Source organism: Barnesiella sp. An55 (assembly GCF_002161555.1).
GTDB lineage: Bacteria > Bacteroidota > Bacteroidia > Bacteroidales > Barnesiellaceae > Barnesiella > Barnesiella merdipullorum.
This window is the reverse complement of the sequence record NZ_NFHZ01000002.1, coordinates 57,381-172,723: the sequence shown is the minus strand read 5'-3', so window position 1 is coordinate 172,723 and position 115,343 is coordinate 57,381. Positions and strand designations below refer to the sequence as shown.

At 52.6% G+C, this 115,343-nt stretch carries 99 protein-coding genes, 5 tRNA genes and 1 pseudogene (2 of these 105 cut by a window edge); 56 read left to right on the top strand and 49 right to left on the bottom strand.

Annotation, left to right across the window (positions count from 1 at the left end):
* The 8 genes from B5G10_RS02000 to B5G10_RS01965 form a co-directional block, all read left to right on the top strand.
* Positions 1-634 carry the 3' portion of a TolC family protein gene (locus tag B5G10_RS02000; RefSeq protein WP_087423095.1) on the top strand. 548 nt of this gene lie to the left of the window's left edge, so only the last 634 of its 1,182 coding nucleotides appear in the window; its start codon lies off the left edge, out of view; it ends in the stop codon at positions 632-634.
* Between the two features lie 224 nt (positions 635-858).
* Positions 859-1,101 carry a DUF6132 family protein gene (locus B5G10_RS01995; protein WP_087423094.1) on the top strand — a complete coding sequence of 81 codons (243 nt, stop codon included), beginning with the start codon at positions 859-861 and terminating at the stop codon, positions 1,099-1,101.
* Positions 1,094-1,555, top strand: coding sequence for a thioredoxin (gene trxA / locus B5G10_RS01990; protein WP_087423093.1), 462 nt, complete (start codon positions 1,094-1,096; stop codon positions 1,553-1,555). The genes B5G10_RS01995 and trxA overlap by 8 nt, the downstream gene beginning before the upstream one ends.
* A 285-nt stretch (positions 1,556-1,840) precedes the next feature.
* A complete protein-coding gene (locus B5G10_RS01985; RefSeq protein ID WP_087423092.1) occupies positions 1,841-4,252 on the top strand; it encodes a choice-of-anchor J domain-containing protein in 2,412 nt (803 codons plus the stop codon).
* Positions 4,253-4,460: 208 nt separating this feature from the next.
* Positions 4,461-4,646 (top strand): 4Fe-4S binding protein, encoded by a 186-nt coding sequence (locus tag B5G10_RS01980; RefSeq protein ID WP_087423091.1) that lies wholly within the window; start codon positions 4,461-4,463, stop codon positions 4,644-4,646.
* 4 nt (positions 4,647-4,650) lie between these two features.
* Positions 4,651-4,998: a winged helix DNA-binding protein gene (locus B5G10_RS01975; protein WP_087423090.1), complete on the top strand. Its 348-nt coding sequence runs from the start codon at positions 4,651-4,653 to the stop codon at positions 4,996-4,998.
* A 254-nt stretch (positions 4,999-5,252) separates the two neighbouring features.
* Entirely contained in the window at positions 5,253-8,066 is a 2,814-nt protein-coding gene (locus B5G10_RS01970; protein WP_087423089.1) for a TonB-dependent receptor, read from the top strand.
* 32 nt (positions 8,067-8,098) lie between these two features.
* Complete coding sequence (locus tag B5G10_RS01965; RefSeq protein ID WP_087423088.1) at positions 8,099-9,061, top strand: metallophosphoesterase; 963 nt, start codon at positions 8,099-8,101, stop codon at positions 9,059-9,061.
* 107 nt (positions 9,062-9,168) lie between these two features.
* On the opposite strand, the gene B5G10_RS01960 is transcribed toward B5G10_RS01965, so the two are convergent.
* A complete protein-coding gene (locus tag B5G10_RS01960; protein ID WP_087423087.1) occupies positions 9,169-9,738 on the bottom strand; it encodes an RsmD family RNA methyltransferase in 570 nt (189 codons plus the stop codon).
* Between the two features lie 331 nt (positions 9,739-10,069).
* On the opposite strand from B5G10_RS01960, the gene B5G10_RS01955 reads away from it, so the two are divergent.
* Positions 10,070-11,152 carry a helix-turn-helix transcriptional regulator gene (locus B5G10_RS01955; RefSeq protein ID WP_087423086.1) on the top strand — a complete coding sequence of 361 codons (1,083 nt, stop codon included), beginning with the start codon at positions 10,070-10,072 and terminating at the stop codon, positions 11,150-11,152.
* Positions 11,153-11,170: 18 nt separating this feature from the next.
* On the opposite strand, the gene B5G10_RS01950 is transcribed toward B5G10_RS01955, so the two are convergent.
* Positions 11,171-11,986, bottom strand: coding sequence for a DUF3822 family protein (locus B5G10_RS01950; protein ID WP_087423085.1), 816 nt, complete (start codon positions 11,984-11,986; stop codon positions 11,171-11,173).
* 127 nt (positions 11,987-12,113) lie between these two features.
* On the opposite strand from B5G10_RS01950, the gene B5G10_RS01945 reads away from it, so the two are divergent.
* Positions 12,114-13,538: an AAA family ATPase gene (locus B5G10_RS01945; RefSeq protein ID WP_087423084.1), complete on the top strand. Its 1,425-nt coding sequence runs from the start codon at positions 12,114-12,116 to the stop codon at positions 13,536-13,538.
* Here the strand turns inward: B5G10_RS01945 and cls are convergent.
* Complete coding sequence (cls, locus tag B5G10_RS01940) at positions 13,533-14,975, bottom strand: cardiolipin synthase (RefSeq protein ID WP_087423083.1); 1,443 nt, start codon at positions 14,973-14,975, stop codon at positions 13,533-13,535. The two genes, B5G10_RS01945 and cls, sit on opposite strands and share 6 nt — an antisense overlap.
* Positions 14,976-15,435: 460 nt before the next feature.
* Here cls and B5G10_RS01935 point away from each other — a divergent pair, with 460 nt between their 5' ends.
* The 8 genes from B5G10_RS01935 to B5G10_RS12525 all read left to right on the top strand — a co-directional run bounded on the left by B5G10_RS01935 (position 15,436) and on the right by B5G10_RS12525 (position 25,147).
* Positions 15,436-16,920 (top strand): hypothetical protein, encoded by a 1,485-nt coding sequence (locus tag B5G10_RS01935; protein ID WP_143241029.1) that lies wholly within the window; start codon positions 15,436-15,438, stop codon positions 16,918-16,920.
* Entirely contained in the window at positions 16,917-18,185 is a 1,269-nt protein-coding gene (locus B5G10_RS01930) for a GDSL-type esterase/lipase family protein (protein ID WP_087423081.1), read from the top strand. The genes B5G10_RS01935 and B5G10_RS01930 overlap by 4 nt, the downstream gene beginning before the upstream one ends.
* Positions 18,160-19,692, top strand: coding sequence for an MBOAT family protein (locus B5G10_RS01925; RefSeq protein ID WP_087423080.1), 1,533 nt, complete (start codon positions 18,160-18,162; stop codon positions 19,690-19,692). The genes B5G10_RS01930 and B5G10_RS01925 overlap by 26 nt, the downstream gene beginning before the upstream one ends.
* A 157-nt stretch (positions 19,693-19,849) precedes the next feature.
* Complete coding sequence (locus B5G10_RS01920; protein ID WP_143241028.1) at positions 19,850-20,659, top strand: hypothetical protein; 810 nt, start codon at positions 19,850-19,852, stop codon at positions 20,657-20,659.
* Positions 20,660-20,859: 200 nt separating this feature from the next.
* The gene (locus B5G10_RS01915; RefSeq protein WP_087423078.1) at positions 20,860-22,680 is read left to right on the top strand and encodes a hypothetical protein; all 1,821 of its coding nucleotides are present in this window, start codon (positions 20,860-20,862) and stop codon (positions 22,678-22,680) included.
* 53 nt (positions 22,681-22,733) lie between these two features.
* A complete protein-coding gene (locus B5G10_RS01910) occupies positions 22,734-23,831 on the top strand; it encodes a hypothetical protein (protein ID WP_087423077.1) in 1,098 nt (365 codons plus the stop codon).
* 57 nt (positions 23,832-23,888) lie between these two features.
* Positions 23,889-24,188: a hypothetical protein gene (locus B5G10_RS01905; protein WP_087423076.1), complete on the top strand. Its 300-nt coding sequence runs from the start codon at positions 23,889-23,891 to the stop codon at positions 24,186-24,188.
* A 701-nt stretch (positions 24,189-24,889) separates the two neighbouring features.
* Positions 24,890-25,147 carry a T9SS type A sorting domain-containing protein gene (locus B5G10_RS12525; protein WP_143241027.1) on the top strand — a complete coding sequence of 86 codons (258 nt, stop codon included), beginning with the start codon at positions 24,890-24,892 and terminating at the stop codon, positions 25,145-25,147.
* Positions 25,148-25,164: 17 nt separating this feature from the next.
* On the opposite strand, the gene dinB is transcribed toward B5G10_RS12525, so the two are convergent.
* Positions 25,165-26,232 (bottom strand): DNA polymerase IV, encoded by a 1,068-nt coding sequence (dinB, locus tag B5G10_RS01895; RefSeq protein WP_087423074.1) that lies wholly within the window; start codon positions 26,230-26,232, stop codon positions 25,165-25,167.
* A 489-nt stretch (positions 26,233-26,721) separates the two neighbouring features.
* On the opposite strand from dinB, the gene B5G10_RS01885 reads away from it, so the two are divergent.
* The 4 genes from B5G10_RS01885 to B5G10_RS01870 all read left to right on the top strand — a co-directional run bounded on the left by B5G10_RS01885 (position 26,722) and on the right by B5G10_RS01870 (position 30,677).
* Complete coding sequence (locus B5G10_RS01885) at positions 26,722-27,036, top strand: cell division protein ZapA (RefSeq protein ID WP_087423072.1); 315 nt, start codon at positions 26,722-26,724, stop codon at positions 27,034-27,036.
* 97 nt (positions 27,037-27,133) lie between these two features.
* Positions 27,134-28,675 carry a ribonuclease Y gene (gene rny / locus B5G10_RS01880; RefSeq protein ID WP_087423071.1) on the top strand — a complete coding sequence of 514 codons (1,542 nt, stop codon included), beginning with the start codon at positions 27,134-27,136 and terminating at the stop codon, positions 28,673-28,675.
* Between the two features lie 118 nt (positions 28,676-28,793).
* Positions 28,794-30,188: a regulatory iron-sulfur-containing complex subunit RicT gene (gene ricT, locus B5G10_RS01875; protein ID WP_241147700.1), complete on the top strand. Its 1,395-nt coding sequence runs from the start codon at positions 28,794-28,796 to the stop codon at positions 30,186-30,188.
* Between the two features lie 12 nt (positions 30,189-30,200).
* On the top strand, positions 30,201-30,677 hold the full coding sequence (locus B5G10_RS01870) for a gliding motility lipoprotein GldH (protein WP_087423162.1): 477 nt from the start codon (positions 30,201-30,203) through the stop codon (positions 30,675-30,677).
* A gap of 207 nt (positions 30,678-30,884) precedes the next feature.
* Here B5G10_RS01870 and B5G10_RS01865 read toward each other — a convergent pair whose 3' ends face one another.
* Both B5G10_RS01865 and B5G10_RS01860 read right to left on the bottom strand, forming a co-directional pair.
* Entirely contained in the window at positions 30,885-33,134 is a 2,250-nt protein-coding gene (locus B5G10_RS01865; RefSeq protein ID WP_087423070.1) for an inorganic phosphate transporter, read from the bottom strand.
* Positions 33,135-33,404: 270 nt separating this feature from the next.
* Entirely contained in the window at positions 33,405-35,534 is a 2,130-nt protein-coding gene (locus B5G10_RS01860) for an alpha amylase C-terminal domain-containing protein (RefSeq protein ID WP_087423069.1), read from the bottom strand.
* A 377-nt stretch (positions 35,535-35,911) separates the two neighbouring features.
* Between B5G10_RS01860 and B5G10_RS01855 the strand changes: the two genes are divergently transcribed.
* Positions 35,912-38,443: a thiol protease/hemagglutinin PrtT gene (locus tag B5G10_RS01855; protein ID WP_087423068.1), complete on the top strand. Its 2,532-nt coding sequence runs from the start codon at positions 35,912-35,914 to the stop codon at positions 38,441-38,443.
* An 8-nt stretch (positions 38,444-38,451) separates the two neighbouring features.
* Entirely contained in the window at positions 38,452-39,018 is a 567-nt protein-coding gene (locus tag B5G10_RS01850) for a hypothetical protein (protein WP_087423067.1), read from the top strand.
* 113 nt (positions 39,019-39,131) lie between these two features.
* Here the strand turns inward: B5G10_RS01850 and B5G10_RS01845 are convergent, their stop codons facing one another.
* A complete protein-coding gene (locus B5G10_RS01845; protein ID WP_343285879.1) occupies positions 39,132-40,556 on the bottom strand; it encodes an rRNA cytosine-C5-methyltransferase in 1,425 nt (474 codons plus the stop codon).
* 146 nt (positions 40,557-40,702) lie between these two features.
* Between B5G10_RS01845 and B5G10_RS01840 the strand changes: the two genes are divergently transcribed.
* The 4 genes from B5G10_RS01840 (at position 40,703) to B5G10_RS01825 (ending at position 43,590) form a co-directional block, all read left to right on the top strand.
* Positions 40,703-41,410 (top strand): SAM-dependent methyltransferase, encoded by a 708-nt coding sequence (locus tag B5G10_RS01840; RefSeq protein ID WP_087423065.1) that lies wholly within the window; start codon positions 40,703-40,705, stop codon positions 41,408-41,410.
* Between the two features lie 137 nt (positions 41,411-41,547).
* Complete coding sequence (locus B5G10_RS01835; protein WP_087423064.1) at positions 41,548-42,363, top strand: MBL fold metallo-hydrolase; 816 nt, start codon at positions 41,548-41,550, stop codon at positions 42,361-42,363.
* Between the two features lie 136 nt (positions 42,364-42,499).
* Positions 42,500-42,572: transfer RNA gene (locus tag B5G10_RS01830), tRNA-Lys, on the top strand.
* 421 nt (positions 42,573-42,993) lie between these two features.
* Positions 42,994-43,590, top strand: coding sequence for a hypothetical protein (locus B5G10_RS01825; RefSeq protein ID WP_143241025.1), 597 nt, complete (start codon positions 42,994-42,996; stop codon positions 43,588-43,590).
* A gap of 368 nt (positions 43,591-43,958) precedes the next feature.
* Here B5G10_RS01825 and B5G10_RS01820 read toward each other — a convergent pair whose 3' ends face one another.
* Positions 43,959-44,375: a hypothetical protein gene (locus B5G10_RS01820; protein WP_087423062.1), complete on the bottom strand. Its 417-nt coding sequence runs from the start codon at positions 44,373-44,375 to the stop codon at positions 43,959-43,961.
* Between the two features lie 32 nt (positions 44,376-44,407).
* On the opposite strand from B5G10_RS01820, the pseudogene B5G10_RS01815 reads away from it, so the two are divergent.
* The 4 genes and pseudogenes from B5G10_RS01815 to B5G10_RS01800 all read left to right on the top strand — a co-directional run.
* Positions 44,408-44,653, top strand: a pseudogene (locus B5G10_RS01815) (IS982 family transposase); the annotation flags it as partial.
* Positions 44,654-44,880: 227 nt separating this feature from the next.
* Positions 44,881-45,726 carry a leucine-rich repeat domain-containing protein gene (locus tag B5G10_RS01810; RefSeq protein ID WP_143241024.1) on the top strand — a complete coding sequence of 282 codons (846 nt, stop codon included), beginning with the start codon at positions 44,881-44,883 and terminating at the stop codon, positions 45,724-45,726.
* A gap of 209 nt (positions 45,727-45,935) precedes the next feature.
* A tRNA-Lys gene (locus B5G10_RS01805) sits at positions 45,936-46,020 on the top strand.
* Positions 46,021-46,315: 295 nt separating this feature from the next.
* Positions 46,316-47,842 (top strand): hypothetical protein, encoded by a 1,527-nt coding sequence (locus tag B5G10_RS01800; protein ID WP_087423060.1) that lies wholly within the window; start codon positions 46,316-46,318, stop codon positions 47,840-47,842.
* A gap of 67 nt (positions 47,843-47,909) precedes the next feature.
* Here the strand turns inward: B5G10_RS01800 and B5G10_RS01795 are convergent.
* The 3 genes from B5G10_RS01795 to B5G10_RS01785 form a co-directional block, all read right to left on the bottom strand.
* Positions 47,910-47,987 (bottom strand) — tRNA-Val (locus tag B5G10_RS01795).
* Between the two features lie 80 nt (positions 47,988-48,067).
* Positions 48,068-48,145: transfer RNA gene (locus B5G10_RS01790), tRNA-Val, on the bottom strand.
* A gap of 81 nt (positions 48,146-48,226) precedes the next feature.
* Positions 48,227-48,304: transfer RNA gene (locus B5G10_RS01785), tRNA-Val, on the bottom strand.
* Between the two features lie 129 nt (positions 48,305-48,433).
* On the opposite strand from B5G10_RS01785, the gene purB reads away from it, so the two are divergent.
* The 3 genes from purB to asnS all read left to right on the top strand — a co-directional run bounded on the left by purB (position 48,434) and on the right by asnS (position 52,840).
* Positions 48,434-49,777, top strand: a complete 1,344-nt coding sequence (gene purB / locus B5G10_RS01780) for an adenylosuccinate lyase (RefSeq protein WP_087423059.1) — start codon at positions 48,434-48,436, stop codon at positions 49,775-49,777.
* 323 nt (positions 49,778-50,100) lie between these two features.
* Entirely contained in the window at positions 50,101-51,360 is a 1,260-nt protein-coding gene (locus B5G10_RS01770; protein ID WP_087423057.1) for a pseudouridine synthase, read from the top strand.
* Between the two features lie 82 nt (positions 51,361-51,442).
* Positions 51,443-52,840, top strand: coding sequence for an asparagine--tRNA ligase (gene asnS / locus B5G10_RS01765; protein WP_087423056.1), 1,398 nt, complete (start codon positions 51,443-51,445; stop codon positions 52,838-52,840).
* 99 nt (positions 52,841-52,939) lie between these two features.
* Here the strand turns inward: asnS and B5G10_RS01760 are convergent, their stop codons facing one another.
* From B5G10_RS01760 to B5G10_RS01715, 10 genes are all read right to left on the bottom strand, one after another.
* Positions 52,940-54,853, bottom strand: coding sequence for a BACON domain-containing protein (locus B5G10_RS01760; RefSeq protein ID WP_087423055.1), 1,914 nt, complete (start codon positions 54,851-54,853; stop codon positions 52,940-52,942).
* Positions 54,854-54,943: 90 nt separating this feature from the next.
* Positions 54,944-55,840 carry a hypothetical protein gene (locus B5G10_RS01755; protein WP_087423054.1) on the bottom strand — a complete coding sequence of 299 codons (897 nt, stop codon included), beginning with the start codon at positions 55,838-55,840 and terminating at the stop codon, positions 54,944-54,946.
* A 15-nt stretch (positions 55,841-55,855) separates the two neighbouring features.
* Positions 55,856-56,887 carry a hypothetical protein gene (locus tag B5G10_RS01750; RefSeq protein WP_087423053.1) on the bottom strand — a complete coding sequence of 344 codons (1,032 nt, stop codon included), beginning with the start codon at positions 56,885-56,887 and terminating at the stop codon, positions 55,856-55,858.
* 183 nt (positions 56,888-57,070) lie between these two features.
* Positions 57,071-57,790: an outer membrane beta-barrel protein gene (locus tag B5G10_RS01745; protein WP_087423052.1), complete on the bottom strand. Its 720-nt coding sequence runs from the start codon at positions 57,788-57,790 to the stop codon at positions 57,071-57,073.
* A gap of 157 nt (positions 57,791-57,947) precedes the next feature.
* Positions 57,948-58,667: a hypothetical protein gene (locus B5G10_RS01740; protein WP_087423051.1), complete on the bottom strand. Its 720-nt coding sequence runs from the start codon at positions 58,665-58,667 to the stop codon at positions 57,948-57,950.
* Positions 58,668-58,682: 15 nt separating this feature from the next.
* Positions 58,683-59,684, bottom strand: coding sequence for a PD40 domain-containing protein (locus tag B5G10_RS01735; protein WP_158098757.1), 1,002 nt, complete (start codon positions 59,682-59,684; stop codon positions 58,683-58,685).
* A 114-nt stretch (positions 59,685-59,798) separates the two neighbouring features.
* Entirely contained in the window at positions 59,799-60,113 is a 315-nt protein-coding gene (locus B5G10_RS12770; protein WP_206396541.1) for a helix-turn-helix transcriptional regulator, read from the bottom strand.
* Positions 60,114-60,449: 336 nt separating this feature from the next.
* Positions 60,450-60,761, bottom strand: coding sequence for a helix-turn-helix transcriptional regulator (locus B5G10_RS12765; protein WP_206396540.1), 312 nt, complete (start codon positions 60,759-60,761; stop codon positions 60,450-60,452).
* A 317-nt stretch (positions 60,762-61,078) separates the two neighbouring features.
* A complete protein-coding gene (locus B5G10_RS01720; protein WP_087423049.1) occupies positions 61,079-61,714 on the bottom strand; it encodes a DUF3256 family protein in 636 nt (211 codons plus the stop codon).
* A 57-nt stretch (positions 61,715-61,771) separates the two neighbouring features.
* On the bottom strand, positions 61,772-62,674 hold the full coding sequence (locus tag B5G10_RS01715; protein WP_087423048.1) for a DMT family transporter: 903 nt from the start codon (positions 62,672-62,674) through the stop codon (positions 61,772-61,774).
* A gap of 124 nt (positions 62,675-62,798) precedes the next feature.
* Here B5G10_RS01715 and lgt point away from each other — a divergent pair, with 124 nt between their 5' ends.
* The gene (lgt, locus tag B5G10_RS01710) at positions 62,799-63,641 is read left to right on the top strand and encodes a prolipoprotein diacylglyceryl transferase (protein WP_087423047.1); all 843 of its coding nucleotides are present in this window, start codon (positions 62,799-62,801) and stop codon (positions 63,639-63,641) included.
* A gap of 111 nt (positions 63,642-63,752) precedes the next feature.
* Here lgt and truA read toward each other — a convergent pair whose 3' ends face one another.
* Together truA and speA are read right to left on the bottom strand one after the other, a co-directional pair.
* Positions 63,753-64,508: a tRNA pseudouridine(38-40) synthase TruA gene (gene truA / locus B5G10_RS01705; RefSeq protein ID WP_087423046.1), complete on the bottom strand. Its 756-nt coding sequence runs from the start codon at positions 64,506-64,508 to the stop codon at positions 63,753-63,755.
* Positions 64,509-64,621: 113 nt separating this feature from the next.
* Complete coding sequence (speA, locus tag B5G10_RS01700) at positions 64,622-66,520, bottom strand: biosynthetic arginine decarboxylase (RefSeq protein WP_087423045.1); 1,899 nt, start codon at positions 66,518-66,520, stop codon at positions 64,622-64,624.
* 315 nt (positions 66,521-66,835) lie between these two features.
* On the opposite strand from speA, the gene B5G10_RS01695 reads away from it, so the two are divergent.
* The gene (locus B5G10_RS01695; RefSeq protein ID WP_087423044.1) at positions 66,836-67,834 is read left to right on the top strand and encodes a class II fructose-bisphosphate aldolase; all 999 of its coding nucleotides are present in this window, start codon (positions 66,836-66,838) and stop codon (positions 67,832-67,834) included.
* Between the two features lie 86 nt (positions 67,835-67,920).
* Here the strand turns inward: B5G10_RS01695 and B5G10_RS01690 are convergent, their stop codons facing one another.
* From B5G10_RS01690 to B5G10_RS01660, 6 genes are all read right to left on the bottom strand, one after another.
* Positions 67,921-68,571 (bottom strand): cation diffusion facilitator family transporter, encoded by a 651-nt coding sequence (locus B5G10_RS01690; RefSeq protein WP_087423043.1) that lies wholly within the window; start codon positions 68,569-68,571, stop codon positions 67,921-67,923.
* A gap of 63 nt (positions 68,572-68,634) precedes the next feature.
* Positions 68,635-69,486: a helix-turn-helix domain-containing protein gene (locus B5G10_RS01685; protein WP_087423042.1), complete on the bottom strand. Its 852-nt coding sequence runs from the start codon at positions 69,484-69,486 to the stop codon at positions 68,635-68,637.
* 548 nt (positions 69,487-70,034) lie between these two features.
* Positions 70,035-70,904 (bottom strand): SDR family NAD(P)-dependent oxidoreductase, encoded by an 870-nt coding sequence (locus tag B5G10_RS01675; protein ID WP_087423040.1) that lies wholly within the window; start codon positions 70,902-70,904, stop codon positions 70,035-70,037.
* A complete protein-coding gene (locus B5G10_RS01670) occupies positions 70,897-71,697 on the bottom strand; it encodes an SDR family NAD(P)-dependent oxidoreductase (protein WP_087423039.1) in 801 nt (266 codons plus the stop codon). The genes B5G10_RS01675 and B5G10_RS01670 overlap by 8 nt, the downstream gene beginning before the upstream one ends.
* A complete protein-coding gene (locus B5G10_RS01665) occupies positions 71,684-72,934 on the bottom strand; it encodes an NADH:flavin oxidoreductase (RefSeq protein WP_087423038.1) in 1,251 nt (416 codons plus the stop codon). The genes B5G10_RS01670 and B5G10_RS01665 overlap by 14 nt, the downstream gene beginning before the upstream one ends.
* 4 nt (positions 72,935-72,938) lie before the next feature.
* Entirely contained in the window at positions 72,939-73,712 is a 774-nt protein-coding gene (locus B5G10_RS01660) for a DUF1295 domain-containing protein (protein WP_087423037.1), read from the bottom strand.
* A gap of 260 nt (positions 73,713-73,972) precedes the next feature.
* Between B5G10_RS01660 and B5G10_RS01655 the strand changes: the two genes are divergently transcribed.
* Positions 73,973-74,944 (top strand): PCMD domain-containing protein, encoded by a 972-nt coding sequence (locus tag B5G10_RS01655; protein WP_241147699.1) that lies wholly within the window; start codon positions 73,973-73,975, stop codon positions 74,942-74,944.
* A gap of 69 nt (positions 74,945-75,013) precedes the next feature.
* On the opposite strand, the gene B5G10_RS01650 is transcribed toward B5G10_RS01655, so the two are convergent.
* Genes B5G10_RS01650 through B5G10_RS01635 form a run of 4 tightly spaced genes read right to left on the bottom strand, consistent with a single transcriptional unit; the run spans position 75,014 to position 77,678 of the window.
* Positions 75,014-75,763 (bottom strand): hypothetical protein, encoded by a 750-nt coding sequence (locus B5G10_RS01650; RefSeq protein WP_087423035.1) that lies wholly within the window; start codon positions 75,761-75,763, stop codon positions 75,014-75,016.
* A gap of 40 nt (positions 75,764-75,803) precedes the next feature.
* A complete protein-coding gene (locus B5G10_RS01645; RefSeq protein ID WP_087423034.1) occupies positions 75,804-76,220 on the bottom strand; it encodes a biopolymer transporter ExbD in 417 nt (138 codons plus the stop codon).
* 19 nt (positions 76,221-76,239) lie between these two features.
* Positions 76,240-76,941 carry a MotA/TolQ/ExbB proton channel family protein gene (locus B5G10_RS01640; RefSeq protein WP_087423033.1) on the bottom strand — a complete coding sequence of 234 codons (702 nt, stop codon included), beginning with the start codon at positions 76,939-76,941 and terminating at the stop codon, positions 76,240-76,242.
* A 23-nt stretch (positions 76,942-76,964) separates the two neighbouring features.
* Positions 76,965-77,678 carry a pyridoxine 5'-phosphate synthase gene (locus B5G10_RS01635; protein ID WP_087423032.1) on the bottom strand — a complete coding sequence of 238 codons (714 nt, stop codon included), beginning with the start codon at positions 77,676-77,678 and terminating at the stop codon, positions 76,965-76,967.
* A 164-nt stretch (positions 77,679-77,842) separates the two neighbouring features.
* Between B5G10_RS01635 and B5G10_RS01630 the strand changes: the two genes are divergently transcribed.
* Positions 77,843-78,499, top strand: coding sequence for a CBS domain-containing protein (locus tag B5G10_RS01630; protein WP_087423031.1), 657 nt, complete (start codon positions 77,843-77,845; stop codon positions 78,497-78,499).
* 14 nt (positions 78,500-78,513) lie between these two features.
* Positions 78,514-79,389: an NAD kinase gene (locus tag B5G10_RS01625; protein ID WP_087423030.1), complete on the top strand. Its 876-nt coding sequence runs from the start codon at positions 78,514-78,516 to the stop codon at positions 79,387-79,389.
* A 97-nt stretch (positions 79,390-79,486) separates the two neighbouring features.
* Here the strand turns inward: B5G10_RS01625 and B5G10_RS01620 are convergent, their stop codons facing one another.
* Together B5G10_RS01620 and B5G10_RS01615 are read right to left on the bottom strand one after the other, a co-directional pair.
* The gene (locus tag B5G10_RS01620; protein WP_087423029.1) at positions 79,487-80,587 is read right to left on the bottom strand and encodes a PspC domain-containing protein; all 1,101 of its coding nucleotides are present in this window, start codon (positions 80,585-80,587) and stop codon (positions 79,487-79,489) included.
* A gap of 21 nt (positions 80,588-80,608) precedes the next feature.
* The gene (locus B5G10_RS01615; RefSeq protein WP_087423028.1) at positions 80,609-80,935 is read right to left on the bottom strand and encodes a PadR family transcriptional regulator; all 327 of its coding nucleotides are present in this window, start codon (positions 80,933-80,935) and stop codon (positions 80,609-80,611) included.
* Between the two features lie 180 nt (positions 80,936-81,115).
* Here B5G10_RS01615 and B5G10_RS01610 point away from each other — a divergent pair, with 180 nt between their 5' ends.
* From B5G10_RS01610 to B5G10_RS01570, 9 genes are all read left to right on the top strand, one after another.
* Positions 81,116-81,832, top strand: a complete 717-nt coding sequence (locus tag B5G10_RS01610) for a M48 family metallopeptidase (protein WP_087423027.1) — start codon at positions 81,116-81,118, stop codon at positions 81,830-81,832.
* A gap of 175 nt (positions 81,833-82,007) precedes the next feature.
* A complete protein-coding gene (gene rimP, locus B5G10_RS01605; RefSeq protein ID WP_087423026.1) occupies positions 82,008-82,475 on the top strand; it encodes a ribosome assembly cofactor RimP in 468 nt (155 codons plus the stop codon).
* A 1-nt stretch (position 82,476) separates the two neighbouring features.
* Positions 82,477-83,730, top strand: coding sequence for a transcription termination factor NusA (nusA, locus tag B5G10_RS01600; protein ID WP_087423025.1), 1,254 nt, complete (start codon positions 82,477-82,479; stop codon positions 83,728-83,730).
* An 89-nt stretch (positions 83,731-83,819) separates the two neighbouring features.
* Positions 83,820-86,732 (top strand): translation initiation factor IF-2, encoded by a 2,913-nt coding sequence (infB, locus tag B5G10_RS01595; protein ID WP_087423024.1) that lies wholly within the window; start codon positions 83,820-83,822, stop codon positions 86,730-86,732.
* Between the two features lie 153 nt (positions 86,733-86,885).
* Entirely contained in the window at positions 86,886-87,458 is a 573-nt protein-coding gene (locus B5G10_RS01590) for a CvpA family protein (protein WP_087423023.1), read from the top strand.
* Between the two features lie 2 nt (positions 87,459-87,460).
* Positions 87,461-88,912 carry a Fe-S cluster assembly protein SufB gene (sufB, locus tag B5G10_RS01585; protein ID WP_087423022.1) on the top strand — a complete coding sequence of 484 codons (1,452 nt, stop codon included), beginning with the start codon at positions 87,461-87,463 and terminating at the stop codon, positions 88,910-88,912.
* A 71-nt stretch (positions 88,913-88,983) separates the two neighbouring features.
* A complete protein-coding gene (gene sufC, locus B5G10_RS01580) occupies positions 88,984-89,739 on the top strand; it encodes a Fe-S cluster assembly ATPase SufC (protein ID WP_087423021.1) in 756 nt (251 codons plus the stop codon).
* Positions 89,740-89,748: 9 nt separating this feature from the next.
* Complete coding sequence (gene sufD / locus B5G10_RS01575; protein ID WP_087423020.1) at positions 89,749-91,098, top strand: Fe-S cluster assembly protein SufD; 1,350 nt, start codon at positions 89,749-89,751, stop codon at positions 91,096-91,098.
* Positions 91,099-91,131: 33 nt separating this feature from the next.
* Positions 91,132-92,346, top strand: a complete 1,215-nt coding sequence (locus B5G10_RS01570; RefSeq protein WP_162612473.1) for a cysteine desulfurase — start codon at positions 91,132-91,134, stop codon at positions 92,344-92,346.
* A gap of 59 nt (positions 92,347-92,405) precedes the next feature.
* Here the strand turns inward: B5G10_RS01570 and B5G10_RS01565 are convergent, their stop codons facing one another.
* The 3 genes from B5G10_RS01565 to mtaB are packed head-to-tail and all read right to left on the bottom strand — an operon-like array spanning position 92,406 to position 95,645.
* Positions 92,406-93,401: a glycosyltransferase family 2 protein gene (locus B5G10_RS01565; RefSeq protein ID WP_087423018.1), complete on the bottom strand. Its 996-nt coding sequence runs from the start codon at positions 93,399-93,401 to the stop codon at positions 92,406-92,408.
* A 1-nt stretch (position 93,402) separates the two neighbouring features.
* Positions 93,403-94,314 carry a lysophospholipid acyltransferase family protein gene (locus B5G10_RS01560; protein WP_087423017.1) on the bottom strand — a complete coding sequence of 304 codons (912 nt, stop codon included), beginning with the start codon at positions 94,312-94,314 and terminating at the stop codon, positions 93,403-93,405.
* Between the two features lie 14 nt (positions 94,315-94,328).
* Positions 94,329-95,645 carry a tRNA (N(6)-L-threonylcarbamoyladenosine(37)-C(2))-methylthiotransferase MtaB gene (gene mtaB, locus B5G10_RS01555; RefSeq protein WP_087423161.1) on the bottom strand — a complete coding sequence of 439 codons (1,317 nt, stop codon included), beginning with the start codon at positions 95,643-95,645 and terminating at the stop codon, positions 94,329-94,331.
* Between the two features lie 149 nt (positions 95,646-95,794).
* Between mtaB and B5G10_RS01550 the strand changes: the two genes are divergently transcribed.
* Entirely contained in the window at positions 95,795-97,456 is a 1,662-nt protein-coding gene (locus B5G10_RS01550; protein WP_087423016.1) for an AMP-binding protein, read from the top strand.
* Positions 97,457-97,515: 59 nt separating this feature from the next.
* Entirely contained in the window at positions 97,516-97,818 is a 303-nt protein-coding gene (locus tag B5G10_RS01545; protein ID WP_241147698.1) for a hypothetical protein, read from the top strand.
* 95 nt (positions 97,819-97,913) lie between these two features.
* Here B5G10_RS01545 and B5G10_RS01540 read toward each other — a convergent pair whose 3' ends face one another.
* The 5 genes from B5G10_RS01540 to B5G10_RS01520 all read right to left on the bottom strand — a co-directional run bounded on the left by B5G10_RS01540 (position 97,914) and on the right by B5G10_RS01520 (position 104,441).
* Positions 97,914-99,059: a glycerate kinase gene (locus tag B5G10_RS01540; RefSeq protein WP_087423015.1), complete on the bottom strand. Its 1,146-nt coding sequence runs from the start codon at positions 99,057-99,059 to the stop codon at positions 97,914-97,916.
* A gap of 93 nt (positions 99,060-99,152) precedes the next feature.
* On the bottom strand, positions 99,153-100,526 hold the full coding sequence (locus tag B5G10_RS01535) for a dihydroorotase (RefSeq protein ID WP_087423159.1): 1,374 nt from the start codon (positions 100,524-100,526) through the stop codon (positions 99,153-99,155).
* Between the two features lie 39 nt (positions 100,527-100,565).
* The gene (locus B5G10_RS01530; protein ID WP_087423014.1) at positions 100,566-101,321 is read right to left on the bottom strand and encodes a polyprenol monophosphomannose synthase; all 756 of its coding nucleotides are present in this window, start codon (positions 101,319-101,321) and stop codon (positions 100,566-100,568) included.
* Between the two features lie 245 nt (positions 101,322-101,566).
* Positions 101,567-103,252 carry a phosphoethanolamine transferase gene (locus B5G10_RS01525; protein WP_158098756.1) on the bottom strand — a complete coding sequence of 562 codons (1,686 nt, stop codon included), beginning with the start codon at positions 103,250-103,252 and terminating at the stop codon, positions 101,567-101,569.
* On the bottom strand, positions 103,239-104,441 hold the full coding sequence (locus tag B5G10_RS01520) for a BamA/TamA family outer membrane protein (RefSeq protein ID WP_087423012.1): 1,203 nt from the start codon (positions 104,439-104,441) through the stop codon (positions 103,239-103,241). The genes B5G10_RS01525 and B5G10_RS01520 overlap by 14 nt, the downstream gene beginning before the upstream one ends.
* 381 nt (positions 104,442-104,822) lie before the next feature.
* Here B5G10_RS01520 and rpiB point away from each other — a divergent pair, with 381 nt between their 5' ends.
* On the top strand, positions 104,823-105,278 hold the full coding sequence (rpiB, locus tag B5G10_RS01515) for a ribose 5-phosphate isomerase B (RefSeq protein ID WP_087423011.1): 456 nt from the start codon (positions 104,823-104,825) through the stop codon (positions 105,276-105,278).
* Between the two features lie 16 nt (positions 105,279-105,294).
* On the opposite strand, the gene folB is transcribed toward rpiB, so the two are convergent.
* Both folB and B5G10_RS01505 read right to left on the bottom strand, forming a co-directional pair.
* A complete protein-coding gene (gene folB / locus B5G10_RS01510; protein ID WP_087423010.1) occupies positions 105,295-105,648 on the bottom strand; it encodes a dihydroneopterin aldolase in 354 nt (117 codons plus the stop codon).
* Between the two features lie 76 nt (positions 105,649-105,724).
* On the bottom strand, positions 105,725-107,095 hold the full coding sequence (locus tag B5G10_RS01505; RefSeq protein WP_087423009.1) for an MATE family efflux transporter: 1,371 nt from the start codon (positions 107,093-107,095) through the stop codon (positions 105,725-105,727).
* Between the two features lie 273 nt (positions 107,096-107,368).
* On the opposite strand from B5G10_RS01505, the gene B5G10_RS01500 reads away from it, so the two are divergent.
* The 3 genes from B5G10_RS01500 to B5G10_RS01490 all read left to right on the top strand — a co-directional run bounded on the left by B5G10_RS01500 (position 107,369) and on the right by B5G10_RS01490 (position 110,200).
* A complete protein-coding gene (locus B5G10_RS01500) occupies positions 107,369-107,734 on the top strand; it encodes a polymer-forming cytoskeletal protein (RefSeq protein ID WP_087423008.1) in 366 nt (121 codons plus the stop codon).
* 76 nt (positions 107,735-107,810) lie between these two features.
* Positions 107,811-109,967 carry a heavy metal translocating P-type ATPase gene (locus B5G10_RS01495; protein WP_087423007.1) on the top strand — a complete coding sequence of 719 codons (2,157 nt, stop codon included), beginning with the start codon at positions 107,811-107,813 and terminating at the stop codon, positions 109,965-109,967.
* A 32-nt stretch (positions 109,968-109,999) separates the two neighbouring features.
* Positions 110,000-110,200, top strand: coding sequence for a heavy metal-associated domain-containing protein (locus tag B5G10_RS01490; protein ID WP_206396539.1), 201 nt, complete (start codon positions 110,000-110,002; stop codon positions 110,198-110,200).
* On the opposite strand, the gene B5G10_RS01485 is transcribed toward B5G10_RS01490, so the two are convergent.
* The 4 genes from B5G10_RS01485 to B5G10_RS01470 all read right to left on the bottom strand — a co-directional run bounded on the left by B5G10_RS01485 (position 110,192) and on the right by B5G10_RS01470 (position 113,376).
* Positions 110,192-110,839, bottom strand: a complete 648-nt coding sequence (locus B5G10_RS01485) for a 4'-phosphopantetheinyl transferase superfamily protein (RefSeq protein WP_087423005.1) — start codon at positions 110,837-110,839, stop codon at positions 110,192-110,194. The two genes, B5G10_RS01490 and B5G10_RS01485, sit on opposite strands and share 9 nt — an antisense overlap.
* 2 nt (positions 110,840-110,841) lie before the next feature.
* The gene (locus B5G10_RS01480) at positions 110,842-111,465 is read right to left on the bottom strand and encodes a hypothetical protein (protein ID WP_087423004.1); all 624 of its coding nucleotides are present in this window, start codon (positions 111,463-111,465) and stop codon (positions 110,842-110,844) included.
* Between the two features lie 12 nt (positions 111,466-111,477).
* Positions 111,478-112,797, bottom strand: a complete 1,320-nt coding sequence (gldE, locus tag B5G10_RS01475; protein ID WP_087423003.1) for a gliding motility-associated protein GldE — start codon at positions 112,795-112,797, stop codon at positions 111,478-111,480.
* A 126-nt stretch (positions 112,798-112,923) separates the two neighbouring features.
* Positions 112,924-113,376 (bottom strand): single-stranded DNA-binding protein, encoded by a 453-nt coding sequence (locus tag B5G10_RS01470; protein WP_087423002.1) that lies wholly within the window; start codon positions 113,374-113,376, stop codon positions 112,924-112,926.
* A 750-nt stretch (positions 113,377-114,126) separates the two neighbouring features.
* On the opposite strand from B5G10_RS01470, the gene B5G10_RS01465 reads away from it, so the two are divergent.
* Positions 114,127-115,343 carry the 5' portion of a histidine kinase gene (locus B5G10_RS01465; protein WP_087423001.1) on the top strand. The gene runs 802 nt beyond the window's last position, so 1,217 of the gene's 2,019 nt are visible here — the first part of the coding sequence; the start codon lies at positions 114,127-114,129; the stop codon falls past the right edge of the window.

Here is a 115,343-nt window from a genome sequence, read left to right as displayed (position 1 = left end):
CAACGAGCGGTCGGCCTGTCTGACCCAGTTGCGTGCGCTGAACGGTGGCGAAGCCTTCGGGGTAGAGCCCTCGGCACTGGCCGATTATCCCGAGGCCGTGTTGCCTGCCTCGTTCGACGACCTGAAGTCGCAGGCCCTGCAGGCCGATCCCGAACTCCAGATGCTGCGTCAGGAGAATCTCATTGCCAACCAGTCGGTCGCCCTCAACCGGGCCGGGTGGTTGCCCAAGTTCGAGTTGGGTTATCGCCATGCCTATGAGTTGGGCGAGCGTTTTAACGGCCTTTCGGTGGGAGTCTCCATCCCGCTGTTTGCCAACCGCAAGAAGGTGAAGATGGCCAAGGCACAGGCCTTGGCAGGCAGTTTTGCCGTGAACAACCGCGAGCAGCAGGCCTTGGCCGAGTTGCAGACCGCCTACGACGAGGCGGTGACCTTGCAGAAAGATCATGCCCGCTACGACCTCCTCGCCCGGCAAAACAACCTCGAACTGTTGCAGAAGGCCCTGTCGGCCGGGCAGATATCGATGGTCGAATATCTCGTGGATGCCACGCAACTCTACGAGGCTTTTGACAATCGACTCTCGCTCGAGTATGAATATCAGGTGCGGCTGGCCCGGATGTATAAATTTGAGTTGTAGCAGCTCAACCTTTTCTTATAGAATATACCCCCGTTTCAAGTCTGGAGCGGGGGTATATTTCTTTTTTATCTGATTATTAGTGCAATAGCATTTTCTTGAGAGAATTGTGTGAGGGGTAGGTTGTTAAAAGAAGTTATATGTAGAAATATTTTCCACTGGAATATTGTTTTATTGAAAATAAACCTACATCTTTGCAATGTAATTTCTAATGGAAAATATTTCTAATGAAAACAAATAACAAAAATAAGCGAGAGACAACCCCTGTAAAGCGGGTATTGAAACGATATGGATTGCTATCGTTGGGCCTCGTGCTGGGCGCCGTGGGTGGATATCTCTATTGGCGCTATGTGGGTTGCGAAAGCGGGACCTGCCCCATTACCGCATCGCCCTGGACCAGCATGATATGGGGTGCCGCTATGGGCGGTCTGTTGACAAGTTCATTCAAAAAAGAAAATAGCTATGAATAACCGATTGATGATTTTGGCCGTAAGTCTGGTTGTGCTCCTGCTTACAGCCTGTGAAACCAAAGCAGTAAATAACGATAAAAAAGAGAATAAGATGAAAACGATTGAATTGACCAAAGCCGATTTTTTGACCAAAGTAATGGACTATGAAAATAATCCCAAGGAGTGGAAATACCTGGGCGACAAACCCGCCATCATCGACTTCTATGCCTCGTGGTGCGGTCCCTGCAAAATGGTGGCTCCTATCCTTGAGGAGTTGGCCGAAGAGTATGACGGACAGATTTACATCTACAAGGTAAACACCGAGGAAGAACAGGAACTGGCCGCCATGTTTGGGATACGCAGCATACCCTCGATACTTTTTATCCCGATGGAGGGACAGCCCCAGATGGCGATGGGTGCCATGCCCAAGAGCTCGTTCAAAGAGGCTATCGACAGTGTATTGCTGAAAAAGTAAATTGTAGTTTTAGCCACGTTCCCTCGAGCGGGGACTGCGAGAGAGGTGACGCCTGTTCATCTCCACGGCGACAAGAGGAAGCCGTGGAGATGAAATCCTTTTGGGCACCTCAATCGTAGAGAATAAAAAAGTCGTTGTCTTGCGGGTGCCTGAATTTACCATATGATAATTAATTGCGGTATTTGCTTGCCAAAAGGTAATAATATGCCAAAATCTGAATGCCGACTATTGGAATTTAATCTTTTTTTAATCACATTTGTAATGTCTTAAAAAAATAAAGTGGTTATGAGAAAACTGTTTACTTATGTGATTTTTGTGTGCGGTGCTTTAAGCTCGTATGCGGGCGATGTGGTCTATGAGGCCTCATTAAGCACCGAAGAAGAGTTTGGCCAATGGTTGGTGGTCGATGCCAACGAGGATGCGACAACGTGGGGATTCGATTCCTACAACGAGGCCGCCAAGTATGGATACAACATGGAACTGGCAGCCGACGACTGGCTCATCTCGCCGGCCATAGAACTGGAGGCTGGTAGTTACATCCTCTCATTCGAATATCAAGGTAGTACCTACGGCGAGAAGATGGATGTCTTTTTCGGCACTTCGCGCGATGCCGCTTCGATGACCCAACCCGTTATCGATCTGGGCGACATCTATATCGACGGCAGTTTTGCCCCGGCTTCCGGCCTGATTAACGTAACGGCCTCCGGCAACATCTACCTGGGCTTCCATGCCAAGAGCGATGCCAACAAGTACAAGCTGTTTGTACGCAACGTGAAGCTGGAGACGGCCCAGGGCTATGATATCTGTGTCGATTCGGTACGCACAACCCCCTCGGGCGAGAATCTGGGACAGGAACCCGTGAACCTCTATTTGAGAAACACCGGTTTCCATCCGGTTTCCAATCTGCAGGTTTCGTATCAGATCGACCAGCAACCGGCCGTAACCGAGACCATTGCCGGGACCATCGGTGCAGGTGAGTCATATCTCTATACCTTCGAGGCCAAGGCCGACCTTTCGGAATCGGGTTCATACACCATCAAGGCCTGGAGCAACCTGGAGAACGATGACATTGCCGGCAACGATACCAGCACGGTGAGCGTGCGCCACTTCGGTCCGGCCAAAGTACCCTACTTCAACGGTTTTGAAGATGAGTATAGCCGTGAATCCATTAAATACTTCGACCTGAACTTCGACGAAGCCGACGGGGGTAACGGCTGCTGGGCTATCAACGTCAACTCGTGGTTCTCTTCGTTCTCTCGTACCGGCGACTACTCCATGGTATATTGGTACAGCAGTAACAACGTGGGCGACGACTGGTTTATCCTGGAGCCTATCCAGCTGAAGGCCGGCTATTACAGCTTCAAGTTCTGGTACTCATCATTCTCTTACGACGAGAAATTTGCCGTGTACTATGGAACCGAGGCTACGCCCGAGGCCATGACGACAAAGGTCGTAGAGTATGCCCCCTTCAATACCAACGAATATATGGAGTCGGCCAATGTGATCCACATCGAGACAGATGGTATCTACTACTTCGGCTTCCACGCCTTCAGTGATGCCAACAAGAATGTGATTTGTATCGACGATATTTCGCTCGAGGAGATCGATATGGCCGGAAACGACTTGGCGATTAAGGAACTCACTTCGCCGGTAAATGAGTATGTGACTCCGCAACAGTCGCAAGATATCTCCTTCTCGGTAATCAACAATTCGGTCAATGAGATCTCGGGCGCTTCGGTCGAGGTTGCCATTGACGGAGCGGTGGTCGAGACCTTCAACATCGAGACTTTCGGAGCTCAAGAGACCAAGAGCTATGTATGCGAGCAGGCTTTGGCCAATCTCGAGGTGGGTAAGCACAGTCTGAAGATTACCATCGTGAACGAGGGTGACGAGTCTCCCGAGAACAATATCCTTGAGTCCGACTTCAAGGTGGTGAAGAATCCCGTCATGTACTACGACTTCGAAACGGGAACCATCCCCGAAGAGCTTATCTTAAGAGCCGAAGATGGTGCCACGGTCAATTCGTCGTTGAACGACATATTCCCCAACAACGAAGCTTGGAATCTGTCTGAAATCAACGAGCACCCTGTCTTCGGGTCATGGATGCTTACCGCCGCTTCGTGGTTCACTACGGTGACTCCGGCCGATCGCTGGTGTATCTTCCCCCAAATCGGTGTAACCTCCGACAATGCCGATATGGTATGGTCGGCCATGTCGGGCGATGCCGGTGAAGAGTATGCCGAAGATTATGAGATTATGGTCTCGACAACCGATGCCGAGCCCGAGAGCTTTACCTCGGTCAAGACCATTACCGATGAGAACTTTGCCACCAACCCCAGTACTCGTGGTATCGACTTGGGCGCCTACAAGGGCCAGAATATCTATGTGGCCATTCGCCTGACGACGACCGACGGCTATATGCTCTCGATCGACAACATCGGTTTCTATGGCGATTTGGTTAAAGGTGGCTCGGGCGTAGAGTCGGCCGTTGCCGATGGTCGCTTGTGGATGAGCGAAGGTCGGGTAGTATGCTCGGCCGAGCAGGTAGATCGCATCGTAGTCTTCGATGCCAGCGGGCGTCAGGTAGCCGCTTGTGAAAATCAATCGACACTCGATGTCAACGACTTGTCGAGCGGCGTTTATCTGGTTCGTGCCTTGGCCGACGGACAAGTGCTGCAAACCAAGTTTGTCAAGTGACGCAGAATTTTTCCGAGAGGGGGAGTCTCCCGCACGGGGAGATTCCCCCTTCGCTTTGCCGTCCTGCAAATGCGGAGCCCGGTCTTGTTCTGCTTTTGAAGAAGAAAATGTAACTTTGTAAAACCATATCAAGTACCTTCCACTTGGGCCGGGATATCCGGTACAGGATTGTGAGGTCCTTGAATAAAGAAAGGAGGAGAAAAAGAGTATGCCTTTAGTAGTAGATAAAGACCGTTGTCCGCAGAATCACCGCTGTCCGCTCATTGCCCTTTGCCCCCGGCAGGCAATCAGTCAGGTAGGATTCGGGTTGCCTCAAATCGATGCCGACAAGTGTATAGGTTGCGGCAAGTGTGTGCGTTCGTGTTTCAAACAAGCGGTATATGAAGCAGAGTAGGAGTATGGAATCGTTTTGTAGAATACGTGATGTGTATCGGGCCATCACCGAGTTTGAAGCCCGGTTTGAAAAACGTTACGGCTTGGGACTCAACGAGGGCTCTTTGTTGTGCGCCTTGCGCGAGACGGAGCGCCTCTCGTCGGGCGATATAGCCAAGCAGCTGAACCTCACCCAGTCCAATGCCTCGAAGGTGATTCGGGCTGCCGAGAAGAAGGGGCTCATTCAGCGCACGTTGGGCGACGACGACAAGCGGCAGATGTATTTTTCGCTTTCGCCCGAGGGCATGCGTTGTCTCGAGCAGTTGCGCTGTTGCGATATCCAGGTACCCGAGCTCCTGCAAAAACTGTTGTAGCCGATATGCGGGTGGGCAGAAGAGTTTGCCCACTTGAGAAATAGCTGAATCCCCCGCATCGAGCAAGAAAACTCGATGCGGGGGATTTTGTTTTCCAGCTCACAGGAGATGTGTGGGTAGAGTTATAAGATTGATAATAAGTGAATTCGGCCTGTAATTTCTAAAGAATGTTGCTCAGGTTTAAAATGGTTGTAACACAAATGTTGCATGACTCCGATAATTTTGACACAGCATTTAATAAATGAAAAAACAGTATGAAAAGGACATTCACATTGATTTTTATTCTCGTGCAGATTACTGTTGCTCAGGCGGCTGGACTTATTTCGGGGACAGTAAAAGAGGGGACTGAACATCGCACGTTGCCGGGTGCCGTATTGCGACTGGACAAGTTTAACCGTTATACGGTTTCAGACAAGAATGGATATTTTGAGTTTCTGAATGTGCCCGATGGCGATTATCGGGTAGAGGTTACCTATTTGGGATATGTGACGGCCTATCAAGATGTGACGGTCAAAGAGGGGGCCAACTCGGTAATCGACTTCCTGTTGCTGGAAGACTCGCAGGTATTGAACGAAGTGGTGGTCATGGGCGATCAGGCTCGCGGACAGGCCAAAGCCTTCAACCAGCAGAAGACCAACCGTAATGTGACCAACGTGATTTCGGCAGACCAGGTGGGGCGTTTCCCCGACTCGAACATCGGCGACGCCCTCAAACGGGTGCCGGGTATCACCATGCAGAACGACCAGGGCGAGGCTCGCAACATCATCGTGCGGGGTTTGGCCTCTGAGTTGAACTCGGTGACTCTTAACGGCAACCGCATCCCTTCGGCCGAGGGCGACAACCGCAAGGTACAGATGGACCTGATACCCTCGGATATGGTGCAGACCATTCGGGTCAATAAAACACTTACCCCCGATATGGATGGCGACGCCATAGGCGGTTCGGTCGATTTGGTGACGCGTGCCGCTTCGGGGCGGCAACGTATTTCGCTCACGGCTTTGGGAGGGTTCAACCCCATCCGCAATGGAGCCACCGGTTCGGGTTCGTTTGTTTACTCCAACCGCTTTGCCGGCGACCGCGTAGGCGTTGTGCTCAGTGCCTCGTATATGAACAAGACCTACGGATCGGACAATATCGAGGGGGTGTGGGGCAAAGACGATGCCCATAATGTTTTCCTCGAAGAGATGGATATACGTAAATACGACGTGCAGCGCATACGCCGCAGCATATCGCTCAACACCGACTGGAAAATCGATGCCAACAACACCTTGGCTGCCGACCTCATGTACAACTGGCGCGACGACCGGGAGAACCGCTTCCGCACCCAGTTCAAGGATGTAGAGCCCGTATATGATGAGGCCACACAGGCAATTACCGGTTACACGGGTTCGATCTCGCGTGAGACCAAAGGCGGTATCGACAACTGTCGTAACAAGAACGCCCGCCTGGAAGACCAGCGGGTACAGTCTTATTCGCTCACGGGTACTCACCTGCTCTCGCCCCGGTTCGACCTCGACTGGAACCTCAGTTATGCCAAGGCGCAGGAAGATCGTCCGCACGAGCGCTACATCGAATATGCCCAGGAGGGGGTATCGCTCACCCAAGATCTGGCCAACCCGCGCCTGCCCTTTATCTCGGCTCCCGGGCAAGACTTGAGTCTCTTTGCCTTTGACAAACTCACCGAACAGCACGACTATACCGACGAGGATGAATATTCGGCCAAGGTCAATGCCCGTGTACCTCTCTCGGTCATCCCTTCGCAAAAGGGGCGTCTTCACTTCGGGTTGAAGGCCCGCATCAAAAGCAAGGAGCGCGACAACGAGTTTTTTGAATATACTCCCATCGACGGACTTCCTTCGCTGCTCGATATGGACAAGGCCACCTTCAACACGCAGTTGACTCAGGGCGACCGCTATATACCGGGCTCTTTTGTCTCCAAAACCTGGTTGGGTAACGTCGATCTCAACAACGCCTCACTCTTTGAGAAAGAGGCCGATCCCTCGGAGTATCTGGTCAACAACTACAAGGCCAAGGAGCAGATTTATGCCGGTTATCTGCGTTGGGACCAGGACATCACCCCCGATCTCACCTTTATCGTGGGAGCACGTGTCGAGCATACCCGGGTCGATTACGAGGGCAACTATGTGCTCGACGAAGATTATGCCAATGCCGATTTGCGCGAGGTGACAAACAGCTATACCAATGTATTGCCCAATGTGACAATCTGTTATACTCCACTTAAAAACTTAGTGCTCAGAGGGGTTTTCTCGACGGCTTTGGCCCGTCCCAACTACTACGCGTTGATTCCTTTTGCCGATGTGAAATCGGAGGATCGCGAAATCTCGGCCGGTAATTCCGATTTGAAGGCGACCTACTCCTACAACGCCGACCTCATTGGTGAGTATTACTTCCAGTCGGTAGGTATCGTCTCGGCCGGGCTTTTCTACAAGAATCTCGACAACTTTATCTATAATTACCTCGATGCCAATTATACGACCGACAAGTTTGCCGCCGATTTCCCCGGCCTGCCCAATCCCATACCGGCCGGTGAGCAATGGCAGTTCCTGCGTCCCTTGAACGGCGACGAGGTGCATCTGTTCGGGGTCGAACTCGCTTTCCAGCGCAAACTCGATTTCTTCCCGTCGAGTTTCATGCGCAACTTCAGTGTCATGCTCAACTACACCTATACCCACTCGATAACCAAGGGTATCTACAACGAAGATGGCGAGGAGCGCACCGATGTGAGCTTCCCCGGTACGGCACCTCACATGTTCAACGCTTCGCTGGCTTGGGAGAACAATCGCTTCTCGGCACGTGTTTCTTTGAACTACACGGGTGGTTATCTCGACGAGGTGGCCAGCAGTGCCTTTGAAGATCGCTACTACGACAGTCAGCTCTTCCTCGATGCCAATGCTTCGTATCGCATAGTCGATGGATTGCGTATCTTTGCCGAGGCCAATAACCTCACCAACCAACCGCTGCGTTATTACCAGGGTTCCAAGCAATATATGGCTCAGCTCGAGTATTACAAATCGACTTTCGATTTGGGTATCAAATGGGAATTTTAAGACAAATGAATGATAAATAAATAGACAAGAAGATGAAAACTGTGAAATTATTTTCTCTCCTGTTGTTGTGGGGAGCAATCGCGAGCGTTACCTCCTGCAAACCAACAACCGACTCGTCCAGTGAACTGCCTGCTGCAGTCGAAGACAACTTCAACTTTATCGTGGCCAATGATTTGGGCCGCAACGGCTATTACGACCAGAAGATTATTGCCGAGCAGATGGGCGAGACGGCCGGCAAGATAGGCATCGAGTTTGTCGCTGCTGCCGGCGATGTGCACCACTTCGAGGGGGTGGCCAGTGTGAACGACCCCTTGTGGATGACCAACTACGAGCTGATTTATTCGCATCCCGAGCTGATGCTCGACTGGTATCCCGTTCTGGGGAACCATGAGTATCGGGGCAATACTCAAGCCGTACTCGATTATTCGGGGGTGAGCCGCCGCTGGTGCATGCCTGCCCGCTATTACGACAAGACCTTCGAGGTGGGCGACAGTTCGTCGCTCAAGGTTGTGTTCATCGACACGGCACCGCTCATCGACAAGTATCATAAAGAGTCGGAGGAGTCATACCGCGATGTGGCCGCTCAAGACATGCAAGCCCAACTCCACTGGATTGACTCGGTACTGAACAACTCGCACGAGACCTGGAAGGTGGTGATTGGTCATCATCCCGTCTATGCCCAGACTTCTAAAGACGAAATCGAACGCGAAAACCTGCAGGAGCGGCTCGACCCGCTGTTGCGCAAATACAACGTCGATATGTATATCGCCGGTCACATTCACAACTTCCAGCATATCGAGATGCCCGGCAGCCCTGTTGACTATGTGGTCAACTCGTCGGCCTCGCTCAGCCGCAAGGTGAGCCCCATCGAGGGCACGCAGTATTGCAGCCCCGAAACGGGTTTCTCGGTCGTGTCGGCTTCGGATAAGGATTTGACCCTCTACATGCTCGACAAGAACGGACATGTGTTGCACACTGTTACACGCACCAGATAATTCTTATTTTCTTTCTTTCGAGGGGCTTTACCTGAGGGTATGAATCGGGTAGAGCCCCTGCTTTTTCCCGAGTGTAGGAGTCGTGGAATTATCGGTGACCGTCGTGGTTAGAGCGACGGGGTATTGTCGGGTATCTCGGTTTCGGGCCGGCGGAAAATCGAAAAGTTCACGCTGCCGTAGCTGCGGTGCTGGTCGAAGAGTGGGTGCGACGAGAAGTCGTTGTTCTTTGAGTGCTCAAGCACAAAGAGGCCGCCCGGTTTCACAATCTCGCGCGACAGCACCTCATGTGGGAGAGTCTCCAGCCTGGGCAGGTCGTAGGGAGGGTCGGCAAATACCAGGTCGAACTGTTGGCGGCAGCTTTGCAAAAACTTGAACACATCGCCCTTGATGGGGGTGAGGTTGTGATCGCCCAGTTGCTGCTGCACCTTGCGGATAAAGTTGTATTGCGTAGGGTAAATCTCGACACACACCACCCGGGCACACTCGCGGGAGAGCAGTTCGAAGCTGATGGCCCCCGTCCCGGCAAAGAGGTCGAGCGCCTCAATGCCCTCGAAGTCGATGAGGTTTTCCAGCACGTTGAAGATATTCTCCCGGGCAAAGTCGGTTGTAGGCCGGGCCTTGATATTGGTGGGGACATCGAACCGCCGACGCCCATATTTACCGCTGATGATGCGCATACTGTTTACTCTCTTTAGGGTTTCCTGGAGCAAAGATAGTGAAAGGTGAGCGCAGAGGAAAAGGGGGAACGAAGTTCCCAACTTTTACTATGCCGAACCGCATCCTATTTTCGCAGTATGCAAAGATAGTGAAAGGTGGGTGCATAGACAAACGGGAAAACTTGTTTTTCAAGTTGGGTAAAACTACCTCTTTTTTGGGGGAAAGCAACGAAGATAGAGTCCAAAATTAAAATTTGTATGAATCTCCAACTCTTTTGCAATTTATTTTCTATATATTTGTAAGATATAGAATTATCACATCAAGTAGTTTTAATCAAAATAAGAAAGGGGAATGATTCTAAATACCTTGTTTATTGAGAGCCTGTCTAATTTTGCACATGGCCTTTCATCGGCCTTTTTTATCTATTTTGGCATCAACTTGGTATTCTTTCGGGGTTCCAATCGCCCGTTGCTTGTGTTGGGCTATCTGTTTTGCCTGTGGGCCGTGCAGGATATTAAAGACCTGTTGCTCTACCTCGATTCGGTGAGCGAGTCGGTCTATTGCTCTACCTTGCTGTTGTCGTTTGATATGTGGGCGGTACCGTTTTGTGCCCTCTTTCTGCTCGAGATTCTCTATCCCGGATTTTTCAGTCTCAAGCGGGTGGTGCAGTTCGAGGCGCCGCTATGTCTCTTTACGCTGGTCTATGCCCTCACGGGTCGGTCGATTTTCTATACGGCGAGCGTTGTTTACACCGCTATCTTCTGCCTGATTGTGGTGCTGTTTATCGTCTCGAAGGTGGGACGTTACAACCGATATATGCGTGAGAACTACTCCTATACCGAGCGGGTAAACGTACGGTGGCTCATCAACAGCATGATTATTCTGGCTGTCTGTCTGCTCCTTTGGCTCTATACCTGTACCAATGTCAGCCACATGGGCGACCTGGTCTATTATGTCACCTCGACCCTGTTGTGGGGGATAGTGCTCTATTACAGTTTGCGGCAGGAGTGGATAAACGATATGGACAGCGATGACGACCCCGAGCCTGTACCCGAAGCCGTGGTCGAGTCATTGGAGCCATCGCGCAATGGTTTGACTCTCATGAGTCAGAAGCTCGAGGCCTATATCCGAGAAAAGGAACTCTATCTCAATCCCAAACTCTCTTTGCCCGATTTGGCTGTCGGGATGGGTACCAACCGCAGTTACCTCTCCAACTGCCTCAACAACGAGTTGGGGGTGACGTTTTATGATTATATCAACTCCTTCAGGCTCGAGCGGGCCAAGTCGATTCTCGAAAATCCAGATTTCGAGGGCAGTATCGAAGAGATGGCTCTCATGAGTGGGTTCAATTCCGTTTCGACCTTTCGTCGCTCTTTTCACAAAAAGTATGGTTGCACCCCCTCGCAGTATCGCAAACGGGCGGTAGGTGAATAGGTTGCCTTTCGGGGTGTTTTATCGAGTGTAGGAGGTGATGAGGCGCAGCGGCAGCGGCAGACTCTCGTCGCCCGCAGGGGCATAGGAGGGGAATTTGGTGAGGGTGATGAAGGCCAGATGCCGGCGTATGAGCGGGATGATGTTTTGTCTCAACTCCCGGTGGTCGCCCGAGAGCGACAGCTCGTCGTCGGTCGTGTTGAATCCCAACTGTTTCCACGCGTTCAAAATATAGTATATCCCGTCGTTCACATGGTGCATGGCAAAGCTGTTGGCCAGCAGGAATCCCTGTTGGTTGAAGCCGAAGAGATCGATCGACGTCTCGCCCCAGTGTGCATAGAGTTTGGCATTGTAGCCCAGCCTGCTTTTGCGGTAGAAGTATTCGCACATCGGGGCCAACCGATGCAGCACCACGGGGCGGTCGAAGGTGCGTCGTATGAACGAGAGCCGCTCGGTATCGAGGTCGAAGAGCAGCTGTACCCCGGTGTGGGGTAGCTCGGCCGATACCACCGAACCGTTGCTGTCGGGGAAACAGAAGCCAAAGTAGAGCGGGTTGTCGTCGGGTGAGGCAAAGTCTTTGGGAATGAACGTATAGCGGGGAGAGTCGGCAATGAAAAATACCTTTTCAAAGTTTCGTGTCAAGATGGGTTGTGAAAAGACCGCCTCCTCGAGCGATGCCTGGGTGGGCTCGATAGGCAGCCACGCCGTGATGGTCGTGTCGCGTTTCTCGGTGTGTTGCAGCACGATATACAGGTGCGAACCGGTGGCATACATCGACAGGATGTACTTGTGACTCTCTTTCATCAATTGGTTCAATGCCGGTATCGGTTCCATCATCTTCGTTTCGTTTTTCTGACTATGGGCTACGCTTGAGCGTGAGGCTTTTCGCAATTTAAATTGTACAAATGTAAGAAAAGAAAACGGGAAACACTATTTTTGTGATACACTTTATTGTTTCTGATTCATGATTACCGACCTGCTTGTGCGGCAGATAGAGCGTTGTCTGCCCTACGATCCCAACCGTCAGCAGCGGGAGTTGTTGCAACTGCTGGCCTCCTTCGTACTCGACGAGCGCGACGACACGCTCTTCCTCTTGCGGGGATATGCCGGTACCGGAAAGACTTCGCTGGTGGGGGCGCTGGTCAAGGCCCTCACGCAGTTGCAGAGCAAGGTAGTGCTGCTGGCTCCTACGGGTCGGGCGGCCAAGGTCTTTGCCCGTTATGCTGGCCATCCCGCTTATACGATACATCGCCGCATCTATCGGCAGAAGAGCTATTCGCCCGATATGGAGGGTTTTCTCGTGGGTGAGAACCTGGCCAAGCATACGCTTTTCATTGTCGATGAGGCTTCGATGATTGCCAATGCTTCGGGCGACGGTGCCGTGTATGGTACCGGCCGGCTGCTCGACGACCTGGTGGAGTATGTCTATTCGGGCGAACATTGCCGGCTTATCCTGTTGGGCGATATGGCCCAGCTGCCGCCGGTGGGGCAGGAGCGCAGCCCGGCGCTCGACGCCACGGTGTTGAAGGGCTACGGTCTCGCCGTGTGGGAGTATGAGTTGCGCGAGGTGGCCCGGCAGGCGGCCGAGTCGGGAATCCTCAGCAATGCCACTCGGTTGAGGGAGGAGATGGAGCAGACGCCCTTGCCCATGCCCCGTCTCTCGGTGAAGGGATACCCCGATGTCGAGGCGCTCAGCGGCGAGTATCTGGTCGAACGCATATCCGACTCCTACGACCGCGTGGGTCTCGACGAGACTATCGTTATCACCCGTTCCAACAAGCGGGCCAATATCTTCAACCAGGGCATTCGCAACCAGATTCTCTACCGTGAGGAGGAACTCACCGCCGGCGACCTGCTGCTGGTGGCCAAGAACAACTACTTTTGGGGCAAGGAGTACAAGGAGGTCGATTTCATTGCCAATGGCGATGTGGCCCGGGTGGTGCGGGTGTCGCGCCGCACCGAGATGTACGGCTTCCATTTTGCCGATGTGCTGCTCTATTTCCCCGATCTCGAGGTAGAGATGGATGCCAAGATTCTGCTCGACACTCTCTCGAGCGACTCTCCTTCGCTCACCCACGACCAGCAAGAGGAGCTTTTGACACAGGTACTGGCCGACTACTACGACATCACGACGCGGCGCGAGAAGTTCAAGCGCCTCAAGGCCGACCCGTGGTTCAATGCCCTGCAGGTGAAATATGCCTATGGGGTCACCTGTCACAAGGCGCAGGGCGGCCAGTGGAAACACGTCTATATCGATATGGGGTATATTCAGCAGGGGGCGGCTCTCTCGCTCGACTTTTATCGTTGGTTATATACCGCTTTTACCCGAGCTACCGAGAAAGTATGGCTGGTGAATGTGAGCGACCAGTTTCTTGAGCCGGCGCTATAATATCGGGCTCAACAGCCGCATGATCGATTCGAGCCCCTTTTGCCACAGGGGGCGGTGCCGCCAATAGTGTTGGATGATGCGCCGGCAATGCTGCTGGTCCTCGATAAAGATGCGCTTCATCTCGCTGTTTACCTCGCGGTCATAGATAAAGGCATTTGCCTCGAAGTTGTGTTCGAAGCTGCGGAAGTCGAAGTTGGTCGAGCCTACCGACGAGAGTTCGTCGTCGATGATGATGGTCTTGGCGTGGAGCAGCCCCGGCTGGTAGAAATAGACCTTCACGCCGGCGCGCAGCATCTCGGAAATGTAGGAGAATGAAGCATATCGCAGTATCTGTGAGTCGGATCGTTCGGGTATCATCACTCGCACATCGACCTTGGCAAGGGCTGCCGTTTGCAGCGCTTTCGACAGGCTGTCGGTAGGCAGGAAGTAGGGAGTTTGTATATATACCACCTTTTTGGCGTTGGTAATGGCTTTGAGCAAGAGCATGGCGATATTCGACCACTCGCCTATGGGACCGCCCGGGGCAATCTGTATGCCACTGTTGCCTTGATCCTCGATTATCGGGAAGAAGTAGGGCGCCGAGAGTACCTCTTTGCACTCGAAACTCCAATCGACGGCAAAGAGTAGCTGCAATCCCTGCACGGCCGGACCCTCGATGCGCAGGTGCGTGTCGCGCCATGTGCCCCATTTGAGCCCCTCGATGTAACGGTCGGCGATGTTCATGCCGCCTATGTAGCCAATATTGCCGTCGATGATGGTTATCTTGCGGTGGTTGCGGTAGTTGATGCGGCTGGCCAGTTGTGGGAAGGTGATTTCGAGGAAGGGCCGTACGGCGATGCCGGCATCCTGCATCTCTTTGAAGAACCGCTTCTTGACCGACCAGCAACCTACGTCGTCATAGAGTACCCGTATCTGTACCCCGCGTTGGGCGCACTTCAGCAGCACGTTCTTTACACGGGTCCCCAGTTTGTCATCTTCGAAGATGTAGTACTGGATGTGAATGTATTCGCGGGCATTCTCGAGGTCTTGCAGGTATTGGTCAAACTTGGCCTGGCCCGTAGTGAAAATCTTCACCCGGTTGCCCGAGTAGTAGGGCATGCTGCAGAGGCTGTGGCACAACTTGATCTCTTGTTTGCTCTCTTCGCCCAGCGGCAACTCGTCGATATTGACAATCGAGTGGTAGTCGCGCTTGCGCAGCTTGCGTTTGATGCGTCGCGATACCATGCGTTTGGCCTTGAAGTTCTGCCCGAAAAAGATATAAAAAACCAGACCTGCTACGGGAAGGAAGGTAAGCACGATTACCCACGCCAAACTCTTTACCGGGTTGCGATTCTCGGTGATGACAATCACAATCGTTCCCAGTATGGTGATGGCATATATCGTATAGACCACGATATAAACCCAGTTGGAGAAGGGTATCAGTGCTAATGTAGGCATTACAAAAAGCTAAAGTAGAAAAATATTCCGGAAAAAACAAATCTGCCGGGGCGAATACCCCGTTTCTGTGGAAGTTTCGTGCCCTTTTGGATCGATACAGGTATGGCGAAAGCAAAAAGGCCCAAGAAGGTCCGTTTTTTACATACTCCTCTTTGTATCTCCTTTGGATATTGCACGGGAGTATGATGTGAAGGGGTTTCCCCCCCGCACCACGATGCGGGGGGATGGTCGGTGATGAGATACTTTTTAGTTGGAGATAGCAGTAGTTTGAGATAAAAAATAGTTGAAAACTTTGTTCCCCTTTTCCTTTGCGCTCACCTTTCCTTATCTTTGCATGCTGCAAAAATAGGATGCGGCTCGGCTCTGTCAAACTTGAAAACTTTGTTTTCCGTTTGCCCCGGCGCTCGCCTTTCACTATCTTTGCAATCTCATTTGAAGGACCGAAGTGAAGAAAAAGAAAGTGGGAAACGATTCCCCAAAACATAAAGGTGGGCATGTAGTTGCCCTGTTGGTGATAGCCGTTGTATTTTTATTTCTCCTGACGAAATTGCCCGTGGTGGAGTGGGGTGGATTCACGACCAAACCCATCGACCTTTTTTCCGATATCCGAGTAGATGAATCGGCGCTCGAGTTGCCGGGCGATGCCGTGTGGCACGATGCCGAAAGCGACTCGCTTTTCGCGATGGTCGATTCGTTGAGCACCGATTCGTTGGTGGCTCGGGCCGACTCGCTGGGGAGCGACAGTGCGGCGCCGATGGCACCGGTGGCGAGAGCTGTCGTACCGGCTACCCTCGATACGACGATGGCTGGTGCTCCACCCCGCAAGGATGGCGAGGTGGTACTGTTTGAGGACTTCTCGCCCAATGGCACCGGATTGTCTCATCTTTTGAACGCCTTGTCACAACGCTCGTCACAGGGCCGTCCGGCCCGCATAGCTTTTCTGGGCGATTCGTTTATCGAGGCCGATATCTTCACGCAGGATGTGCGTAGCCAGTTGCAGAAGCAGTATGGCGGTTGTGGCGTGGGGTATGTGTCGATGCACTCCGATTTCCCGGGATTCCGTCGGTCGGTCGTGCAGTCGGGCAACGGCTGGGAGGTTCACAGTGTGCTCAAGCCCCGGGCGGTCGATTGGAGCCTCATGACCTTGCATCAGCAATATTTTGTGCCGCTCGAGGGGGCCAGTGCCCAGTATCGGGGTACCACGCGCATCGAGCGTGCCGACAGCTGGAATGTCTCCCGCTTTGTTTTCATAGCCCGTAACGATTGTTCTATCTCGCTGAAGATAGGCGATGGCGAGTGGCAGTCTTTTGCCGTGACGGGTTCGCCCGAAATCCAGTCGATCGAGGTGCCCGGCAAGACCAGCCGTTTCCAGGTAAGGACAGGAGCCATTGCCGGTTTCACCGCCATAGGCGTATGGCTCGACGATACACAGGGTATAGCCATCGACAATATCTCGACCCGAGGCTATTCGGGCCTTTCGCTGGTATCGATTTCGAGCGAGCGCAGTGCACAGATGAATAAGGCCGTTCCCTACGATGCCATCGTGTTGCAATATGGATTGAATGTGATGTCGCCCGAGATTCTGCACTACGAGTCGTATGCCCGCAAGATGGTAGCCGTGATTAACCATTTGAAGAGTTGTTATCCGCAGGCCGATATTATCTTGATGGGGGTGGGCGACCGCAGTCGCAAGATGAACGGTTCGTTTGTCACCATGCCGGCGGTGCTGGCTCTCTCGCGGGCCCAGCGGTTGGCGGCCAAGAATGCGGGTATCGTCTTTTGGGATACCTTTGCCGCCATGGGCGGGCAGAATGGCATGATCGACTATGTGTCGAAGAAACAGGCCAACAAGGATTATACCCACATCAACCACAAGGGGGGCCGGCGGTTGGCGGGCGAGTTTGTCAAATCGCTGGAGTATAGCATAAACAAGCACGGCCGATGAGAATACGTCGTATCATAGGATCCCTTTTGCTGGCCGTTTGTGCGGTAGCTCCGCTGCGGGCGCAGTGGCTGGGCGACACGGTGTCGGTACCGGCCTTTTTGAACAAGGAGAAGAATATCATTGCCTTGAATGGCGCCGACTGGTCTCCGATCTTTGCCGCGATGGATTCGTTGCAAAGTGTCACCGACTCGATACCCCGCATTGTCTCTATCGTGCATATAGGCGACTCGCACGTGCAGGCCGGATACCTCACCGAGGCGGTGCGGCTGCCTCTGCAACGACGCTTTGGCGATGCGGGCCGCGGATTGGTGGTGCCGCTGAAACTGGCCAAGACCAACGAACCGCACGACTACTCGGTGGTGACCGACGGGGTGTGGAACTTTTCCCGCTGTGTGGGGAGCAAGTACAGTGCCTATACCCCGGGCATCGGGGGAATAGCCATTGTGCCTCGCAGCAACCATATCGACCTGACCTTCTCGACCCTGAGCAAGACCGACGATTGTGCCGGGTTCCGCAAGGTACGCCTCTTTCACGAGCCCACCGATTCGTTCCCGGCCATCATCTCCGAGCCCTATCGGGTCTCGGGTGAGACGCGCAGCCCCTTCCTCACCTGCTATTCGTGGGACGACCCGGTGTGCAGCATCCACTTTACCGGACAGATTGCTCCCGGCGAAGAGCGGTTGGCCATTTATGGGGCGAGTCTCGAGACGGGCGAGAGCGGAATCCTCTACCATACCATCGGCAACAACGGCGCTTTTTACAGCAGCTATGCTGCCATACCCCATTTTGCCGAGCAAGTGGCTGCCCTTTCGCCGCGGCTCATTGTGGTTTCGCTCGGCACGAACGAGTCGTTCTCGACTTCGTTGACCCGCGACGAACTCTATCGGCAGATCGACGCCGTGGTTGCTTCGTTGCAAAAGAACTGCCCGCAGGCTGCTATCCTGCTCACCACGCCGGCCGAGTGTGCCCGCCGGCGTGTCCGCCGGGTGAAACGTCGCCGTCGGGTTTACTATTCGCCCAATTCGCGGGTAACCCTCGTGCGCGAGACTATCGCAGCCTATGCCGCCGACCATCATCTGGCCTGCTGGGACTGGTACGAGGTGGCGGGAGGCAAGGGTTCGTCGGCCCAGTGGCAAAAGGCCGGACTCATGGCTCGCGACCGCACGCACTGCACCGAGACCGGCTATCGCATACAGGGCGAAATGTTGTATCGCACACTTATGAAAGCTTATCAAGATTATGTGGATAATGGAGTGGCTCAGTAATCGGGCGGCCGACGTGGCTGCCTTCGTGGAGAGTATCGACTGGTCTAAAGTGGCGTCGCTGTTTGTCTATGACGGGCAGAATCCCCTCATGTTCAATACCGGTCTGTTCCTCTTTCTCTTCATTGGGTTTATGTGGATATACCGCCTGCTGGCGCATCGCGAAGCCCTGCGCATCGGGTTTGTCATCCTCTTTTCGCTCTACTTCTACTACAAGTCGAGCGGGCTCTGTTTCCTGTTGCTGGTAGCGGTGGCCCTCTCGGACTATTCGTTGGGACGGCTTTTGGGCCGCCTCTCGCGAAAGGGGCTACGGCAGCTCTGTGTGCTGGCCAGTATGCTGGTGAACCTGGGGATGCTCTGCTACTTCAAATACACCAATCTGCTGCTGGGAACCTTTGCCGACCTGACACACCAGCCGTTCGAACCGCTCGACATCGTGCTGCCCATCGGTATCTCGTTCTTTACGTTCCGTTCGCTGAGCTACATCATCGACCTCTATCGCCGGCAGATGGCCCCGGTCACCAGTTTCCGCGACTATCTGTTTTACCTCTCGTTCTTCCCGCCGTTGGCTGCCGGCCCCGTGGTGCGGGCCAAGGACTTCGTGCCGCAGATACACCGGCCGCTCGACATCACTCCCGCTCTGTTGGGCGAAGGGCTCTTCCTGATTATGTGCGGGTTGATCAAGAAGGTGGTCATCTCCGACTACATCAGCGTCAATTTCGTCGATCGCATCTTCGACAACCCCATGCTCTATACCGGCTTCGAGAACCTGATGGGTGTCTATGGCTATACGCTGCAAATCTATTGCGACTTCTCCGGCTACTCCGATATGGCCATCGGTATTGCCCTGCTCATGGGCTACCGGTTCAAAATCAACTTCGACTCGCCCTACAAGTCGGGCTCCATCACCGAGTTCTGGCGGCGGTGGCACATCTCCCTGTCGAGCTGGCTGCGCGACTACCTCTACATTTCGCTGGGCGGCAACCGGCGGGGAACCGTGCGCACCTATCTCAACCTCTTCATCACCATGGTGCTGGGCGGTCTGTGGCACGGTGCCTCGTGGCTCTTTGTCATCTGGGGGGCCTGGCACGGACTCATGCTCATCGTGCACAAACTCTACCGCCGCATCTTCCCCGTGGCCAAGGATTATCGGGCCGGCATCTTCCGCCACCTCCTCAACGTACTGCTCACCTTCCATGTCGTAGCCGCCGGGTGGATTTTCTTCCGCGCCCCCTCGCTCGATATTGCCGGGCAGATATTGACCCAGATATTCACCAACTTCCGACCCGAAGCCATTCCCGCTTTCGTATCGGGATATGCCGTTATCTTCGTTGCCCTCGTGGCCGGATACCTGCTGCACTTCGCCCCGCACCGCTGGTCGCAGTGGCTGCAACGTGAACTCTCGTGGTCGCCGCTGGTGGTCAAGGCCGCTATCCTGGCCCTGGTGCTCTTCTTCGTGTTGCAGGTACGTTCGAGCGAACTGGTGCCCTTCATCTACTCCCAGTTCTAAATTGTGCAACTCCGTTATTAAGAATAGAGTTGAGATATTCTTTGACTTCTAACGGAGATATTTAGGTATCTCGGCAAGACATATGTATTTTTTTTCTTGTATAATTATAAAATTTACAAAAATTTTTACTATCTTTGAGAAAATCCATTTGATATTTATGGAAATTACAACATTCCATACAATAGGGAACTCTTTTACCGTAGCCGGATTGTATGGCGGTCCTGCCTTTTTGGGAAATACGCGGAATGGCTTGGTAGGCACCTCTGCTTCATTGGAAGAACAATTTGTAGAACAGATAAAATCAACTTCTTGTCAAATAGGAGTGGCAGAAGCTTTGTCAAAAGCGACATTCAGTAACCGTCGGTGTAAATTAACTCACCATCTGATTGGCTGTCCCGAGTTCTCCATGTGGACCGATATTCCATCGGTTTACAGCGATATATCGGTAATTCGAACCGACCACTCGATTACAGTATCCGGTGCAGGGATAGCAGGCAGCAAGGTCGCTATTACGTCGGGGGTCAATCAACAGCCCGAGGTAAAAGAGGATACAAGTACAAATATCACATTTGCCAATGCCTCACCCAACAGCGTCGTAACGGTATATAAAAACAATGCCATACCTTATGTGGCACCGTTGTATCTGCAAAACGACACGTTAGACACTTCGCAATATTTCCAGGTGAACGACATTCATATCGGTAAAGCGGTAGATACGAACCGCACCGAAGGAAATGTTGTTATAGAATCGGGCACTCTTACTTTCGAATCGAACGGCGATGTATGGATTGGCGACGGACTCATCATAAAGGAAGGAGCCGCATTGATTATCAAAAACACCGGTAAAGCCATTCTATCCGGCGGACTTGTCGAAGGGGGCGGTACCCTGCAAATTGAAGCCGGAGAAGAAATAGAGATACAGCCTGGCTTTGAAGCAAAAGCAGGAGCAAATGTCGAATTTAAATAAGACTTACAGATATGAAAACACAATCACTACTTTGGAGTTTCGCGCTGATATGTCTCGGCTGCATCGCCGGGCAAGCACAGGAGTATGAATATGTGCCTATTGTGCGGGAGGATGTTAGATGGACATTTAATGATGAATACACAGCGACCCTTTTACCGGATAACCGATATATTGATGGAAAACTCTATGCCTATGCTTATATGCCTGATTTTTGGAGTCTGGTAGGGGCCAGGATATATCTGCGCGAAGAGAATAAAGTCGTCTATCAACTTGATATCAGCGCAAGGCCCTTCGATACGGTTCCCCAGAAATCCGAAATTCCCATCTACGACTTCAATGTAGAGCAGGCCGGCGATACCATGTGGGCCTGGCACAACGACCCGCCTTATTTCGGCATGGAGGTCGAGTGGATCGACACGATACTCATCGACAATACATACAGGAGACGAATCAAACTGAAGGATGTTGACGGTGTCTGCATCGAGGGTATAGGCTATACCGGCAAACGGAATAATCTCTATTATCCCTTTTGCAATTCCGACACCGAAGCGGGAACAAAATATCTCGATCGGGTGGAGACCGTCGAAAATATAGAGGACCGGCTTATCTACCAACCCGAGTGGTCCAGACTGGGGACCTATGAGTATGTGCCTTTCGTGCGCGAAGGGATAAAATGGGGTTATGACGAATGCTATCGTTTCGAGGGCGATACGGTAGTGGGCGGAGAGTCGTACAAGAAATGCTATGTGAGCAAGAGCTGTCCCTTCGAAGAGGGTCAGACGCTCTATGGCCTGGCCCGCGAGGCAGATCGCGTGGTCTATTGCCTGCGCCCCGGCGATGAACAGGAGACGGTGCTCTATGATTTCAGCGTCGAGAAGCCCGGCGACCGGGTGCCTACCCGGCTCAATCCCAAAGGCGAGCCGGTGATACACATCGACACCATAGCCGTGAATAACAACCAACTGCGGCGACGCATCAAACTGCCGTCGGGCAGTTATATCGAAGGATTCGGAAGCCTCGAACCCTGCCGGGGATTCTTCTTTCCCTTCGAGGCTTCGTCGGAAGAAATCGACGACCCACACAACCGGCTCGGATACATAAAGAATATGGAGACCGGCGACTATGAATACAAAGGAATAGTCAACACACTACGCGACGAGTGCGAGTTTGGCCGGTCGTACGAGCCGTTTGTCCGAGAAGCGCAATATGGATATTATGAAGTTTATGAATCCGGTGAATTAAGTGGTAATTATATCCACTATTGCATAGCAGGCGATACAACCATCAACGGCAAAGCATACAAGAACATTTCTCTCACGGGTGAATGTCCCGACTGGGAGAGAATCCCTCCGGTCGGACAAATCAGGGAAGAGAATCGAAAAGTATATTTCCGGGATAAGGAAGATGTGATGGGCTATGATTTCAACCTGACCAAAGGCGACGGTATTATCCTGAGCAAGATGCACAATTCCTTATTTACGGAGATATCGGTATACGATGTAAAAACCGTCGAGTTTGCCGGGAAAGAGCGGAAGTGCATCTATTTCAAAAATGGTCAAGGCTATTATTTCGGCTATTGGATGGAGGGCATCGGCGATATGAATCAGGGAACCCTATGGACTTTCGATGATAATGGAGGCTGCCCTCATCCATATACACCGTGCTATTACAATACCCAACACCTCTATTACCTGCGGGAAAACGGAGAATATATCTATTTACAGGATAACCACAACGGGAGTCCCCTGGACGACGGCAACTGTATACTGGCCGTGGGCGAAACTCGCACAGCTACCCTGCGCATCGCCCGCACACCCGATGCTCTGGTCGTAACCTTGCCGGGCGACGGCTACCGCCTGGCCGAACTCATCGACACCACCGGCCGACTGGTATGGTGCGAATACCTCGACGGTGAACCGGGCGAGGTCTCTGTCCCCACTACCGCCCTCGCCCCGGGCGTCTATGTGGTAGCCCTCACCGACAATCGCGGCAAGCGCACGGTGCAGAAAGTAGGGTTGTAGCAAAACAATACGCATAAAACCAAACCAGAGAATAACCTAAAACAGTATCGAATATGAAAACACATTTACTACTATGTACGTTCACGGCAATTTGTCTCGGCTGCATCGCCAGTCAGGCACAGGAGTATGAATACGTCCCCTTCGTACGGGAAAATGTAGAGTGGTTCGACGGCGACAAATATCGGTTTATAGGCGACACGATTGTCGAAGGAAAAACCTATAAGAAGTGTTACCAAAGCGACTCTTGCCCGTTCGAAGACAATATGCGGCTCTATGGACTGGCTCGCGAAGAAGACCGGGTGGTCTATTGTCTGCGCCCCGGCGACGAAAAGGAGGAGATGGTGGAAGAGATAATCTACGATTTCCGGGCCGAGAAGGCGGGCGATCGGGTTTATCTGTCGTGGGAAAACACGTACGATGAGAATGAATGTATCATAGCTCAAATAGATACCATTCTGGTCAATGGCGGGAAACGCCGCCGAATAGAACTACAGGATTCATATCAAGGAATATATATCGAAGGTATAGGCAGCATCGGACCCAGACAGGGTCTATTCCATCTGCTGTTTACTATTCCCACAGAAATAGGTTATACCTATAAGACCCTCGAGTATGTCAAAAATATAGAGACCGGCGAGTATGAGTATGTCAACGACCGAAAAGATCCTTGCGAGATGGAGTATGAATATACTCCCTATGTAAAAGAGTGCTGTTTCGGTTACTACCATTACGACCCGGGTGATGTACGGGGTTATGACTTGGATCAGTTTTATCACTATTTCATTACAGGCGAGAAGGTGGTCGATGGAAAGACGTATAAGCAGCTTGTCGAGTCGCGTAACTGCAATTTCTCCTCGGGAACAGAGGTGGCACTTGTGCGGGAAGAGAACCAGAAGGTCTATCTGCTGGATGGGACGAGAGAGTGGTTGTTGTATGATTTCTCCCTGGAGAAAGGTGATATCTTTACCGTCGAGGCCGATTCGCCGTTGAACCCTACGGGGAAAGAGTTGAAAATCCCGGTTACCCATGACTATGTTACCTATTGGGTTGGGCAGGTGCGCAAGGTGATATTTCTGGAAGGGTATAGCCCTTGGATAGAGGGTTTAGGCACTACCGACCGTCTGCCTTTACACCCCTTTGACCCCGATTGAGGCACACAGTGTGGCGACAAACTTTATTACCAACGTATCGATGACGAGTTTGATTATTTGGACAATATCTACAACCGGTTCGACATTATTGAGCCTTGTATATCGTCGGTTGGTACGACAGAAGCCGATGCCCTGCGCATCGCCCGCACGCCCGATGCCCTGGTTGTGACCTTGCCGGGCGACGGCTATTGCCTGGCCGAACTCATCGACACCACCGGCCGACTGGTGTGGTGCGAATACCTCGACGGTGAACCGGGCGAGGTCTCTATCCCCACCACCGGCATCGCCTCGGGAGTCTATGTGGTGGCCCTCACCGACAACCGCGGCAAGCGCACGGTGCAGAAGGTAGGGTTGTAGCAAAACAATACGCACAAAACCAAACCAGAGAATAACCTAAAACAGTATCGAATATGAAAACACAATCACTACTTTGGAGTTTTGCGCTGATATGTCTCGGCTGCATCGCCAGTCGGGCGCAGGAGTATGAATATGTGCCTTTGGTACGGGAAGGTGTGGAATGGGGATATTACCAATATAATCCCGTTCACCCCGAAGACAATGGGATTATTCGCCTGCAATTCGAAGGAGATACGTTGCTCGATGGAAAAACGTATAAAAAGCTATATATGTACAAAGGGTGTGACCTTACTCCCGACAAAGGTACATTGATAGATTTTATGCGGGAAGAAAATAAGATTGTCTATTCTAAAAAAGATCGCAAACACAGCGATGATATATATATAGAAGATGCTGAAACAGAGGTTGTACTCTATGATTTTTCCCTCGATGTAGGAGATTCTATTTGGGTCCCGTCTTACTATGAGTATCAAAAAGTGACTCACATCGATACCGTGAAAGTAGGAAATACTTATCGAAAACAATTTTATATAGGGAATCCGACTTATCCGCTTTGGACAGAAGGGCTGGGTGTACTGGAAAATAATTTCTTGTTCTGTCCGTTTTGCCTGATATCAACTTGCCTCGACTGTGACCGCAGGAATCTAACCTTTGTAACAGAAAATGGGGAGGAAGTATATGGCACAGACGAGGAATGTAAGATGGGTAGTATTTCTGATAACAAAGCCGAACCCCTGCACATTGCCCGCACGCCCGATGCCCTGGTAGTGACCTTGCCGGGCAGCGGCTACCGCCTGGCCGAACTCATCGACACCACCGGCCGACTGGTGTGGTGCGAATACCTCGACGGTGAACCGGGCGAGGTGACTGTCCCCACCACAGCCCTCGCCTCGGGAGTCTATGTGGTGGCCCTCACCGACAACCGCGGCAAGCGCACGGTGCAGAAGTTGGGTTGGTAATTGTGGCGGGATAGCGCTCAAAGTAGGTCGTCGAAGGGGAGCCGCAGTTGGATTCCGTCGAGGGCGGCCTCGGGAGAGTTGCCTACCCCCACGCCGATAAGTCTGATTTTGTGACCTCCGAAGTCGCAGGCCGCGAGTAGCTCCTGCGCCACGCGGTAGAGTGTTGTGAGAGAGTCGATAGGGGAGGGTTGAGTTTTTGAGCGGGTAATCTGTTTGAAGTTATCGAATTTGAGTTTCAGCACCACCGTTTTCCCCTTGAATCGGTGGCGTTGGAGCCGGCCCCACACCTCGTCGCACACTTCGGCCAGGTCGGTAGCCAGCCGGGTGCGGTCGTCGGTATCCTCAAAGAAAGTGGTCTCGGCGCTGATCGATTTGCGTATGCGGTTGGGCACCACCTCGCGGTCGTCGATGCCGCGGGCGTAGCCGTAGTAGAGAAGGCCCACCTTGCCAAACTGGCGCATGAGCGAGGCGCGGTCCCACTGCCGCAGATCGGCCCCGGTGAGGATGCCCAGCGCGTGCATCTTCTGGGCCGTCACTTCGCCGATGCCGAAGAACCTCTCGACGGGCAGGGAGGCCACGAACGCCTCGATTTGAGCCGGAGCGATGGTAAAGAGCCCGTTGGGTTTGCGGTAGTCCGAGGCAATCTTGGCCAGCATCTTGTTGACCGACACTCCGGCCGATGCCGTGAGTTGCGTCTCGGCCAGAATGCGGCGTTTGATTTCTCGCGCCACCAGTGTAGCCGACCGCTCGTGCGACACGTCGAGAAAAGCCTCGTCGAGCGACAGGGGCTCGATCAGGTCGGTATAGTCGGCAAAGATCTGGCGTATCTGCATCGATACCGCCTTATATACCTCGTGCCGCGGCTCCACAAAGATGAGCCCGGGGCAAAGCCGCCGGGCCTGGGCCGACGAGAGCGCCGAGTGTACCCCATAGGGCCGCGCCTCGTAGCTGGCCGTGGCCACCACACCCCGCGGACCGCTGTGTCCCACGGCAATGGGTTTGCCCCGATAGGCTGGGTTGTCACGCTGCTCGACCGAGGCATAGAAGGCATCCATATCGATATGTATGATTTTTCGCTGTGCCATCGTCTCGACTCATTTCTCAGGTAAAGATAATGAATTTGAGGGAATTCTATACCGGAGAAGCTACGGGAAATATTGAGCTAAATAAACTTAAAAATTGTAATAAATTCGAGAAAATGAGAAATATTCCACCGGTTTTTGGCGCTTTTGTCGGGAAATATCTATATTTGTATAGAATTTGGTGAGATAATGGCCGGAAATTCGAGAGATATCATAGAATCGCTCATCGCTAAGTTTCATGCTATTAGCGATTTATATAAATCTGTCGAACACGAGAACGGCACTCTCAAAGACCGCTTGGCACAATGCGAGCAAGAGATGCTGGCATTGCAGAAAAGATGCGACGAGTTGGAACGAAAATACAAGAACTTGAAACTCTCTCGCTCTATCACCGCACAAGAGGGGTCGAGTGCCGCCGAAACGAAAGCCAGATTTGCCAGGTTGGTGCGGGAAATCGATAAGTGCATCTCACTCTTGAACGAATAGGATGCTATGAACGATGATAAATTAAGGATAACTCTGAGAATTGCCGACCTGAAAAACCCGTTAGCCTTGCGGGTCGATTACGGAGCGGATGAAAAATATTGGAGAGACGCCGCCGACTTGTTCAACAAGCGTTGGGCTTTTTACAAGAACAAGTACAAAGACGGAGTGATGGACTCGGAATCGGTAATGGCAATGGTCGCGGTAGAGATTGCGCGGCTGTATTGCGAGATGGTACAAGACCGCAAAGCCCTGTTGGCCGATTTGAAACGACTCGACGTCGAGGCGGAAAAAATATTGAACGAACATACCCTATCGAAATAGAATAGCGGTATCGAAAATAGAGATAGTTCCTGCACTGCGGCAGCCCCATTGATTGGGCGGCTGGTAGTGCTTTTTTTATAATTATAATTTAGAAACGATGAATTACATACTATTAATCTCTGCAATTGTAGGCGGTCTTGTGGTAGGCGGTCTCGTTGTATTTCTGGTGAATCGCTACCTGTTGGCGGCTCGCTCCAAGACTATTCTCGAGGAGGCCGAGAAAGAGGCCGAGGTCATCAAGAAAAACAAACTGCTCGAGGTGAAAGAGAAGTTTATCCACATGAAGGCCGAGATGGAAAAGCAGGCTAATTCTCGCAATGCCAAGATTCAGTCGGCCGAGTCGAAACTCAAGCAACGTGAGATGCAGCTCTCGCAACAACAACAGGAGTTGCAGCGCAAAAAGAGCGAGACCGAGGCCGTGCGTGCCAACCTCGACACCCAGCTCGAACTGGTAGAGAAGAAGAAACAAGAGCTCGAAAAACTGCATAAATCGGAAGTCGAGCGTCTCGAGCATCTCTCGGGCATATCGGCCGAAGAGGCCAAGGAGCGCCTCGTCGAATCGTTGAAAGAGGAGGCCAAAACACAGGCTGCTTCGTATATCAACGATATCATGGACGATGCCAAGATGACGGCCAACAAAGAGGCCAAGCGCATTGTGATACAAAGCATCCAACGGGTTGCCACCGAAACCGCCATCGAAAACTCGGTAACGGTATTCCACATCGAATCGGATGAAATCAAAGGCCGCATCATCGGTCGTGAAGGTCGTAACATTCGCGCCCTCGAAGCCGCTACCGGAGTAGAGATTATTGTCGATGACACCCCCGAGGCCATCGTGCTCTCGGCCTTCGATCCCGTGCGTCGCGAGATTGCCCGTCTGGCTCTGCACCAGCTGGTAACCGACGGCCGCATCCACCCTGCCCGCATCGAAGAGGTGGTCGCCAAAGTGCGCAAGCAGATCGAGGAGGAGATTATCGAAACCGGTAAACGCACCGCCATCGACCTGGGTATCCACGGCCTGCACCCCGAGCTTATCCGCTTGGTGGGCAAGATGAAATACCGTTCGTCCTACGGGCAGAACCTGTTGCAACACTCGCGCGAGACGGCCAACCTCTGTGCTGTCATGGCATCGGAGTTGGGCTTGAATCCCAAGAAGGCTCGTCGTGCCGGTCTGCTGCACGATATAGGCAAAGTGCCCGACGAGGAGCCTGAATTGCCGCACGCACTGCTGGGTATGAAACTGGCCGAGAAGTACAAAGAGAAACCCGATATTTGCAACGCCATCGGTGCTCACCACGACGAGACCGAAATGACCAGCCTGCTGGCCCCCATCGTACAAGTGTGCGATGCCATCTCGGGAGCCCGTCCCGGAGCCCGTCGTGAAATCGTCGAGGCCTACATCAAGCGTTTGAACGACCTCGAGCAACTGGCCCTCTCTTATCCCGGTGTGCTCAAGACCTATGCCATCCAGGCCGGTCGTGAGTTGCGTGTGATTGTAGGTGCCGACAAGATCGACGATGCCGAAACCGAAAATCTGTCAACCGAAATCGCAAAACGTATTCAGGACGAGATGACCTATCCCGGACAGGTGAAGATTACCGTCATTCGCGAGACGCGTGCCGTAAGTTTCGCCAAATAACAGGGAGACGCCATACCGCTCCACTTTTACTCAACCGACGACGAGGCCGTAGGGCGTTACCCGAATATACATTTCGTGTACGGTCTGGGGCCTTTGTCGCTGTTAACGACTACTGCAAATGGACAATACAAACGACAATCATACGACAAACCCGTCGGAAAAACCGCAACTCACATCGGCCAATTGCCGCCGCAAGGGGGCAAAGCTCGAGGTCTATGACTGGCTGGCCGACATACCCGAGTCGCACGACGATACCGACCTTGTCGAGGTGCGGTTCAAGAATACCCGCAAGGGGTACTACCGCAACACCACACACATCAGACTGGTGCCCGGAGACCTGGTAGCTGTCGAAGCTTCGCCGGGACACGACATCGGCGAGGTAACCCTCACCGGTCGCCTGGTCTTGTTGCAGATGAAGAAGAACAACGTCAAGATCGACAACCCCGAGTTGAAGCGCATCTATCGCAAGGCCAAGCCCAATGACCTCGAGAAGTTCGAAGAGGCCAAGGCCAAGGAACACGACACCATGATTCGGGCTCGCAAGATTGCCGAGGATCTGCACCTCGACATGAAGATAGGCGACGTCGAGTATCAGGGCGACGGCAACAAGGCCATCTTCTACTACATAGCCGACGAGCGGGTCGATTTCCGTCAACTCATCAAGGTGTTGGCCGAGGTCTTCAGGGTGCGTATCGAGATGAAGCAGATCGGTGCCCGGCAAGAGGCTGGCCGCATTGGCGGACTGGGTTCCTGTGGCCGGCAACTGTGCTGCTCGGGCTGGATGACCAATTTCGTATCGGTAGCCACCAGTGCTGCCCGCTACCAGGATATAGCCCTCAACCCGCAGAAGCTGGCCGGGCAGTGTGCCAAGTTGAAGTGTTGCCTCAATTATGAGGCCGACGCCTACGTCGAGGCTCAAAAGCGACTCCCCTCGCGCGAGATTCCGCTCGAGACGAAACTCAATACCTACTACCATTTCAAGACCGATATTTTCAAACGCGAGATGTCTTATTCGACCGACAAGTCGATGGCGGCCAACGTGGTGACGATAAGTGCCGAGCGGGTGTTCGAGGTGATTGCACTCAACAAGAAGGGGGTGAAACCCGATACGCTCGAGTCTGAAGCCGGTGCCCGTGCTCCCGAACGCCGAGAGTTTGAAGATGTGGTGGGACAGGACAGCCTCACCCGTTTCGACAAGGCCAAGAAGAGCAAGAAAAAAGGCAACGGCGGTAATGGTGGTGGTAACAATAACGGTCGCCGCCAACAGGCCAACGAGTCACGCAACAAGTCGGGCAATGCCAACAACAACGGTAACCGGGGGCAGAACAAAGCCGCTCGCAACGGCAAGAAGGGAGGCGGCGACAAGGAGGCCAATAATGGCCAGCAGCCCCGCAAGGAGGGAGGCGAAAACGCAACGCCCAAGTCGGCGCCTAAGCAGGCTCCCAAATCGGCTGCTCAAAAACCGGCGCCGAAACCCGCACCCAAGCCTACGGCTCCCGAGAAGAAAGAGTAATGCATGGTTATCATGAAAAAAGGTTGGTTTCGTATAGGATTGGCAGGATTGCTGCTGGGCGGGATGCTCTCGTGTGGGCAGAACGATGTCTATAACGAGTTCAACACGTTGCCCAAGAATGGATGGTTCAAGCGCGACGTGCAGCGGTTTACTCCCGAGTGGCCCGACTCGACGGGTCGCTACGACCTATTTCTCACCTTGCGTCACAACGGCGACTATGCCTACCGCAACTTGTGGCTGTTTGTCTCCTATACCGATGCCGATGGTTCCCAAAAGACCGACACGGTCAACTGCGAGTTGGCCGACGAGTTTGGCCGTTGGTCGGGAGGAGGCTGGGGTTCGTACTACCAGCAGGAGCTTTTGCTCGACGACAGTTTCCGTTTCGGGAGCGAGCAGGTAGTCACCATTCAACAGGCCATGCGCGACGATCGCATTTGCGGAATCTCCGATGTGGGAATACGCATTGCTCCTCATACCGAAAAGCAATAGAAGGCTCGATACCGGGTCGCATGCGATAAGATTCATAGAGGTGTGTCTCTTGGACAGGGACGCACCTCTTTTTTATGCTTGGGTATCCTGGTGCTTGGGAGAGAATCTCTGTGAGTATAAGAAAAAGGATGGGCCGCCTTTTGCTCGCGCAACAGACGGCCCCTGTTCTCAAAAATTAAAAGATGCAAATTGAGACTTAATATTGATTTATTGATTCTCTTCCTGGAATTTCTGGTTCATCTTCAACAGGTTGATCGAGTAGGCTACCACATTCTGCGATTCCTGAATGACGGTGAGATAGACAATGCCCACTTTGATGTATGAAACCTGTTCACGCATGCTGCGTATCTCCTCCCGTTTGAGAACACCCAGTTGGTTGATGAGGGCGTTGCCCCGATTGTAAATCGCGGGCAGTTCGTCGAAACTGTTCTTCTCGATGATCTGCTGGCTTTGCTCCAGGAATTGGACAATCTCCTGGGCAATGGTGCCGAAACTGTTCTTTTGGCTTTGTGCCAGCGGTTGGAAGTTGTTGTCGGTATGTTCCAGACACGGCTCGCAGGTGCGCTTGATGGCGTGTATAATGTCGTTGGAGAAGTCGTTACCCTGGAAGTAGTAGAGACCCTTTTCCAGACCCACCTGGTCGTTCAGGTGCGAAACGCCTATTGTACCCAGTCGCTTTACCTGCTTGAAGTAGCGTCGTTCGGTTTCGATGTCGCCCATCGCTTTGCGCAGGGTGCGGTAGCTTTCGTGGAGGAAACCCGTAGTCACCCGGTTATAAAGGTCGGCACTCCAACCCATCACTTTGGCAAACTCTTCGCGGCTGAACTGACGCAACAGAACGAGAGCTTCGTCTTTGTCCTTGTTGGCCACCAGTTGCTGAGCCAGCGAGCTTTTCTTCTCTTGTTTCAGTTTCTTGTTATAGGCGATTTGGCTGTGGATGAGCATATAGGCTGCCAGTATGCTCAGCAGGATGATGGCGATGGTGCCACCGAAATAGACAATCATCGTGACGATGAAGCAGAAGAGGAAGGCTGCACCGGCCGTGATGAACCATCCGCCAATGACCGAGATAACACCCGTGATGCGGTACACGGCGCTGTCGCGGCCCCAGGCCCGGTCGGCCAGCGAGGTACCCATAGCCACCATGAAGGTAACGTAGGTTGTCGAGAGGGGCAGTTTCAGCGAGGTACCCAGGGCGATGAGCAGACTGGCCAATACCAGATTGACCGAGGCCCGCACCAGGTCGAAGGCGGCGCCATGCTCGAGTATCACATCGTCTTTGTCGAAACGGCTGTTGAGCCATGCCCGGGCTTTGGGCGGTATGTTGTTGATGATGAGCGACGAGGTGTTGGTGGTCATGCGCACCAGTTTACGGGCAATCGGCGAGGTACCGAAGTTCTCTTCGCCCGTCTCTTGTCGCGAGAGGTCAACCGAGGTTTTGATTACGTTTTGCGCCTTCTTGGAGGTGAGCAGGGCGATTACCATGATGATACCCGAGCCGATGAGGAATACCGACGGGGTCTTGGCCGAGTCGAGCAGCGAGGTCATCAGATACTGGTCGGAAGCTATTCCGTTGGCATTGGCTGCATAGTCGGTGTAGGCCGAGTAGCCGGCCAAAGGCGCACCGATGAAGTTCACTAGGTCGTTGCCGGCAAATGCCAGAGCCAGGGCAAAAGTGCCCAGCAGCACAACCACCTTCAACACGTTCACGCGGAGCCACGAGAGTATCTGCATCAGCACTGTGGTGATGACAAAGCAGCAGCCCAGCAGCAGCGGGGTATTGTCGTGAATCCATTGCCGGGTTTCGGGAGTCATTAAGGTCGAGTCCTTCAACCCTTTGAAGAGAATGAAATAGATGATGGTCGTGGCGGCAAACCCACCGAAGAGGGCTCCGAAATATTTCAGTTGGCGCCGGTAGTTGAATTTGAAGATCAACCGGGCAATGTATTGTACTACTACACCGAAGAAGAAGGCTATGGCAACCGAGACGAAGATGGCCATAATTACTTGCAGGGCTTTGTCGGTATTGATAAGGTCGCCCATCTGCAAGAGCCCGTTGCTGTTTACGGTCTTGACGATAGCCAGGGCGAAGGTACCACCCAACAGCTCAAATACCATCGATACCGTTGTCGAGGTGGGCAGACCCATTGTGTTGAAGACATCGAGTAGCACTACGTCGGTGAGCATGACCGCCAGCAGGATACACATGATTTCGTTCAAGTAGAAGTACTGAGGCTGGTATATACCGTGCCGGGCAATATCCATCATGCCGTTCGACATGGAGGCTCCCACGAAAATACCTATTGCCGCGATGGCCATGATCACTTTGAACGAGGCGGCTTTGGATCCGATGGCCGAGTTGAGGAAGTTGACGGCATCGTTGCTTACACCTACCGACAGGTCAAAGACGGCGATGAAGAAAATAAAGATAACGATAATCAGATAGAATGTTTCCATAATCTCCAATTTGCATGTTTTTTCACAGCGCAAAGGAACGATTTTCATGTTACAGAAACGTTACAAACATATATCTATCTTATTTCTTTTCACCCTTGGGAAAGAGGTAGGCGGGGGCTATTCCCCTTGTCTCTCTGCTGATTATTAGTGCTATAGATGGACTGGAATGTGCAAGACTTCCCGGGCTTGGTTGGCAAGTTGGGGCATACAACAAGAGGAGCAATCTTTCACGACAGCTCCTCTTTGTGGTGTATGGTGAATAGCCGGGGACTATTTGCTCGGTTTCTTGGGGGCCTTTGACGATTTTCGGGTGGCTTTGGGGGCAGAAACCTTTTCGGCCTTTTCCCGACCTCTCTTTTCGGGGACTTCGGTTTCGGCAATGCCTATCTCCTCGGGTTTCTTTCGGCGGAGTATCTGAGCCGACCGGGCAGGCAGGTAGAGCAGCAGCCACTCTTTCTTGTCTTTTTCGAAGAGAGGGTCGCGCCGTGTGAAATGGGGCACGCTCTTGTCCACGAGACCGTAGCCGCCAAACTCGGGATCGTCGCTGCTGAGCAGGGTGGTGTATTCGCCGGCCGGAGCCAGGATGCCGTAGCCGTTGAACGACTTGCAGGGGTGGAAGTTGAAGACGAACAGCAGGTCGTCGCGCATGAAGGCGAGTACCTGGTCACCATCGTTTTCGCACAGCTTGACGATGGGGGTTTGCTCGAACTTCTTCTTTTGGCTTACCAGGTGAATCATGGCCTGGTCGAAGGCTCCGAGGTATTGGTACTTGAGGTCTTCGCGGTCCACAAGATCCCACTGGCGGCGGGCATATTTGTAGGACCAGCCGTTGCCCTGGCGGGGGAAGTCGATCCACTCGGGGTGACCGAACTCGTTGCCCATGAAGTTGAGGTAGCCGCCATTGATGGTCGAGAGGGTTACGAGCCGTATCATCTTGTGCAGCGCCATACCGCGATCGACGACAAAGTTGGTGTCGTTTTTGCTCATGTGCCAGTACATCACGTCGTCGATGAGGCGGAAGATGATGGTCTTGTCGCCTACGAGGGCCTGGTCGTGACTCTCGGCATAGTTGATGGTCTTTTCGTCGGCCCGGCGGTTGGTCAGTTCCCAGAATATGGCGGTGGGTTTCCAGTCTTCGTCTTTCTTCTCCTTGATGGTCTTGATCCAGAAGTCGGGTATGCCCATGGCCATGCGGTAGTCAAACCCGATGCCGCCGTCTTTGAATTTAGCGGCCAGCCCCGGCATGCCGCTCATCTCCTCGGCAATGGTGATGGCGTGGGGGTTGACCTGGTGGATGAGTTCGTTGGCCAGGGTGAGGTAAACGATGGCGTTGTCGTCCTGGCCGCCGTTGTAGTAGTCGTCGTAGGAGCAGAAGGCCTGTCCCAGCCCGTGGTTGTAGTAGAGCATCGAGGTGACACCGTCGAAGCGGAAGCCGTCGAAGTGGAACTCGTCGAGCCAGTATTTGCAGTTGGAGAGGAGGAAGTGCAGCACGGAGTTCTTGCCATAATCGAAGCAGAGCGAATCCCATGCCGGGTGTTCCCGCCGGTTGTCGCCGTAGAAGTATTGGTCGTATGAGCCGTCGAATCGTCCCAGTCCCTCGACCTCGTTTTTGACGGCGTGTGAATGGACAATATCCATAATCACGGCGATACCCCGTTTGTGGGCGTCGTCGATGAGAGCCTTCAGGTCGTCGGGGGTGCCGAATCGTGACGACGGGGCGAAGAAGCTCGATACATGGTAGCCGAAGGAGCCGTAGTAGGGGTGCTCCTGGATGGCCATAATCTGTATGGCGTTGTATCCGTCGGCAGCGATGCGGGGCAAGATCTTCTCGCGGAATTCGTTATAGGTACCCACCTTCTCCTCCTGTTGGGCCATCCCGACATGACATTCATAGATGAGCAGGGGCGAAGTCTTGGGTTTGAAGTTGGTCTTGGTGAATGTGAACGGTTGTTTGGGAGCCCATACCTGTGCCGAGAAGATGTAGGTCTCGGGGTCTTGTACCACGCGGGTAGCCCAGGCGGGGATACGTTCGCCCTGTCCGCCGTTCCAGTGAACCGATAGTTTATAGAGGTCGAGGTGGTGCAAGGTTTTGAGGGGAAGTTTTATCTCCCACACGCCGCCACCGATAGCCAGCAGTTTGTATTGGGGTTGCTCTTTCCAGTCCGAGAAGGTACCAATCAGGTAAATGGCATTGGCGTTGGGTGCCCATTCCCGGAATACCCAGTGGCTTTTCTCCTTGTGAAGCCCGAAGTAGAGGTATCCGTCGGCAAATTCAGAGAGGTTGCCACTACCGTTGGTCAATTCGGCCATTTTGTCCAGGGCACGGTTGTGCCGGCCCTCGATGGCTTGTTTGTAAGGAGCCAGCCAAGGATCGTTTTTTATCAGTTTCAGAGTTTTCATAGGGCTGTTTTTAAAGGAAAACTACATGCCCGCAGGGGTGAGCCGCAGCCGCCTCCTGCTGGTCGAAACACGGCGAGAACGACATCGGCGAGAGTGTGTCTTCGTCTCTGAACCAAAGGCCGGTTCCCCGTCATGTTCCTGTATGCAAAAGTAATAAAAAAACCGATATATGAAACTTTAAGGAGCGAAACATTGTGCGCGGCTGTGAAAAAGTTTTTATGAAAGGAAAGATGTCGCTTGGCCGGGAAAAATCTGAAAACTGTGTCTCCCTTTGTTTCGGCTCTCACCTTTTTGTATATTTGCACCATTGATTGAAATAATATAAAAACAAGAGGGGATAACCCGAGTATAATTAATCGGTGAAATAGAAAGACAGTATGTTTGACAGTATCAAGAGTAATCGTGTGAGTAGAATCTTTACGTTCACACTTTGTATTTCGTTGGCTCTATCGTTGTATGCCAAGCCTCGCACCCTGCAACAGGCCCAGCAGATAGCCAACGGTTTTACCGGGAATACCGGCTATTTGAAAAAGGGGACAAGAGTGCCGGCCCGACTTGCCTATACGCGCAGCGAAGCTTCACAACCGTTGTATTATGTATTTAACAAAGATGCGGGTTTTGTCATCGTATCGGCCGACGACCGGGCTCCCGAAATTTTGGGATACTCCGATTCCGGCTCGTTCGATATCGACAGCCTGCCCGATAACTTCAGGTTCCTGTTGGGGTCCTATGCGACCGAACTCGAGGCCCTCGCAGCCTCGCCCGAGGTAATTGATCTCCCCGTAAAGTCGGTCGAGCGTTCTGCCCAAGCCACGGGTAAATCGGTCGCTCCGTTGCTGGGCAGCATTTTGTGGGACCAGAGTTCCCCCTACAACGACTTGTGCCCCGTGATGGACAATGATATGAGGACCGCGGTAGGTTGTGTGGCTACGGCCATGGCCCAGATTATGGGGTATCACCAGTGGCCTAAGAAGGGAACGGGCACGATACCTGCTTATACTACGACAAGCAACGGTTTCGAGATGCCTGAGACGAATATTGAGAATACCTACTACGATTGGGAGCATATCACCCCGATCTATAACAATAAGAGTACGGCCGAAGAGAAGGCTGCCATCGCTCCCCTGATGTATCATTGCGGACTCTCGGTGAGGATGGATTACGGGTATGAGAGTGGGGCATATAGTATCGATGTTCCCATAGCTCTGAGACAATACTTCGATTATAACGAGAATATGGCCTATTTGACTCGGGAGTATTATACCAAGGCCGAGTGGGATTCGATTATCCGTCACGAGTTGGACGAGAATCGTCCGGTCTATTACAGTGGCTCCAACGAGGAGGGAGGACACGCTTTTGTGTGCGATGGCTACGATACCAACGGCCTGTTCCACATCAACTGGGGATGGAGCGGCCTGTCAAACGGATATTTCATACTCTCCAATCTTACCCCTCTGGCCCAGGGTACCGGTGGCAGCAGCAGTGGCTATAATAGGGGACAGGCTGCTGTCGTGGGCATACAGCCTCAGGATATGCCCGTGCGTGAGGAATATGAGATACAATTAGACACGGCGCTGGTTGCCAATGTCGAGGAGGTGGGACGTGACGAGTCTTTCCTGACCATATTTAAAGGTTTGTGGAATAGAGATGCCCGCTCCTTCTCGGGATATATAGGTGTAGCGTTATGCAATCAGTCGGGTGAGATTATGGATGTGTTCGCTTTGAATGAGTCGCTTCTTACTCTTGACCCTATGTATGGTTTTGGTTCGGGAAGTTTCATTATCAATATTCCCGAGAGTGTGCCCGATGGACGTTACCGCCTTTATGTCGTTTATCGGGTGGAAGGCGAGACCGACTATCATTTTGTGCGGACTCCTGTCAATGAGTACAATTATATGAATATGACGGTAAGTGGCGACAAGATTTATCTCTCTGGGGTATATAACGAACCTGTCAATTTGCAACAAGACTCCTTCGAGATCTTGGGAAATCTGTATTCAAATCGTGAAGGGAAGTTCCGCTATACGGTGACCAACCACGGGGATGAATATGTATCGGGACTGATTTTGCTGTGGCGGTCGGCTGCCGATGAAAACCAGATTGCCATGGGGGCAATCAACCCGGTGGTCATTGCTTCGGGCGAAACCCAAACCTTTGAAATATCCGAAACGGTTCCGGTCGAACCTGGTGAATATGATCTGATGCTCATGTGTGACTATTATAATTCAATCGATAATATTTTTCGGATACAGTCTATAGGCGATATCCAGCGAGTTACCGTACATGAAACTCCAGCCGAGGGAACACCCGACCTGCAACTGCTCTCGCCATTGACAATAGAGGGAGATAATGATCATGTGAACCGGGCCGATATTCGCATGACTGCTCGCATTACCAACAAAGGAGCTTACTTCGACAACAGTATAGCTGCGTTCATCTTCTCCGATTCGGAAGAGGAGCAAGGCTCGTTAGGATACCTGGGCTACCAAAAGGTGGTTGTCGATACCAATGAGGAGGTCGAGGTGAAAATGAGCGATGCGCTTACCCTCGGAGAGGGTACTTACCTAGCTGTGCTCTATTATCTCAACGGTTTTGAATGGGTGCAGTTTACACCCTATGAAAACAGCTATATCTACTTTACGCTGGGCACTCCTACCGGCTTGAACGAGGCAGAGAGTGACAACCTGGCGGTCTATCCCAACCCGGTGCAGGAGACGCTCTATGTACGTCCGGCCGGCGAGGTAGTCGATCTGGCGATATATGACCTCTCGGGACGCGAACTCTTGCGCCTCACCCCCGAGACCGATGGGGTGATACAGGTACCCGTGGCCGATTTGCAGGCAGGTACTTACCTGTTGCGAGTGCGCACGAATCAAGAGGTGAAGACAACTCAATTTATCAAGAAATAGAAACCCGTATGAAACCGATTATTTTTCTTTGCTCGGCCATGTTGATGCTCAGTGTAGGTTGCAAAAGTTCCAAACCGGCCGCTCAGGCTCCCGATAAGGCAGAGCCGGGGCAAGTGCTCACGGGGGCAAAGCCCGACCAGGCTCTCCCGTCGGCTATCGTGTATAAAACAATTCGCGACTTCAGCGACTATGTGCCGGTTACGATGGATGCCAGGCACGAGCACATTGTCTCTTATCCTGCGCCTGTCGATCTCTATTATCAGGGACAATTGGCCAAACCTACGGCTTTGGCCGACGGCTATTGGCTCGACAATCGTGGAATCAACGAGCACGTGGCTTTCCTGAACTATACCTACGAAGAGTACAGCCGGCTGGACAAGGTGCCGAGTCTGGAGGAGCTCGAGTCTAAAATCCTGGAGCGCTACCCGCTGACCGAGATGTATGTGTGTGGCAAGCGCGGCAGCAATGCCAATGAGGTGGAGGCTTTGAACCAGCTTATCGAGCAGGGCTTTGCCGGGTGCCGTAAGGTGGATTTGCCCGTGGCGATGGACCGGGTGCCGGCTCCGAAACGGTAATCGGATAATTCAATAAGAGCGTAAATAGGTAGTGAGGGTGTGGCTGTGGCCATGCCCTCATTGTCGTTTTTTGGGGGGGAGGATGGAGAGTCGTAATAGCTGCCGTCTTTTTTTTACAGATGCTCGATGGGCAGGGTTGGCAGGGAGTCGGGGGTGTAGCCGCTGCGTATGCGCCACTCCTGCGGGTAGAGGTTGTTGGCCCGGTTGCCCAAATTCTTGACCCACCCGAGGGGGAAGCCGTGGTAGGCCACGAGCAGATAGCCGCGTGGCAGGTTGGGGGGCAACACAATGCTTTTGCGTCGCAGGTAGGCCAGCGCGGTGGCGAGGTCGGCTTCGAAACGGGGACTCTTTTCGGGGTCAAGAGCCGTCGAGAGGGCGAGTGACGGGTGGGGTATGTAGTCGCGCCCTTTGGCTGTGGCCAGGGCAATGCCGGCGTGCAACAGGGTGAGGTGCCGGTCGAGCAGTTGATAGTCGGCCCGATATTCACGGGGAATGGCCAGGAAAGTGTCGTTGCGCGACACGAAATCGAAGTTGTCGGGGTGGGCAAGCCGGTGGCGCCACTCATCGGGTACCGAGGTAGCCGGAGCCGGGGCCTTTCCCTTCTTGTTGCGTTTGCCCGATGGAGTGTCGAGCAGCCGGGCACGCAGCGAGTCGTCGGGCTTGCCGGGCTTTTGCAGCACGGCCATGAAGAGACCTTCGCCCCGTGTGCGATGAGGCATGAAGCGGTAGGCGATCACCCCCGGCATGAGAGCCGGCGCTATGCCCCAGGCCGGGTCGGTATCGACGGCAAGTGGGATAGCTCCCAGTTGGTTCATCAGGAAGAGTACCATCTCTTCGTTCTCCTCGGTATTATAGGTGCAGGTGCTGTAAATGAGCAGTCCGCCCGGTCGCAGAGCCGGCCAGATGTCGGTGAGAATCTGCCGCTGGCGTTCGGCGCAGCGGCCCACACCGGCGGGCGACCATTCGGCTATGGCATTGGGATCTTTGCGGAACATCCCCTCGCCCGAGCAGGGTACATCGGTAGCCACCACGTCGAAGTACCCGTCGAGTGGGGCAAAGTCGGCCGCCTCGTTGCGGGTGACTATCGAGTAGGGCGAGCCCCATTTGACCATATTCTCGGCCAGGATATAGGCCCGGTTGGGTACCACCTCGTTGCTCACCACCAGACTGCCGGCCGGGAGCGAAGCCATGGCATCGGTCGATTTTCCGCCGGGAGCGGCACAGAGGTCGAGGTAGCGCACCGGGGTGTCGATGTACTGGTCGATGACTCGGTGCAGGAACATCGAAGCCGCTTCCTGCACATAGTAGGCCCCGGCGTGGAAACAGGGGTCGAAGGTGAAGGCGGGTCGCTCGGGCAGATAGTATCCCCATTGCGACCAGGGCACAACTTCGCCGGGCGCTTCCACCAGGCGGCTCTTGGCCGGGTTGAGTCGTATGCTCACGGGCGATTCGGTGCCGAGTGCATGCTCGAATCGGTCATAGTCGGAGCCAAGCAGTCGGCGGGTGCGGTCGATAAACGCAGCGGGTAATTCCATCATAATCGGGTAGGTCGTTAGGAACATTTTGGTGCAGGGAGGCAAAGACAAAGAACGATTTTACTCGAGATTTTTGCCGCGATGCTTCCTATATCCTACAAAGATAGGTATTTTTGCCGATAGATTCAGTATGTACCAAAAAAGTCGTTATGCTCAAAGCCGCCTTATACCTCATACCCGTGCCGCTGGGCGATACCCCCATCGACCAGGTGTTGCCCGCCTACAATCGCGAAGTAATAGCCGGAATACGTCATTTCATAGTCGAGAATGTACGCTCGGCACGCCGTTTCCTCAAGAAGTCGAACCCCGATATCTGCATCGACGACCTCACCTTTTATGAGTTGAATCGTCACACACCGGCTACCGAGGTGAGCAGTTTCCTCAATCCTTTGCGGCAGGGGAGTGCCGTGGGGGTAATCTCCGAAGCGGGTTGTCCCGCCGTGGCCGATCCGGGGGCCGATGTGGCGGCGATAGCCCAGCGCGAGCATCTTTCGGTCGTGCCGTTGGTAGGTCCTTCGTCGATACTGATGTCGCTCATGGCCTCGGGGTTTAACGGGCAGAGTTTCGCCTTCCAGGGCTATTTGCCCATCGAGGCTGCCGAGCGGACCAAGCGTATCAAGCAACTTGAGCAACGGGCCTATACCGAGGACCAGACCCAAATCTTCATCGAGACTCCCTATCGCAACCACAAGATGATCGAGGACCTCGTGCGCGCCTGTCGCCCGCATACCCGTCTGTGTGTGGCCGCCAACATTACCTGCCCCGACGAGAACATACGCACCCTGTCGCTGAGCGAATGGGCCAAGGCCTCGTACAACTATCAAAAGACCCCGGCCATTTTCCTGCTCTACAAATAGCGGGTAGGGGGAGTATCCCGGTAACTTCAGGTGGGGAGAGGCTAAAAATTGCAAGGGAAACTCATATATCTTGTGGCCGATAATTTTCTATTGTGCGGCTAAAAACCTATCTTTGTACCCCGAGGAGAAAAAAGGATATGAGCTTGCAATTTCTGAGCTTGGCCAGCGGAAGCAGCGGCAACTGTTATTATTTGGGAACGGAAGAGTATGGCATACTGATCGATGCCGGCAAAGGGGTGCGCACAATCAAAAAAGTGTTGAGAGAATATGGCATCCCGTTTGAGAAAATCGTCGCCTTGTGCATCACCCACGACCATGCCGACCACATCAAGGCCGCCGGAACGCTGGGCGAAAAATACGGAATCCCCATCTATACTACCGAGACTATCAAGAACGGCATGAACCGCAACTACTGCATGGTCGATAAAGTGTATAGTGCCCACCGGGCCATCATTAAGGAGGTGCCGTTCAAGATAAAGGATTTCACCATTACCGCCTTCGAGGTGCCCCACGACGGGAGCGACAACGTGGGCTTTTTTATTACCTACGGCAATCTTCATTTTGCCTTTGCCACCGACCTGGGAACCATTACCCCTACGGCCGACAAGTATCTGCGGCAGGCCAACTACCTGGTTATCGAGTCGAACTACGACGAGGCCATGTTGCAGCATGGCACCTATCCGCCTCACCTCAAGCGGCGTATTCTCGCCGACAACGGCCACATGGACAACGCCCGCACGGCCGACTATCTGGCTCACATCTATACGCCGGCCTTGCGTAACATCTTCCTGTGTCACCTGAGCGGCGACAACAACCACCCCGAACTGGCCTACAAGACTATCGAAAACCGGCTCTACGAAGAGGGTATCCGCGTGGGCAAGGATGTGGAACTGGTAGCGCTTACCCGCAACCACCCTTCGGCACTCTATACCTTTGAAGAGCCCGAGGAATAACCTTTGCCAGAGGGTCGGTGCGAGAGGGAGAAACCGATGTTTTTTACGAAATTTGAGGGTTGAGGTAAATTTTTTTTGAAGAATCGTTGGTGTATTTCTCGAAAAGCATTACCTTTGCACCCGTTCCTACAGGAATGACTCCGTAGCTCAGTTGGTAGAGCAAATGACTCTTAATCATTGGGTCGAGGGTTCGAGCCCCTCCGGGGTCACACACGACAGCGCTTACATCGAAATGTAGGCGCTTTTTTTGTGTCACTTGCGCTCGGGCTCTCTGCGGAAAAAGAGGGAGGCAGTGGAGCGCATCGGGAATTTGGTCGATTAGGTTTGAAAGTGTTCTATGAGCGCAACCATCAATATCGTACGTTGCTAGTTGACTAAGTCAAAGCTTTTGTTAATGGCGACCTCTTTTAATAATTTATATCTATAACAGCGATAAGAAACGATGGCAAGAATTTGGCGTTTTCATCGAGTCTAAGGCTTGGAACTTTTGGAAGAACCATATGTAAATTATTTTCAAAAAAAACTTTTATATAACAATTTTATTTAAATTTGCACTGTCTTATATAGGGGAGTTAGTAAGATCTTCACCAAGATACTAATAATTAGAATTCTTTAAATTTCTCAAATATTATGAAAATCAATCGTATTATTACAATTGGTCTGTTTCTTGCAATGGCATTGTTAGGATTCCCAACTTCGTTATGGTCTGCTGAAGTTGTAGTATTGAATTCTTCTAGTGCAGGAAATTTGAAATTGTCAAAAGAGGCTTTAACAGCCATGTATCTTAAAATAACAGGAGAAATAGATGCTCGTGATTTTAAAACATTAAAAGCAGTAACAATAAATAGCACTCGAATATTAGATTTATCAGAGGCCGAAATTGTTTCGTATGAGGGGGACGAAGGATGCTATGCTCCTATTACCTCTGATTGGATGGTAGATGATAGAGTTTGGTATCATACCTATGAAGCTAATACACTTCCAATTCATGCTTTTGCGGAAGTGAGAGATAATTCTCTTAGTAAATGGTATGAAGGTAGTTCTACTTTGCGGAGGTTGATTCTACCGGCTACCCTCAAAAATATAGAATATGATGCCCTTCGTTTCAACGATATGTTGACTGAAATTATCACGCCGGAAAATTCTGAATTTTTGGTAAGTGATGGGCATACCATATATACAATCCTAGTATTTACAACCGATTATTACTCAATATTTTATAGGTAATAAGTCAGAAATATGGTCATTGTCTTTAATTGTACATTCTAAAGGGTGAAGATTTAACGCTTTTATTGATTATTAACTCAATTAGGATAACAATATAGGCTGTATCTTCTATTTTTCTATGCAATTCGTTTCCAATATTCCACTTCAGTTTTAGCTTATTGTTTAAGACGATAACAAAGGTAATGTATTTTGCTTAATTTATTCAATATTTCTTTACAGCACCATAACGCGCATTAAGTTGAGAAGAAAGATGGAATATCTGCTATTCTTTGAGTAGTAAAATTTAAGAGGGAGAATCGTGTGGTCCTCCCTCTTAAATTTTATCATGTTAAAATATTATAGCTATTCCTAGGAATACAAAAGTTATCTTAGTTCTTATTTTGCTCAAACAAAAATGAATCAAAAGCATTTTCTGCTTGAATTCCTATTTTCAAAGTTCTATTGTCATCACTACTATTCGATAGAATCGAAACAGTCATGGTGTTTCCATCATTTATTTTTATAGAGTACCACTCTCTTTCTATTTTTTCATCTTCATTATCTATTGGAAGAGACTCACCGTTTTCAGACAACGCATTAATCCAAAAACTTTTATAATTCGTACATTTAATGACATAAACGCCACCCTCATTGGGTACTTCTATCTTGTTTTTATTGATATTTGATACATTGGTTTCCCATTTCATCGCTTCCCAATCTCCATCTTTTTCCTCGCTTTCACATGCGACAAATGTCGTTGCAAAGATTATTAATAAAAGAATTTTGAATAAATTTCCTGTTTTCATACCGTTAGTGGAATTAAATTGATAAAAGATTTATGTATAAAAAGTTATGTATACTTTTAATGGGCAAATATCATACACACAAACTATATGCAATATTCGCAAAATTTCTGAACATATGCAAGCAAGTAGCTGGAAATTTTGTCAATGAATCAGGGAATGTGCCTAGAAAAGGAGTAGTCCCTGGATTCTCAGACCTTGAAATAATGGCATTGAATATGACATCAGAAACTGTTGGTATTGACAGTAAGCCATTGTTGTTTGCAAAGCTACAGGAATATGTTATTGTTCTGGACTAACTTCGGTCGTTATTCCAAATTTAGTTACCTCTATTGGTGAATCAGCTTTCTATGGTTGTTCCGGACTAACTTCCATAATGCTTGGAAGTTCCGTTGCATCCATTGGCGATTATGCTTTTTATTACTGCAATGGGCTAACCTCAGTCACCATTCCTGAATCTGTTATATCAATCGGCGATAAGGCTTTCTCCAACAGCTCTGGACTAACAATGATAAATGTAGAGAATGGAAATAATCACTATAAATCCATTGATGGAGTCTTATTTGATTTCGAAGCAACAACTCTTATTCAATACCCTATGGGAAATAGTAGAGTTGCTTATATAATTCCGAATTCAGTTATATCTATTGGTAATTATGCTTTTTGGGGCTGTAATGGGCTAACCTCAGTCACCATTCCTGAATCTGTCATATCAATCGGCGATAAGGCTTTCTCCAACAGCTTTAGACTGACAACGATAAATGTAGAGAATGGAAATAATCACTATAAATCCATTGATGGAGTCTTATTTGATTTCGAAGCAACAACTCTTATTCAATACCCTATGGGAAATAGTAGAACTACTTACATAATCCCAGAATCTGTTATATCTATCGAAGATGATGCGTTTTTAAGCAGCTATAGGCTAACCTCAGTCACCATTCCTGAATCTGTTACATCAATCGGCGAGCAAGCCTTTTCGGGTTGCTTTGGGCTGCAAAAGGTCATAAACTATGCCAAAGAGCCCCAACAAATTTTGTCAAATGTTTTCGAAAATGTTGGTCTTAGCGATGTCCAATTGTTTGTCCCTTCTTTAAGTGTTGATAAATATAGGACTGCAGAGGTTTGGAGAGACTTTGGTGCGATTAAAGATGTTGAATCTGGCATTAATGCTGTTGAAGTTGGCGATATTATAGTGAGTGGAGGCATGTTGCATAATCCTGCGGGTAAAGAGATTCGCATCTACGATTTGAATGGTCGTGAGGTATACAGTGGTAACGACAATGAATTGCGATTCCCTGACGGATTCTATATCTTACAAACTTCCCGCGGTAATCGTAAAGTGGCGTTCTGAAATAAATGCCAAAAATTCTCAGATACCGACCTGATAGTTATTTTCGAGGTCGGTATCTTTTTGTTTAACCATGAACTTCATTGGGACCTGAAATGGTAGCTTTATATCGAGATTATAAATCGATTGTGATCATCTTCTGAAATAGAAAGGAGATAAAGATAAATGACAGGGGATAACTCTGATGAATCGCAAAATGCAATCATTTTGTTGGTCCCGTTTAAAAGTTTATTGGCTAATCTTGGAAGCAAATGACTCTTAATCATTGGGTCGAGGGTTCGAGCCCCTCCGGGGTCACAGACGACAGCGCTTACATCGAAATGTAGGCGCTTTTTTTTGTGCCCTTGTATAAATGGATGGGGGTGACGGAGCGTGTTGCTCTTCTCTTTGGGGGAGCGTGGTGGCGCTGTTGGAATGGAGGCACGTTCCCGAAATGTGGCTCGTGTGTAAAAAAGATATTCCTTCTGTGAAATAGTTTAAAAAGTTTTTTCTATCTTTGGATAAGACAGGATGTGGTTCGGCGTCTTGTTTCGAAATTGTTCCTGTTCGGGAATCGAGAGCTATCTATTATTAATCGGTAAAAAGGGGATATATGGACAGAAGTCATTACAAGGTGGAAGATAAGAATAGCGAGGTGCGTCGCATCGTTTATGGTGTAATCATCTATTTGGTTTTGCTTTGTATTTTGCCGTGGACCAACTTCGGGTGGTGGAATCTGCTCGACTACTCGTCGATGCGTGTCGATGAGGTGCGTACCCATTCGCGCGAGGTGACCTTGCGCTGGAGTACCGACCTGCGGGTCGTGGGCGTTGACGGCGAGGAGCAGGTGCGTCGGTTGCCGGCCGGGACTACGGTGCGTATCCTGGCTATCTGCTACGATTTGCCCGATGAACCTGTCTTGCTCAGTTACAAACCGTGGGCCGAGTATCAGGTCGAGTTGCCGGATGGCACGCGGGGATTGGCTGTGGTGCCCGAGGCTGCTACCGGACTGGAGGTGAAACTCAAGGTCGATGGCGAGTTGAAACCTTTCAAGGTCGAGCGGGTGGAGCGGCTGGCCGAGAATCCCATGAAGTCTGAGACGAAACAGAGCGCCTATCCCTATCTCTACATACTCGACAATGGCGAGGAGCTGGCTTTCGAGCCCATTTATTGGCCTATTCGCGGGCAGGAGTTTGTTTATACCCGCCGCAGTGCCGATGAGAAACAGCTCATTACCGATCGGTTGGTAGCCTTTGATCGGGAGCTGGAACAGTTCAAGGGCGACAGCCTGGCTGCTGTCGAGGCCCGGTATGAACCGGCGCAGAGCGTGGTGGTCGAGGGGAAGCGCAAGTATGCCTATCTCCCCAGTATCGATGTGCTGCAAAACGACTCGGCGTTGTACAAGACCGTGATGCTGACGTTCGAAAACGATACCCTGGCCGGCTATAGCCTGTCGGGAGAGCCTACCCGTTCGCTGCCGTTCTTCTCGCATCTTGTTAACTCGATTATTCGTGTCAACCCCAACTATGTACAGGCCGGTTATTACGAGGCCTATCCCTACGGAAATTTGGGTAGCCGCACTATGCCCCGCTGGATGGCCCGTGGAGTGGCCGGGGTAGTCGATACGCTGCTGTTGCTCTTCCTGGCCTTCCTGTTGCCGTGGCTGTTGCGTCGCACGTTGTTCTATATACGGCCACTCTCCAACGGGATGGTCAAGTTTCTGTCGGTGCTGTTTGTGCTCATCGTCTTCCATCTGTATCTGTTCTATCTATCGACCCCCTCGGTCAATATATTCTTTGTCTATGTAGGCATTGCCATTGCGTGGATGCTGGTGGGGGTGAATGTCGATTTGCGCTGTCCGCATTGTCACCGGGTCAACTCGCTCGAGTTTCTGGGGCGGGGCGATTCGCACGTGGTAGTCACGGTCGATGAGCACGACGCGAACCGGTTGCTCTCGCGCAAGGTCGAGCGGCAAAGCAACACCCTGGTGGTAACCGATACGGTGGACGAGTATGTCGAGCGGGAGACGACCGCTACCGAGCACTTCTATCTCTACTATCGTTGCACCTGCTGTGGCAGTGCGATACGTCACAAGGGTCGGCGGCGCATCGGGTCGAGTGTGGAGTATCGGGATAAATAGGGTGAAAATAAAAAACACCTGCAAGCGATTGCTTACAAGTGCGGACATATATGTTGTTTTTGGTGAGTGGTGGGCGTTGACGGATTCGAACCGCCGACCCTCTGCTTGTAAGGCAGATGCTCTAAACCAGCTGAGCTAAACGCCCCTGTTTTTGTGGCAGCTTTGTCGCCGCTCCAGGGTTTTATTCGACCGTCAATCGGTGTTTGATTGCCTTTCCTTCGGTCTTGGTGGGCGTTGACGGATTCGAACCGCCGACCCTCTGCTTGTAAGGCAGATGCTCTAAACCAGCTGAGCTAAACGCCCCTGTTTTTTTGTAGCGGCTTTGCCACCACTCCAGGGTTTTCTCTTCTCCCTCTCCATGTGCACCGGTTATACCGGCCTTGGTGGTGGGCGTTGACGGATTCGAACCGCCGACCCTCTGCTTGTAAGGCAGATGCTCTAAACCAGCTGAGCTAAACGCCCGGATTGCTTCCGGAAAAGCGATGCAAAGGTAACACAATTTTTTTATTTCCAAAACAAAAAAGAAAATTATTCGATAAAATTACGCAGGAAATCGTATTTTTGTGCTCCGTTTCACTCAAAACACAGATTATGGAATTATCATCACTCACGGCTATATCGCCTATCGATGGCCGCTACCGCAACAAGGTGGAAAATTTGGCGCTCTATTTTTCGGAGTGGGCTCTTATCCGGTACCGGGTACGGGTCGAGATTGAGTACTTTATCGCTTTGTGCGAGTTGCCCTTGCCCCAACTCTCGGGGGTGAGTCACGACCTCTTCCCGGCCTTGCGGGCAATCTATCAAAACTTTACCGAGGACGATGCCGCCCGGGTAAAGTCGATTGAGTCGGTCACCAACCACGATGTAAAGGCGGTCGAATATTTCCTCAAGGAGAAATTCGACGAGTTGCACCTCGAGGCCTATAAGGAGTTTATCCACTTTGGTCTCACCTCGCAGGATATCAACAACACGTCGGTACCCCTGTTGATAAAAGAGGCACTGCACGACTGCTATATGCCGGTGCTCGACGAGATGTTGGGCCTGATCAACCATTATGCCGAGGAGTGGAAAGATATACCCATGCTGGCCAAGACGCATGGTCAGCCGGCATCGCCCACCCGCTTGGGCAAAGAGATACGGGTATTCGGATACCGTCTCGAGAAACAGATCGAGCTGCTCAAGGCTGTGCCCATGAGCGGGAAATTCGGTGGCGCCACGGGTAACTTCAACGCCCACCACTTTGCCTATCCCGATATCGATTGGCCTGCCTTCGGGAACCGTTTCCTCAAAGAGCGTCTCGGCATTGAGCGTGAAGCCTGGACGACCCAGATTTCGAACTACGACAACCTGGCTGCCCTGTTCGACGCCCTGCGCCGTATCAACACGATAGTCATCGACCTCGACCGCGACTTCTGGCAATACATCTCGATGGAGTATTTCAAGCAGAAAATCAAAGAGGGCGAGGTAGGTTCATCGGCCATGCCTCACAAGGTAAACCCCATCGACTACGAGAACTCCGAGGGTAACCTGGGTCTGGCCAATGCCATCTTTGAGCACCTGGCCAAGAAGTTGCCCATCTCGCGTTTGCAACGCGACCTCACCGACTCGACCGTGCTGCGCAACGTAGGCGTGCCTTTGGCTCATACGCTCATCGCCTTCCACAGCACCATCAAGGGGCTGAACAAGCTGCTGCTCAACGAGAAGGCTATCTATCACGATCTCGATCAGATGTGGAATGTGGTAGCCGAGGGTATCCAGACGATTCTGCGTCGCGAAGGTTATCCGCACCCCTACGAGACCTTGAAGGCCCTCACCCGCACCAACTCGGTAGTCAATGCCGAGTCGATACGCGAGTTTATCGACACCCTCAACGTGTCGGAGTCGGTTAAGGAAGAGCTGCGCCGCATCACGCCGCACACCTACACCGGGTTCTAAGCGTCAAGTAATTCACGGCCTGCCTTGTTGAAAGGCGAGCCCTCTACTGTATAAGCCGATTCTTGGGTTGCACCTGTTATTCTCGATGAAGGCAGGGCGCCGAAGAATCGGTGCTTTTTATACCCGTTTTCATCCCGAGCGAACAAAGAGAATTGCCTTTTGTTTTTTTAAGAAGAAAATGATAACTTATTTGATTGTGAAAGAGATGAAATGGAAAATCCTTTGTATCTTTGCCGCGAAAAAGGTAAAAAAATAATCGATAGAACAATAGATAATTTTAGTTAGGCCGAGAGGCTTGTGTTTTTTAATTACAATTAATTCCTATGGAAAGCGAAAAAAGAGCTAAGCGCCCTCGTATCGGGGTATCGAACCGTGAAGGCATGACCGAACGATATGAGAAAGTAGAGTACAAAAGAGGTGGAGAAGAGGGACATGCATCGTATGGCGTAAATACCGAGCGTCCACACTACTCCCGCAACAGTAATTATGGTGAGGGAGGGAATCGCTCCTATGCCAATGAACGCCCCAATAACTATGGGAATCGCCAGGGCGGATATCATCAGAACCGTCAGGGCGGATATGGTAACAACCGTCGGAACAACAACTACAACAACGCTCCGCGGTACAATCAGGACTACAATCGCAACAACGAAGGGGGTGAGGGCTATCAACAACGTCCTTACGGCGAGAACGAGCGCCCCTACTACCCCAAACAGAATCGCCAGGGTGGCTACAACCAGAACCGCCAGGGCGGATATGGCAACAACCGGTATAACCAGAACCGGCCACAACAACGTCGCAACAACAAGAATTTCAACAGCCGTCCGCAACGCATCGAGTATGAACTGCCCGAGGTAGATCCCAACGAACCGATTCGTCTCAACAAGTTCATGGCCAATGCGGGCATCTGCTCGCGTCGTGAGGCCGACGAGTATATCCAGGCCGGCGAAGTGATGGTAAACGGCGTGCAGGTAACCGAGCTGGGTACGAAGATTACCCGCAACGATACGGTAACCTTCCGTGGCAAAGTCGTTACCCTCGAGCGCAAGATCTATGTGCTGCTGAACAAACCAAAAGATTGCGTGACCACCTCGGACGACCCGCAGGACCGCCTCACCGTGATGGACATCGTGCGCAACGCCTGCACCGAGCGCATCTACCCCGTAGGTCGTCTCGACCGTAACACCACGGGTGTGCTGCTGCTCACCAACGACGGCGACCTTGCCTCGAAGCTCACGCACCCCAAGTTCATCAAGAAGAAAATCTATCACGTTTGGCTCGATCGCGACGTGAACGAAGAGGATATGCAGCGCATTGCCGATGGGGTAGAGCTGGAAGATGGTCCCATACAACCCGATGCCGTGAGCTATGCCAACGATACCGACAAGAACCAGGTGGGAATCGAAATCCACTCGGGCCGCAACCGTATCGTGCGCCGTATTTTCGAGGCTCTGGGTTACCGGGTAGTCAAACTCGACCGCGTCTATTTTGCCGGTCTCACCAAGAAAAACCTGCAACGCGGCCGCTGGCGTTACCTCACGCAACAAGAGGTGAACATGTTGCAGATGGGTTCGTTTGAATAAGTAAAATAGTCAAATAGCCACACGCCCCGCTCGGGAAACCCGTTCGGGGCGGCGGTGCTTAAAACCAATAGATTGAAAGAGTATGGAAACAATGAAAAGGACCAAAGTTGTCGATGCCTTTGATGCATCTCTTTACGGAACAAGGATAAATGTAAAAGGCTGGGTGCGTACGCGCCGGGGTAATAAGCATGTAAACTTCATTGCCTTGAACGATGGTTCTACGATTAAAAATATACAGATAGTAGTCGATCTCTCGAAGTTTACCGAGGCCGAGATGAAACCTATCACGACCGGTGCCTGCATCAGTGTCATTGGCACGCTGGTCGAGTCGCAGGGTAAAGGACAGCAGGCCGAGATTCAGGCCGAGAGCATCGAGCTCTATGGCAGTGCCGATCCCGATTCGTATCCTTTGCAGAAGAAGGGACACACGCTCGAGTTCCTGCGCGAGATTGCCCATTTGCGTCCCCGCACCAATACCTTTGGTGCCGTGTTCCGCATCCGTCACCACTTGGCCTATGCCATTCACAAATACTTCAACGACCGCGGCTTCTTCTATCTGAACACGCCGCTCATCACGGCCAGCGACTGCGAAGGTGCTGGTGCCATGTTCCAGGTAACGACACTCGACCTTAACAACGTGCCCCGCACCGACGATGGGGCTGTCGATTACAGCGCCGACTTCTTTGGCAAGCCCACCAGCCTCACCGTGTCGGGTCAGCTCGAGGGCGAGCTCGGAGCCATGTCGCTGGGTGCCATCTATACCTTTGGCCCCACGTTCCGTGCCGAGAACTCCAATACGCCCCGTCACCTGGCCGAGTTCTGGATGGTAGAGCCCGAGGTTGCCTTCAACGAAATCGAAGAGAATATGGACTTGGCCGAGGACTTCCTCAAATACCTCATTCGCTATGCCCTCGACAATTGTCAGGACGATCTCGAATTCCTCTGCCAGATGTATGACAATGAGTTGATCGAGCGCTTGAAGTTTGTCGTTGAGAACGATTTCGTGCGTCTGCCCTATACCGAGGGTGTGAAGATTCTCGAGGAGTCGGGCCACAAATTTGAATATCCCGTTTACTGGGGCGCCGACCTCCAAAGCGAGCATGAGCGTTTCCTGGTTGAGGAGCACTTCAAGAAACCGGTTATCCTCACCGACTATCCCAAGGAGATCAAGGCCTTCTATATGAAACTCAACGACGACGGCAAGACCGTGCGTGCCATGGATGTGCTCTTCCCCCGTATCGGCGAAATCATCGGTGGTTCGCAGCGTGAGGAGAGCTACGAAAAGCTGCTCTCGCGCATCGAGGAGCTGCATATCCCCATGAAAGATATGTGGTGGTATCTCGATACCCGTCGTTTCGGTACCGCACCTCACTCGGGTTTCGGTCTCGGTTTCGAGCGCCTGGTGCTGTTCGTTACCGGCATGACCAACATTCGCGATGTGATACCTTTCCCCCGTACGCCCAAGAACGCCGAGTTCTAATTCAAGGACATACGGTAAGACTTATACAGAGCAGAGCCGCCTCGGGACCGATTGTCCCCGGGGCGGCTCTGTCGCTTTATCGGGTGTGCAACAACTGCGCTACCTGATCAAGATGCCGGTGAAGTCGAAGTTCATCGAGCAGGATGTGGTGAATCCATTTCCGTTGAGGTACCACGAGACATCCATATGTCCCTTCATCGAGGTGGCGCTCACCCGGGTGAAAGTCAGTTCACCTTGCATGGGTATTCCAGCAACGTTGTTGGTATAGATGAGCGATAGCTCGGTGCCGGTGTTCGATTTCAGGGCAAAATTGCCGTTTTCTTGGAAGAAGGTATCCCAGAAGCCTTCCTGGAAAGAGAAACTCTCTTGCGTCACTTCGCCAAATGTAAAGACGTCGTTGATGTTTGCAGTTTGGATATGCGTGCCAGCATCGCTGTCATACATCGTTGTCGTCATGGTCCCCGTGATACTCCATTGGGTGTTGGAGAATGACGAGTTCGGTATCACCTCATTATTCCCCTCTTGAGATACCGCTACCGACTGTTCCAGACTCTCTTGAGTGCCGTCGGGGTAGGTAATCGTGGCGCGCACCGTGACAGTGCCGTGGCGAGGCTCTTGCAGCGAACTCTTCTTGGCGTCGATGAAGAAACTGTATTGGGCATTGTCTCGTTGAATGGAACACCACGAGGGCTTTGACGTTACCTCCCACTGGGCGTTTTCGGTAGTCTCGACATAGATTCCGCGGGAGCCTCCTTTGACCGGGAACTCAACGCTCGAGGGCGATAGCGACAGCTTCAGCCCCTTGGTTGTGAAGGATACCGTGCGACCACTGTAATAGGTGCCGCGAGTCGAAGTGAGGAACGACTGGGCATGGTAGGTGGTGGCCTCTTCCAGATCGGAGAGGGTGAGTGACCAGTTGTCGCCTTCGGTCGATGCCGTGAATACTTTTCGGTCGTTGCTTCCGGGGCGGGTTAGAATAACACCTTTCTGCACGATGTTGGCACCGCCATAGCCTGTATATCGGTACGAACCGTTTATCTTTGCACTGGTTCTCTCGATGTCATAGGCCTCCGAAATGCTCAATTCGAAGTCTTGGCTTTGGGGTAGCTCCTCCCACACGATTGCACTCTGGCTGTTGAATGAGCCTCTTGAGAACATATCGGAGCAATAGGCGATCTCCTCGTCGGTTTCCAGTTCCTTCCCGGTTGCATGCTCATAGCCCAGTTGAAATGCCGATACGGCAGTCGATAGAGGCACCGTCATGGTGCGGAATATCATATTGACGTTAAACTCTCTTCTGTGCTGTTCTCGCACTTCGTTCAATTCCATCTCATCGAAAACCATGGACTCTTCGATTCTCATCTTGGTTACTTCCAGTATTTGAGGAATGAAGTCGAACCCGGGTAGATCAAACCCTTCGGGAAGGAAAAATGACAAGCTCAGTATATTTGAGGTTTTATTGGCATATTGAATGAGAGGATCTATAATGTCTTTGATTATCAGCTCCTTGAACATCTTCTCGTCTTCCTGGTCCTGTCGGTCTCGTGGCTGTATGGCCTGTCGCAGGGACGACAGACTCACGATTTGGGCATCGGACTGCATTTGCCCTGTGGTCCAGTCCATAGTACCCACCATCAGAGTTTGGGGAGTGGCCACCATCACTTGATTCGAGGGAGTCCCGGTGACCGGATCCATCTCGTACCAGATAAAGGAGTCTTTGGTAATGGAGAGCAGCATGCAGGAGCTTGAGCCTTCGTGAAACAGGACGATGGTCTCCAGCTCGGGGTGGTCGGGAGAGTAGAATCCTACCAGGGTGTAATCCTTGACATAGAGTATGGAGCTGGGACTGGTCGATGTGAGCTCCTCGGATTTTACACCATAGATAGTCACCTCGAGCGTTTCGCTACCATCTTGAGCCGAGTTGAGAGTCGGTGAGAAGTTTCCCTCGATTTCGCATCCTGTAAAGGCCAGCGTCAGGAGGGTCAGTAGAATAAGTCGTGACAGTGTTTTCATGGATAGCGTGTGGCGGCGGTTCAGAGAACCGTAAAACAGGTATCTGTCGAGGAGGGAATCCCCCTCCTCGACAGATACGAAATGAAAATATTAGAAATAGAACGTCATGTACAGGGAGCCTCCCAGGCTTTCGGTGCCGAAGTAGATGCCGTTGTCGCCCGGTGAGAGCAGATCGGTGCGAGTATCTATCTTTCCGCTGGTGGTGTTGTAGCCTTCGCTTTCGACGTAGGTTTGTGAGCCAAAGATGTAGTAGAGGCTCAGGTTGACCTCGGCGCCCAAAGCGATCTTGGGTGCAACGAACCACTCGATACCGGCGCTACCGGTCAGACCCAGATAGACGTCGCTGCCGGTTCCGTTTTGCTTCAAGACACGATAGCCGGCAGGTACGTTGGGCATACCGGCAAAGGTGTAGGACGAGGGCGACTGGTTAATCTCGGTAAAGGCATTGCCCCACGAGTAGGTGTCTTTGTTGTTTTGGAACGCAAAGAGGAGTCCACCGCCAAATACTCCTTGCACGCGGCGGGAACCTTTTCGGTATTCGGCGCCCAGCATCATGCTCACGCCGTTGCGTTCGTGGCGGACACCGTCGGTGACTTTGGCCTCGCTCAACGGATTGGCGAGCAGGGCCTGGTCGTCGATCGAGTAGGCTTTTTCGTTTTCGGCCGAAATCATCAGACCGATATTGGCCCGCAAGGCCCACTCGTCGGTGAGCATGTATTTACCCATAATCGACACGTCGGGCATGAGGCCCCGGTCTCTGAAGTGGGCGTTCCCGCTGGTAAACGGGGTGCCCCCCACGTGGGTTATTTCGTTGGTCCCGTTGGTGCCGTTAAAGGCATTGCCTATGTATCTCAAAACGGGTACGACGTCGATACCCAAGGCCCAGTCACCTTCCTCGGGCAGATATTGTTTCTTTTCTTTCTCTTCGGCCCCAAGCATGGCTGGGAACAGGCAGACCGAGAGTATGATGGCTATCAGTTTTTTCATAAGGGCGAGGTTTTATTATTCAAAAGATTTGGTTCCCCATTCCGATACGTAAGACCAGGAGAAGCTGTCGTCATATCCGCCCTCTTTGTCTTCGGTAAAGATCATGGTGGCGCACACGGGGTTTTCGATATTCTCGATTATGGGGAATGTATAGTTGGAGTAAACTCCAGAGTAGGCACCACCGGGAGCATAAACGCCTGCGAGATATTCGGTATCGCCGGCATTGTCGAAGTGCTTGAACTCGCTTTCATAGAAGCTTACCGGCTCGACGGTGAGTCGTTGCAGGGTTTCGCCTTTGGCTCTTACCGGGATGAAGACCGAGAACTCACCTTTGTTGTCGGTGGTGGCACCAAACTTGCGAACGATGTTTGCCGATTGTCCACCGGTCGTCGTCTCCTGGTAATTGTAGGTCACGGTAAAGATTACGTTGATACCTGATTTTACATCCCAGTAGCGTTGGTCGTTCTGGCGATACAGTTTGCCAATACCAATCTTGCCTTTAATCTCTTCGGTCTCGTTGAAGGTCTCGGCAAAGGTGCGCGGGGTGTAGCTGTACATGTCGTCTTTCACAACGATGTCGCCGGGCGAAACCGTTTGAGAGGCTATATTGCCAATGCTGAAGACAACCTCCTCGGTCTCCATTACGGGGGCGTTGTTTTCCCAGCCGCTCACGAGGGTGCGTGTCCCCATGAACGATGCCGGTTTGACGGTGATGCGGGTATCTTCTACGACCGGTATTTCAATACCGTATTTACCCTCGTTGTTGGTTGTTGCTTCATAGAGGGTATAGCCCTTGGCCGTACCGTTGGGGTCGAGCGAAGCGTTGCTCACCTGGATAACAACTTTGACTCCGGCAGCCGGTTGCAGCAATTCCTGGAACTGACCGTTCTTGAAGTCTTGACCTTGGCTGTAGCAGAGGCTGCCTACAATGGTGGCTCTCCCTTGAATGTCGTCGATTGTGACTTCGGACTGCTCTTTTGAACATCCGCTCAACAGGGCTACGGCCAACAAGCCGGCAGCCCACGATGTAATACGTAAGTGTTTCATGATAATAGATATATATTAAAGGTTTGTTTTCGTCAAAAAAGTCCCCCTTTTTTATGAAGTCCCCTCTTGTTGATAATAACTTTCTCTATATGATTGGTTTCCAGATTACTCGATAGAATATGAGGGCTCGAATACGCGAGCCTGTGTGGTGCGGGTATTCGACTTCCTCCTTCCGTGTGTGACCTATTTGAGGTCAAATGCCAGCCCTATGTAAAGATTGACGGCTCCTAACCGGCCGTTTATGTCATCGGCTACATGTTTGTGATTGAATATGTCGGTATAGGGCAATGAGTAGTTCAATCCCAAATGGATTTTGTGGAGTACGACACCGGCTTGTACGGCCCAGGAGCTGTTGAAGATATTGAAGTACTCGTCGGGCAGAGTGTCTTTCAAATCTTGTTTCTCTCCATTATATTCGATGGTTCCCCAATACCCGGCAAAATCAAAATCAAAGTTGATTCCGGTTTGCACATACAGACTCACCTTTGGGGTGAACCGATAGTTGTATCCGATAAAAATCGGGATACGATACCCCATGGTATTATAAGTGGTTGTCATTGTTCTCCCGTTTATCTCCACCTCTTCTTTCCATCCTTTGAAGGGGAGTTCCACGCCTAACCCTGCGTAGAAGTTCTTGTTTTTCCCGAAATAGCCTCCTACTTGACAGAGCGAAATGATACCGGTTGTTTTTCCCGAGACGTTGGTTTGGTCTTCGAAGTATGAACCGCCAAGGGTATTGAACGAGACGGCTCCTCCTACTCGTATGAATCCCCCTGCGGGTTTATTATTGTTGCCGTAGGAAGTAGTGCTATTCCCTGTATCGTTTCCTGCGCTACTCCATTGGGCCGATGCCGACAGCGAGCCGATGAAGAGTATGATGAGGGTAAGGATCGATTTTTTCATGGATGAACGTGTTTTAGTGGTGGTGTATATATTCGGGTTTATGTTCTGCTTCTACCGGGATTGTAAGTAAAAAAAGTTTTGGGGGAAGATAAACTCTGGAAAGAATCGTTGGTGGCGTGGAGTCAACCTTCCCCCGAAACAAAGTGTATGAAGTCTTTTATTTTCTCTTGACCTTGATATCGAAGTTCAGCCCTAAGCAGATATTGAATGTGCCTATTTTCCCTTTTATGCTTTCATCAACATATTCGTAGTCAAATATATCTTTAAAGGGAAGGGCATATTCGAGACCCACATAGAGTTTCTTATAGGTAATGCCGGCGCTGAACATCCACGAGCCATTGAGTACCCTGAAAGTGTCAACCAGATCCTCGCTGGAAATATCCTCTTTCTCTCCGTCATATTCTACGCTGCCCCAATAGCCAAAATCGACATCGAAGCTGGGGCCGGTATGCCCATATACTTTGAAATCCTGGGTAATGGGATATTGGTACCCAACGAAGATCGGGAAGCGATAGCCTACGCCGTTGTAGTTGGTCGTGAAAGTACGGCCGTTTATCTCCACCTCTTCCTTCCATCCTTTGAAGGGAAGATCCCAACCGAAGCCCAAGTAGATGGGGCTATTCTTGCCGAGGAAAAATCCAAGTCGGGCCAGGTTGATAGCTCCCGTGACTTTTCCTGATGCGTTCTTGTCGAAGTAATTACCACTGAGCGTATTGAACGACAGCGAGCCTCCTACCCGGTAAAACCCGATTACTCGTTTAGACGTGTTTGCAGAGGTGTTGTTGTATCCTGTTCCGTCTCCGGCGCTACTCCATTGAGCCGATGCCGCCAAGGTGCCGATGAGGAACACCACAAGGGTAAGAATCGATTTTCTCATGTTGGTAGTCTCGTTTTATTGGAGGTTGAAATTCATGCGCCATACGTTGAACAGACCTTTGGCCGTGCCGCGTTGGGAGAGGAAATAGATGCTGCGACCGTCGGGCGACCACACGGGACAACCGTCGTTACCCGGGTGGAAGGTGAGTTGGGTAAACTGAGTACCGTCGGTGCGGACTACAAAGATGTCGAGGTTTTGGACACGTTTGTTCTTGGGGTCGAAGCTGTTGCCCATGCACACGATCCATTTGCCGTCGGGCGAGATGCGCGGTGTGGTGAAGCTCTGTTCCTGACGCGAGAGGATAAGGGTCTCGATACCGGTTTGATAGTTCACTTTCCAGATTTCGCCGATGCCCTTGTCGTTGAACCGGGTGCAGAGGAAGGTGTTGGGCTCGTCTTTTAAGGGTTCGGGAGTACAGCCCGTGGAGTAGTTGGTAAAGAGATTGTTCTTGCGGTTGTAGCTCCAGATGCTGTATGAGCCGTAGTCTCTACGCGAGAAGAACACGAGGTCGGGGTCATAGGGCGATGCCGAAGGCGCTGCATCGTAGGTGCTGCCGAAGGTGAGCTGGTTGAGCACGCTTCCGGCATCGGCGTTGATGCAGTATATGGAGCTGGTATTGTTGCGCTGTTCCGAGAAGTAGAGTTGCGAACCGTCGGGCGACCACGAGAGGTCGGTTACCCAGTTGCGGAAGGTGCGTTGGGTGGCACCGCTACCGCCACGTTCGGCACTGGCTACCATGATATTGGTTTGCTTGTTTTTGTAGGAGAGGTAGGCAAACCGGCGGCCGTCGGGCGAAACTGCAATGCTGGGGTTGACCCACCATTCGAATTTGCCATATTCGTTACGGGTAGATATACCGCTGACGTTATCGCGAGTCTCGTCGGTAAGTTTCTCAAAGCGAATACCGCCCTCTTCGGGAACCGATACGTTTGAATAGACTATTTGAGAGGTTGTACACTGCGAGAGGAGCCAGATGAGTAGGAGACCCATGCCGGCAAGGGTAATCTTTTTATTCATTATCATCTTGTTTTAAGTGTATTTTACACAAAGAAATATAAAAAGAGCAAATAAAGCAGGTTGGGGTGTGCAGGAATAACTGAACACACCTGCCGGAATTATTGTACTATATGCCTATTTTTTCTTCTTGCAAAGCGCCAGGTATTGACACAGAAGCTTGGCGTCGGTGATGCCTTCGACGTTGAGATGGATATGGCAGATTTGGGCAGGCGATTGGGGGTGGCTCCCTTGCTGGTAGTATTCCTGGAAAAAGTCATACTGCAATACGTCCGAGATGGTAATGAGCAGGTCGGTATCGATACTCTTTCGGGAAAAGATGTCATAGACGGTACCTCGCGTGCGGTTGATTCGTGTAGCAAACTCGGTGACCGATAGCCCGCTTTCTTTAAATCTTTCGTGAATGATGTTTCCGATGTGTATATTCCTCATCTCGTTCGGGGAGATTACCGGCCTCTATAAACCGGGATTGTTGAGTATGTCTGTGTTGTCGATAGTTTGTTGATTGTTGCTGTCGAGGACCTCAGAAGGTGCCCCGTATTCCTGAGGCGAAGAGGTTATCGGCTGCAAGGAGGAACCTATGGTGACACATTGCGAAAAAAGAAATATGAACAGGGCCCCTCCTCCTGCAAGAATAAATCTTTTGTTCATTATACGTCTTGTTTAAGTGTATTTTATACAAATAAAATATAAAATAATAAAACAAAGGGGGTGAGGCGTGTAGGAATAACTGTACAGTACTGCCGGATTTATTGTACAAATACGGCTCTATTTTTTCTTGCAGGGTGCCAGGTATTGGCACAGGAGCTTGGCGTCGGTGATGCCTTCGACGTTGAAATGGATGTGGCAGATTTGGGTGGGAGATTGGGGATGGTCCTTTTGCTGATAGTATTCCTGGAAGAAGTCGTATTGCAGTACATCTGAGATGATGATGAGCAGGTCGGTATCGATACTCTTCCGGGAAAAGATGTCATAGATGGTACCTCGCGTGCGGTTGATTCGTGAGGCAAACTCGGCGACCGAAAGTCCGCTCTCTTTGAATTTTTTGTGAATGATTTGTCCGATGTGTATGTTCCTCATGATCCATTGAGTTGCAAGCGCAGGCTTTTGTTCTTTGCGGGGAGGTTGGGCACCGGGAGGGAAATAAAAAAACGTGGTCTTGCCTAATGTTTGTCCAATAGAGGCCTTCGCATTGCCTAAGCATACAAACAAGAACAAGCCCACGTAGATGTATCTACATGGCAACTCGTCACTGGGTTCTCTATGCTTGTATGAAAGTTGCGAAGTTTCTATTGGCGGAGAACGAAGCTAACGCTTATTTTCTTTTATGTCAAGTTTTTACTTTTCTTGTCCCCTTTGCTTGTTTTTAATTTTTTATGATATATACGGTTTGTCGTTTAGTCTTTGAAGTTTTTCCCGTTCCAGCGAAGGGTAATCGACTCGCGCAGGTAAGGCTTGAGCCGATTGTAGTCTTGGCTGTCGAGATACTCTTTCCACGACTGGCGGGCGCATATCGAACCATCGGTGTCGAAGGTGTATTCGACGAGTTCGATGTCAACCGGGCGCATAATCTCTTCGCGCTGGGCTTTGGTGAGGCTGTCGGGAAAGAGGAAAAATGCCTCTTTGGTCAATGGCCTGATGTATTTCGATGCGGGCAACTCCTGCCACTGGCTGTTGAAAAAACGGATGCGGCTGTCGCCGGCCGGGGCATAGACCGTGTTGACCAGTACAACGAGAGTGTCGTTGCTGTGGGTCGTGTAGAGGTGCATGGCCATTTGGCTTTGTTCCGAGAGGGCTACGGTCAGGCTGTTTTCCTGTAACTGTGTCATTTGAGCCAGCCCCCCCAGCTGTGTGGCTACCTGGGCCTTCTGTCCGGCATGGAAGAGATCGATGAGGTCTTTGCGCCGGTTCACCTCGATGGTAGGCACGAGTGAGTCGGGCATGGCGGCAAACCATTGGGCTGCCGGCTCGATGGCCTGCAACACACCGGCGGTGACGATGGCGCTTATGAACAATACTCTTCTTGGTTTCATGTCAAACGTTTGGACAAAAATAGTAAATAGCTTTTTCAGGTGCAAGAAACATCGCCGCTATTTCGTGCCCAGGTAAAGGAAGAACATTCCCAACAACACGAGCACCAGGTCGAACGATTTGCTGCGTATGTTTTTCTCCTTGAAGAGGAGCGCTCCGGCGATGAAACTTACCACTACGCTGCTGCGTCGCACCATCGAGACGATCGATATCATGGAGTCGGGGTAGCTGAGGGCGTAGAAATAAACAAAGTCGGCACAGACAAGAAAGAGCGAGATGAAGAATATCGAGGGTCTCCACACAAACGGGGTGGTGTGTTTGCGCTGCGGATACCACAGAAGCAGCAGTACGACGGCCATCATGGCCATCTGGTAGTAGGAGTACCACACCTGCACGGTCATGCGGTCGAAGCCGTGCGACATGAGGTATTTGTCGTACAGCCCGCTGGCGGCTCCCGTGATGGTGGCCAGCACGATGAAGAGTATCCACAGGTTGTGGCGAAAGTTGATTCCCTCTTTCCGCCCCGAGAAGGAGAGCATGATGAACGAGACAATAGCCAGCAGCACGCCCACCCACTGGTAGAGGTTGAGCCGTTCGCCGAAGATGAGCAATGCCCCGATGAGGGTGAGTATCGGCTGTGATGCCTTGATGGGGCCGGCTATGGTGATGGGCAGGTGCTTGGTGGCAAAGTAGGCGCAGGTCCACGAGGTGAGCACCAGCGCTGCCTTGCCGATGATGTAGAGGTGCTCGCGCAGGGTCGAAGGGGGCACGTAGAACATCGAGTCGCGCATCAGATCGGGAAACCCGTAGGAGAGTATGATGCAGGGCAAGAACAGCAGACTGCAGAAAAGGGTGTTGAGAAACAACACGGGGATGACGGCGTTGCCGTTGAGCGACGTTTTTTTACATACCTCGTAGCAGCCTAACAGGAAGGCCGAGAGAAAAGCAAGCGATAACCACATCTTTTTTTACCTATTTGAGTGCAAAGGTAGCGATTCTTTTCTCTGTTTGTATCATCTGTGTAAATGTAGATTGTGTTATCTTTGTACCGTTTGTGGCAATGGCGCCACGATAGAGAATAGAATTATGGAGTTGCTTTACATTCATTGGAATCCCGACCCGGTGCTCTTTTCGGTAGCGGGTATCGCTATACGCTGGTACAGTATTTTCTGGCTTATTGCCATTTGGGTGGGTTGCCAGGTGGTTTATAAGTTGTATAAGTTGAAGGGACTTCCGTTGGATACGTTCCAGACCCTGTTCATATATAGTTTCCTGGGTATTTTCATCGGGGCGAGGTTGGGGCATTGCCTCTTTTACGAGCCGGAGTATTACCTGAGCCATCCGCTCGAAATAATCTTGCCTATTCACTCTTTGCCCGGCGGGGGCTGGCGCTTCACCGGCTATGCGGGACTGGCGAGCCACGGGGGCACGTTGGGACTGATTATTGCCCTGGCCCTCTTCTGTCGCAAGACCAAGATACATTATCTCGACATTCTCGATATGATGGGTGTGGCTGCGCCGGTGGCTGCAGGCTTTATCCGGTTGGCCAACCTGATGAACTCCGAAATCATAGGTATGCCCACCGATGTGCCCTGGGCTTTTGTTTTCGAGCGGGTGGATATGATGCCGCGTCACCCGGCACAGCTCTATGAGGCGTTGGCCTACTTCCTCTTCTTTGGGGTGATGGTGTGGGTTGTGTGGCTTCGTCGCGACCGTTGCGGCCGGGGCTTCTACTTCGGGCTCTGTATCACGCTCATCTTCCTCTTCCGCTTCTTCATCGAGTTCCTCAAGGAGCGCCAGGTCGATTTCGAGAACGCCATGCCTATCGACATGGGGCAGGTGTTGAGCATCCCGTTTGTGGTGCTGGGACTCTACTTCGTGATTACGAGGTGGAATCGCAAGGGTGAGAACTCTCCCTCTCGCCGCTGAATCGAGTAACGGGGAACTTCCTCTTTTGTCGTATTACATATATAAATATACAGGTGTTGCTCTCTGCGCCGATGGCCGGTAAGAGTGACGTGTCGTACATTGCCAAAAGGTTTACCGGGGCAGGAACAGGTCGTCGGGGTAGGTGATGTCGTGCAGGAACAGCGCCTTGCCGGGTACCGAGGTGCCGGCGGCGCAACGGTCTTTCTGTTCGATGATGCGGCAGAAACCCTCGACCGAGAGTTTGCCGCGCCCCACGTCGAGCAGGGTGCCCACGATGGCGCGCACCATGTTGCGCAGGAAACGGTCGGCCGTGATGGTGAATACCTGTTGCTCACCCTCGCGTTCCCAGCGGGCGAAGGTCACCCGGCAGTTGTTGGTCTTCACGTCGGTATGCAGCTTGCTGAAGCTGGTGAAATCGGTGTATCGGTACAGTTGCTCGGCCGCCTCGTTCATCCGGTCGAAATCGAGCGTGCCGCGGTAGCGGCAGGCGAAGGTTTCGAGGAAGGGCGACTTGTGGTCGATGAGGTAGTATTTGTAGGTGCGGCTGAGGGCATCGAACCGGCTGTGAGCCTCGGCGGTAACGGACCGTATGTCGTACACGGCAATGTCGGGGGGGAGTATGCGGTTGAGTCGGTCGGCCGTCTCGGCAGGATTGTCGAGCGGAGCCGGGGTGTCGAAGTGGGCCACCATGAGCCGGGCATTGACTCCGGCATCGGTGCGGCCGGCTCCGGTGACCGGCGTCTCGTGTCGCAGCAGGGTTGCCAACGCCTTTTCGAGTTCGGCCTGTACGGTGATGCCGTTGGGCTGAATTTGCCAACCGTGGTAGCGGGCTCCGTTGAACGAGAGGTAGATGAAATAGCGTGGCATAGCGGGTTTAAAAATAGAGATGGATTATCGGCCGGGTATCGAGGGTGGCGGCGCGAAGGGCATTTCCCCTTCTCCTGTTGCTCCTTCCTGGCCGATAATCCATCGGGTTGAGTTTAATCGTTTTCGAGATAAGTATATCCGTAGAGGCCCGAACGGTAGTTCGAGAGGAATTCCCGTCCCTCCTCGGGGGTGATGACTCCGGCTTTCATCGACGAAGTAACCCACGTCTCTACGCTGCGCACCAGTTTCTTGGGCGAGAACTGCACGTAGTCGAGTACCTCGGCCACGGTCTCGCCGTCGATTACCTGGTCTATTTCGTAGCGATCCTTATATACGCTCACATGCACGGCGTTGGTATCGCCGAAGAGGTTGTGCATGTCGCCCAGAATCTCCTGGTAGGCACCTACCAGGAATACACCGATGTAGTAGGGTTCCTTGTTGTTGAGGGCGTGTACGGCCAGGTGTGAGTTGGAGCCGTGGGGCGAGATGAAGTTGCTTATCTTGCCGTCGGAGTCGCAGGTGATATCCTGTATGGTGGCGGTGCGGTCGGGCCGTTCGTCGAGCCGGCTGATGGGCATGATGGGGAACAGCTGGTCGATCGACCACGAGTCGGGCAGCGATTGGAAGAGCGAGAAGTTGCAGAAGTATTTGTCGGGCAAGAGCTTCGAAATCTTGCGCAACTCTTCGGGGGCGTGCTTCATGTCCGATGCGATTTCGTTTACTTCGCGAGCTACCGACCAGAACAGTTGTTCGATTTGTGCCCGGGTGCGCAGGTCGAGCAGTCCCAACCCGAAGAGGTCGAGAGCCTCCTCGCGAATCTGCAGGGCGTCGTGCCACGACTCGAGCAGGCGGGGCTGGTTCATGTTGTCCCATATTTTGTAGAGTTCATCGACCAGTTCGTGCGGGTTTTCGCCCAACTCCTCCTTCTCGTCCCAGATGGGGAGCGAGGTGGTTTCGAGCACCTCGAATACCAGTACCGAGTGGTGTGCGGTGAGCGAGCGGCCCGACTCGGTGATGATGTTGGGTTGAGGCAGATCGTTCTTTACACAGGCATCGACCAGTGCCGATACCGAGTCGTTTACATACTCCTGTATCGAGTAGTTCATGCTGCTCTCGCTCGACGAGGAGCGGGTGCCGTCGTAATCGACACCCAGGCCGCCGCCTATATCGACAAACTCGACGTTGAATCCCATGTTCTGGAGTTGAACATAGAATTGCGAAGCTTCTTTCAGTGCATTCTTGATGCGACGTATTTTGGTAATCTGGCTGCCAATGTGGAAGTGAATGAGCTTGAGACAGTCGGACATCTTGGTTCTCTCCAGGAAATCGAGTGCGTCGAGCAGCTCGCTGGAGTTGAGACCGAACTTGCTGCCGTCGCCACCGCTCTCTTCCCACTTGCCGCTACCCGAGCTGGCCAGCTTGATGCGGATGCCGATGTTGGGGCGAATCTTCAGTCGTTTCGAAATGTCGGCAATGAGTTTCAGCTCGTTCATCTTCTCGACTACGAGGAAGATGCGGCGACCCATCTTCTGGGCCAAAAGAGCCAGCTCGATATAATTCTCGTCCTTATATCCGTTACAGATAATGAGCGAGTTCTCGTCGGTATTGATAGCCAGCACGGCGTGCAGCTCGGGTTTCGACCCGGCCTCGAGGCCGATGTTGAATTTCTTGCCGTGGCTCACGATCTCCTCGACCACCGGTCGCATCTGGTTTACCTTGATGGGGTAGATGATAAAGTTCTTGGCCGTGTAGCCATATTCGTCGGCTGCCTGTTGGAAACATTTTGAAATCTTCTCGATGCGGTTGTCGAGAATATCGGGGAAACGCAGCAAGACCGGCGAGGATACGTCGCGCACTTGCAGCTCGTCCATCAACTCCTTGAGATCGACCGATGCGCTCCCCTCGCGAGGAGTTACTGCCACGTGACCCTTTTCGTTGATTGAAAAATATTTCAGGCCCCAACCGTTGATGTTATACAATTCGGCGGAGTCTTCGATGCGCCATTTTCTCATTTTTTATAAACAGATTGAATGATGGGTATTATAAAAAATATACAGTGAGCAAAAGTACAGATAATAATTGAATAGAGAAAACAGAAAGGGGCGTAAAATGCAGAACTCGTCGGCCCGAAGTCTCTTTGATTGCATATCATTGTCTATTCTGAAAAAATATGCAAACCGTCGGAAGGGGTGACCCCGGGTTCCTGTTTATGTAAAATTAGTAAAAAAGTAGAGGCAGGGGCATGTTTTTTAAGTTTGCAGATAGAGCTAATCGGTAAAAATGCTTATCTTTGCGGTAGAATTTACTAACCTATAATTTATAATAAGATGGTAAGCTACAAAGAATTAGGATTGGTAAACACCAGAGAGATGTTTGCCAAGGCTATCAAAGGCGGATATGCTATCCCTGCTTTCAACTTCAACAACATGGAACAGTTGCAAGCAATTATCAAAGCAGCCGTAGAAACGAAATCGCCTGTGATTCTGCAAGTATCGAAAGGTGCTCGTAATTATGCCAACCAAACGTTACTTCGTTATATGGCACAAGGCGCAGTAGAATACGCCAAAGAGTTGGGTTGCGAACATCCTCAAATCGTGTTGCACCTCGACCACGGCGATTCGTTCGAATTGTGCAAATCGTGTATCGACACGGGTTTCTCTTCGGTGATGATCGACGGTTCTCACCTGCCTTATGAAGAGAACGTAGCCCTCACGAAAAAAGTAGTTGACTATGCTCATCAATTCGATGTAACCGTTGAAGGTGAGCTGGGCGTTCTCGCCGGTGTTGAGGATGAGGTTTCGGCCGAACACCACACCTATACCAACCCCGAAGAGGTTATCGACTTCGCACACCGCACCGGTTGCGACTCGCTGGCTATCTCGATTGGTACTTCGCACGGTGCCTACAAGTTCAAACCCGAGCAATGCCACGTAGATCCCGCTACGGGTCGTCTGGTTCCTCCTCCCTTGGCATTCGACGTATTGGATGCTGTTATGGAGAAACTCCCGGGCTTCCCCATCGTACTGCACGGTTCTTCTTCGGTTCCCCAAGAAGAGGTCGATACGATCAACAAATACGGTGGCAAACTCGAGGCTGCTATCGGTATCCCCGAAGAGGAGTTGCGTAAAGCTGCCAAATCGGCCGTTTGCAAAATCAACATCGACTCCGACAGCCGTCTGGCTATGACTGCTGCTATCCGCAAAGTATTTGCTACGAATCCTGCCGAGTTCGATCCTCGTAAATACCTGGGTCCGGCTCGTGACAACATGGAGAAACTCTACGTTCACAAAATCGAGAACGTATTGGGTAGCGCCGGCAAACTCTAATCGATAGCTCAACAGCTACATAAAGGCCGCCGATTTCCTTCACGGAAATCGGCGGCCTCTTTTTTTTGCAGTAGGGCAATTAATAATCAGTTGAGGGTTAATTTACGCCCGGTATCGATAAGTAGTCTATAGGCCCAGCGAATAATCACGAGCGAGCATACCAAGGCAACGAGGGTGTCGATCCAGATGATATGCCAAATCATGGCGCATATTAAGCCGAATATGGCCCCAATGCTTGTGAGGGCATCGGCCAGGATGTGCAGGTAGGCCGAGTGTCGGTTGTAATCGATGTGCCCGCTGTTTCTGTCGTGAAGAATAAAGGCACAGATGAGATTCACCAGCATGCCTATGACTGCTACAATCATCGCTTCGACATAGTGTATCTCTATCTGTGGTGAGAAAAATCGCTTGAAGGCCTCGATGATGATAAAAAGAGCAAAGACGAGTAGTAATATACCGCTTGTGTAAGCCGACAAGGCGAGAACTTTCTCACTGTCAATATTGCGAGCTGGTTTTTTTTCAAGGTGTCGTACCAGAATGTAGGCCCCCCAACTTAGCCCGATAGCTAAGACGTGTGAACCCATGTGTATGCCATCGGCCAGGAGTGCCATCGATTTGGATAGCAGTCCGAAAATAATTTCCAGAATCATGGTCGCGGCTGAGAAGAGTACGACAAATGCGGTTCTTCTTTCTCCCTTGTTTCGTTGTTCTTGAGTAATGCTGTTTCCTTGTGTCATAACATTGAGATTTTGGGAGCAAAGTTATGACTCTGGAGAGGTTGGGAGGTTATACAAATTATTTCAGTCTTGGTACATTTTATTCATTTTGTTGCGAAATTGGATAGGGGTTGAATCTGTGTGTTGTCTAAAGAATTTGGAAAAATAGGACAATTCGTTGAATCCCAGCAGGTAGGCAATTTCGGTTATATCTTTGTCGGAACGCACCAAAAGTCGCTTGGCTTCAAGTATTACCCGATCGTTAATTAGAGCCAATGCCGATTTGTTGCAGTGCTTTTGTGTGAGTATGTTGAGGTAGTTGGGGGTTACACCCAGTTGAGCGGCATAGTACCGTACTTGTCGCTGCACAGAAAATCGTTGCTCGATAAGGTCTTTATATTTGAGCAACAGAAGGGGAAAGGCATCGGGTTTTGCATGGGGTAGTGAAAGTCGTGCCCATTCCAAAAGCAGTGTGTTTAGCTCGGACTGGATAAGAAGGGTAGAGTTGGGAAGACTGCTCCTCGACTCGATTGCAATTTGCTCGAACAGCGTGGAAAGTCGTTTCTGTTCCTGTTCATTCAAATCGCTATATGTAGCAAGTGGCCTTTGAAATGAGAGTCTTTGCATGGTATTGAGGATAGGTAGGATAAAATTCTGGGTAAACTGTATGGCCGAATATTCTACCGATTTTGTACTGTGTAGAAAATGAATCTGTTCGGGTTTGATAAAAAACAGTCGATTGGGAATTATGGAGTAGTTTTCAAAATCGATGACATGTGTCCCTGAACCTTGGTGAATCCAGTAAATCGCATAGAAGGCATGTTTATGAGAGAAGGGCACTTCTATGTTTGAATGGTCGGTCGTGTGGCATTGAATCTTGAACTCGTCTCCTTTTTCACAAGAGTGTCCTATTTGCAAACTGTCGATACTCTCCATGGTCCCAAAATTTTCATAAAGGTAACAATAAGAAGCTCGAAAAGCCAAATTTATATAATTGTTTTTTAGGGAATAAGATTTTGATTTATCTCATTCGATGAGAATGGAAAAAATACTGGATGGATAAGCAGGGTTAAAGTTTTTGTGGATTTAAAAAAGAAAGTTCTGCCGGAATCTCGATATCATAAAAAAAGGGGACTGATAGTATAACGATTCACATCGTTGTTTTTTTCCGGCAGAACTGTGTAGATATTCAGTAAAAATTTTTCTCTAAAGCTCTTTCCCCTGTGGTGAAAGGGGATGTCGAGATTTTGAATCTGCGACAAAGGTAGTATTTCCAAATGACAAAACAAAATTATATTTCGGATTCTGTACGTGAAAAAGCCCTTTTTATCGTATGTTTCGGCCATATTGAGTACAAAACGGGCCGATTTGCCTTGCATCTATCTCGATAATTGTCATTCTCTTATCGCTTGGGCGAGGCTATGGTCATGTGTAGAATGGCCTTGTTTGGGTCGTTAACAAGCAAATACAAGTGTTGTGTTATTTTATATTTTGGGGCTGGCTACAGGCAGCTTGGCAAGCACCTCGGTAATCTTTTTCCCGGTCTCTTCGTAGAGCCAGAAGGCCCTTGGTGAGTGGATGAGTCGGGTAGGAATGGGCGTGTGCTTGTGTTTCTTGAATATCTCGCCGGTGACGCCGTAGGCCTCGGGCGAAGTGGCGGCAAAGACGGCTCCGACGGCGCCTTCCTGCGGGGTGCTGATGAAGGGCCGGAAGAAACGGTTGGCCAGCGGATCGACCCACGAGTGCATGGTGATCATGTCGGTATCGACTACACCGGGGTCGGCGGCATTGACCCAGATACCTCGGGGGAGCAATTCCTGAGCCAGCCGGGCCGTGTAGAGGGTGAGGGCAAGTTTCGACTTGCTGTATGCCTCGAACCGTTTGTAGTGATGTGGTGAGCCGGCAAAAAACGTCTCGTCGATTTTACCGATGTACCGGGTGAGCGAGGTGGTGGTGACGATGCGGCTGCCGGGATGCATGAGAGGCAGTAGCATGCGGGTGAGCAGCACGGTGCCTATGTAGTTGACTCCGATGGTCGATTCGAATCCGTCGGTCGTTTGGCTATAATACTGATTCATCACACCGGCATTGTTGACGAGGGTTTGTATGACGACCGAGTCTTGCGAGAGCCGTTCGGCAAAATGGATAATCGAGGCAAACGAGGCCAGGTCGAGGGGCAACAGGGTAATGTCTGTATTGCCGGTCTTCTCGATCAGTTGCTGTTGCACGGGTTGCGATTTGACCAGGTTGCGGCAGGCCATGATGACGGGTTGCCCTTGAGCGGCTATAGCTTCGGTAATGGCTTGGCCTATACTGCCATTGGCTCCGGTAATGATGTAGTATTCTTTATTCATCGAGCATGCGGTGTTTGACTATGAGACGAATCCGGGTGGGCATGATTGAGGCCAGCGGAATGAGCAGGCGGTTGAACACTCCCGGGATGAGTTGTTTCTTCCCTCGGAAGAGGGCATTTAGAGCTTTGTGTACAAGGCGTTCGGGGGTCATGAGAATACCCAGGCGAACACCCAGTTTCAGCAGATGAGGGGGCAGGCCATACAGCCCGGTGGCTACACCGCCGGGACACACGACAGTGGCATGCACGCCGTAGTCGCGCAGTTCGTAGGCCAGAGCCCGTGTGAATACCCTGATGTAGGCCTTGGTGGCCGTGTAGAGGGCGATGCCGGGATAGGGAGTCCAGCACGAGAGCGACGACATGTTGAGCAGATAGCCATGGTGCCGCTCGCACATATCGCTGGCAAAAAGGCGCGACAGGCGGGTCACGGTGCCTATGTGCAGCTCGAGCATGGTGTCTATCTTGGCTGGGTTGGTCCGCACCACTTCGCGGAAGGAGAAGATGCCGGCATTGTTGATGACGATATCGATGGTCAACCCCTTTTCCCGACAGTATCGATAGAGTTCGTCGGCTGCTTCGGGGCGGGCCAGATCCATGCACAGCGTATCTACCCGTACCCCGTAGCTCTCGACAATGCGGGCCGCCTCGCGGTCGAGGTCGTCGCGGTCGATGCTCACCATCACAAGTGACGCTCCCCGTGCTGCCAGTTGCCGGGAAAACTCGAGCCCGATACCCGAGCTGGCTCCCGTGACGAGGGCCGTGGACGAGGTTATGTTCTTTTTATTTCGGGTCATTGCGGTGTATCTTTTCTATCTCCTTGACGATACAGGGCGGCAGTTGTCCCTCGAGGTGTTTGTGGCAGGCCATCTCGATGGAGTACATGCGGGCTATGCAATAGTTGGTGTGGTCGCAGCCGCAGCGAGCTTCACCCTCGTTTTTCATGCGGTTGACGAAGTCGGGCTCGTTGATGAGGGCTCGTCCCATCTGCACGAACTCGAATCCGTGGTTGAGTACCTTGTCGATGGTAGGTCTTGATACCAGGCCACCCACATAGATGAGGGGCAGCTTGAGTGCTTCGCGGAACTTGAGTGCGTCGTCGAGGAAGTAGGCTTCGCGGAACGGAACGGTGGGAATCATGAAACGTCCGGCCAGTTTCACGCCATACTTGAGCCACCAGGTTTTCATGTAGTAGGTGAGCGAGGTGATGGGCATCTGTCCGCGCATGACATACATGGGGGCCTTGCTCACAAAACCGCCGCTCAGCACAAGGGCATGGGCGCCCAACTGTTCGAGTTCGCGGGCAATGAGTATGCCTTCGTCAATCTCTATGCCACCTTTGAACCCGTCGCGCATGTTGGTCTTGACGATAACGGCCATGTCGTTGCCGGCCGCTTTCATCACCTGCTCCATGCACATGCGCATGAAGCGCATGCGGTTGTCGAGCGAGCCGCCGTATTCGTCGCGGCGGTGGTTGGTATAGGGCGATAGGAACTGGCTGATGAGGTAGCCGTGCCCGGCATGAATCTCCACGGCATCGAAACCGGCGTCGCGAGCGTTGTTGACCGCTTCGCCAAAGGCTCGGGCCATGGCTTCGATTTCGTCTTTGTGCATGCCCCGCACGAGGGTGGGCGAGTAGAGGTTGAAGCCCGTCGAGGCCGATATGGGTATTTGACCGGCCGTGCTGCGGTGCGACATGTTGCCACAGTGGCCCAGCTGAATGGAGGCTTTGGCCCCCTCGGCGTGGATGGCGTCGGTGATGCGGCGCAGGGGTTTCACAATCTCGGGACGCATCCACAGCTGGTGCTTGAACGAGAGTCCGTTGCGGGTAACCGAGGCATAGGCGAGCGTGGTCATGCCTATCCCGCCGGTGGCTACGCTGCGGTGGTAGTCATAGAGCTTTTGAGTGGGGGCGTTGTGGTCGCACATACCCTCGAAGGCAGCCGACCTGATGGTGCGGTTGCGCAGGGTGACAGGGCCTATCGAGGCCGGTGTAAAGAGTATGGACTGCTTGGAGGACGGGTCGTTGTTCATGATTTCAATAGATGAAAGGAATTATTTTTTTACGTTTTTCTCGGGTAAATTCTTCGCCGAACTCCTGGGTGTATCGCTTGTAGAGTGAGGCCGAGCGAGGAGCCAGGTTGGCAAACGTCCACCAGGCAAAGACGGCTCCGGCCCACGACCAGGTGAGGATGGCAAATCCCACCCACTCGAGAAACTCGCCGAAGTAGTTGGCCGACGATACCCAGCGGAACATGCCGCCACGGGGTATGTAGTGGCGACGGTCGCCAGGCTTGCGCAGGTGGCGTATGATGGAGTCGGACTGGATATTGATGAACATCCCGGCTGCAAAGGCAATGACGCCGATGATGAATTGCGGCGAGACGAACCAGTGAGGGGTATAGTAGTCGAGCGGTGAAATGTAGAAAATCCAACCGCCCTGCATGAAGGCGTTGAGCAGGTTAAAGACGATGCCCATGCTCACGATACTGAGGGGCATGCGACTGTTCCCCTTGATGAGGAAGGGGAAGATGAACGAGCGCTGGAAATAGTGCAGCTGAAACAGTACCAGAAAGGCGATGCGTACCGGGTCGTAGCGATATTCGTCGGGAGCCAGACCCCACAACACGAGCATGGCGATGAATACGGGGGCCTCCATCACCACCCACCCGATGCGGTTGGAGAGAGAGACTCCCCATTTGCGGTCGAAGAGCATACCGTAGCCCGCACTCACAAAATGCAGGGCTATGAATACGATGAGAGCCGTGACGGCCATGACAATCAAAAAAATATTGAATGTGGCGGTTTCCATGGACTATTGAACAATAAGGTGAATATAATAGTTATCCATACGCAAAAATAAGGAAAATCGGGGAGATAGGTTCTTATTTAAATACTTTTCTTAAAGGATCTGTATTTTTACATAAAGAAACATTTCGACAGATGATGATAAGCCGGATGAATTGATTTTTTATCGAAAAAGGCAATGCAAAATATTTAAAAATAGATAATTGTCCTTGAAAAATCGGCAGAGCGTTTAATTTTGCACCGGCTGAATTTGTGAAAATGGATATGAAAAAGATGCGAAAAATAACATTTTGGATGGCCGTGTGTGGCCTTTTTACCGTAGGAAGTACCTATGCCCAGCGGGTAGAGTCGCTCGCCTTTGCCGATTTTGAACACTGGGTGACTCGTGAAATCAAGGAGTCGTCCCTGTTGGGAGGAAAGACCAAGACGGTCTATGCCATTGCCCCTACCCAGCACATCAAGGGAAACAAGGCCTACAAGAATATGGGCGGTTCGCCCTGGGCTTCGTCGAATGTGATGGCCAATGTGATGGGGGTGGTCAAGGCCAGCAATACGGTGCGCCCCGAAAAACGCGAAGGGGGTGGAACCTGTGCCTGCATGGAGACCGTAATCGAGGATTGCTGTGTGCTGGGCATGATGAACATGCATGTGTTGGTGAGCGGCAGTATCTTTCTGGGCAAGGTCAACGAACCTATTCGATCGACCAAAAATCCTTATAGCAAAATGGAGATGGGTGTCCCCTTTACCAAGCGTCCCACCCGGTTGATTTTCGACTATAAATACAAGGCATCGCCCGATAACTTCCGCACTCAATCGACCGGCTTCAGCTCCCGCAAGCAATTGCCCGGGCGCGACAACGGCGAGGTTTATATCCTGTTGCAGCACCGTTGGGAAGATGCCGACGGCAATGTGTATGCCCACCGCGTAGGTACCGGTCGGGAGCGTTACGGCAAGAGTACTTCGGGCTGGGTGAACGGCCACAGCATACCCATTCATTATGGCGACATAACCGACAAGCCGTTCTATAAATCGTATATGGGGCTCATTCCCAAGGAGAGTTCCTACTACTGCCGCAACAGCAAGGGCAAGATGGTTCCCGTGATCGAGGTGGGCTGGGGCAAGCCCGACGAGCCGGTGACTCATATGCTCGTGATGGCTTCGGCCACTTGTGGCACTGCCTATGTAGGTGGCTTGGGCAGCACCCTGTGGATCGACAATATCGCTCTGGGGTATTAGTGAGCGTTTAGGACAAATGAGATATCGGGGCCTGGATCGACGATTCGGGTCCTTTCTGTATGGAGCCGATTAGTTCTGTTTGAAGATATAGACGATAACCCCCGTCTGGTTTGACGAGCGGTTGCTGCGCTCGAATCGCGAGCGACGGGCGGCAGCTTCGGCCGAGGCCCGCAGCTTGGGATTGGAGAAGGCGGTGCCTTCACTGCCTTTGACCGTGGCAATGGCGTTGATGACCTGTCCCTGAGGATTGACGGTAATCGAGATGGCTATGGTGCCGGCATCGTTGCTGTTGTCGTATTGAGGTTGGGGCAGCGAGCCAACCAGCCCGCGGCCGCCCAGGTTGTAGCCGCCATAGCCTCCCACACCGATGAGTTCGCCGGTCGATGAGTTGCCAAAGGGGTTGCCCTGTGTGCCGCTTCCTTTGTCGCTGTTGCCACGGCTGCCGTCGTTCGATACTCCTTTGCCGAATGCACCCTTTACCAGGTTGTCTATGCGGTTGTCTTTCTTGTTTTCTTGGGCGGCTTTCTCTTTGTTCTCTTTTTCTTTCTTCTCGATTTGGACGCTCTCTTCGTCGTTCTGGGTAATGAGTTCGTCGTCGTTCTCGCGCATCGGTTCGGTTTGCGCCTGCTCGGGTTGTGTATTGTTCGACTCGAACATGCCCGAGGCCTCATCGACCAGTCCTACTTGCACCAGTACACCGCTGCCTCCACCCACAGGCTCGTTGCCCAGGATGGTAAACCACAACACGAGCAGTACAACGAGGTGCACGGCTACGGTAGCGGCTATAGCTTGTATCTTGTCTCTTTTTTGCGGTTCCATGGTGAGGAGGTCGTTTGTTTCTTCCTTTCGAGAATATTGGTTATGGATTGCGCACCGGTTTGGTGGCCAATACCATCTTCAGGTGGTTGTCGTTGGCGATGTTGAGCACCTTGACAATCTCGCGGTAGGGTACCGTTTCGTCGGCATAGAGAGCGACGAAACGTTCTTCGTCGAGCTGGGGCGTTTCGGCAAGGCGTTGTACGAGCTCGTCGTAGGTGACGAGTTGGGGAGCCTCGTTGCCAAAGGCGATGTAGTAGTTCATGTTCTCGTCGATGGTCACCCGGGTGAGGGGCTTGGCTGCCGCCTGTTGGTTGCTTTGGGGCAGGTTTACCTTGATGGAGTTGGGAAAGACAATCGTCGAGGTGATCATGAAGAAGATGAGCAACAGAAAGATGACATCGGTCATCGATGCCATGCTGAATGTGGCCTCTATTTTATGTCTCCGTTTCAGTGCCATAGTTTCACTCTCCCTATGGTTATTCGGCCGGCTCGTTGAGCAAGTCCATAAATTCCATCGTCTTAGACTCGAGTTGGTTCATCACGCCATCGACGCGCGACACGAGGTAGTTGTAGGCAAAGAGGGCGATGATACCCACGATGAGACCGGCTACGGTCGTGACCAGGGCTTCGTAGATACCGCCCGAGAGGGTAGAGATGTCGGCATTGTTGCCGGCCGAAGCCATGTTGTAGAAGGCTCTCACCATACCGGTTACGGTGCCGAGAAACCCGATCATGGGGGCTCCGGCGGCGGTAGTGGCGAGCCAGGGGAATCCCTTTTCGAGTTTGGCAATCTCGATGTTGCCCACGTTTTCGATGGCTACCAGCACGTCGTTCATGGGGCGACCCAATCGCGAAATACCCTTAGCGATGAGCCGCGAGTAGGGGGTATTGGTTTTTTTGCAGAGCTTCAGGGCGCTGTCGATGTTACCCTCGTGTATGTAGTCTTTGATGCGTTCCATGAAGGTGTTGTCCTCGCGGGCGGCACGTCGGATGACTTGCAGCCGCTCAACAAAGATATAGATAGAGAGCAAGGAGAGGAGCAGCAGGGGTATCATGATGATTCCTCCCTTGCAGGCAAGGTCCCAAAGATTCAGATCGTTGGCGGTCTCGACCGGGGTGAGCACGGGTGGTGCGGCGACCGTGTCGGTAGTTTGCAGGAGCAACGTAAGCAGGTTCATGATATAGAGTTTAATAGTTTTTTTTATTTAAGGCACTCTTTGTATTGTCTGATGGTCTCTCTCAGTCCCAGGTAGAGGGCATCGCAGATGAGGCTGTGTCCTATGGATACCTCGCTCAGGAAGGGGATGCTTTCGTGGAGGAACCGCAGATTCTCGAGGTTGAGGTCGTGGCCGGCGTTTACACCCAGGCCCAGGCTGCGGGCATGCTCGGCCGCTTTGACAAAAGGAGCGACGGCAGCTTCGCGGTCTTGTGCATAGCCTACGGCATAGGGCTCGGTGTAGAGCTCGATGCGGTCGGTGCCGGTCTTGGCGGCATATTCGATCATCTCGAGATCGGTCTCGACAAAGATCGAGGTGCGTATGTTGGCCGCCTTGCATCGGTCGATGATTTTGGAGAGGAAGTCGAAGTTGGTCTTGGTATCCCAGCCGGCATTCGAGGTGATTACGTCGTGGGCGTCGGGCACCAGGGTCACCTGGGTGGGCTTCACCTTGAGCACCATGTCGAGAAACTTCTCCGAGGGGTATCCCTCGATGTTGAACTCGGTGCTTACGGCCGGTCTCAATTCATAGACATCGGCATAACGGATGTGCCGCTCGTCGGGACGCGGGTGCACGGTGATGCCTTCGGCACCAAAGGCTTCGCAGTCGAGCGTGACTTTCAATACATTCGGGACATTTCCTCCCCGGGCATTGCGCAGGGTGGCTATCTTGTTGACATTAACACTTAACTTGGTCATTTCCTTTTTTTACCCTAAATCGTTTTTTCGGGTTGACTTGCTGCCGGCGTTGTTCATTCTCTTCGACGAAAAGAAACGGGCAGCGGTATCATCCGAAAAAAATAGCTATCTTTGTCTATTCTTTCGTGCAAAAATAATACGAATTATAGAAATATGCGCAATAAATGAAAGCAAAAGATATGATATTGCCCGAAATACCTGTCCTGACGGCCGGAATACCGGTGGACCGGGCCCGTGCGACGATAGAGCGCTCGGGGTGGTCGAGCCTGCCGGTGGTCGATGCGGGTGAGTATGTGGGGATTCTTCATAAAAAAGAGCTGGCCGACGAGAGCGGCGAGGAGTGTGTGGCTCGTGACAACCTGCGTCACCCGGCCGTGCGCGAGGAGACGCATCTGCTCGACGTGGTGAACCAGTTTGCCCAATATACCGACGATGTGCTCCCCGTGGTCGATAGCCGTCGCCACTACATGGGGGCTATTCCCATTCATGCGGTGATGGTGGCTGTGGCCCGGTTGTGCCAGACCTCGTCGTCGGGGGCCATTATCGAGTTGGAGATTCCCCGGGCCGACTACTCGGCAACCGAACTTACCCGCCTGGTAGAGGATAACGATTGCCGGGTGATGAATCTGATGATACGCCCCGACGAGGAGTCGGGCATGTGGCGCGCCTGTCTGCGCATCGATCGCGAGGATGCCACACCGGTGCTCCGCTCGCTCGAGCGGTTTGACTATCGGGTGCTCAGCTGCTACCAGTTGCACGGTGTGATGGACGACCGTATCGAACAGCGTATCAAGGAGTTGATGTATTATTTGGAAATGTAAGGGGGGAACGTGTTATGAAAATCTTGTTGTTCGGACATAATTACCAGGGGGCCCGGTTGGCGCAAGTGCACCAGGTGTTGCAGGTCTTGTCGCGCATGAAGGCGTCGCTGGCTGCACACCGCCAGTTTTATGAACTCCTTGCCCGGGAGCTCCCCGATGTGTGCCGGGATATCGAGCCTATCGATTGCTGTCGCAATTACCAGGCCGATATGGCATTGAGTATTGGTGGCGACGGCACCTTTTTGCGTGCGGCCGAGATGATAGGCGACCGGGGCATCCCGGTGCTGGGTGTGAATATCGGGCGGTTGGGATTCCTGGCCGATGTCCCGGCCGAGGAGACCGAGTCGGTCATGACCGAGATTCTTGCCGGCCGCTACAAACTCGAGGAGCGCTCGCTGTTGCAGGTCGAACTCGATAATCTGCCTCGGGACTTCTGGCCCTATGCTCTCAACGAGGTGGCGGTGCTCAAGCAAGATACCTCGTCGATGATTTCGATTCACACCACGGTGGGCGAGAGTTACCTCAATACCTACCAGGCCGATGGCCTTATTGTGGCAACCCCTACCGGTTCGACGGCCTACTCGATGAGTGTGGGAGGCCCCATTCTCATGCCGCAGGCGGCCAACTGGGTCATCTCGCCGGTAGCCCCTCACAGCCTCACGGTACGCCCGCTGGTGGTGAACGACAATACCGATATTACCCTGCGGGTGGATAGCCGCAACCACAGTTATCTGTTGAGTCTCGACGGCCGCTCGATTATGCTCGATACCGACGAACGGGTGGTTTTGCGCAAGGCTCCTTTCTCCATCCGGGTAGTGAAACGGTTGGGCCACAGTTTTGCAGAGACGCTGCGGGCCAAACTGATGTGGGGGATGGATAAGCGCGAGTGATGTCTCCCGCATGTGTTGAATGAAGAGAAAAAGCGAACTCCCCGAGCTGCCGGCTATATGTCCGGCAGCTCGGGGAGTTCGGGTATTTAGGAAGCTATTATATCACAAGCAGAGATTGGGTGGGCAGGGCTATGAAGGTAGCGAAGAAAAGGGCAACCAGCGAGAGCAGCCACAATACCAGCAGAGTGATGTTGAGGGCCAACGGCTGCGCTTTCCAGTGAAAGATCGATCCCAGTACGGCTCGCAGAATGACGTAGAGAGGAATACCGAAGGTGAGCAGCAGTGAGACGGTGAACAATACCAGCTCCCAGTTGCCGTTGAGTACCTCGATGTTCCCGGGGAAAATCGAGATGAATGGTGTGGTGATGACTGTTGTGCCCAGGAAGATGAAGGCCAGCAGGCTGATGATGCAGGTGACCAGTGCCCCGATAATCGAGATGGCGATGAGGGCTCCTATGCAAATGAAGAAGAACTTGAATACCCCGCGGAATATCTCGCCCAGGGTGTGCCCAAATGAGTTCATGGAGCTGTTGGTGCGGTTGTTGTCGTGCTCTTCTTCGACAGCTCGGCGTATGTTGTCGATGGTGGGCGTCTCGCCCCGCATCTCGATTTTCTGGGCCGTGGTGCGGGCCTCGGGGATACATATCCACAGCAGCAGGTAAATCCATATCGATGAGGCCCACAGGGGCAGCAGCAAGACGAGGAAGACGCGGATGAAGACTACATCGATACCCAAATAGTAGCCTATGCCCGAGGCTACACCACCCAGTATGCGATTGTCGGGGTCGCGGTAGAGGCGACGGCGTCGTGGGGTGGTAGTGGTTGTCTCGTTGGCGGCGCTTTCGTTGCGGGGAGCTTCGGCTTGAGTCTCGGCAGAGTCTGTGGTCTCGTGGTCCGCTTCGTGCGGAGTCTCGTCGATAGTCTCGCCTTCGAGCGGATTTTCGATTTCATCGGGGCGCCCCATGATAGAGATAACCTCGGTTACCTCTTGCCGGGTGATTACCTGCATGCCATAGCCCAGCCGCTCTTTGAACAGTTCGGCAATGCGGCTCTCGATATCGTTCAAGATCTCTTGTCCGCCCTCTTCGTGAGCAAAATGGTCGTTGAGCGATTGCAAATAAGCTGCGAGCAGATCGTAGGCGTCGTCGTCGATGTTGAATATGTTTTTGTCGAGGTTGACGGTGACAGTTTTTTTCATAGGTCGTGTGTATTGATTTTTTTATTGTTCTTTGATGTGTGCGATTACCTGGTTCAGTTCGTCCCAAGCGGTATCGAGTTCGTTGAGGAAGAGTTCGCCCTCGGCCGTGAGCTCGTAGTATTTGCGGGGAGGCCCCTGGGTCGATTCTTCCCATACATAGGTGAGCAGCCCCGAGTTCTTGAGCCGGGTAAGCAGCGGGTAGAGGGTGCCTTCTACCACGATGAGTTTCGAGGCTTTGAGCGATTGGATGATATCGGGTACATAGGCCCTCTGCTTCTTCAGGATGAGCAGCGTGCAGTACTCCAAAATCCCTTTTCGCATTTGCGATTTTACATTGTCGGTGTTCATGTTCAGTACCTTTTACGACACAAATATAGGTATTATATGGTAACTTGTATTACATAGTACTTATAAATAACAAATTTTAAGATATGAAAGGAGGGATGTTTCCCATGAAGAGGAGGATGAAACGGTTTGATTCCACCCCGAATTACACTATCTTCGCAGACGGAAAAGAAGAGCAGACTTATGGCCAGGTATGAGTATGACGACAAAGAGTTCGGTATCGTGCAGGTGCGTCCCGACAGTCGAGCTCGCCGGCTGATATTCCGGGTGAAGGAGGGGATGATGCACATCACCTGTCCCGAGGAATATACACTCGGTCGGGTGCAGGCGGTCGTGGACGAGAACCGGGAGCGGTTGCGGCGTCTGATGGCTCGGAGTGAAGCCATGCGGCAGACCCGGCAGTTGTCGGTGGGTGACCATATAGCCTGCTATGGCGGCGATATTGTGCTGCTCCCCGGGATGGTGCCAGGGCGGTTTCTGTTTCGTTATGAGGGCAATACCTTGCAGGTGTTCTGTCCGCCTGGAGCCGATTTGAATGAGTCTCGGGTGTGTCGGTCACTCTCGCAGGGTGTGTGTCGCCTGGTTTATCGTCGGGCTCAGGAGCTGTTGCCGCGCCGGGTAGCCGAGGTGGCCCGCATGGTGGGGGCATCGCCGCGCGAGGTGACCGTGGGGCGCGGGCGTCGCAAGCTGGGACACTGCACCCGCAGCCGGGCGATACAGTTGTCGTTTCATCTGATGTTCTTGCCCGAGAAGCTCATCGACTATGTGATTTGTCACGAACTGGCCCATTTGCAGCAAATGAATCATGGCCCGCAGTTCCACGAGTTGTGCAACCGATATTGCGGTGGAGAGGAGCTTTCGTTGCGTAAACAGCTGCGGGCGTTCCCCTTTTTGTTTTGATAAATAAAGCTGTATAATGCAAAAAATATTTAAATTATAGGTGCGAAATATTCTATTTCGAGCCCGCTTGGGCCGGTAGAGTTGTGTATTATATAATATTGTACTATCTTTGCGGCGATAGGAATGGAAGAGGGGGCAATGATGTCCCCTCGTTTTTTTCACTACAACAACCGTTATGATAGACAAAAAAGAGTTAGAAGCATTGGTCGAAGAGGGGTTGGCAGGAACCGACTGTTTCTTGGTCGATGTAGAGGTAAAGCCCGATAATGTACTGGTAGTAGAAATCGACAATGAAGAGGGGGTGGACATAGATCGCTGTGTGGCTCTGCACCGTTTTCTGGAGTCGAAACTCGACCGTGACGTCGAGGATTATGAACTCGAGGTCGGTTCGGCCGGAATTACCTCGCCCTTCAAAGTGTTGGCACAGTACAAGAAAAATATCGGCAACGAGGTCGAAGTGTTGACCAAAGACGGTCGCAAGTTGTCGGGCGTGCTGAAGAGTGCCGACCCCGACCGGTTTGTCGTGACGGTGACCAAGAAGGTGAAGAGCGAAACCAGCAAACGCAAAGTGGAGGTGGAAGAGGACTGTACCTTGGGATACGATGAAATAAAATATACAAAATATCTAATCAGATTTAAATAATATGGCAAAAAAAGAGGAACCCGTAAGCATGGTCGATACCTTTGCTGAGTTCAAAGAGTTGAAGAACATCGAGATAACCACGATGATCAGTGTGCTGGAAGAATCTTTCCGGAATGTGTTGGCAAAGATGTTCGGGACCGATGAAAATTTCGATATAATCGTGAACCCTACCAAGGGCGATTTTGAAATATGGCGTAACCGCGAGATTGTAGAGGATGGTGCCGTGACCGACAGCAACCTGCAAGTATCGCTCTCGGAGGCCCGCAAGACCGACCCCGACTTTGAGGTAGGCGAGGAGATGACCGACGAGGTTCACTTCGAGAAGTTCGGCCGTCGTGCCATTTTGAACCTGCGCCAGACGCTGGCTTCGAAGATTCTCGATTTGCAGAAAGATGCCATTTACAATAAGTACAAAGATAAAATAGGCGAACTGGTAAGCGCCGAGGTTTATCAGATTTGGAAAAAGGAGATGTTGCTCATCGACGACGACAACAACGAGTTGCTGTTGCCCAAGACCGAGCAGATTCCGTCGGACTTCTACCGCAAGGGCGAGACCGTGCGGGCTGTGGTGCTCGATGTCGATAACAAGAACAACAACCCCAAGATTATCGTGTCGCGCACGTCGAACGATTTCCTGCGTCGCCTCTTCGAACTCGAGGTGCCCGAGATTCACGACGGGCTCATCCTCATCCGGGCCATTGCCCGTATCCCCGGCGAACGCGCCAAAATCGCCGTCGAGTCGTATGACGACCGCATCGACCCCGTAGGAGCCTGCGTGGGTGTGAAGGGTTCGCGCATCCATGGCATCGTGCGCGAGTTGCGCAACGAGAATATCGACGTGATCAACTACACCTCCAACCCCTCGCTGTTCATACAGCGTGCCTTGAGCCCCGCCAAAATCTCGTCCATCCGTTTGAACGAGGAGGAGAAGAAGGCCGAGGTATTCCTCAAACCCGAAGAGGTTTCACTGGCAATCGGTAAGGGTGGTTTGAATATCAAGCTGGCCTGTATGCTCACCGGCTATAACATCGATGTATATCGCGACATCGACGAGGAAGAAGAGGAGGATATCTATCTCGACGAGTTCAGAGACGAAATCGACGACTGGGTTATCGAGGCCTTGAAGGGTATCGGTTGCGCTACGGCCAAGAGCGTGCTGGCTTTGCCGCGCGAGACCTTGATCGAGAAAGCCGATCTCGAAGAGAGCACCGTTGACGAGGTCCTCTCTATTCTCAAAGCGGAGTTTGAAGAATAATCCGCTTGGAGGGCTGCCTGGCGCGAGCCCTTGTGCCTTCGGGAAAGGCACCTTTTCATTCTTCCATTATATATAAACTAAAACTGAGTATGTCGATAAGGTTAAATAAAGTAGCAAGAGATTTGAATGTGGGAATCCAGACGGCTGTCGAGTTCCTGCAAAAGAAAGGTTTCACGGTAGAGGCTAACCCCAATGCCAAGATAACCGACGAACAGTATGCGCTGCTCGTGAAGGAGTTCAGTAAGGATAAGAATCTGAAACTCGAGTCGGAAAGTATCAGCCTTGAGCGGCATAAAGAGAAGATCAAGGCTGCTGCCGAGGCCGAGGAGAAGAAAGAGGCTGCCGCCAAGGAAGAATCGAAAGAGTTGAAAACGATTATACCCGAGCCTCAGCGTCCCAAAGTGGTAGGACATCTCGACCTCGACGCCCTTAATCGGCCCAAATCGGCCGACCACGGCAAGCATCAGGAAACTCCCGTCGAGAAAAAAGAGGAGCCCAAACCCGTGGAGAAACCGGTCGAGGAGAAGAAAGAGGTTGCTCCCAAGCCTGTGGAGGTAAAACCCCAGGCCGAGGCTCCCGCTCAACCTGTCCGGCCAGCTGCTCCTGCCGAGCCGCAGAAACCGGCTCCTGCTCCGGCTGCCGAAGCTCAGGCTCCTGCCGAGCCTGCGAAAAAGCAGGAATCTCCCGCTGCTCCCGCCCAAGAATCGCATGGTGACGAAAAGCACGACGACGAAGTGTTTACTCTGGGTCGTCCCTCCTTCACCTCGAATATCAATGTGGTGGGCCGTATCGACCTCGACGCACTCAATCAGCAGACTCGCCCCAAGAAAAAGAGCAAGGAGGAGAAGCGCAAGGAGCGTGAGAACAAGGAGAAACAGCGCCAGGAGGCTCACAAGTCAACCACGGGCAATGGCGAAGATGCCAATACTCAGGGCGGTGAGCGTCGTAAACGCCAGCGCATCAACAAAGAGAAAGTCGATATCTCCAAGAGCATTTCGTCGATGGGCGGCAATCAGCCGGCTCGTGGCGGAAACGGCAAGAACAACGGAGGTAACAATAATAAGCCCAACAAGCAGAAACAACGTCCCATCAAGGCCGAGGTAAGCGAAGAGGACGTACAGAAACAGATCAAGGAGACTCTGGCTCGCCTCACTACCAAGGGTCAGAAGAAATCGGCCAAGTGGCGTAAAGAGAAACGGGAAGCCTATACCAACCGCGAGCGCGAACTCGCCGAGATGGAAGAGGCCGAGAGCAAGGTGTTGAAATTGACCGAGTTTGTAACGGCCAACGACCTGGCTTCGATGATGAATGTCCCCGTAAACGAGGTAATCGCTACCTGCATGAGCATCGGCATCATGGTGTCGATCAACCAGCGGCTCGATGCCGAGACCATCAATATTGTGGCCGAAGAGTTCGGCTTCAAGACCGAGTATGTAAGTGCCGAGGTTGTCGAGGCCATTCACGAGGAGGAAGACAAGGAGGAAGACTTGCAGTCGCGTCCGCCGGTAGTCACCGTGATGGGTCACGTGGACCACGGTAAAACTTCGTTGCTCGACTACATTCGCAACTCCAACGTGATTGCCGGTGAGGCCGGTGGTATCACCCAGCACATCGGTGCCTACAACGTGAAGCTCGACGACGGCCGTCGTATCACCTTCCTCGATACGCCGGGTCACGAGGCCTTTACCGCCATGCGTGCCCGTGGTGCCCAGATGACCGATATCGCCATCATCATCGTGGCCGCCGACGACAACGTGATGCCCCAGACGGTCGAGGCTATCAACCATGCTTCGGCAGCGGGTGTGCCCATCGTCTTTGCCATCAACAAAATCGATAAACCCAATGCCAACCCCGACAAGATTAAGGAAGAGTTGGCCAACATGAACTACCTGGTCGAGGACTGGGGCGGCAAGTATCAGTCGCAAGAGATCTCGGCCAAGAAGGGTACCGGTGTACATGAACTCATGGAGAAGGTGCTGCTTGAGGCCGAGTTGCTCGACCTGAAGGCCAACCCCAACCGCAAGGCCGTAGGTTCGATTATCGAATCGACCCTCGACAAAGGTCGCGGTTATGTGGCCACCGTACTGGTACAGAACGGAACCCTGCACAAGGGCGATGTGGTGCTGGCCGGTACCAACCACGGCAAGGTAAAGGCCATGTTCAACGAGCGTAACGTGCGCATCGATTCGGCCGGCCCGTCGGCTCCGGTGCAGATACTCGGTTTGAACGGTGCTCCCCAGGCCGGTGATACCTTCCATGTGATGGACACCGAGCAAGAGGCCCGCGAGATTGCCAACAAGCGCGAGCAGCTGCAGCGTGAGTTGGGCTTGCGCACCCACAAGCTGCTCACTCTCGACGACATAGGCCGTCGTATCGCCGTGGGCAACTTCCAGGAGTTGAACCTGGTAGTCAAGGGCGATGTGGATGGTTCGGTCGAGGCTTTGAGTGACTCGCTCATCAAACTCTCCACTCCCGAGATTCAAATCAACGTGCTGCACAAGGCCGTGGGTCAGATATCCGAGTCGGATGTTACGCTGGCTGCCGCCTCCAACGCCGTCATCATCGGCTTCCAGGTGCGTCCTTCGGTAGCCGCCCGTCGGTTGGCCGAGAAAGAGGGTGTGGACATTCGTCTCTACTCGATTATCTACGATGCCATCGAAGAGGTGAAGTCGGCCATGGAGGGTATGTTGTCGCCCGAAATCAAGGAAGAGATTCAAGGTACGGCCGAGGTTCTGGAGACCTACCACATTACCAAGGTGGGCACGGTTGCCGGCTGTATCGTGAAAGAGGGCAAGATCAAACGTTCGAGCAAGGTTCGTCTTATCCGCGACGGTATCGTTATCTTCAGCGGCGATTTGGGTTCGTTGAAGCGTTTCAAAGACGATGTCAAAGAGGTGACCACCGGTTTCGAGTGTGGTTTGAACATAGCCAACTACAACGATGTGAAAGTGGGCGACCTGGTGGAAGCCTACGAAGAGGTGGAAGTAAAGAAAACCCTGTAAGCCCCGAGGGCTTTGAATATCATAGCAAGGCTGCCCCGTGTTGCGGGGTGGCCTTTGTTTATCGTATTTAACGGATAATAAGACCCAAAACACGGCTATTCAAAATAAAAGAAGTAATTTTGCACCACTAAATAAACCCGTGTCGAAACGACGATGAACTATATCGATTTTATCATAGTGCTGATTGTGCTCGTGGGCGCCTTGTATGGACTCATCAGGGGGATATTCCGCCAGTTGGGTTCGTTGGGCGGTTTGGTCATGGGCATACTGGTGGCACGGCTGTTTGGACGTCCGTTCGGCTCGTTGTTGCAGCAGATGTTCGACATGCCCACAGGGGTAAGTCGCATCGTTGCCTATTCGTTGCTCTTCCTGGTGGTCTATCTGGTATGTTTGCAGTTGATGAAGCTGGTACACCACATCTCCCATCAGGTGGCACTGGGGTGGCTCGACCGTTTGGGCGGAGCTCTGTTCGGGGCCTTCAAATACCTGGTTATTTTGAGTATAGTATTAAATATTGTCCATATCATCAATAGCAAGATTCATCTGCTCCCGACGCACGACGCGATGGCGTCGCATTGTTATCAATACACGTTGCGTGTGGCACCGGCACTTTTTGCAATTGCCCAGGAGCAGTTGGCTGCCGGGAACAAACCCGACTCTCGGTTGTTTATCCCTTTGGTGTATGGCGACCCCTATCTCTGTTGTGAAAATTGTAAAGCCGATTGAAAATGAAACAGGATAATCCAAATGAAATATTAAACGACGTTACCGCTAACGAGTATAAATACGGTTTCGTAACCGATATCGAGACCGATATTATTCCCAAAGGACTGAGCGAGGATATCATCCGGCATATCTCGCAGAAGAAGGGCGAGCCCGAGTGGCTGCTCGAGTTCCGGCTCAAGGCCTATGCCTACTGGAAAACCCTCGAGATGCCTCACTGGGCACACTTGACTATCCCCGAGATCGACTACCAGGCCATCAGCTACTATGCCGCTCCCAAGACCAAGCAGGCTCCCAAGAGCCTCGAGGAGGTAGATCCCGAGCTGCGCAAGACCTTCGACAAGCTGGGCATCTCGCTCGAGGAGCAGATGAAGCTCTCGGGGATAGCGGTCGATGCCGTGATGGACAGTGTGTCGGTGCGCACCACCTTCAAGGAGAAGTTGGCCGAGCTGGGTGTCATCTTTTGCTCCTTCAGCGAAGCGGTGAAAGACTACCCCGATTTGGTGAAACGCTACCTGGGTTCGGTTGTGTCGTATCGCGACAACTTCTTTGCCGCGCTCAATTCGGCCGTCTTCAGCGACGGGTCGTTTGTCTATATACCCAAGGGGGTACGTTGCCCCATGGAGCTCTCGACCTACTTCCGCATCAATGCCGCCAATACCGGCCAGTTTGAACGCACACTCATCGTGGCCGACGACGACAGCTACGTGAGCTACCTCGAGGGGTGTACGGCTCCCATGCGCGACGAGAACCAACTGCACGCCGCCATCGTCGAGATTGTGGTGCACGACCGTGCCGAGGTGAAATACTCGACCGTGCAGAACTGGTATCCCGGCGACAAGGAGGGGAAAGGCGGTATCTACAACTTTGTTACCAAGCGAGGCATGTGCAAGGGCGACCACTCGAAGCTGTCGTGGACTCAGGTCGAGACCGGTTCGGCCATCACCTGGAAATACCCCAGTTGCGTACTGGCCGGAGACCATTCGGTGGGCGAATTCTACTCGGTGGCCGTGACCAACAACTACCAACAGGCCGACACGGGAACCAAGATGATACACATCGGCAAGAATACGCGCAGTACCATCGTGTCGAAGGGTATCTCGGCCGGCCGCAGCCAAAACAGCTACCGGGGCCTCGTCAAGGTTTTGCCCGGTGCCGAGAATGCCCGCAACTTTACCCAGTGCGACAGCCTGTTGCTCAGCTCCGACTGCGGTGCGCACACCTTCCCCTATATGGATATCCAGAACGACACGGCCATCGTAGAGCACGAGGCTACCACTTCGAAGATCAACGAAGACCAAATCTTCTACTGCAACCAGCGGGGCATCCCCACCGAAGACGCCGTGGGCCTTATCGTCAACGGCTATGCCAAGGAGGTGATGAACAAGTTGCCCATGGAGTTTGCCGTAGAGGCTCAGAAACTGTTGCAGATATCGCTCGAGGGGTCGGTGGGATAATAGTCCTGCGCCAACTCATCCGAGGGGTGAGGACAGTATATTGAAAAAGAAAAAAATAAAATCAGATATCTATGTTGAAGATTACAGACTTACATGCCAGTATCAATGGCAAAGAGATATTGAAAGGAATCAACCTCGTGGTAAAACCGGGTGAGGTTCATGCCATCATGGGGCCCAACGGCTCGGGCAAGAGTACCCTGTCGGCCGTACTTACCGGTCACCCCGCTTATGAGGTTACTCGCGGTTCGGTCGAGTTTTATGGCAAAGACCTGTTGGCCCTCTCGCCCGAAGACCGTTCGCACGAAGGTCTCTTCCTGAGCTTTCAGTACCCGGTCGAAATCCCGGGCGTGAGTATGGTCAATTTCATGCGCACGGCGGTGAACGAACAGCGCAAGTACCGCGGTCTCGAGCCCCTCTCGGCTACCGACTTCCTGAAGCTCATGCGCGAGAAGCGCGCGATTGTCGAGCTCGACAACAAACTGGCCAGCCGCTCGGTCAACGAAGGATTCTCGGGTGGTGAGAAAAAACGCAACGAGATTTTCCAGATGGCCATGCTGGAGCCCCGCCTCTCGATTCTCGACGAGACCGACAGTGGTCTCGACATCGACGCCCTGCGCATCGTGGCCGGGGGTGTGAACAAACTGAAGAGCGAGAAGAACGCGACAATCGTCATCACTCACTACCAGCGGTTGCTCGACTACATCGCCCCCGATTTCGTACACGTGCTCTACAAGGGCCGCATCGTGAAATCGGGTGGACCCGAACTGGCGCTGGAGCTCGAGGAGCGTGGCTATGACTGGATTAAAAAAGAGTTGGGCGAAATTTAAGAGAGCGTTATGAGTGCAGTACAGCAATATATAGATTTATATCATTCGCAGCAGAATTTGATTGCGGACCATTCGTCGCCGGTGATGAACGCCCTGCGCGACGAGGCGGTAGCGCTGCTCGAGAGCCGGGGCCTGCCCACGCTCAAGGACGAGGAGTTCCGCCGCACCGATATCGAATCCCTCTATGCCCCCGACTATGGTTTGAATCTGGGGCGGGTCAATATCGAAATCAATCCCTATGAAGTGTTTCGTTGCGATGTGCCCAACTTGAGCACGTTGCTCTATTTTGTGGTAAACGATACCTTCTATGCCCAGGCTCAGCCGGCCGCAGGCAAGCTGCCCGAGGGGGTTCTTGCCGGCAGCCTTTGCGAGATGGCGAAACAATATCCCCAACTGGTGGCCCGCTACTATGGCCGGGCCGCCGATATGAAACGCGACGGCACGGTGGCGCTCAACACCGCCTTTGCCCAGGACGGGTTCTTCCTCTATATCCCCGACGGGGTGGTGGTCGAGAAGCCCATCCAGCTGGTGAATATCCTGCGGGGTAATGTCGATTTCATGGTCAACCGCCGGTTGCTCATCGTAGTGGGCAAGGGGGCACAGGCCAAACTGCTGGTGTGCGACCACTCTGACGAGTCGTCGGTGCGGTTCCTCGCCTCGCAGGTGTGCGAGATTTTTGTTGACGACGATGCCGTGTTCGACTACTACGACATGGAAGAGTCGTCGGAGAACACGGCAAAGGTTGCCTCGGTGTTTGTGCGCCAGGGGGCCCGGTCGAATGTGTTGGTCAACGGTATTGTGTTGCACAACGGGGTGACCCGCAGCAACTACTACTCGACCTTCGACGGCGAGCACGCCGAACTGTCGCTCTGCGGCATGGGCATTGTCGATAAGGAGCAGTCGGTTGATACCTATACGTTTATCGACCATGCCGTTTCGCACTGCCACAGCAACGAGCTGTTCAAGTATGTACTCAACGATTCGGCCCGCGGCTCGTTCTGCGGACGGATACTGGTGCGGCACGGGGCGCAGAAGACCGAGGCCTACCAGGGCAACAAGAACCTGTGTGCTTCGCCTCAGGCCAAGATGTACACCAAACCTCAGCTCGAGATTTATGCCGACGACGTGAAGTGCAGCCACGGTGCCACCGTAGGACAGCTCGACCAGAATGCTCTGTTCTATATGCGCTCGCGCGGTATCCCCGAGGCCGAGGCCCGCATGTTGTTGATGTTTGCCTTTACCAACGATGTGATTGAGCAGGTGCGTCTCGACGCCCTCAAAGACCGGTTGCGTCAGTTGGTCGAGAAACGGTTCCGTGGCGAGCTGGCCAAGTGCTCGGGTTGCCAGGCGTGCCGATAAGAAAACGAAAAAAGAGAAAGGAGTGCCACTATGTTGGATATCGAGAAGATAAGAGAAGATTTCCCTATATTGAAACGGGAGGTATCGGGGCGCCCGCTGGTCTATCTGGACAACGCCGCTACCTCGCAGACTCCCCGTTGCGTGGTCGATCACATTGCCGATACCTATTATCGGGTCAATGCCAACGTGCATCGCGGGGTACATACCCTCAGCCAGGAGGCTACCGATGCTCATGAGGCGGCCCGTCGTCGGGTGCAGCAGTTTATCGGGGCCGCTTCGCCTGCCGAGATTGTCTTTACGCGGGGGACGACCGAAGCCATCAATCTGGTGGCCTCGTCGTTTGGTGACGAGTTTCTGCACGACGGCGACGAGGTAATACTCACCGTGATGGAACACCACGCCAACATCGTGCCGTGGCAGCTTTTGCAACGCCGACGCAAAATCGTGTTGCGGGTCGTACCCATCGACGAGCGGGGCGAACTCAAACTCGATGTCTATAAGCAACTCTTCAACGAGCACACCCGTCTGGTGTGTGTGGCTCATGTATCCAACGTGCTGGGCACCATCAACCCGGTGCGCGAGATGATTGCCTATGCCCATGCCCAAGGGGTGCCGGTGCTGGTCGATGGAGCCCAGGCGATACCTCACCTGCGGGTGAATGTGCAGGATCTCGATGCCGATTTTTACGCCTTCTCGCCCCACAAGGTATATGGCCCCACGGGAGTTGGCATACTCTATGGCAAGGAGAAGTGGCTCGATGCCATACCGCCTTACCAGGGTGGCGGCGAGATGATTGCTCATGTCGATTTCTCGGGTACTACCTTTGGTGAGTTGCCCTTCAAGTTCGAGGCCGGTACTCCCGACTATGTGGGAACGGCCGCATTTGCCTCGGCACTCGACTATGTCGATGGCATAGGGCTGGAGGTTATTGCCGCTCACGAGAATGAACTGTTGCGATATACCACGGCTCAAATGGAGCAGATCGAGGGGATGCGCATCTTCGGCACTTCGCCGCACAAGAGTTCGGTCATCTCGTTTCTGGTCGATGGAATCCACCACTACGACATGGGCATGTTGCTCGACAAGCTTGGCGTAGCCGTGCGCACGGGGCACCATTGCGCTCAACCGCTCATGGCCTCGCTCGGTATCGAGGGCACGGTGCGGGTGTCTTTTGCCGTCTATAATACCCGGGCCGAGGCCGACGCCTTTATCGCAGCCTTGCAACGGGTTGTGAAAATGTTTCGATAAGAGTTTTATTTAGAATACACAGGATAATCACCGGGATTCTGAGGCGGCCGCAGGTTGCCTCAGAATCGTTTTTTACCCTTGAGGAAATAGTCTATCGTGATGTTTCGCTGCGTCTCGGGGAACCGCCCCAGCAGGTTCTCCTTGGGATAGCGGGTATATTTCCGGCGCATTTTGCGGAAGTCGTTGTGTGCTCGCAGAATGGCACGGGCGTGAGGTATCTGCCCCAGGGCGACGAACCGCACAAAGGCCAGTGTGTCGTAGAGCCGGCGGATGAACAGAATCTTTTTCCCCTCCTGCTTGGGCAGGTTTTTATGGAGCATGAGCAGATTGTTGCGGAAGTTGAGGTAGGTCTTCTTGGGATTGGCTGCATCGAGCGAAGCTCCGCCCTGGTGATGTACCCGGCTTTGCGGTATCACGGCAATGCGGTATCCGGCCAGATGGATGCGCCAGCAAAGGTCAATCTCTTCCATGTGGGCGAAGAAGCTCGGGTCGAGTCCGCCCACCTCGCGGTAAACGGCCGTGCGCACAAAGAGGGCGGCACCGCTGGCCCAGAAGATATCGAGTGTGTCGTCATACTGCCCGTTGTCGATTTCGACCGTGCCGAACAGACGTCCCCGACAGAAGGGATACCCGTAGCGGTCGATAAAGCCGCCGGCGGCTCCGGCATATTCAAACTTCTCGGGCTCCTGCAAGGCCCGTATTTTGGGCTGGCAAGCTGCCACGTCGGGGTGACTCTCGGCATATTCAAGCAACGGTTCGAGCCAGTGAGGTGTTACCTCGACATCCGAGTTAAGCAACACGGCATATTCATAATCCAGTGTGTCGAGAGCCCGGTTGTATCCCTCGGCAAAACCGTAGTTACGGGGGAAGAGCAGGGTGCGCACCTGGGGAAACTCCTGGGCGAGAACCTCGACCGAGTTGTCGTCCGACCCGTTATCGACCACGACGACATCGGCCAGATGGGCCGGGGTGTGGGCACAGACCGAGGGGAGGAAACGGCGCAGCAATGCGGCTCCGTTCCAGTTGAGTATGACGACGGCGACTTTCTTTTCCATATCAGGTATTGGGGAAATTTTCGTGTTTGTATTTCCAGCGCTTGTGGGTCCATAGCCAGGCCCAGGGGGTGCGCAGGATAGTCTTTTCCATGAGGGCCGTATAGCGGTCGGTAATCTCGAACTCGGGCAGCTCGTTGGGATGCAGCGCCACCTCGCGGATGGTCGCTTTGTAGTACCCGCGTTTCACCACTTCGACATCGAAATAGAGCACGGCAAAGTCGGTTTTGCGGGCAATCTTTTCGTAGCCGGTGAGCACGGGCGAGTCTTGCGAGAGGAATCGGGCCCAGTGGTGGATATTGGTCGGCGAGGGAGTCTGGTCCGACATGAACCCCGTGATCGAGGGCCGCCCCGAGTTCTTCAAGCGCAGGATGGCTCGCAAGGTATCTTTCTTGGCTATGCAGATGGATCCGAAGCGGGAGCGCAGTTTCAGGAAGAAGCGGTCGAACCACTCGTTGTTGAGCGGGCGGTATATCTGACCAAAGATAGCCTCGGGGTGTTTCATCCACAGGGTGATGGAGGGCACCCACTCCCAGTTGCCGAAGTGCCCCAGCAGGATGATGATAGAGCGCTTCTGATCGAAGAGACGGTCGATGATGTCGGTCTGCTCGAATACCATGCGCCTGCGCATCTCTCCGTCGGAGATGTGCAGGAGTTTTATCGTCTCTACGATGTAGTCGCAGAAGTGGCGGTAGAATTTCTTTTCGAGTTGTTTCAGCTCCTTTTCGCTCTTGTCGGGGAAGGAGTTGCGCATATTCTCCAGTACCAGCTTGCGGCGGTAGTGCACCACATAGTAGAGCGGGTAGTACAGGATATCGGCCAGCACATAGAGCAGCGGTAGCGGCAGCAGGGCGTGCAACTTGAACCACAGGTAGAGCGGCGAATAGATGATATTTTGCAGCGTCTCTTTTTTCATAATTGCACACATAATTATATTTCGGTGGCGATAAGTGCGTCGCCCGCCTCGTTGAAGTCGCCCAGTTTTACGGGACGGCAGGTGTTGACCCACTCTTTGCGATAGGGCATCTCTACCCGTATGTAGTTATCGGTGAAGCCATGCATGGGAGCGCCCTTGCGCGGTTGCTCAAACAGCACGGGCCGCGTGGTTCCCTGGAACCGGGTGTAGAAGTCGTGCACCTTGCGTTCCGATATCTCGAGCATGCGCCGGCAACGCTCGTGCCGCTCGGGAATGGGGACTACCGGCTCTATCTTCAAGGCCTGGGTACCGGGTCGTTCGGAATAGGTGAATACGTGCAGTTGCGAGATGTCGAGCCCCTCGACAAACCGTCGGCTCTCTTCAAACAACTCTTCGGTTTCGCCCCGTACGCCCGTGATGAGATCGACCCCGATGAAAGCGTCGGGGATGAGCCGTCGTATGGTGTCGATCTTGTGGGCAAACAGTTGCGTGTCGTAGTGGCGGTGCATCAGTTTCAACACCGTGTCGCTGCCCGATTGCAGGGGGATGTGGAAGTGGGGAGCAAACCGTTTCGACTCGGCCACGAAGGCAATAATCTCATCGGTGAGCAGATTGGGCTCGATCGACGAGATGCGGTAGTGGGCAATACCCTCGACCTGGTCGAGCGAGCGGATGAGGTCGAGAAATGTTTCGCCTGTCTGTTTGCCGAAATCGCCTATGTTCACTCCGGTAATGACAATCTCCTTGCCGCCGGCCGCCGCAACTTCGCGGGCTTGAGCCGTGAGTTGTTCGATGGTGCCGCTTCGGCTGCGCCCCCGGGCAAAGGGTATGGTGCAGTAGGTGCAGAAGTAGTCGCAGCCATCCTGTACCTTGAGGAAGTAGCGGGTGCGGTCTCCTCGCGAGCACGAGGGTGAGAACTTGCGGATGTCGCGCGTAGGCGTGGTGACGATGTGTCCCGTCTCCTGCTTGTGCAGGTTGCCCAGGTATTGCAGGATGTCGAGCTTCTGTTCGGCCCCCAGAACCAGGTCCACGTCGGGGATATGGGCAATCTCCTCGGGCTTGAGCTGGGCATAGCAGCCCGTCACCACGATAAAGGCCTGCGGATTTTGCCTGGCAATCTTGCGGATGGTTTGCCGGCATTTCTTGTCGGCCAGTTCGGTAACCGAGCAGGTGTTGATTACGCAGATGTCGGCTTTCTCGCCGGGGCGCACCTTGCGTATGCCATTCTCGGCAAGCGTCTTCCCTATGGTCGAGGTCTCGGCAAAATTGAGTTTGCAGCCCAGGGTATAATAGGCTGCGGTCTTATCTTGAAAAGTATGGATGTCTATCATAATCGGTGGGTCGAAATAACCAATATAGGCGACAAAGTTACGCATTTCGTTTAAAAATGTCTCACCCTCCTATTCTAATAGTTGTGTAAGAATGAATGATTTTACAAACAAAGTCGTATATTTGCGAACAATCTGTTTAAATTAGGGATATGATTTCTGAAAATTTCATCAAGATCTATGAGTCGAGTTTTCGTGAAAACTGGGACTTGCCGGCCTTGACCGATTATAGCGAGCAACACACCTATACCTATCAGGACGTGGCGCGCGAAATTGCCAAACTGCACATCCTGTTCCGTCATTGCCAGATAAGAAGGGGCGACAAAATCGCTCTTGTGGGGAAGAATACCCCTAACTGGTGCATTGCCTTCATGGCGACAGTCACCTATGGAGCTATTCTGGTACCCATCCTGCAGGAGTTCAATCCACACGATATACACCACATTATCAATCATTCCGACTCGGTGATGCTCTTCGTGGGCGATAATATCTGGGAGAATATCGAGATGGAGAAACTGCCCGAGGTGCGTGCCGCCATTTCGCTGCAAGACTTCTCGTGCCTCGTGCAACGCGACGGCGAGGAGATAGCCCGGTGCCTGCGCGACATGAAGCGCCGCTTCAAGAATACCTATCCCAACGGCTTCTCCCGCGACGACATCCGGTATGCCGATCTCGACAACGACAAGGTGATTCTTATCAACTATACCTCGGGAACCACGGGATTCAGCAAAGGGGTGATGCTCACGGGCAACAACCTGGCCGGGAATGTGATGTTCGGTATCCGTTCGCATCTGCACTACAAGGGCAGCAAGTGTATCTCGTTCCTGCCGTTGGCTCATGCCTACGGGTGTGCCTTTGACTTGTTGGTACCCTTGGCCGTGGGCACACACATCACGCTGTTGGGCAAGATACCCTCGCCCAAGATTCTGCTGAAGGCTCTCGAGGAGGTGCGTCCCAACCTGATTATATGTGTACCGCTCATTCTCGAGAAGATTTACAAGAAACAGATACAACCTCTGCTCAACAAGACTCCCATGCGTTGGGCCTTGAATATACCTATCCTCGACACCCGCATCTACGGGCAGGTGCGTAAGAAACTCATCGATGCCTTTGGCGGTCGGTTCGAAGAGGTAATCGTGGGTGGGGCGCCTATCAACCACGAGGTAGAGACCTTCCTGCACAAGATCAAGTTCCCCTTTACCGTGGGCTATGGCATGACCGAGTGCGCACCGCTGGTGAGCTACACGTCGCATCGCGAGTTTCGTCCCGGCTCGGCCGGTCGCACCCTGTTTGGCTATGTCGAGACCAAGATCGATTCGCTCGATCCCGAAAATATTCCCGGCGAAATATGCGTGCGGGGTGAACATGTGATGAAGGGCTACTATAAAAACGAAGAGGCCACCAAAGCCGTGCTCGACGAGGACGGTTGGCTGCACACGGGCGACATGGGTACCATGACCCCCGACGGAACCATCTATATCAAGGGACGCAGCAAGACGATGATTCTCACCTCAAACGGGCAGAATATCTATCCCGAGGAGATTGAGGCGAAGCTCAACAATATGCCTTTTGTCATGGAGAGCCTCGTGGTCGAGCGCGACGGCAAGCTGATTGCTTTGGTCTGCCCCGACTATGAAGCGATGGACAGCTACGGGGTCTCTAACCACGATTTGCCCATGGCTATGGAAGAGGTTCGGGGAAATCTCAATAAAATGTTGGCTCCGTATGAACAAATCACCCGTATTCAGCTCTATCCGAACGAGTTTGAGAAGACTCCGAAACGGAGCATAAAACGGTATTTATATGATCATTGAGCTTTTTTGGGGGGATTTTTGACAGAAAAATCAAAATATTCTGAAAAAAAAATAAGATAATGAGTACAACATATAAAAAGAATATATACCTTTGTAGCGTTTTTGAAGCAAAAAAATATTGTTTTATCTTTAATTTGAAGGAAATGAAAAAGTTAGTTTTGTTCTTCGCTGTTGCATTTGCAATGTCTTTCGCTTCTTGTGGCAATAAAGCCGCTGAGTCTACCGATGCTGCTAATGATAGCACTACTGTTGTAACAACTCCTGCTGCTGAGGAGGATTCTATCACGACTGCTACTCCTGATTCTCTGGAGAAAGATTCAGCTAACGCTGAAGCAGCTGCTCCTGCCGCTGAAGTAAAATAATCTACAGCAAAGATTAAAGAATTGGGGCTATCCCTCTAGGAGGGTTAGCTCTTTTTTTTTGTTTGAACGGCAAGGGTAATAACAAAGTTTAACATTTACTCTTGAGGAAAGAGCAGCTTGATGATTTGGATGGTTACCTGCTTGAGGTTCTCGGCCGCAATGTGAGGTTGAAGAGCTCTTTTGAGCGGCATGGCAGCCGATTGTATGCAAAATATACCCCTGAATCCAGCCTCCAGGAGCAAGTCTTGATCTTCTATTGCTCCACCCAGGGCAATGACTGGTATTCTCTTTTCGCGAGCCAATCGCAATATTCCTAAGGGGGCTTTACCCATAAGTGTCTGTCGGTCGATTTTCCCTTCGCCGGTAAAGATGAGGTCAGCCCCGTTGATGAGCCGGTCGAATTGCAGAATCTCCAGCACGGTTTCGATACCCGGCTTGAGGGTGGCGTGCAAGAAAGCCAGGCAGGCAGCTCCCAGTCCGCCGGCTGCTCCGGCTCCCGGTACATCGGCAATCTCCTCTCCCATAAACTTTTTTACACAGCAGGCAAATTGTTTCAGCCCGTTGTCGAGCGTGACCACTTCATGGGGTGTTGCCCCTTTTTGTGGAGCGAATACAAAGGCGGCTCCCGTGGGGCCAAAGAGTGGATTATCGACATCGCAGATGATGGTGAAGTCGCATTCCTGCAATAGCCTATTCATGCCTGAGGTATCGATGGCGTCGAGGTCGTTGAGCGATTCTCCACCCGGTTTCAACTCGTTCCCATCCCGGTCGAGGAATCGGCAACCCAGTGCCTCGAGCATCCCCTTGCCGGCATCGTTGGTAGCACTGCCTCCAATACCCAGTATCACCTGTCGGCATCCCCGGTTGCAGGCGTCGGCAATGAGTTGGCCGGTGCCATAACTGGTGGTCACGAGCGGGTTGTGCTCTTGCTGCGATAGCAGGGTGAGTCCGCTGGCCGAGGCCATATCGATGATGGCCGTAGTGCCCTGTGCCGTGTTGACCAGTCCGTATGAGGCCGATATCTGTCGCATGAGCGGGTCGTTTACCAGGCAGGTCACATATTTGCCGCCAAGGGCTTCGACCAGAGTCTCCATGGTGCCTTCGCCACCGTCGGCCACAGGCACTTTCACGACTTTGGCATCGGGCAGGGCCGTGTGTATGCCGGCCTCGATGGCCGCGGCCACCTGAGAAGCCGAGAGGGAATCTTTGAACGAATCGGGTGCTACGACAATCTTTTTCATGAAAGCAGCATGAACTTGATATACGCAAGTAATCCCGGCTATTTAATACCGAGCTACCGGGTTGTGAGGTATAATTTGAAATAGGTCTTTTGATTATCGGGTTCCGCCACAATCGGTTGCCCTGTGGTGGAAGACGAGTCGTTTGCCCGGGACGAGCGTATCTACTCTCCCTTCGGCAAATGCTTCGTAGCCGTTGATAAACGTACGCTCGATTGAGGCCGGGAAGGTGTGGCCCTCGAAAGGCGACCAGCCACATTTCGACAAGATGTTTTCCCGGGTTACCGTGTAGGGCTTGTGCGGATTGACCACGACAATGTCGGCATAATACCCGGGGCGCAGGTAGCCCCGACGGTCTATGTGGTAGAGCTGGGCCGGAGCATGACACATCTTGGTGACTACCAGTTCGAGCGGGAACTCGTCCCGTTGTGCCAGTTCGAGCATGAGTTGCAGCGAGTGTTGCACGAGGGGCCCCCCCGATGCGGCTTTGAGGCATGAGCCCTGTTTCTCGCTCCACAGGTGCGGGGCATGGTCGGTAGCCACCACGTCGAGCCGGCCGTTGCGCAGGGCTTCGAGCAGAGCTTTGCGGTCTCCACAGGTTTTGACGGCAGGGTTCCATTTGATGCGGTTGCCATATTGGGCATAGTCGTTGTCGTCGAACCACAAGTGGTGCACACACACCTCGCCGGTAATGCGTTTTTGGGAGAGGGGCGCCGAGTCGAGCAGTGACATTTCGCGGGCGGTCGAGAGGTGCAGCAGGTGCAGTCGGGTGCCATATTGCGAGGCCAGTTCGGCAGCTCGCGACGAGGAGGCATAACAAGCCTCGGCACTACGTATCAAGGGGTGGAAGAAGATGGACAGATTCTCGCCAAAGCGTTGGGTGTAGTATTTTTTGTTGGCCTGTATGATACTCTCCTCTTCGCAGTGGACGGCAATGAGGGCGGGTATCTCGGCAAAGATTCGGCGCAAGACACTCTCGTTATCGACGAGCATGTTGCCGGTCGATGAACCCATGAAGATTTTCACCCCGCACACTTGCGAGAAATCGACTTGCTCGAGCACCTCGAAGTTGTCGTTGGTAGCCCCGATATAGAACGAATAGTTGGCTGGCGACACTTGGGCGGCCCGCTCGTATTTCCAGTCGAGGGCTTCGAGCGTGGTGGTTTGGGGTATCGTGTTGGGCATATCCATGAACGAGGTGACACCCCCGGCAACGGCAGCTACCGATTCGGTAGCTATCTCGGCCTTGTGGGTAAGTCCCGGTTCTCTGAAGTGTACCTGGTCGTCGATGACTCCAGGCAATACCCATTTGCCCGTAGCATCGATGATGCGGCAAGCGGTGGCCTCTATCTGTTCGGGCAACGGGCCCCGAATGACTACTTCGATAAATTCGCCGTCGATGACAATCGAGCCTGTGAATTGCTCGCCGTCGTTTATGATAGTTCCGTTTTTGATAATCGTTTTGCCCATGACCATACTGTTTTTAGAGGTGTTGTGCCGTTGGTGACTTTATCGTTTGGGATACTTGCGGAACCAGCTGCCTATTTTCAGTCTGATGACTCCGAATACGGCTTCGCCAAAGATGCTGCTGTTCATTTTGCTTTCGCCCAATACGCGGTTGATAAATATGATAGGCACCTCTTTGATGGTGAATCCGCATTTGTAGGTGGTAAATTTCATCTCGATTTGGAAGGCGTAGCCCTTGAATCGAATCGAGTCGAGACCGATGGTTTCGAGTACCCGGCGACGGTAGCAGACAAATCCGGCAGTCGTGTCGTGTATCTTCATACCGGTGATGAACCGCACATATTTCGAGGCGAAATAAGACATCATCACCCGTCCCATGGGCCAGTTTACCACATTGACCCCGGTTACATAGCGCGAGCCTATGGACATGTCGGCACCCCCGGTTTTGCAGGCGGCCAGCAGTTTCATCAGGTCTTGCGGGTTGTGGGAGAAGTCGGCATCCATCTCGAAAATATATTCATATTGGCGAGCAATGGCCCATTTGAACCCGGCGATATAGGCGGTGCCCAATCCCTGTTTCCCGGCTCTCTCGAGCAGATGGAGGGCTCCGGGAAATTGTTTTTGCAGCGAGCGCACAATGTCGGCGGTACCGTCGGGTGAGCTGTCGTCGATGATGAGAATATGAAACTGGCGGGGCAGCTCGAATACGGCATGGATGATTGCAGCGATATTCTCCTTCTCGTTATAGGTGGGAATGAGAACGATACACTCTGATCTCGAAGGGGCAGTAGGGTCCATATAGATATCTTGTTTTGTTCTGATGCCAATTGTGCAGGCGAGCGCGAGACTCGTCGCTTTTATTCTTACAAATATAGCGAAAGTAAAGAGCAAAAAACAAGCTCGATTAAGTTTTTTTGTGGTATGTCAATTCAAGTGGCCATGCCGGCATATCGTCACAAATAGAGCGCCGGGGAACTGCTCACGTATTTGCAGGGCCAATTCTGTATTCCCCCTTGTGTTGTAGGGCAAAATGTTTCCGCTTGTTATTTAGGTTCGATGCCGTGGCGTTTGAAGGCAAGTCGATCCTCGTCGGCAAACGGGATGTAGTGTACGGGTATGGGGGTATTGCGTTCGCCCAGGTAGTATCGTTTCTCCAGGTGGAACGAGGGGCTCACGAGCGAGAGGCTGTCGTTGCGATAGTCGGTTTCGATGCCGCCGATGGCCAGCAGCGTGTGAAAGACAACCCGCGAGTCGAAGGGGGTTGTGTGCTGTTGCCGGGCTTGTTGCACCTCGAGAGGAAACTGTTTTTCGTATTGGGGCGAGAACCACAGGATAAACGGCACGTGCAACTGGTAATAAGTGGGGACAGGTGAGGCGTGGAGGAATCGGTCTCGGTCGTCGTCGAGCAGATCTTCGCCGTGGTCCGATAGGTAAAGCATGGCCGCTGTTTTTCCGGTGCGGCTCAGCCTGTCGATTATTTGGTCGAGCAACCGGTCGGTAGCTACAATCGAGTTGTCATAGGCGTTGATCATGGCCTGCCGGTCTTTGCGCTTGATTTCGCTGATGCGGTCGGGGGTAAATGTTCGGTATTTGTCGCTGTAACGTTCGCAATAGTTGAAGTGCGACCCGTAGGTGTGCAGCACGATGAGTTGTTTGGTAGCCCCCTTGTTGAGCAACGAATCGACTATCGGCAGCATGGCGTCGTCGTGCAGGTGCGGTTTGTTTTTGGGGGCCATCAGGTAGAGCGTGCAGTCGGCCTCGTCGGCAAAGAAGTCGGTAAACGAGCCATTGCGCAACTGATTGGATATGAATGCGGTGCGAAATCCTGCCTGTTTAAAGGCGGTGATGAGGCTTTTTTGCTGGTAGATTTGGTTGAAGTCGAGGGCGTCGGCGGGGCAGAGCATCAGGGGTACGCTCTTGTGGGTAGCGTTGATTTGAGTGAGCACGTCGTCGAAGTGGATGACCTCGGGGCGGGCACTGAGCCGGGGAGTGGTGTTGCGTTCATAACCATACAGGCCCCAGTTCCCGGCGCGGGCTGTTTCGCCGATGACAAGGATATAGACCTCGGGCTCTTTCGAGTCGCGCGACGAGGTGGCGCGGTAGTCAAAGTCGCGTGAGGTGCGGGTGTAATTCTTGGCCGCCTTCCAGCTGCTTATGGCAAACCGGGCGTTGTTGAAGACGTTGATGGGGTAGAGGTTGTCGAGTCGGGCCCGGTGTGGAGCCTGGCGGTGAGCCGGGGTATAGACAAGCAGTCCGCTCCCGAGCAGAATCATGGCCATCATAAAGGCCCGCTTTTGGAAGAGCGGCGAGAGGGAGTCGGGCCGGCGTATGGAATAGACGGCCAGAGCTAGTGCCGGCAGATATAGCAGAAAAACTCCCACGACGGCCGGAGCCAATTTATCGAGCAGTTCAATGGCCTCGCCGCTGTTGGTGGTGAACATGTTGAGGAACATGTCGGAGGCGATGATGGAGTTGCCAAAGAGGTAGAGCAGCACCAACTGGAAGGCTCCGATGAAATGCAGCGGGAAGAGAGCCCAGAACGTGATGCCCGGTTTGCGCGAGAGGTTCAGTAGCAGCAGGTAGAGAGCACCCGGTATGAGGATATACGCAATCTTGAAAAGCCAGGGCAGATGCTCGGTGAAACAGAGGAATATATTGGGCACCAGCATCACCAGCAGAAAAATCCCGAAGATGCGTTTTTGCGTGAATAGTCGATTAAAATGCTTCATTGATGTTGAATAAAAATCCCGATTGTCCTTTCTTGCCAAATCCATAATCGAGTCGCAGGTTGACCCGGTTTTTAAATTCCCAGCGGTAGCCTATGCCATAGTTGGGCAGGGTGTGCCCCCAGTCGAAACGAGAGAACGAGGGGAACACATTGCCGGCTCCTATCCAGATGGCAATACCGTTTCGCCGCCAGATGTGCTGGCGCAGTTCCAGCTGGGCCTCGATGAGGCTTTTGTCGCGGTAGCGCCCTTCGTAGTATCCCCGCATGCGGGTCGAGCCCCCCAGTGAGGCAAGCATGTTCCAGGGCACGTTGCCATAGTTGAATTCGCCGTGCAGGTCGAAGGCGAGGATGGCCCCTTTCCAGGCCCGCTGGTAGAAGTCGAAGATGAAGGCGGTGCGGGTAAAACTCTGTTTGTTACCGAGAACTCGGGGAAAGAATCGTTGTCGCACGTTGAAATAGACCCCTCGGGCAGCATTGGGGATGAAGTCGCGGCTGTCGTAGGTGAGGGTGAGTCCCAGACTGGTGCTGATGACTTCGTGAGGTTCGCCGTTGAGCAGGGCCGGTTTGGTAAAGTCGGAGCCTTTCACCCAGTTGAAACCGGTGGAGATACCCCCATAGAGATCTTTGTGAAGGCGGGCCATCCAGTCGATGCGCAAGATGGTCTCGAGCCGGTTGTAGCTGCTCTTGTTGTCGTTGTTGTTGCCGTTGTCGTAACCGATTCCCCAGAAATCGCTGGGGAAGGTGTAGAGGTAGAAGTCGTAGTCGATGCGGTATTTGTTTTCGGGAAAGATGTTGTTGCCCTTGACCCCGATGAGCAGGAACCCTGTGGTGGTAGCATCGCCATAAATCGATACGTTGGAGAGTTGTGTGAGCGAGTCGCGACGCATGCGGTAGGTGCCCGAGGCCACGATGCCCAGCCCCAGTTTGGTGGTCGATGAGTAGTGCGGACCGCCGATGATACCGAAATCGAACTTTTTGTCGGGGTGTGGCTCGTTGGAGTCGTTGAAATATTTCACGACCTTCTGTACGAGGTTCAGTTTTTTGGGGGCCACCTCCTGGGTGGGAAAACTGTCGGTCGAAGCTATTACGGCAGTGCTGTCGTTTTCGGTCAATACCTGAGCCTTCGTGGAGCATACTCCTGCGGCGAGGTACCCGAGACAGAGAAGCGAATATCGTGCGAATAGTTTCATATATAGTTTTGGTTTAGGTCTCTCACGAGTTGGGCTGCAAATGTATATTTTCTGGTGATAACCACCTAATTGCTTTTTATTCAACTTGTTAAGTTTTGTATAAAATTCCCTTTTCACGAAGCTGTCGAAAAGTCGCATCTTCGAGGCGGTTCAAATCGGGTTTTCAGATAATAACAAATTACGGCTCAGAAGGTTCTGCCGTGACATAATTTAGATAAAAAGTCTTTTGAATCGTGTAGGACGATAGAGAGGAGGGGAAAATATTTTTGGTATTTTTGTGACAAAAGGAAATGAATTAATAAGTTTCAACAGAAGTATGAATTATTTGTTACAACTCTTGAAATATGCTATTTTTGTTGGACAAAAAAATATCAAAAGTTTATGAGTATATTGAAATCGGGAAAGCCGGTGGGATTGGCCTGCGACCACGCCGGGTATGAGATGAAACAAGTTGTGATGCAAGAGCTTGATGCTCGGGGTATTGCCTATAAGGACTTTGGAACCTACTCGACCGAAAGTTGCGATTATCCCGATTTCGCTCATCCGTTGGCTGTGGCCGTGGAGCAGGGCGAGTGCTATCCGGGTATTGCTATCTGTGGCAGCGGCAACGGCATAAACATGACGCTCAACAAGCATCAGGGTATTCGTGCGGCTTTGTGCTGGACCGAGGAGATTGCTTCGTTGGCCCGTCAGCACAACGATGCCAACGTGCTGGTGATGCCGGGCCGTTTCATCTCGGCCGACTTGTGCCGCCGTCTGGTCGATATCTTCTTGAATACCGATTTCGAAGGTGGCCGTCACCAACGTCGCATCGACAAGATTCCGGTAGGAAAATAAGAAAGTTTTTTTGCGGTTACCACTCCACCACGACCGATACGTCGCGAATGTCGCCGGGAATGGGAGGTTTCTCTTTTGTCACGACGAGTTTGCCGCCCGTAATCGTGGGGTATTGTCGTGTGATGGCATCGATGATGCGGCCTGCTACATGCTCGAGCAGACGGGAGGGGCGAGCCATTTCGTCGGCAATGACGCGACAGATGTCGGCATAGTTGACCGTGTCGGTCAGTTCGTCCGAGGTCAGCGCCCGGGTGAAGTCGGTATAGAGCGTCGCCTCGACTCTGAAGTAGTTGCCCGCCTTTTGTTCTTGCGGCAAGACACCATGGTATGCATAGAAGCGCATGGAGCCTATGTGTATCGCTGTTTTCATGTGAAAGATTTATCTGGGAACAAAGGTAATGAAAAGAGCCGACAGGCCAATGCCGCGATGCGCACATGTTTTGGGGTCAGACCGGTGTGTGCGTTAGAGCCATAAGTCGGCCTACGCGAGTCGCCGATAGCTTGTAATAGACGATGCCTACGAGATCGGCAATGAACCACCCGATGGGAATCGACCACCAGATGCCGGTCACCCCCACGGCCGGCAGAGTAGCCAAAGCGTAGGAGAGGGCTACACGGGTACCCAGCGAAAGCACGGTGAGGATGACCGACATGCCCGGCATCCGCACCGACCGATAGTAGCCGTAGAGAAGGAAGAGGATGCCGATGAGGGCATAGAACGCCCCTTCGATGCGCAGGTATTGGGCCCCGATGCGCAGGATTTCCGTTTCGTAGGGCTTGACAAAGATGAGCATGAGCGGCTCGGCAAAGAGGAATATCAGCAGTGACACCGTGAGAGAGAAGAGGCAGCTGATGAGCAAGGCTTGACGTATGCCCCGGCGTATGCGCTGTCGCTTGTGGGCTCCGAAATTCTGGGCGACAAAGGTCGAGAAGGCATTGCCAAACTCCTGCACGGGCATATAGGCAAAGGCATCGATTTTGACGGCGGCGGCAAAGGCGGCCATCACCACGGTGCCGAAACTGTTGACCAGTCCCTGTACCAGCAGAATGCCCAGATTCATGACCGACTGTTGCACGCAGGTGAGTGTCGAGAAGGCGGTAATCTCCTTGACCGTAGTGCGGTCGAAGTAAATATCTTTTCGGTGTATCCGCAGTTCGGGCCGTTTGCGGTAGGTATAGACGGCAATTCCTATGGCGGCCGAGCCCTGGGCTATGACGGTTGCCGCTGCGGCTCCCTGTATGCCCCAGTGGAGCGACAGGATAAAGAGCAGGTCGAGCAGAATATTGAGTACGACCGACAGCGAGAGAAACCACAGCGGAGTGACCGAGTCGCCCACGGCGCGCAGCAGAGCGGCATAGAAATTATAGATAAAGGTAAAGAGTATTCCCCAAAAGATAATCCACAGATAGTCGTGCATGAGCGGATAGACCTCGGACGGTACTTGCAGAAATCGCAGTATGGGGTCGAGGGCAAGAAATGCAACCACGTTGAGTAGCACCGTGATGGAAAGAATCAGGGTAAACGACACATACGAACTGTGACGAAGTGCCTCCAGGTTGCCGGCCCCGTATTGTTGCGAAAAGACGGTGCTGCTACCCAGCGAGAGGCCCAGCAGAATGGAGCAGAGAAAGACCATGAGTGTGTAGGCCGATCCCACGGCCGCCAGTGCCTCGGGGCCGACAAACTGCCCTACGATGAGGGTATCGGCTATGTTGTAGCACTGCTGCAACAGGGCTCCGGCCATCATGGGGAGGGTAAATTTCAGTAGGGTCCCGGTGATGCCTCCTTCGGTCAGGTTCAGGTGCTGCGACAACATAAGCTCTGGGTGCTAAAGATGCGCAAAGGTACAAAGAATAATAGGATGTAGCCTGGCCGAAACCATTCAAAAATTTCTTTTTATCTACATTCCCGGGAGCCGGACCCGTAAAATATTATCACCTCTTTTTGCAATGATTATCAGACCCGGCATGTATATTTCGGGAGATTCTTTCTATTTTTGCAAGAGTTGTAAAAATAGACTCTGACCTCGGCTGGCGCAACTTGAATGGTTTGCATCGCCTTTGTGAGACCAAGAATATAAGATACAGATATGGCAAAGGATAATACTTTTTCGGGTATGGCGCATAATGCGCTCACCGCAGAGACGACAATCGTAGGCAAGATTGTTTCGCAAAAAGATATTCGCATCGACGGTACGCTCAAGGGGCAGCTGGAGTGCCAGGGAAAAGTCGTGATTGGCGAGACCGGTCAGGTAATTGGCGATATCGTGGCTGTGAATGCCGAGGTCGTGGGCCGGGTAGAGGGCAACGTGACGGTAGCCGAGATGCTGGTCTTGAAGGCGACTTCGTCGCTCGAGGGCGATGTCGAGGCCCATCGGCTGGCTATAGAACCGGGCGCCGTGTTGAATGGAAAGTGCACCATGCGACGCTCGTCCGACGAGGACGCTCAGGCTTGAGGCTCGGTTGTGACAATCGAGTGCCGTTGAGCAAAACCGGCCGCAGGGTGTTAAACGTATAATCGAAAGGAGACCTATGGAGAAACAAGTAATACCCGTGTTGGAAATGAGTTGCGCCGTGTGCGCGGCTACGGTCGAGAAGACCGTGAGTGAATTGCCGGGTGTGGCCGAGGCTACGGTCAACTTTGCGGCCAATACCTTGCAGGTAGTTTATGATCCCAAGAAAATTTCGTTGAAAGAGATGCAGGCGGCCGTGCAGGCGGCTGGATACGATTTGGTCATCTCGGCAAATGCCGAGGCCGATGCTGCCGATGCCGAAAGCAAACACTATACCGACATGAAGCACCGCACGGTGGGAGCCTGGATTTTCGGCATCCCGGTCATGGTGCTGTCGATGTGTTTCCACGAACCCGTGCCGGCACTCACCTGGGTGCTGTTGGTACTCACTTTGCCGGTCCTCTATCTGGGCCGTTCGTTTTATGTGTCGGGGTGGAAAGCAGCCCGGCAGGGACGTGCCAACATGGATACGCTGGTCATGCTCAGTACCGCGGTGTCGTTTCTCTTCAGCCTGTTCAGTACGATTTATCCCCGCTTTTGGGTATCGTTGGGGCTGGTGCCTCACGTCTATTACGAAGCGGTGGCGATGATTATCGCCTTTGTGCTCACGGGCAAACTGCTCGAGGCACGGGCCAAACAGAGCACCTCGGCTTCGATACGGTCGCTCATGGGGTTGCAACCCAAGACGGCCCGTCTGGTTGAACCCGACGGCGAGGAGTGCGACGTGCCCATCGGCATGCTTCGCCCCGGCAATCGGGTGAGTGTGCGTCCCGGCGAGAAGATTCCGGTCGATGGCGTGTTGCTCGAGGGGTCGTCGTATGTCGATGAGAGCATGATTAGCGGCGAGTCTGAGGCGGTAGCCAAGCAGCCCGGCGACCGGGTGTTGGCCGGAACCCTCAACCAGCGGGGATCGTTCCTTTTGCAGGTGGAGGCCTCGGGTGCCGATACGGTGCTTTCGCGCATGGTGCGCATGGTGCGTGAGGCCCAGGGCAGTAAAGCCCCCGTGCAGGGTATTGTCGATAAGGTGGCTGCCGTTTTTGTACCCACGGTCATTGCCCTTTCGCTACTCACCTTTATCATCTGGATAGGGGTAGCCGGCTGGGGCAAGTTCCCCTATGCGTTGCTGAGTGCCGTGTCGGTACTGGTTATCGCCTGCCCTTGTGCTTTAGGACTGGCCACACCCACGGCCTTGACGGTGGGTATTGGCAAGGCGGCACAACAACATATCCTCATTAAAGATGCTTTCGCTTTGGAAAACATGTGCCGGGTGAATGCCGTTGTGCTCGACAAGACAGGTACTTTGACCGAAGGGCATCCCCAGGTGGTCGATGAACATTTGGGCCCCGATTTCGAGCGTTATGCTCCGGTACTGTTGGCTGCCGAAACGCGGTCGGAACACCCGTTGGCTCTGTCGCTGGCCGAGACCCTGCGGCAGCGGGGCTATCGCCCGACCGACGACTTGACCGACTTTGAGAGCGTGACCGGCAAAGGGGTGACCTGCACCAGCGAAGACACTGTCTTTTGGGCCGGTAACAGGGCGTTGGCCGAAGAGCACCTCAAGGGTGTGGCTCTCCCCGAGGGCTATACCGTTTACTTCGGGAACGATCGGGAGCTGTTGGCCGCTTTCGAGGTGAAGGATGCCTTGAAGGCTACCTCGCGCGAAGCCGTGGAGCAGCTGAAAAAATGCGGCATCGAGGTCTATATGCTCACCGGCGATAAGGAATCGACCGCCGCCGAGGTGGCTCGGGAGGCCGGTATCGACCACTATCGGTGGGGCGTGCTGCCCGACGACAAGGAGCGCTTTGTGACCGAGTTGCAGCAGGCCGGCAAATGTGTGGCCATGGTGGGTGACGGTATCAACGACTCGCAGGCACTGGCTCGTGCCGACGTGAGTGTGGCCATGGGTAGGGGTACCGATGAGGCTATGGATGTAGCCATGGTCACCTTGATGAATTCCGACTTGCTGTTGTTGCCCCGGGCCGTGACACTGTCGCGCAAAACGGTGCGCATCATTCGCGAGAATCTGTTTTGGGCCTTTGGCTACAACGTGGTGTGCATCCCGGTGGCCGCCGGTGTGCTCTATCCCATAGGTGTGTTGCTCACCCCCATGTGGGCGAGTGCGGCCATGGCCTTCAGTTCGGTATCGGTGATACTCAACAGTTTACGTTTGAGATAAAGATAGAAGTTTAATCTAAAAAACATATAGAGATGATACAGGTAAAGACTTCGGCCAAATGTGCCGGTTGTGTAGCTAAAATAGGTGAACAGTTGAATCGGTTTCTCACGCCCGAACAGTGGAGCCTCGACTTGTCGAGTCCCGACAAACTGCTGACGGTACAGGTCGATGTGCCGGCCGAGCGGGTGGTCGAGGCTGTGCGTGCCGCCGGCTTCAAAGCCGAGTTACGGTAACGGTGTGGCGCATACCATCACCCACTCGTCGTGGGTGCGATACCATAGGGTGTAGCGGCGGTGAGCCGGCGTGCGGCTCTCGGTCGCGGTGAATATCCCCTCCTTCTCAAGACGGTCGGGCGGGGCGACGTGCAGGTGTTCGCGAAAGTCGATTGCGGCTTCGGGGATAGCCTTGAAGAGCGCCTCTTTGGCCGACCAGCACAGGTGCAGCCACAGGGTATGTGCCTGGAGGGAGGTCGTGTGCGCGTTCAACTCCTTGTCGGTGAATACGCGGGCGGCAACACGTTCGACCCGGGAGCCCCGACGCTCGATGTCGATACCTGTTGGCATGTGGGGGTGCCAGGCTACGGCTACCCATTGTCGGGTGTGTGAGATGGAGATGTGCCCGGGACAGCCCGGCAGATAGGGTTGCCCTTCGGCGGTATGGGCCAGGGAACGGCCACGTGTCTCGTCCATCGAGTCAATCAGCAGCCGGGCGGTTGCCTGTTCGACATAACGTTTGGACGATAGCTCATGCTGCGGCAACAGGTTACGCTCCTCGTCGGTGAGCAGAGCTGCGAGTGTCGCTTCGTCTTCGGTGAGATGCCACAGGGTGATGCAGGCACCGGTGGGAGTCGATATGTGGGGCAGAGCGGGCATGATTATCGGGCCGGGGTTTCTATGCTTTCGATGAGGTGGGCGATGTGGTCCGACAGGTAGTCGATGACCGGGGCGATGGAGTCGCTTTTTCCCGGTTCGTCGAAATAGACCGAGCCTCGCAAAAGGTATCGGGTACTATCGGTAACGACAAACTGCAGCGGGGTGGCACTCTCGGCCGAGAGGTCGTAGAGGGTGGCATAGATGTGCAGACTGTCGTTTTCGTAGGTACCGGCCTGCACCAGGTCGGGGCGTATGCTCTGGCGGTAAACCAGCTCGCGGCTCTCGTTGAGCAGCCGGTCGAGATTGCCCCGCAGAGGGTGATAGCTGCAGTAGAGGGTGGCTCGGTAGCGGGGAAAGCGTATGTCGAGCCACTGCACACCGTCGCGCTGGCGAGTGGTGTCGGGGTCGATGGCTTCGATTGCGCCCTCGGGTATCTCGAACGAGAGGTGGGGCGCCAGCAGTGTAGTGCGCCGGTAGGTATCGGGATAGGAGTCGATGCGGAAGTAGCCGTCGGGCCGCGGCGTGTATTGTTGGCGGCAGGAGAGGCAACCCAGCCCGGTCACGAGGCAGAGCAGTGCATAAAGAGCAAGTCGGTAGGATTGTATGTCGAGCGGGGCCAGTCTCATGAGTCAATCGGTTTATTCTTCGGTGGTGGGGTTGATTTTTACCTTCACTTTACCGATGCGGCGTTTGTCGAGCTCGAGCACCAGGAAACTGCATCGTCCGTAGTCGATCTGTTCCTTCACTTTGGGGAAGTCTTCCTTGATATCGAGAATGAGGCCGGCCAGGGTTTCGGCATCTTCGGCCTTGTCGCCAAACTCGCTTTCGTCGAGTCCCGTGATTTTGTAGAAGTCGTTCAAGAGAGTCTTGCCCTCGAAGATATAGGTATTGTCGTCGATCTTGACATAGTTCTTTTCCTCCTCGTCATATTCGTCGCTGATGTCGCCCACGATCTCCTCGAGAATATCTTCCATGGTCACGATACCCGATGTGCCGCCGAACTCATCGACCACGATGGCCATGTGTATCTTTTTCGTGCGGAACTCCTCCAGCAGGTCGTCGATCATCTTGGTTTCGGGCACGAAGTAGGCTCGGCGCATGAGCTTGCGCCAGTTGAACGAGGCATCCTGCCCGATGTAGGGCAGCAGGTCTTTGCTGTAAATGATACCTTTGATATCGTCTTCGGTCGTGTCGTAAACGGGCAGTCGCGAGTAGCCGGTCTCGATGATGAGGTCGAGCAGCTCTTTGAAGTCGGTGCGTATCTCTACGTCGGTAATATCGACACGGGCCGTCATCACCTCCTGCACGGTTTTGCCGCCAAACTTGATGATACCCTCGAGCATCTCTTTCTCGTCGTTGGCTTCGACCTGAGTCATCTCAAGCGCCTGCGAGAGTTCGTTCATCGATATGTTGGCACTCTTCTTCACGATGTGCTTGTTGACAATGTGGGTCGAGTTGACCAGCAGGTTGGCCAGCGGAGAGAAGATGCGCTCCAGAACCGACAGTCCCCGGCAGCTGCGTTTTACCCAGTTGACCGGTTTCTGGTTGGCATAAAACTTGGGCATCACCTCGCCGAAGAGGAGCAACAGGAAGGTGAGCAGAATCGTCTGGAAGATGAAGTCCAGCACGTCGCTGTGAAAATGAAGAATGTCGGAGAAGAAGAAATTGCAGAGGATAACGATGGCCACGTTGACCAGGTTGTTCGAGATGAGTATCGTGGCCAGCAGATACTCGGGCTTGGCAAGCAATTTCTTAACTAAAACGTTGGTCGTTGACTCGTCGTCGTCAAACTCGTGCAGCTCTTCGGACGAGAGCGAGAAGTAGGCTATTTCGGAAGCTGAAACAAATGCAGAGACACACAAAAACAATCCCGCCAGAATAATTGCCAGAATGGCACCGCCCGAGGGGGGCGTAACCTCGATGGCCGAGAAAACCGATAAATATGAATCTGGGTCCAAGAAAAAATAGTATTAGTGAAACAATAGGCCGGCCTACCCGTATGCCGGGTTGGCGATTCTCCTCACCGGTATCAGCCGGCAGGGAGAACGTAGCCCGTTAATTTTCTGCAAAATTACAACATTATATCAGAACGGCAAATCGTCGTCGCTACTATTTCCGCCTGTGGGTGCAAATCCTGCCGGATTGGACGGTGCCTGGTAGCTTTGGGGTTGGGCCTGAGTCGGTGCAGCAGCCTGTGGGGCGTCGCGACGGCCCAGCAGTTCCATGTTATCGACATAGATCTCGGTCGTGTAGCGGCGAATCTTGTTCTGGTCTTCCCACGAGCGGGTGCGGATTTTCCCCTCGATGTAGAGTTGGGTGCCTTTGCGCACATATTTTTCGGCAATTTCGGCCAGGCCTCGCCAGGCGACAATGTTGTGCCACTCGGTCTTGTCGGGAATCTGTACACCGCTTTGCGTGGTGTAGCCGCGCTCGGTGGTAGCCAGGGTGAAGTTGGCTACGCACACGTTGTTTTCGAGATATCTCACATCGGGGTCTTTGCCCACGTTTCCTATCAAAATGACTTTGTTTACAGACATGGTGTGTTTAAGTTGTTGATTATACAATCGTAATTCCAGAATCGGGCTCTGCCTGAGAAACTGTATCCCTATCTTTTACAAAGATAGATAAAAAAGAGAGTCGAAGCAAATGGAAGCCTGGTTTTCACAGGGTGATGATAAAAAAAGGACTTCCTCTTTAAGAGGAAGTCCACATGTAAGAAGACAAGGATGTGCCGTTTTTTTTTGACGGTGAAACGGCTTTGGTTGTAGGGTGGAGATCCTCTCCGCCTGATGTGGGTACAAATCTTTTTTTGCCCCTCCCTTGCTGTTGAGGCTCGGGATAAATTTCTCATTTCTTTTTCGGTGTGTCGTTATATTTGTCTATTGTGCACCGCGCACAATATTTTGCTGATCACATCCTTGCTCTTACGTCCCCTTTCTAAAATTTTCTTTTATATAAAATAATATTGAAATTTATTCAAAGATAGAACGATAAAAACAATTCGGCAACCGCAGGATTCGATGTTTTTGGGATAACAGGTCGGCACGATGGATAAGCGGTAAAAAATAGAGATTGACAGGTTTGTTTTTATAAAGTAATGAATGAGCCAAAAAAAGTCGTACATTTGTTCCCCGTAGAACAGATGATGCTCGGTATCATAAGTAGGGACTCTCTCGATTCTCGATTGCAGAGGGTGGGTGTAGAGTCGCGTTCAAGCAAGGCGTAGTTCGCCATGATTCCTTCCTGTATGAGCCTTGATTGTCGCTGTATAGAATAAGTTTTGATCCATGAAAATAGTGAAGTTGTGGCGCTTGGTTGCCTTACTCTTGTGTCTGGTTTTGATAGGAAGCGGTTGTACGTCCCGGAAATCCGAGGCGACTTCGCTCGATGCCATCAATCAAGAGATAGCCGATTCGTTTCGTACGCACAACATGGCTTTTATCAAGAAAGCGATAAGCCAGGGGAAGAGCAATGCTCGCGACAGTGACGAGTATTATAACTTTGTCGTGCAGGACATCATACGCTATTTCTATACGGCACAACTCGATTCGGTTCTGCTCAGTGCCGACAGCGTAGTACACTACTTGTCGGGGAAACCCTATTCTAAACTGCGTAACGATTTGATGATAAAGTGTATGCAGGCCAAGGGCCTCTATTATACCCAATATGCCTTTGATGCCGACTCGATGCTTTTTTATCAGAAAGAGGCGTGCCGGTATGCCGATATGGGGGGCGACGAGAACGATCGTTTGTTGAGTTATGCCAATTTGGCCGACGCCTATAAGTTTGGAGGCGATTTGGCCATGAGTGCGATGACCTACCGGCAGGCTATCGCTTTGGCCGATTCCATACAGACCGATACGGCGAACTATATACCCTTGTATAGCGGCTTGGCGGCTACCTATACGACCCTTCGCGATTTTGGGCAAAGCAAGATCTGGTGGGACAAGTGCGAGCGGTTGTGGAATATGATGACCGTCTATGACCAGTTCAACTATTTGAATAGTCGGGGGAATGATTATTTCTACCAGAAGGACTATCGGCAGGCGTTGGACATCTTCCTGCGTCTCGATACTTTCTTGCAAACGCATCCCGATATGGAGTGGGAGGCCCATTTCTGCAAGGCCAATCTGTCGGATATTTATCTGAAACTTCATCAGCCCGAGCAGGCTCGACCGCTCATTGCCGAGAACCTGGCTTATTTCGGGGCGAGCGGATATAACGAAATGGTCATGTCGCATCTGCGCACCCAACAGATGGAACTGGCTTTGCAGGATGGTGATTTCGGGCAGGCCGATAAACTGGCAACCCAGTATCCGTACAGGGATGACATGCGGTCGGAGCAGGGGTTGCTGCGGCTCGATTTTCTGCGGCGGTTTGCCAAGGAGAAACACGATTGGAAAAAGGCTTTTGAATATGAACAGGCCTATACCTCCCTGTCCGACTCTCTGCGTAGCGAGCGGGTGAGGATGAAAATTGCCGAGAATCGCATGCGTTATGAGCG

Coding starts and splice junctions, on each gene's coding strand:
- mtaB (WP_087423161.1), bottom strand. CDS start 95,645: ATGATAGACATCCATACTTTTCAAGATAAGACCGCAGCCTATTATACC.
- B5G10_RS01500 (WP_087423008.1), top strand. CDS start 107,369: ATGGCAAAGGATAATACTTTTTCGGGTATGGCGCATAATGCGCTCACC.
- sufB (WP_087423022.1), top strand. CDS start 87,461: ATGAAACAGGATAATCCAAATGAAATATTAAACGACGTTACCGCTAAC.
- B5G10_RS01610 (WP_087423027.1), top strand. CDS start 81,116: ATGGCCAGGTATGAGTATGACGACAAAGAGTTCGGTATCGTGCAGGTG.
- B5G10_RS01615 (WP_087423028.1), bottom strand. CDS start 80,935: ATGAACACCGACAATGTAAAATCGCAAATGCGAAAAGGGATTTTGGAG.
- B5G10_RS01925 (WP_087423080.1), top strand. CDS start 18,160: ATGTGGATAATGGAGTGGCTCAGTAATCGGGCGGCCGACGTGGCTGCC.
- B5G10_RS01650 (WP_087423035.1), bottom strand. CDS start 75,763: ATGGAACCGCAAAAAAGAGACAAGATACAAGCTATAGCCGCTACCGTA.
- B5G10_RS01490 (WP_206396539.1), top strand. CDS start 110,000: ATGATACAGGTAAAGACTTCGGCCAAATGTGCCGGTTGTGTAGCTAAA.
- B5G10_RS01840 (WP_087423065.1), top strand. CDS start 40,703: ATGCTCAAAGCCGCCTTATACCTCATACCCGTGCCGCTGGGCGATACC.
- B5G10_RS01950 (WP_087423085.1), bottom strand. CDS start 11,986: ATGATGGAACCGATACCGGCATTGAACCAATTGATGAAAGAGAGTCAC.
- B5G10_RS01540 (WP_087423015.1), bottom strand. CDS start 99,059: ATGAAAAAGATTGTCGTAGCACCCGATTCGTTCAAAGATTCCCTCTCG.
- B5G10_RS01520 (WP_087423012.1), bottom strand. CDS start 104,441: ATGAAACTATTCGCACGATATTCGCTTCTCTGTCTCGGGTACCTCGCC.
- B5G10_RS01835 (WP_087423064.1), top strand. CDS start 41,548: ATGAGCTTGCAATTTCTGAGCTTGGCCAGCGGAAGCAGCGGCAACTGT.
- sufD (WP_087423020.1), top strand. CDS start 89,749: ATGAGTGCAGTACAGCAATATATAGATTTATATCATTCGCAGCAGAAT.
- B5G10_RS01590 (WP_087423023.1), top strand. CDS start 86,886: ATGAACTATATCGATTTTATCATAGTGCTGATTGTGCTCGTGGGCGCC.
- B5G10_RS01480 (WP_087423004.1), bottom strand. CDS start 111,465: ATGAGACTGGCCCCGCTCGACATACAATCCTACCGACTTGCTCTTTAT.
- B5G10_RS01630 (WP_087423031.1), top strand. CDS start 77,843: ATGAAAGCAAAAGATATGATATTGCCCGAAATACCTGTCCTGACGGCC.
- infB (WP_087423024.1), top strand. CDS start 83,820: ATGTCGATAAGGTTAAATAAAGTAGCAAGAGATTTGAATGTGGGAATC.
- B5G10_RS01955 (WP_087423086.1), top strand. CDS start 10,070: ATGATTCTAAATACCTTGTTTATTGAGAGCCTGTCTAATTTTGCACAT.
- B5G10_RS01965 (WP_087423088.1), top strand. CDS start 8,099: ATGAAAACTGTGAAATTATTTTCTCTCCTGTTGTTGTGGGGAGCAATC.
- B5G10_RS01720 (WP_087423049.1), bottom strand. CDS start 61,714: ATGAAACCAAGAAGAGTATTGTTCATAAGCGCCATCGTCACCGCCGGT.
- B5G10_RS01535 (WP_087423159.1), bottom strand. CDS start 100,526: ATGGGCAAAACGATTATCAAAAACGGAACTATCATAAACGACGGCGAG.
- B5G10_RS01715 (WP_087423048.1), bottom strand. CDS start 62,674: ATGTGGTTATCGCTTGCTTTTCTCTCGGCCTTCCTGTTAGGCTGCTAC.
- B5G10_RS01910 (WP_087423077.1), top strand. CDS start 22,734: ATGAAAACACATTTACTACTATGTACGTTCACGGCAATTTGTCTCGGC.
- B5G10_RS01945 (WP_087423084.1), top strand. CDS start 12,114: ATGATTACCGACCTGCTTGTGCGGCAGATAGAGCGTTGTCTGCCCTAC.
- folB (WP_087423010.1), bottom strand. CDS start 105,648: ATGAAAACAGCGATACACATAGGCTCCATGCGCTTCTATGCATACCAT.
- B5G10_RS01665 (WP_087423038.1), bottom strand. CDS start 72,934: ATGAACAACGACCCGTCCTCCAAGCAGTCCATACTCTTTACACCGGCC.
- B5G10_RS01860 (WP_087423069.1), bottom strand. CDS start 35,534: ATGAAAACTCTGAAACTGATAAAAAACGATCCTTGGCTGGCTCCTTAC.
- asnS (WP_087423056.1), top strand. CDS start 51,443: ATGGAAACAATGAAAAGGACCAAAGTTGTCGATGCCTTTGATGCATCT.
- B5G10_RS01855 (WP_087423068.1), top strand. CDS start 35,912: ATGTTTGACAGTATCAAGAGTAATCGTGTGAGTAGAATCTTTACGTTC.
- trxA (WP_087423093.1), top strand. CDS start 1,094: ATGAATAACCGATTGATGATTTTGGCCGTAAGTCTGGTTGTGCTCCTG.
- truA (WP_087423046.1), bottom strand. CDS start 64,508: ATGCCACGCTATTTCATCTACCTCTCGTTCAACGGAGCCCGCTACCAC.
- B5G10_RS01845 (WP_343285879.1), bottom strand. CDS start 40,556: ATGATGGAATTACCCGCTGCGTTTATCGACCGCACCCGCCGACTGCTT.
- B5G10_RS01740 (WP_087423051.1), bottom strand. CDS start 58,667: ATGAGAAAATCGATTCTTACCCTTGTGGTGTTCCTCATCGGCACCTTG.
- B5G10_RS01640 (WP_087423033.1), bottom strand. CDS start 76,941: ATGAACCTGCTTACGTTGCTCCTGCAAACTACCGACACGGTCGCCGCA.
- B5G10_RS01850 (WP_087423067.1), top strand. CDS start 38,452: ATGAAACCGATTATTTTTCTTTGCTCGGCCATGTTGATGCTCAGTGTA.
- B5G10_RS01920 (WP_143241028.1), top strand. CDS start 19,850: ATGGAAATTACAACATTCCATACAATAGGGAACTCTTTTACCGTAGCC.
- B5G10_RS01545 (WP_241147698.1), top strand. CDS start 97,516: ATGAGTACAACATATAAAAAGAATATATACCTTTGTAGCGTTTTTGAA.
- dinB (WP_087423074.1), bottom strand. CDS start 26,232: ATGGCACAGCGAAAAATCATACATATCGATATGGATGCCTTCTATGCC.
- B5G10_RS01975 (WP_087423090.1), top strand. CDS start 4,651: ATGGAATCGTTTTGTAGAATACGTGATGTGTATCGGGCCATCACCGAG.
- B5G10_RS01635 (WP_087423032.1), bottom strand. CDS start 77,678: ATGACCAAGTTAAGTGTTAATGTCAACAAGATAGCCACCCTGCGCAAT.
- B5G10_RS01625 (WP_087423030.1), top strand. CDS start 78,514: ATGAAAATCTTGTTGTTCGGACATAATTACCAGGGGGCCCGGTTGGCG.
- purB (WP_087423059.1), top strand. CDS start 48,434: ATGGAATTATCATCACTCACGGCTATATCGCCTATCGATGGCCGCTAC.
- B5G10_RS01930 (WP_087423081.1), top strand. CDS start 16,917: ATGAGAATACGTCGTATCATAGGATCCCTTTTGCTGGCCGTTTGTGCG.
- B5G10_RS01915 (WP_087423078.1), top strand. CDS start 20,860: ATGCCTGATTTTTGGAGTCTGGTAGGGGCCAGGATATATCTGCGCGAA.
- B5G10_RS01695 (WP_087423044.1), top strand. CDS start 66,836: ATGGTAAGCTACAAAGAATTAGGATTGGTAAACACCAGAGAGATGTTT.
- B5G10_RS01550 (WP_087423016.1), top strand. CDS start 95,795: ATGATTTCTGAAAATTTCATCAAGATCTATGAGTCGAGTTTTCGTGAA.
- B5G10_RS01655 (WP_241147699.1), top strand. CDS start 73,973: ATGAAAAAGATGCGAAAAATAACATTTTGGATGGCCGTGTGTGGCCTT.
- B5G10_RS01825 (WP_143241025.1), top strand. CDS start 42,994: ATGAAAATCAATCGTATTATTACAATTGGTCTGTTTCTTGCAATGGCA.
- B5G10_RS01970 (WP_087423089.1), top strand. CDS start 5,253: ATGAAAAGGACATTCACATTGATTTTTATTCTCGTGCAGATTACTGTT.
- B5G10_RS01960 (WP_087423087.1), bottom strand. CDS start 9,738: ATGCGCATCATCAGCGGTAAATATGGGCGTCGGCGGTTCGATGTCCCC.
- nusA (WP_087423025.1), top strand. CDS start 82,477: ATGGCAAAAAAAGAGGAACCCGTAAGCATGGTCGATACCTTTGCTGAG.
- B5G10_RS01505 (WP_087423009.1), bottom strand. CDS start 107,095: ATGTTGTCGCAGCACCTGAACCTGACCGAAGGAGGCATCACCGGGACC.
- B5G10_RS01810 (WP_143241024.1), top strand. CDS start 44,881: ATGATAAATGTAGAGAATGGAAATAATCACTATAAATCCATTGATGGA.
- B5G10_RS01690 (WP_087423043.1), bottom strand. CDS start 68,571: ATGACACAAGGAAACAGCATTACTCAAGAACAACGAAACAAGGGAGAA.
- B5G10_RS01760 (WP_087423055.1), bottom strand. CDS start 54,853: ATGAAAACACTGTCACGACTTATTCTACTGACCCTCCTGACGCTGGCC.
- rpiB (WP_087423011.1), top strand. CDS start 104,823: ATGAGTATATTGAAATCGGGAAAGCCGGTGGGATTGGCCTGCGACCAC.
- B5G10_RS01530 (WP_087423014.1), bottom strand. CDS start 101,321: ATGGACCCTACTGCCCCTTCGAGATCAGAGTGTATCGTTCTCATTCCC.
- cls (WP_087423083.1), bottom strand. CDS start 14,975: ATGCCTACATTAGCACTGATACCCTTCTCCAACTGGGTTTATATCGTG.
- B5G10_RS01485 (WP_087423005.1), bottom strand. CDS start 110,839: ATGCCCGCTCTGCCCCACATATCGACTCCCACCGGTGCCTGCATCACC.
- B5G10_RS01620 (WP_087423029.1), bottom strand. CDS start 80,587: ATGAAAAAAACTGTCACCGTCAACCTCGACAAAAACATATTCAACATC.
- B5G10_RS01770 (WP_087423057.1), top strand. CDS start 50,101: ATGGAAAGCGAAAAAAGAGCTAAGCGCCCTCGTATCGGGGTATCGAAC.
- rimP (WP_087423026.1), top strand. CDS start 82,008: ATGATAGACAAAAAAGAGTTAGAAGCATTGGTCGAAGAGGGGTTGGCA.
- B5G10_RS01470 (WP_087423002.1), bottom strand. CDS start 113,376: ATGTCTGTAAACAAAGTCATTTTGATAGGAAACGTGGGCAAAGACCCC.
- B5G10_RS01750 (WP_087423053.1), bottom strand. CDS start 56,887: ATGAAACACTTACGTATTACATCGTGGGCTGCCGGCTTGTTGGCCGTA.
- lgt (WP_087423047.1), top strand. CDS start 62,799: ATGGAGTTGCTTTACATTCATTGGAATCCCGACCCGGTGCTCTTTTCG.
- B5G10_RS01800 (WP_087423060.1), top strand. CDS start 46,316: ATGGACAGAAGTCATTACAAGGTGGAAGATAAGAATAGCGAGGTGCGT.
- B5G10_RS01735 (WP_158098757.1), bottom strand. CDS start 59,684: ATGAATAAAAAGATTACCCTTGCCGGCATGGGTCTCCTACTCATCTGG.
- B5G10_RS01660 (WP_087423037.1), bottom strand. CDS start 73,712: ATGGAAACCGCCACATTCAATATTTTTTTGATTGTCATGGCCGTCACG.
- B5G10_RS01675 (WP_087423040.1), bottom strand. CDS start 70,904: ATGAATAAAGAATACTACATCATTACCGGAGCCAATGGCAGTATAGGC.
- B5G10_RS01565 (WP_087423018.1), bottom strand. CDS start 93,401: ATGGAAAAGAAAGTCGCCGTCGTCATACTCAACTGGAACGGAGCCGCA.
- B5G10_RS12770 (WP_206396541.1), bottom strand. CDS start 60,113: ATGAGGAATATACACATCGGAAACATCATTCACGAAAGATTTAAAGAA.
- B5G10_RS01755 (WP_087423054.1), bottom strand. CDS start 55,840: ATGAAAAAACTGATAGCCATCATACTCTCGGTCTGCCTGTTCCCAGCC.
- B5G10_RS01865 (WP_087423070.1), bottom strand. CDS start 33,134: ATGGAAACATTCTATCTGATTATCGTTATCTTTATTTTCTTCATCGCC.
- B5G10_RS01870 (WP_087423162.1), top strand. CDS start 30,201: ATGAAAAAAGGTTGGTTTCGTATAGGATTGGCAGGATTGCTGCTGGGC.
- B5G10_RS01645 (WP_087423034.1), bottom strand. CDS start 76,220: ATGGCACTGAAACGGAGACATAAAATAGAGGCCACATTCAGCATGGCA.
- B5G10_RS01525 (WP_158098756.1), bottom strand. CDS start 103,252: ATGAAGCATTTTAATCGACTATTCACGCAAAAACGCATCTTCGGGATT.
- B5G10_RS01980 (WP_087423091.1), top strand. CDS start 4,461: ATGCCTTTAGTAGTAGATAAAGACCGTTGTCCGCAGAATCACCGCTGT.
- ricT (WP_241147700.1), top strand. CDS start 28,794: ATGGACAATACAAACGACAATCATACGACAAACCCGTCGGAAAAACCG.
- B5G10_RS12765 (WP_206396540.1), bottom strand. CDS start 60,761: ATGAGGAACATACACATCGGACAAATCATTCACAAAAAATTCAAAGAG.
- B5G10_RS01685 (WP_087423042.1), bottom strand. CDS start 69,486: ATGGAGAGTATCGACAGTTTGCAAATAGGACACTCTTGTGAAAAAGGA.
- B5G10_RS01745 (WP_087423052.1), bottom strand. CDS start 57,790: ATGAAAAAATCGATCCTTACCCTCATCATACTCTTCATCGGCTCGCTG.
- B5G10_RS01995 (WP_087423094.1), top strand. CDS start 859: ATGAAAACAAATAACAAAAATAAGCGAGAGACAACCCCTGTAAAGCGG.
- B5G10_RS01885 (WP_087423072.1), top strand. CDS start 26,722: ATGAACGATGATAAATTAAGGATAACTCTGAGAATTGCCGACCTGAAA.
- B5G10_RS01820 (WP_087423062.1), bottom strand. CDS start 44,375: ATGAAAACAGGAAATTTATTCAAAATTCTTTTATTAATAATCTTTGCA.
- B5G10_RS01560 (WP_087423017.1), bottom strand. CDS start 94,314: ATGAAAAAAGAGACGCTGCAAAATATCATCTATTCGCCGCTCTACCTG.
- B5G10_RS01985 (WP_087423092.1), top strand. CDS start 1,841: ATGAGAAAACTGTTTACTTATGTGATTTTTGTGTGCGGTGCTTTAAGC.
- sufC (WP_087423021.1), top strand. CDS start 88,984: ATGTTGAAGATTACAGACTTACATGCCAGTATCAATGGCAAAGAGATA.
- B5G10_RS01495 (WP_087423007.1), top strand. CDS start 107,811: ATGGAGAAACAAGTAATACCCGTGTTGGAAATGAGTTGCGCCGTGTGC.
- rny (WP_087423071.1), top strand. CDS start 27,134: ATGAATTACATACTATTAATCTCTGCAATTGTAGGCGGTCTTGTGGTA.
- B5G10_RS01670 (WP_087423039.1), bottom strand. CDS start 71,697: ATGACCCGAAATAAAAAGAACATAACCTCGTCCACGGCCCTCGTCACG.
- speA (WP_087423045.1), bottom strand. CDS start 66,520: ATGAGAAAATGGCGCATCGAAGACTCCGCCGAATTGTATAACATCAAC.
- B5G10_RS12525 (WP_143241027.1), top strand. CDS start 24,890: ATGGGTAGTATTTCTGATAACAAAGCCGAACCCCTGCACATTGCCCGC.